Annotated in this window: 98 protein-coding genes, 3 tRNA genes and 2 pseudogenes (2 of these 103 only partly in view); 53 read left to right on the forward strand and 50 right to left on the reverse strand. The window is 48.1% G+C overall.

Annotation, left to right across the window (positions count from 1 at the left end):
• The 6 genes from ACTHSW_RS06625 to ACTHSW_RS06650 form a co-directional block, all read left to right on the forward strand.
• On the forward strand, positions 1-207 hold the final stretch of the coding sequence (locus tag ACTHSW_RS06625; protein ID WP_070460843.1) for an ATP-binding cassette domain-containing protein. The gene continues 1,701 nt to the left of window position 1, outside the view; only the last 207 of its 1,908 coding nucleotides appear in the window; its start codon lies off the left edge, out of view; the stop codon is at positions 205-207.
• Between the two features lie 90 nt (positions 208-297).
• Positions 298-729, forward strand: coding sequence for a type II toxin-antitoxin system RatA family toxin (locus ACTHSW_RS06630; protein WP_070460841.1), 432 nt, complete (start codon positions 298-300; stop codon positions 727-729).
• Entirely contained in the window at positions 722-994 is a 273-nt protein-coding gene (locus tag ACTHSW_RS06635; RefSeq protein ID WP_070460839.1) for an RnfH family protein, read from the forward strand. Before ACTHSW_RS06630 ends, ACTHSW_RS06635 begins: the two co-directional genes overlap by 8 nt.
• A gap of 54 nt (positions 995-1,048) precedes the next feature.
• Positions 1,049-1,627 carry an aminoacyl-tRNA hydrolase gene (gene pth, locus ACTHSW_RS06640; RefSeq protein WP_070460838.1) on the forward strand — a complete coding sequence of 193 codons (579 nt, stop codon included), beginning with the start codon at positions 1,049-1,051 and terminating at the stop codon, positions 1,625-1,627.
• A 103-nt stretch (positions 1,628-1,730) separates the two neighbouring features.
• A complete protein-coding gene (locus ACTHSW_RS06645; RefSeq protein WP_070460836.1) occupies positions 1,731-1,940 on the forward strand; it encodes a dioxygenase in 210 nt (69 codons plus the stop codon).
• Positions 1,937-2,305, forward strand: a complete 369-nt coding sequence (locus ACTHSW_RS06650; RefSeq protein WP_070460834.1) for a VanZ family protein — start codon at positions 1,937-1,939, stop codon at positions 2,303-2,305. Before ACTHSW_RS06645 ends, ACTHSW_RS06650 begins: the two co-directional genes overlap by 4 nt.
• A gap of 111 nt (positions 2,306-2,416) precedes the next feature.
• On the opposite strand, the gene ACTHSW_RS06655 is transcribed toward ACTHSW_RS06650, so the two are convergent.
• The 8 genes from ACTHSW_RS06655 to dapA form a co-directional block, all read right to left on the reverse strand.
• Positions 2,417-2,959: an opacity family porin gene (locus tag ACTHSW_RS06655; RefSeq protein WP_049344773.1), complete on the reverse strand. Its 543-nt coding sequence runs from the start codon at positions 2,957-2,959 to the stop codon at positions 2,417-2,419.
• A gap of 135 nt (positions 2,960-3,094) precedes the next feature.
• Entirely contained in the window at positions 3,095-4,270 is a 1,176-nt protein-coding gene (hemW, locus tag ACTHSW_RS06660) for a radical SAM family heme chaperone HemW (protein WP_070460833.1), read from the reverse strand.
• 96 nt (positions 4,271-4,366) lie between these two features.
• Positions 4,367-4,729, reverse strand: a complete 363-nt coding sequence (locus tag ACTHSW_RS06665) for a thioredoxin family protein (RefSeq protein ID WP_070460832.1) — start codon at positions 4,727-4,729, stop codon at positions 4,367-4,369.
• Positions 4,710-5,300, reverse strand: a complete 591-nt coding sequence (locus ACTHSW_RS06670) for a hypothetical protein (RefSeq protein WP_234396210.1) — start codon at positions 5,298-5,300, stop codon at positions 4,710-4,712. The genes ACTHSW_RS06665 and ACTHSW_RS06670 overlap by 20 nt, the downstream gene beginning before the upstream one ends.
• Positions 5,301-5,375: 75 nt before the next feature.
• Positions 5,376-5,969, reverse strand: a complete 594-nt coding sequence (rdgB, locus tag ACTHSW_RS06675) for an RdgB/HAM1 family non-canonical purine NTP pyrophosphatase (RefSeq protein ID WP_440373801.1) — start codon at positions 5,967-5,969, stop codon at positions 5,376-5,378.
• A 9-nt stretch (positions 5,970-5,978) separates the two neighbouring features.
• Entirely contained in the window at positions 5,979-6,209 is a 231-nt protein-coding gene (locus ACTHSW_RS06680; protein ID WP_003679018.1) for an NGO_0222 family membrane protein, read from the reverse strand.
• 122 nt (positions 6,210-6,331) lie between these two features.
• The gene (gene bamC / locus ACTHSW_RS06685) at positions 6,332-7,462 is read right to left on the reverse strand and encodes an outer membrane protein assembly factor BamC (protein ID WP_049351545.1); all 1,131 of its coding nucleotides are present in this window, start codon (positions 7,460-7,462) and stop codon (positions 6,332-6,334) included.
• 81 nt (positions 7,463-7,543) lie between these two features.
• A complete protein-coding gene (dapA, locus tag ACTHSW_RS06690) occupies positions 7,544-8,419 on the reverse strand; it encodes a 4-hydroxy-tetrahydrodipicolinate synthase (protein WP_070460828.1) in 876 nt (291 codons plus the stop codon).
• Positions 8,420-8,755: 336 nt separating this feature from the next.
• Between dapA and ACTHSW_RS06695 the strand changes: the two genes are divergently transcribed.
• The 5 genes from ACTHSW_RS06695 to ACTHSW_RS06715 all read left to right on the forward strand — a co-directional run bounded on the left by ACTHSW_RS06695 (position 8,756) and on the right by ACTHSW_RS06715 (position 14,683).
• Positions 8,756-10,147 carry a nucleobase:cation symporter-2 family protein gene (locus tag ACTHSW_RS06695; protein ID WP_004519768.1) on the forward strand — a complete coding sequence of 464 codons (1,392 nt, stop codon included), beginning with the start codon at positions 8,756-8,758 and terminating at the stop codon, positions 10,145-10,147.
• Between the two features lie 116 nt (positions 10,148-10,263).
• Entirely contained in the window at positions 10,264-11,406 is a 1,143-nt protein-coding gene (locus ACTHSW_RS06700; RefSeq protein ID WP_004519767.1) for a THUMP domain-containing class I SAM-dependent RNA methyltransferase, read from the forward strand.
• Between the two features lie 288 nt (positions 11,407-11,694).
• A complete protein-coding gene (nrdG, locus tag ACTHSW_RS06705) occupies positions 11,695-12,204 on the forward strand; it encodes an anaerobic ribonucleoside-triphosphate reductase activating protein (protein WP_004519765.1) in 510 nt (169 codons plus the stop codon).
• A 54-nt stretch (positions 12,205-12,258) separates the two neighbouring features.
• Positions 12,259-14,103 carry an anaerobic ribonucleoside-triphosphate reductase gene (nrdD, locus tag ACTHSW_RS06710; protein WP_440373814.1) on the forward strand — a complete coding sequence of 615 codons (1,845 nt, stop codon included), beginning with the start codon at positions 12,259-12,261 and terminating at the stop codon, positions 14,101-14,103.
• A 190-nt stretch (positions 14,104-14,293) separates the two neighbouring features.
• A complete protein-coding gene (locus ACTHSW_RS06715; RefSeq protein ID WP_107811010.1) occupies positions 14,294-14,683 on the forward strand; it encodes a DUF5339 family protein in 390 nt (129 codons plus the stop codon).
• Positions 14,684-14,933: 250 nt separating this feature from the next.
• Here ACTHSW_RS06715 and ACTHSW_RS06720 read toward each other — a convergent pair whose 3' ends face one another.
• The 3 genes from ACTHSW_RS06720 to rfbD all read right to left on the reverse strand — a co-directional run bounded on the left by ACTHSW_RS06720 (position 14,934) and on the right by rfbD (position 20,168).
• Positions 14,934-16,256, reverse strand: a complete 1,323-nt coding sequence (locus ACTHSW_RS06720; protein ID WP_107811009.1) for a hypothetical protein — start codon at positions 16,254-16,256, stop codon at positions 14,934-14,936.
• 33 nt (positions 16,257-16,289) lie between these two features.
• Entirely contained in the window at positions 16,290-19,154 is a 2,865-nt protein-coding gene (uvrA, locus tag ACTHSW_RS06725; RefSeq protein ID WP_107811008.1) for an excinuclease ABC subunit UvrA, read from the reverse strand.
• Positions 19,155-19,304: 150 nt separating this feature from the next.
• Positions 19,305-20,168, reverse strand: coding sequence for a dTDP-4-dehydrorhamnose reductase (rfbD, locus tag ACTHSW_RS06730; RefSeq protein WP_070460814.1), 864 nt, complete (start codon positions 20,166-20,168; stop codon positions 19,305-19,307).
• Between the two features lie 445 nt (positions 20,169-20,613).
• On the opposite strand from rfbD, the gene ACTHSW_RS06735 reads away from it, so the two are divergent.
• The 4 genes from ACTHSW_RS06735 (at position 20,614) to dld (ending at position 27,316) form a co-directional block, all read left to right on the forward strand.
• Positions 20,614-22,077 (forward strand): calcium-binding protein, encoded by a 1,464-nt coding sequence (locus tag ACTHSW_RS06735; protein ID WP_225905471.1) that lies wholly within the window; start codon positions 20,614-20,616, stop codon positions 22,075-22,077.
• 163 nt (positions 22,078-22,240) lie between these two features.
• Positions 22,241-23,104 (forward strand): phosphoribosylaminoimidazolesuccinocarboxamide synthase, encoded by an 864-nt coding sequence (locus tag ACTHSW_RS06740; RefSeq protein ID WP_070460812.1) that lies wholly within the window; start codon positions 22,241-22,243, stop codon positions 23,102-23,104.
• 236 nt (positions 23,105-23,340) lie between these two features.
• On the forward strand, positions 23,341-25,461 hold the full coding sequence (pnp, locus tag ACTHSW_RS06745; RefSeq protein WP_003683274.1) for a polyribonucleotide nucleotidyltransferase: 2,121 nt from the start codon (positions 23,341-23,343) through the stop codon (positions 25,459-25,461).
• A 163-nt stretch (positions 25,462-25,624) separates the two neighbouring features.
• Entirely contained in the window at positions 25,625-27,316 is a 1,692-nt protein-coding gene (dld, locus tag ACTHSW_RS06750; protein ID WP_070460810.1) for a D-lactate dehydrogenase, read from the forward strand.
• A 60-nt stretch (positions 27,317-27,376) separates the two neighbouring features.
• Here dld and ACTHSW_RS06755 read toward each other — a convergent pair whose 3' ends face one another.
• From ACTHSW_RS06755 to ACTHSW_RS06765, 3 genes are all read right to left on the reverse strand, one after another.
• On the reverse strand, positions 27,377-28,741 hold the full coding sequence (locus ACTHSW_RS06755) for a sodium-dependent transporter (RefSeq protein WP_070460808.1): 1,365 nt from the start codon (positions 28,739-28,741) through the stop codon (positions 27,377-27,379).
• A gap of 781 nt (positions 28,742-29,522) precedes the next feature.
• On the reverse strand, positions 29,523-30,206 hold the full coding sequence (locus ACTHSW_RS06760; protein ID WP_070460807.1) for a 16S rRNA pseudouridine(516) synthase: 684 nt from the start codon (positions 30,204-30,206) through the stop codon (positions 29,523-29,525).
• A 146-nt stretch (positions 30,207-30,352) separates the two neighbouring features.
• Positions 30,353-30,829, reverse strand: coding sequence for a hypothetical protein (locus ACTHSW_RS06765; RefSeq protein ID WP_049348077.1), 477 nt, complete (start codon positions 30,827-30,829; stop codon positions 30,353-30,355).
• Between the two features lie 342 nt (positions 30,830-31,171).
• Here ACTHSW_RS06765 and dnaQ point away from each other — a divergent pair, with 342 nt between their 5' ends.
• The 5 genes from dnaQ to ACTHSW_RS06790 all read left to right on the forward strand — a co-directional run bounded on the left by dnaQ (position 31,172) and on the right by ACTHSW_RS06790 (position 34,631).
• On the forward strand, positions 31,172-31,909 hold the full coding sequence (dnaQ, locus tag ACTHSW_RS06770) for a DNA polymerase III subunit epsilon (protein ID WP_070460805.1): 738 nt from the start codon (positions 31,172-31,174) through the stop codon (positions 31,907-31,909).
• Complete coding sequence (ispD, locus tag ACTHSW_RS06775; RefSeq protein WP_070460803.1) at positions 31,906-32,592, forward strand: 2-C-methyl-D-erythritol 4-phosphate cytidylyltransferase; 687 nt, start codon at positions 31,906-31,908, stop codon at positions 32,590-32,592. The genes dnaQ and ispD overlap by 4 nt, the downstream gene beginning before the upstream one ends.
• 32 nt (positions 32,593-32,624) lie before the next feature.
• Entirely contained in the window at positions 32,625-33,104 is a 480-nt protein-coding gene (gene ispF / locus ACTHSW_RS06780) for a 2-C-methyl-D-erythritol 2,4-cyclodiphosphate synthase (protein WP_070460801.1), read from the forward strand.
• Positions 33,105-33,147: 43 nt separating this feature from the next.
• Positions 33,148-33,819 carry a ribose-5-phosphate isomerase RpiA gene (rpiA, locus tag ACTHSW_RS06785; RefSeq protein ID WP_070460799.1) on the forward strand — a complete coding sequence of 224 codons (672 nt, stop codon included), beginning with the start codon at positions 33,148-33,150 and terminating at the stop codon, positions 33,817-33,819.
• Between the two features lie 74 nt (positions 33,820-33,893).
• Positions 33,894-34,631, forward strand: a complete 738-nt coding sequence (locus tag ACTHSW_RS06790) for a thermonuclease family protein (protein ID WP_070460797.1) — start codon at positions 33,894-33,896, stop codon at positions 34,629-34,631.
• 196 nt (positions 34,632-34,827) lie between these two features.
• On the opposite strand, the gene ACTHSW_RS06795 is transcribed toward ACTHSW_RS06790, so the two are convergent.
• The 3 genes from ACTHSW_RS06795 to ACTHSW_RS06805 form a co-directional block, all read right to left on the reverse strand.
• Positions 34,828-34,918: transfer RNA gene (locus ACTHSW_RS06795), tRNA-Ser, on the reverse strand.
• A 62-nt stretch (positions 34,919-34,980) separates the two neighbouring features.
• Positions 34,981-35,067: transfer RNA gene (locus ACTHSW_RS06800), tRNA-Leu, on the reverse strand.
• A 38-nt stretch (positions 35,068-35,105) separates the two neighbouring features.
• A tRNA-Leu gene (locus ACTHSW_RS06805) sits at positions 35,106-35,192 on the reverse strand.
• Between the two features lie 94 nt (positions 35,193-35,286).
• On the opposite strand from ACTHSW_RS06805, the gene rnr reads away from it, so the two are divergent.
• The 4 genes from rnr (at position 35,287) to recR (ending at position 40,883) form a co-directional block, all read left to right on the forward strand.
• Positions 35,287-37,767 carry a ribonuclease R gene (gene rnr / locus ACTHSW_RS06810; protein WP_440365220.1) on the forward strand — a complete coding sequence of 827 codons (2,481 nt, stop codon included), beginning with the start codon at positions 35,287-35,289 and terminating at the stop codon, positions 37,765-37,767.
• Between the two features lie 81 nt (positions 37,768-37,848).
• Entirely contained in the window at positions 37,849-38,196 is a 348-nt protein-coding gene (locus ACTHSW_RS06815) for an arsenate reductase (RefSeq protein ID WP_070460793.1), read from the forward strand.
• A gap of 145 nt (positions 38,197-38,341) precedes the next feature.
• Complete coding sequence (locus tag ACTHSW_RS06820) at positions 38,342-40,195, forward strand: SurA N-terminal domain-containing protein (protein WP_107792037.1); 1,854 nt, start codon at positions 38,342-38,344, stop codon at positions 40,193-40,195.
• Between the two features lie 82 nt (positions 40,196-40,277).
• On the forward strand, positions 40,278-40,883 hold the full coding sequence (gene recR / locus ACTHSW_RS06825) for a recombination mediator RecR (RefSeq protein WP_049348472.1): 606 nt from the start codon (positions 40,278-40,280) through the stop codon (positions 40,881-40,883).
• Between the two features lie 62 nt (positions 40,884-40,945).
• Here the strand turns inward: recR and ACTHSW_RS06830 are convergent, their stop codons facing one another.
• Positions 40,946-41,233, reverse strand: coding sequence for a hypothetical protein (locus ACTHSW_RS06830; RefSeq protein WP_070460788.1), 288 nt, complete (start codon positions 41,231-41,233; stop codon positions 40,946-40,948).
• A gap of 214 nt (positions 41,234-41,447) precedes the next feature.
• Between ACTHSW_RS06830 and ACTHSW_RS06835 the strand changes: the two genes are divergently transcribed.
• The 4 genes from ACTHSW_RS06835 to ACTHSW_RS06850 all read left to right on the forward strand — a co-directional run bounded on the left by ACTHSW_RS06835 (position 41,448) and on the right by ACTHSW_RS06850 (position 46,566).
• Positions 41,448-42,698 carry a lipoprotein-releasing ABC transporter permease subunit gene (locus ACTHSW_RS06835; RefSeq protein WP_070460786.1) on the forward strand — a complete coding sequence of 417 codons (1,251 nt, stop codon included), beginning with the start codon at positions 41,448-41,450 and terminating at the stop codon, positions 42,696-42,698.
• On the forward strand, positions 42,691-43,374 hold the full coding sequence (gene lolD / locus ACTHSW_RS06840; protein ID WP_070460784.1) for a lipoprotein-releasing ABC transporter ATP-binding protein LolD: 684 nt from the start codon (positions 42,691-42,693) through the stop codon (positions 43,372-43,374). Before ACTHSW_RS06835 ends, lolD begins: the two co-directional genes overlap by 8 nt.
• A 132-nt stretch (positions 43,375-43,506) precedes the next feature.
• Complete coding sequence (recD, locus tag ACTHSW_RS06845; RefSeq protein ID WP_070460782.1) at positions 43,507-45,270, forward strand: exodeoxyribonuclease V subunit alpha; 1,764 nt, start codon at positions 43,507-43,509, stop codon at positions 45,268-45,270.
• Positions 45,271-45,447: 177 nt separating this feature from the next.
• The gene (locus ACTHSW_RS06850) at positions 45,448-46,566 is read left to right on the forward strand and encodes a hypothetical protein (protein WP_432760687.1); all 1,119 of its coding nucleotides are present in this window, start codon (positions 45,448-45,450) and stop codon (positions 46,564-46,566) included.
• 93 nt (positions 46,567-46,659) lie between these two features.
• Here the strand turns inward: ACTHSW_RS06850 and ACTHSW_RS06855 are convergent, their stop codons facing one another.
• On the reverse strand, positions 46,660-47,061 hold the full coding sequence (locus ACTHSW_RS06855) for an RNA-binding S4 domain-containing protein (protein WP_003679090.1): 402 nt from the start codon (positions 47,059-47,061) through the stop codon (positions 46,660-46,662).
• Between the two features lie 204 nt (positions 47,062-47,265).
• Between ACTHSW_RS06855 and ACTHSW_RS06860 the strand changes: the two genes are divergently transcribed.
• The 6 genes from ACTHSW_RS06860 to ACTHSW_RS06885 all read left to right on the forward strand — a co-directional run bounded on the left by ACTHSW_RS06860 (position 47,266) and on the right by ACTHSW_RS06885 (position 52,615).
• Positions 47,266-48,225: an acetyl-CoA carboxylase carboxyltransferase subunit alpha gene (locus ACTHSW_RS06860; RefSeq protein ID WP_070460779.1), complete on the forward strand. Its 960-nt coding sequence runs from the start codon at positions 47,266-47,268 to the stop codon at positions 48,223-48,225.
• Between the two features lie 88 nt (positions 48,226-48,313).
• Positions 48,314-49,648 carry a tRNA lysidine(34) synthetase TilS gene (gene tilS, locus ACTHSW_RS06865; protein WP_070460777.1) on the forward strand — a complete coding sequence of 445 codons (1,335 nt, stop codon included), beginning with the start codon at positions 48,314-48,316 and terminating at the stop codon, positions 49,646-49,648.
• 209 nt (positions 49,649-49,857) lie between these two features.
• Positions 49,858-50,457 (forward strand): RNA polymerase sigma factor RpoE, encoded by a 600-nt coding sequence (rpoE, locus tag ACTHSW_RS06870; RefSeq protein WP_036493687.1) that lies wholly within the window; start codon positions 49,858-49,860, stop codon positions 50,455-50,457.
• Between the two features lie 5 nt (positions 50,458-50,462).
• Positions 50,463-51,011, forward strand: coding sequence for a sigma-E factor negative regulatory protein (locus ACTHSW_RS06875; RefSeq protein WP_070460775.1), 549 nt, complete (start codon positions 50,463-50,465; stop codon positions 51,009-51,011).
• 118 nt (positions 51,012-51,129) lie between these two features.
• Positions 51,130-51,921: a TrmH family RNA methyltransferase gene (locus tag ACTHSW_RS06880; RefSeq protein ID WP_070460928.1), complete on the forward strand. Its 792-nt coding sequence runs from the start codon at positions 51,130-51,132 to the stop codon at positions 51,919-51,921.
• Between the two features lie 34 nt (positions 51,922-51,955).
• Entirely contained in the window at positions 51,956-52,615 is a 660-nt protein-coding gene (locus ACTHSW_RS06885; RefSeq protein ID WP_049348483.1) for a YecA family protein, read from the forward strand.
• A gap of 69 nt (positions 52,616-52,684) precedes the next feature.
• Here the strand turns inward: ACTHSW_RS06885 and ACTHSW_RS06890 are convergent, their stop codons facing one another.
• The 4 genes from ACTHSW_RS06890 to ACTHSW_RS06905 all read right to left on the reverse strand — a co-directional run bounded on the left by ACTHSW_RS06890 (position 52,685) and on the right by ACTHSW_RS06905 (position 57,426).
• Positions 52,685-53,173: a DUF456 domain-containing protein gene (locus ACTHSW_RS06890; protein WP_049333782.1), complete on the reverse strand. Its 489-nt coding sequence runs from the start codon at positions 53,171-53,173 to the stop codon at positions 52,685-52,687.
• 143 nt (positions 53,174-53,316) lie between these two features.
• On the reverse strand, positions 53,317-54,552 hold the full coding sequence (locus ACTHSW_RS06895; RefSeq protein WP_070460773.1) for an MFS transporter: 1,236 nt from the start codon (positions 54,550-54,552) through the stop codon (positions 53,317-53,319).
• 100 nt (positions 54,553-54,652) lie between these two features.
• Positions 54,653-55,051, reverse strand: a complete 399-nt coding sequence (locus tag ACTHSW_RS06900; RefSeq protein WP_070460771.1) for an extensin — start codon at positions 55,049-55,051, stop codon at positions 54,653-54,655.
• A gap of 329 nt (positions 55,052-55,380) precedes the next feature.
• Complete coding sequence (locus tag ACTHSW_RS06905) at positions 55,381-57,426, reverse strand: TonB-dependent receptor (RefSeq protein WP_070460769.1); 2,046 nt, start codon at positions 57,424-57,426, stop codon at positions 55,381-55,383.
• A gap of 393 nt (positions 57,427-57,819) precedes the next feature.
• Between ACTHSW_RS06905 and ACTHSW_RS06910 the strand changes: the two genes are divergently transcribed.
• Positions 57,820-58,440: a TetR/AcrR family transcriptional regulator gene (locus tag ACTHSW_RS06910; RefSeq protein ID WP_070460767.1), complete on the forward strand. Its 621-nt coding sequence runs from the start codon at positions 57,820-57,822 to the stop codon at positions 58,438-58,440.
• 91 nt (positions 58,441-58,531) lie between these two features.
• On the opposite strand, the gene ttcA is transcribed toward ACTHSW_RS06910, so the two are convergent.
• Positions 58,532-59,491, reverse strand: coding sequence for a tRNA 2-thiocytidine(32) synthetase TtcA (ttcA, locus tag ACTHSW_RS06915; protein WP_107792031.1), 960 nt, complete (start codon positions 59,489-59,491; stop codon positions 58,532-58,534).
• A gap of 128 nt (positions 59,492-59,619) precedes the next feature.
• A complete protein-coding gene (locus tag ACTHSW_RS06920) occupies positions 59,620-59,973 on the reverse strand; it encodes a RidA family protein (RefSeq protein WP_049349838.1) in 354 nt (117 codons plus the stop codon).
• Between the two features lie 98 nt (positions 59,974-60,071).
• Here ACTHSW_RS06920 and ACTHSW_RS06925 point away from each other — a divergent pair, with 98 nt between their 5' ends.
• The 5 genes from ACTHSW_RS06925 (at position 60,072) to hemB (ending at position 63,986) form a co-directional block, all read left to right on the forward strand.
• On the forward strand, positions 60,072-60,557 hold the full coding sequence (locus ACTHSW_RS06925) for a YbaK/EbsC family protein (protein ID WP_070460765.1): 486 nt from the start codon (positions 60,072-60,074) through the stop codon (positions 60,555-60,557).
• A gap of 15 nt (positions 60,558-60,572) precedes the next feature.
• Positions 60,573-61,205, forward strand: coding sequence for a DnaJ domain-containing protein (locus ACTHSW_RS06930; protein ID WP_070460763.1), 633 nt, complete (start codon positions 60,573-60,575; stop codon positions 61,203-61,205).
• 3 nt (positions 61,206-61,208) lie between these two features.
• Complete coding sequence (locus tag ACTHSW_RS06935; protein ID WP_107769386.1) at positions 61,209-62,081, forward strand: DMT family transporter; 873 nt, start codon at positions 61,209-61,211, stop codon at positions 62,079-62,081.
• Between the two features lie 160 nt (positions 62,082-62,241).
• Positions 62,242-62,952 (forward strand): DUF6973 domain-containing protein, encoded by a 711-nt coding sequence (locus tag ACTHSW_RS06940; RefSeq protein ID WP_107810999.1) that lies wholly within the window; start codon positions 62,242-62,244, stop codon positions 62,950-62,952.
• Between the two features lie 32 nt (positions 62,953-62,984).
• The gene (gene hemB, locus ACTHSW_RS06945; RefSeq protein WP_070460758.1) at positions 62,985-63,986 is read left to right on the forward strand and encodes a porphobilinogen synthase; all 1,002 of its coding nucleotides are present in this window, start codon (positions 62,985-62,987) and stop codon (positions 63,984-63,986) included.
• A 190-nt stretch (positions 63,987-64,176) separates the two neighbouring features.
• Here hemB and lipA read toward each other — a convergent pair whose 3' ends face one another.
• From lipA to ACTHSW_RS06960, 3 genes are all read right to left on the reverse strand, one after another.
• A complete protein-coding gene (lipA, locus tag ACTHSW_RS06950) occupies positions 64,177-65,160 on the reverse strand; it encodes a lipoyl synthase (RefSeq protein ID WP_070591250.1) in 984 nt (327 codons plus the stop codon).
• Between the two features lie 129 nt (positions 65,161-65,289).
• Complete coding sequence (gene lipB / locus ACTHSW_RS06955; RefSeq protein WP_049352317.1) at positions 65,290-65,892, reverse strand: lipoyl(octanoyl) transferase LipB; 603 nt, start codon at positions 65,890-65,892, stop codon at positions 65,290-65,292.
• On the reverse strand, positions 65,892-66,167 hold the full coding sequence (locus ACTHSW_RS06960; RefSeq protein WP_049328369.1) for an HP0495 family protein: 276 nt from the start codon (positions 66,165-66,167) through the stop codon (positions 65,892-65,894). The genes lipB and ACTHSW_RS06960 overlap by 1 nt, the downstream gene beginning before the upstream one ends.
• Before the next feature lie 213 nt (positions 66,168-66,380).
• On the opposite strand from ACTHSW_RS06960, the gene lon reads away from it, so the two are divergent.
• From lon to ACTHSW_RS06990, 6 genes are all read left to right on the forward strand, one after another.
• Positions 66,381-68,840 carry an endopeptidase La gene (gene lon / locus ACTHSW_RS06965; protein WP_070625334.1) on the forward strand — a complete coding sequence of 820 codons (2,460 nt, stop codon included), beginning with the start codon at positions 66,381-66,383 and terminating at the stop codon, positions 68,838-68,840.
• 186 nt (positions 68,841-69,026) lie between these two features.
• Positions 69,027-69,296: an HU family DNA-binding protein gene (locus tag ACTHSW_RS06970; RefSeq protein WP_070625332.1), complete on the forward strand. Its 270-nt coding sequence runs from the start codon at positions 69,027-69,029 to the stop codon at positions 69,294-69,296.
• Positions 69,297-69,647: 351 nt separating this feature from the next.
• Positions 69,648-69,917 carry a FeoA family protein gene (locus tag ACTHSW_RS06975; RefSeq protein ID WP_003746882.1) on the forward strand — a complete coding sequence of 90 codons (270 nt, stop codon included), beginning with the start codon at positions 69,648-69,650 and terminating at the stop codon, positions 69,915-69,917.
• A gap of 27 nt (positions 69,918-69,944) precedes the next feature.
• Positions 69,945-71,813 carry a ferrous iron transporter B gene (gene feoB / locus ACTHSW_RS06980; RefSeq protein ID WP_070646101.1) on the forward strand — a complete coding sequence of 623 codons (1,869 nt, stop codon included), beginning with the start codon at positions 69,945-69,947 and terminating at the stop codon, positions 71,811-71,813.
• Positions 71,810-71,938 (forward strand): FeoB-associated Cys-rich membrane protein, encoded by a 129-nt coding sequence (locus ACTHSW_RS06985; protein WP_082156001.1) that lies wholly within the window; start codon positions 71,810-71,812, stop codon positions 71,936-71,938. Before feoB ends, ACTHSW_RS06985 begins: the two co-directional genes overlap by 4 nt.
• A 118-nt stretch (positions 71,939-72,056) precedes the next feature.
• Entirely contained in the window at positions 72,057-74,987 is a 2,931-nt protein-coding gene (locus tag ACTHSW_RS06990) for a class I SAM-dependent DNA methyltransferase (RefSeq protein WP_440373802.1), read from the forward strand.
• Between the two features lie 154 nt (positions 74,988-75,141).
• Here ACTHSW_RS06990 and mpl read toward each other — a convergent pair whose 3' ends face one another.
• From mpl to yhbY, 7 genes are all read right to left on the reverse strand, one after another.
• Positions 75,142-76,518: a UDP-N-acetylmuramate:L-alanyl-gamma-D-glutamyl-meso-diaminopimelate ligase gene (gene mpl / locus ACTHSW_RS06995; RefSeq protein ID WP_440373803.1), complete on the reverse strand. Its 1,377-nt coding sequence runs from the start codon at positions 76,516-76,518 to the stop codon at positions 75,142-75,144.
• Positions 76,519-76,916: 398 nt separating this feature from the next.
• Positions 76,917-77,255: a P-II family nitrogen regulator gene (locus tag ACTHSW_RS07000; protein WP_003746874.1), complete on the reverse strand. Its 339-nt coding sequence runs from the start codon at positions 77,253-77,255 to the stop codon at positions 76,917-76,919.
• A gap of 89 nt (positions 77,256-77,344) precedes the next feature.
• The gene (gene lpdA, locus ACTHSW_RS07005; protein WP_440373804.1) at positions 77,345-79,129 is read right to left on the reverse strand and encodes a dihydrolipoyl dehydrogenase; all 1,785 of its coding nucleotides are present in this window, start codon (positions 79,127-79,129) and stop codon (positions 77,345-77,347) included.
• A 77-nt stretch (positions 79,130-79,206) separates the two neighbouring features.
• Entirely contained in the window at positions 79,207-80,814 is a 1,608-nt protein-coding gene (gene aceF, locus ACTHSW_RS07010; protein ID WP_440373805.1) for a dihydrolipoyllysine-residue acetyltransferase, read from the reverse strand.
• A gap of 148 nt (positions 80,815-80,962) precedes the next feature.
• Positions 80,963-83,626 (reverse strand): pyruvate dehydrogenase (acetyl-transferring), homodimeric type, encoded by a 2,664-nt coding sequence (gene aceE / locus ACTHSW_RS07015; protein ID WP_440373806.1) that lies wholly within the window; start codon positions 83,624-83,626, stop codon positions 80,963-80,965.
• A gap of 592 nt (positions 83,627-84,218) precedes the next feature.
• Positions 84,219-85,649, reverse strand: coding sequence for a tetratricopeptide repeat protein (locus ACTHSW_RS07020; RefSeq protein ID WP_440373807.1), 1,431 nt, complete (start codon positions 85,647-85,649; stop codon positions 84,219-84,221).
• Between the two features lie 225 nt (positions 85,650-85,874).
• Positions 85,875-86,162: a ribosome assembly RNA-binding protein YhbY gene (gene yhbY / locus ACTHSW_RS07025; RefSeq protein ID WP_440373808.1), complete on the reverse strand. Its 288-nt coding sequence runs from the start codon at positions 86,160-86,162 to the stop codon at positions 85,875-85,877.
• A gap of 111 nt (positions 86,163-86,273) precedes the next feature.
• Here yhbY and ACTHSW_RS07030 point away from each other — a divergent pair, with 111 nt between their 5' ends.
• Both ACTHSW_RS07030 and ftsH read left to right on the forward strand, forming a co-directional pair.
• Positions 86,274-86,894, forward strand: coding sequence for an RlmE family RNA methyltransferase (locus ACTHSW_RS07030; RefSeq protein ID WP_070460733.1), 621 nt, complete (start codon positions 86,274-86,276; stop codon positions 86,892-86,894).
• 70 nt (positions 86,895-86,964) lie between these two features.
• The gene (gene ftsH / locus ACTHSW_RS07035; RefSeq protein ID WP_107810996.1) at positions 86,965-88,926 is read left to right on the forward strand and encodes an ATP-dependent zinc metalloprotease FtsH; all 1,962 of its coding nucleotides are present in this window, start codon (positions 86,965-86,967) and stop codon (positions 88,924-88,926) included.
• 103 nt (positions 88,927-89,029) lie between these two features.
• Here ftsH and tpx read toward each other — a convergent pair whose 3' ends face one another.
• From tpx to trpS, 3 genes are all read right to left on the reverse strand, one after another.
• Positions 89,030-89,524, reverse strand: a complete 495-nt coding sequence (tpx, locus tag ACTHSW_RS07040) for a thiol peroxidase (protein WP_070460730.1) — start codon at positions 89,522-89,524, stop codon at positions 89,030-89,032.
• Positions 89,525-89,566: 42 nt separating this feature from the next.
• Complete coding sequence (locus ACTHSW_RS07045) at positions 89,567-90,106, reverse strand: hypothetical protein (protein ID WP_070460728.1); 540 nt, start codon at positions 90,104-90,106, stop codon at positions 89,567-89,569.
• Positions 90,107-90,186: 80 nt separating this feature from the next.
• A complete protein-coding gene (gene trpS, locus ACTHSW_RS07050) occupies positions 90,187-91,197 on the reverse strand; it encodes a tryptophan--tRNA ligase (RefSeq protein WP_070460726.1) in 1,011 nt (336 codons plus the stop codon).
• 257 nt (positions 91,198-91,454) lie between these two features.
• Here trpS and clpB point away from each other — a divergent pair, with 257 nt between their 5' ends.
• Positions 91,455-94,028, forward strand: coding sequence for an ATP-dependent chaperone ClpB (gene clpB, locus ACTHSW_RS07055; protein ID WP_107810995.1), 2,574 nt, complete (start codon positions 91,455-91,457; stop codon positions 94,026-94,028).
• A gap of 227 nt (positions 94,029-94,255) precedes the next feature.
• The gene (locus tag ACTHSW_RS07060) at positions 94,256-96,241 is read left to right on the forward strand and encodes a site-specific recombinase (RefSeq protein ID WP_070460722.1); all 1,986 of its coding nucleotides are present in this window, start codon (positions 94,256-94,258) and stop codon (positions 96,239-96,241) included.
• Between the two features lie 65 nt (positions 96,242-96,306).
• On the opposite strand, the gene clpP is transcribed toward ACTHSW_RS07060, so the two are convergent.
• From clpP to ACTHSW_RS07115, 11 genes and pseudogenes are all read right to left on the reverse strand, one after another.
• Positions 96,307-96,927, reverse strand: a complete 621-nt coding sequence (gene clpP, locus ACTHSW_RS07065) for an ATP-dependent Clp endopeptidase proteolytic subunit ClpP (protein WP_070460720.1) — start codon at positions 96,925-96,927, stop codon at positions 96,307-96,309.
• Positions 96,928-97,017: 90 nt separating this feature from the next.
• A complete protein-coding gene (tig, locus tag ACTHSW_RS07070; RefSeq protein ID WP_070460717.1) occupies positions 97,018-98,328 on the reverse strand; it encodes a trigger factor in 1,311 nt (436 codons plus the stop codon).
• A 192-nt stretch (positions 98,329-98,520) separates the two neighbouring features.
• Positions 98,521-100,161 (reverse strand): annotated as a pseudogene (locus tag ACTHSW_RS07075) (DNA translocase FtsK); the annotation flags it as partial.
• Between the two features lie 101 nt (positions 100,162-100,262).
• Positions 100,263-100,965, reverse strand: a pseudogene (locus ACTHSW_RS07080) (DNA translocase FtsK 4TM domain-containing protein); the annotation flags it as partial.
• Between the two features lie 188 nt (positions 100,966-101,153).
• On the reverse strand, positions 101,154-101,705 hold the full coding sequence (locus ACTHSW_RS07085; protein WP_070460713.1) for a hypothetical protein: 552 nt from the start codon (positions 101,703-101,705) through the stop codon (positions 101,154-101,156).
• A 36-nt stretch (positions 101,706-101,741) separates the two neighbouring features.
• Positions 101,742-102,095: a nucleolar protein gene (locus ACTHSW_RS07090; RefSeq protein ID WP_070460711.1), complete on the reverse strand. Its 354-nt coding sequence runs from the start codon at positions 102,093-102,095 to the stop codon at positions 101,742-101,744.
• 47 nt (positions 102,096-102,142) lie between these two features.
• Positions 102,143-104,062: an ATP-binding cassette domain-containing protein gene (locus tag ACTHSW_RS07095; protein ID WP_070460708.1), complete on the reverse strand. Its 1,920-nt coding sequence runs from the start codon at positions 104,060-104,062 to the stop codon at positions 102,143-102,145.
• Positions 104,063-104,234: 172 nt separating this feature from the next.
• Positions 104,235-105,002, reverse strand: coding sequence for an amino acid ABC transporter ATP-binding protein (locus ACTHSW_RS07100; protein WP_049333845.1), 768 nt, complete (start codon positions 105,000-105,002; stop codon positions 104,235-104,237).
• 9 nt (positions 105,003-105,011) lie between these two features.
• Complete coding sequence (locus ACTHSW_RS07105) at positions 105,012-105,728, reverse strand: amino acid ABC transporter permease (RefSeq protein WP_083290040.1); 717 nt, start codon at positions 105,726-105,728, stop codon at positions 105,012-105,014.
• Complete coding sequence (locus ACTHSW_RS07110) at positions 105,718-106,542, reverse strand: amino acid ABC transporter substrate-binding protein (RefSeq protein WP_070460706.1); 825 nt, start codon at positions 106,540-106,542, stop codon at positions 105,718-105,720. The genes ACTHSW_RS07105 and ACTHSW_RS07110 overlap by 11 nt, the downstream gene beginning before the upstream one ends.
• 154 nt (positions 106,543-106,696) lie before the next feature.
• Positions 106,697-108,607: an alpha-amylase family protein gene (locus ACTHSW_RS07115; protein ID WP_070460704.1), complete on the reverse strand. Its 1,911-nt coding sequence runs from the start codon at positions 108,605-108,607 to the stop codon at positions 106,697-106,699.
• 666 nt (positions 108,608-109,273) lie between these two features.
• Between ACTHSW_RS07115 and ACTHSW_RS07120 the strand changes: the two genes are divergently transcribed.
• Genes ACTHSW_RS07120 through ACTHSW_RS07130 form a run of 3 tightly spaced genes read left to right on the forward strand, consistent with a single transcriptional unit; the run spans position 109,274 to position 112,202 of the window.
• Positions 109,274-110,053, forward strand: coding sequence for a (Fe-S)-binding protein (locus ACTHSW_RS07120; RefSeq protein WP_049344813.1), 780 nt, complete (start codon positions 109,274-109,276; stop codon positions 110,051-110,053).
• A complete protein-coding gene (locus ACTHSW_RS07125) occupies positions 110,050-110,751 on the forward strand; it encodes a LutC/YkgG family protein (RefSeq protein ID WP_070460702.1) in 702 nt (233 codons plus the stop codon). The genes ACTHSW_RS07120 and ACTHSW_RS07125 overlap by 4 nt, the downstream gene beginning before the upstream one ends.
• Positions 110,748-112,202: a LutB/LldF family L-lactate oxidation iron-sulfur protein gene (locus ACTHSW_RS07130; protein ID WP_070460701.1), complete on the forward strand. Its 1,455-nt coding sequence runs from the start codon at positions 110,748-110,750 to the stop codon at positions 112,200-112,202. The genes ACTHSW_RS07125 and ACTHSW_RS07130 overlap by 4 nt, the downstream gene beginning before the upstream one ends.
• Before the next feature lie 183 nt (positions 112,203-112,385).
• Here the strand turns inward: ACTHSW_RS07130 and ACTHSW_RS07135 are convergent, their stop codons facing one another.
• Positions 112,386-115,343: the 3' portion of a DUF3683 domain-containing protein gene (locus ACTHSW_RS07135; protein WP_440365226.1), read on the reverse strand. Its footprint extends 876 nt past the window's final position; 2,958 of the gene's 3,834 nt are visible here — the last part of the coding sequence; the start codon falls outside the window, past its right edge; the stop codon is at positions 112,386-112,388.

Genomic DNA, 115,343 nt, shown 5'->3' on the forward strand with positions numbered 1-115,343 from the left:
GAACTCGATGCCCTGCCTGATGAAATCGCCGCTTTGGAAACCGAGCAGGCTGAAATCAATACCCAGCTTTCCGATCCTGAAATTTTCAAAGATTACGAAAAAGCAGGTGCATTGCAAAGCAGGGCTGAAGAAATTGAGATGTCGCTTTTGGAAAAGCTGGAACGCTGGGAATGGCTGGAAGCGAAACAAAATGGCGAAGCGGTTTAAATTAGGAATTTTGTCCCAAAGTAGGGCAGATATTTTTCTAAATCATGCCGTCTGAACCCCGAATATTCAAAAACAAGGTCTACAACCAACATGAAAAAAGTCGAGAAAAACGTATTGGTGCTGCATAGCGCTAAGGAAATGTTTGAGCTGGTGGACAAAGTTGAGGACTATCCAAAATTTTTGCCGTGGTATAGCAAGACCGAAGTCATCGAACGCAAAGGCAACGAACTAAAAGCGCGCCTGTTTATGGACTATATGCGTGTCAAGCAATCATTTGCGACGCACAATCACAATATCCCGGGGCAGGAAATCCGCATGGATTTGCTCGAAGGGCCGTTTAAAATCCTGCGTGGCACTTGGAAATTTATCGACTTGGGCGATGATATGTGTAAAGTCGAATTCAGATTAGAATACGATTTCTCCAATGCCATACTCTCTGCCATGATTTCCCCGGTGTTCGGCCATCTCGCCGGTACATTGGTGGATGCTTTTATTAAAGAGGCCGACCGCCGCTATGCTTGAGATTGAAATTGTTTACGGACTAGCCGATAGGCAAGTGTTGAAGGGTATGACCGTTGCCGAAGGTACAACCGTACGCGAAGCTGCCCTGCAAAGCGGTTTGGAGGTGGAGTTCCCAGAGTTGGATTTACAGCAAGCGCCTTTGGGTATTTTCGGCAAGGTCGTGAAAAGTGAGACTGTGTTGCGCGATGGCGATCGGATTGAGGTTTATCGTCCATTGTTGATTGATCCGAAAGAAGCGCGACGTAAACGCGCTGGGCAAGAATAAATCAAAGGCCGTCTGAAACTTTTTCAGACGGCCTGTCAAACTGAAAGAACAGTAATGAGCTTGAAAATTAAATTAATCGTCGGTTTGGGCAATCCAGGCCAAGAATACGAACAAACGCGCCACAATGTTGGCTTTTGGCTGTTGGATGAACTGGCGTGGAAATGGAAAGTTAATTTTAAAGACGAAAAGAAATTTTACGGCGAAGTAGCACGCGCCACTACGCCTGATGGTGATGTTTGGCTGCTCAAACCCATGACCTTTATGAACCGCTCCGGTCAGGCCGTTGCCGCTTTGGCTCAGTTTTACAAAATCAAGCCGGAGGAAATCTTGGTGATCCATGACGAGCTGGATATTCCATGCGGCCGTATCAAATTCAAACTTGGCGGCGGCAACGGCGGACACAACGGCCTCAAAGACATTCAGGCTCGTTTGGGTACGCCTAATTTCTACCGCCTGCGCTTGGGCATTGATCACCCTGGCGACCGTAATCTGGTTGTCGGTTATGTGTTGAATAAACCGTCAGCGGAACACAGACAGCAAATTGATGACTCCATCGCCAAATCCCTGCAAGGATTGCCGGCCGTGTTGAATGGCGAATGGGAAGAAGCAACACGTTTTTTACACAGTAAGTAAGCGTATCCGAATCAAACGGGCAGCCTTGCACATCATGTTCAGACGGCCTGAAAACAGGCAGCGCGATCTGACTAGCGATAAACCAATTAAAGAAACAGTAAATATGAACGAACTGACCAGCCTTATGCAGACCGAAGCCCCAGGCATTGTTGGCGAAACATTAGACTTCTGCCTTTACGAATGCAGTATTGAAGATGCCCCGGATGCTGAAGAAGTGGCACAATGGCGTGATATTTTGAAGGCTCGGGGTGGGAAATTTGTCCGCTTGGCAGACATCTGCCAAACATGGCTGGATGAAGAGGCCGAGAAATGAAAGCCTTACCATTAAACAAATTTACTGTCGCTGCCTGTATTTGGTTTGCCGCCGCCATTTATGCCTTACTTTTCAAAGAGGGCGGCAATAGCGCTCCACCATTTCCCCATTTTGATAAAGTTGGCCATTTCGGACTGTTTTTCGGACAGGCATGGCTGTGCGCAAAAATATTTATTCAAGACAATAGGAATATTCCCCATAAAGGCATTCTGTTTGCCGCTTTATTGTTTGCAATAGGAAGCGAGCTGGCTCAGGCATTTCTGACTACTACGCGCCAGGGTTCGATCGCGGACGGCATTGCCGATATGGCAGGTACGGCTGCGGCGCTGTGGTTTGCAGCAAAAGTAAAAGCAGCAAAAAGTTAGACATATTTAAACAACTTAAAGGCCGTCTAAAATCCTGAGAAACAGGTTTCAGACGGCCTTTTGTTACTTGATGCATGAAGCAATCGTTACTTCATGCCAAGTATTTAAATATTAGAATTTTACGCGTACACCGGCAGATACTTCGTGGGAATGGAGCTTAACGTTATTGATCTTGCTCCAGTGGTTATAGCGATAGCCTGCATCCAGTGCTACATTTTGAGTTACATCATAACTTACACCAGCCATTGCACCTACGCCAATTTTAGTATCCTTACGTTCAGCTGTTTGTTCGGCTGTTTGATATTTATGAGTAGAGTGGTTAAGACCCAGGCGAACACCTACATAAGGTTTTACAGGAGCTTGCAGGTCAAAATCATAAATAGCAGATACACCGGCACTGTGATATTTAGCCTCAGCATATACCGAAGGTACATTAATCTTTGCAGATTTATAATGCGTATAGTCGGCAGCAACACGGAAATCGCCGAAATCGTAGCCTGCAGAAATACGAGGGCTAAAGCCTTTAATTGATGCGCCACCCAGTTTTACAGTAGCATGACCAGCATCAGCCTGAACATAAAAACCTTTGGTTTCATCAGCCAATGCAAATGCAGGCAGGGAAAGAGCAATCAGTGTTACCAGAACTTTTTTCATTGTTTTGTCCTTAATGTAGGATTAGGAGTAGTGGATAATCGCCGGGATTGTTCATTCCCAACAATTATTCTGATTGTATTTTCTTGTGGAAAATTAAGCAAATCTAAAAATGTGTCAGCTGTTGTAAAATCGCACTTATAAAAAACACTGTAACAAATCGTTTAAGAACAAACAGCCTTGTTCGGTCGGGCGGAACACGGTCGGGTCTGATTCAAGCAGGTCTTTTTGTCTGGCGGTTTCGATTTGTGCCATGATTTTTGCAGTGGGTACGCCGGTACGTTCCTGCAACATTGCGGCAGGTACGCCGTCGGTCAGGCGCAGGGCGTTCATCATGAATTCGAATGGAAGGTCTTCGGCGGCAACGGTTTTGCGTTCAACTGCTTCATGCGGATTGCTCTGCATGGTGGCAAGATAGTCGTTGGGATGACGGCGGCGGACAGTTCGCTCGATGCGGTCGGGATAGGAAATTTTGCCGTGTGCGCCCGCGCCGATGCCCAAATAATCGCCGAACTGCCAGTAGTTCAAATTGTGGCGGCACTGCATATTAGCTTTTGCAAAAGCCGATGTTTCGTAGTGGACAAAGCCTGCGCCTTCCAGCGCGCCGTGTACGGCATCTTCAATATCCAATGCTGCTTCATCTTGCGGCAAATCTTTTGGCGGCGTATGACCAAAAGGTGTGTTCGGCTCCATGGTCAGATGATATGCGCTGATATGCGATACGCCTGTTGCAATAGCGGTTTGCACATCGTTTAAGGCCGTCTGAACCGTTTGGTTTGGCAGGGCATACATCAAATCGATATTGACTTTTTCAAATAATTTCAAGGCAGTATCAATGGCTGTCAGGGCTTCTTTGCCGTTGTGAACGCGTCCCAATCGAGCAAGCATATCGTCGTTAAAACTTTGTACGCCGATAGACAGACGCGTAATGCCTGCGTCTTTAAATCCTTGAAACTTCTCAATTTCAAATGTGCCGGGGTTCGCTTCCAAAGTAATTTCCGCTTCGGGTTGCAAGCGCAACAGTGAGCGCACGCCGCTTAACAAACGGTCAATCGATTCCGCTTGAAACAGGCTGGGCGTACCGCCGCCGAAGAATATGGTTTCCACCGGTCTGCCCCAAATATTCGGCAACTCAAGCTGCAGGTCGGTTAATAGGGCATCGATATAGGCTTCTTCCGGCAGGCCGTTTTTCAGGCTGTGGGAATTGAAGTCGCAATACGGGCATTTTTTGATGCACCAAGGAATATGGATATAGAGTGATAAAGGAGGTAGGGCGGTTAGCTGGCCGGGGCGTTGGAAGGTGATTTGGGTCATGATATGTGTTGAGGCTTGAGGCCGTCTGAAATTTTTAGGGCCTTATTTTAACTGAAATGTCGGCCGGGAAAGTAATCAGTAGGAAATTTGCGCAGTCTAAGCGCTCAAAAAAGCTTCAATTTCTTCTTCTGATAATTTGGAATTGCAGACAAATTTTATTTTGCCTTGTGAGATGTTGAGTAATGCGGGAACAGTTTTGATGCCGTGTTGTTCACGAAAAGTTTTTAAAGCCGCTTTGTTGCTGCTGTCTGTAAAGCGGATGGTAAACTGCTTGTTTAAGGAAACGGTAGACAGTTTTGCAACAAAACGGCGACAGTATGAACAGCTTGGTTTGCCTAAAAAGACGATAGCAGTTTCTTGACTGTCAATGAGTTGCAGAAGTTCGTCAGGTGTGGTTGGGATGAAGGCAGCAACGTGTTTTGCAAAGGCTGCCAATTCTTCAGGTGAGGGCTTGGGCATGGGAATGAATGTAAGGTAGGCCGTCTGAAGGTTTCAGACGGCCTTTGGTTTTTATGTAGTTAAAGTCTTTTTTGCATCCAAGATGAGAGTTTGGGTGCACCGAATAGCAGGAAAATGCCGATAAAAAGCTGCGCGATGTTGGCAAGTATGCCGGCTTGGTTTTGTGCGCCGAGGTCCGCCCAAACGGATGTATGTGTGTCGATAGCAATAGACTGTACAAAAAGATAGAGAGAGAGAACTGGTAAATTAGGTCGGGGATAGCTTGGAAAACAGTATATATGCCTATTAATACAATACCGGTCGTCAGCCATGGTGCAGGGTGTTTTGGGGCTTCCTGTACGGTTTGCAGATGTTCGGGCAACAGGCGGTTGGCAATGGTGGCAGGGAAACACCATAGCAGCAGCCATGCAATTAAATACAAGCCGTAGAACATCAGTACGGGCGGAATTTGTTTGCTGTCATACATGCTTTCTGACTGTGCGAATATGGTAGCAATGCCGCCAAGTGTTTGTACGATGCCGATTAAAACGACCAAGCGGATGGCGACAATCAGGATTTGCTTAGGGGACATGGATTTCTTTCATTATTTGTTGGATTTAGAACATCTAAAAAAACGTTTCAGGTTTTCAGACGGCCTATTATTGATTTATAAGGATTCGATTTTTCTTAATAGTTCACGCAATGCTTGGGCGCGGTGGCTTTCGGCATTTTTGATTTCAGGATCAAGCTCGGCAGCGGTGCAACCATGTTTGGCCAGATAGAAATGTGGATCGTAGCCGAAGCCGTTTGTACCGGCTGCCTCGGTCTGCCATTGTCCGCGCCAGATGCCTTCTGCGATGATGGGTTGCGGGTCGTTTTCGTGGCGGACGAGGACAAGGACGCAGACGTAGTAGCAGCTTTTGTCGTCTTTATCGGCAAGATCGGCAGAGAGTTTGGCGTTGTTTGCGGCATCGGATTTGGGGTTTTCGCCTGCATAACGTGCGGAGAAAATACCGGGTGCGCCGTTTAAGGCGTTGGTGCAGATGCCGGAGTCGTCGGCAAGTGCCGGTAAGCCGCTGTATTGGGCGGCATGACGTGCTTTAGCCAGGGAATTTTCAATAAAGGTATGGTACGGCTCGGGACATTCGGGCGTATTGAACTGCGATTGCGGCAGGACTTCGATGTTTAAGTCGGCAAAGAGGCGGGAAAATTCTTTGAGTTTGCCTGCGTTGCCACTGGCAAGGACGATTTTTTCAAACATGGTTTTTCCTTAATGGTTTTCGGTTTGCTGCATACGAGCCATTTGTGCGCGTGCTTTGTGGCGGATGTAAAGGGCAAGGCTGCCGATTTGGGCAAAAACGGCGGCAAAGGCAAACAGAAAGGCGGCAACGGCAAATTGTTTGCTGTGAATGCTCAGAAGATAAGCACCCAACAGAATCAGTACGATAAACATCAGGGTAAACAGGGCGGTCAGGAGCAGATAGGCTTTTTGTCGGGTCATGGCAGCTTGGGTAAGGGGGAAAAATGTTCTGATTATAACGTCAGATTGGGAATTTGAAACCATGCCGGATTCGTTAAAAAGGCCGTCTGAATATTTCAGACGGCCTTAAGTCGAATAACGGATTAACGCAATTCTGTGTGCAGGCGGCTCAGCAATGTGGAGGCATCGCTGCCTTTGTATGGGCTGCCGTCTTTGTTCAACAGATGGAGGCGTGCGCCATTGTTGATAGGCTCAACATACACGATGATTTCAGGATACGTTTTTGGCGCTTCTGCTTTGCCTTTGCCAAATACGCGTTTGAACAGGCCCGGTTTTTTATTGGCAACTGCTTCGCCTTCAGTTGGCGCTTGTTGAACCAAGAAAGCGCGGCGTTCGGCATTTTGACCGATAACAGTCAGGCCGATGCGGTCAAGCGCAAGGGCGGTACGGCGCCAGTTGCGGCCGTAATCGCCTGCCAGCAACAGAGTGCCGTTGTCCACACGCGCCAATTCAGAAGCATTGCTGCGGGCAGCAACGCTTTGGGTCAGGGCTTGTTCGGCTTGCTGACCGTCAACGCCCAAATATTGCATAAAGCGGGCGAGGAATGCGGCTTCGAGGTTAGGGTCGTTTTCACCCGGTTGCCACATCGTAGTGTCTTTTTTACGGTCGGCATAAACTTCTTTCATGCCTTTGTGGGCGAAGAAGATGTCGGTCGAACCGTTTTTACCTTGTTCGATGCGGATGATGAACTTGTCGCGTTCGCTGGTAGAGTAGATACCGCCCAAGCCGACTTTGTCCAACAGACGGCGCAGGCTGTCTTGAGGGATTTTGGCTCGGTTTTCTGCCCACTCGGTTTCCATTTGGCCGATGGCAGGTTCTTCAGATTTGATGTCGAAACCGTTTTCTTGCCAGAACACTTTCAGCAAAGGCCAAATTTCGCGAGGTGATTTGCCATCGACAACCAACCAGCGTTGGTTGCCGTCACGCTCAAGGCGTACGCCTTTAACGGATTTCAAGACTTCTGCATTGGCAGGTTGTTGTACAGCTTGAGTGCGGCGTTTGTTGAAGTCGCTGGCGCGGACGGCACCGCTGCCTGCCGGTAATTGATAGAGGTTGCCTTGGTCTGGGTTGTTCAAATCAGGTGGTACTTCCAGTTTGACCAAGCGGTGTGATTGACTTTGATAGTCGAGTTTGGGTTGTTCTTTTTTGCTGCCGGAACAGGCAGTCATGCTAATCAGGGCGAGGGCTACTACGATGGGTTTGATATAGGTCATCTTGTTTTCCTGTGGATGGAGTTCTTAACAGGGAGGCCGTCTGAAAAGGGTGTTTGGAATTCAGACGGCCTTATTTCCGGATCAGATTTGTCCTGATTTTTCCAGAGCGGCTCGGACTTTGGCTTGACCGGCTTCGGTCAGTGCTACCAAAGGCAGACGAACATGGGGTTCGCATTTGCCCAATAAGCTCAGGCCCCATTTGGGCGCGGCCGGGCTGGGCTCGCAGAACATGGTGTTATAAATTGGGATAAGTTGCTCGTTTAGACGACGGGCGGTCGCAATATCGCCCTCAAGGGCGGCTCGACACATATCGGCAAAGAGTTTCGGTGCAACGTTGGCTGCGACGGTTACCACGCCATGACCGCCACACAGCATGAAAGGCAGGCCGGTAGGGTCATCGCCGGAGAACACGGCAAAACCTTCAGGAACGCTGTTGATCAATTCGATGTTGTTGCCGATATTGCCGCTGGCTTCTTTCACACCGACGATATTCGGAATCTCGGCCAAACGCAAAATAGTGTCGTTGCTCATGCTCACGACGGTACGGCCGGGAACATTATAAATAATCATCGGAATCGAAGTGGCTTCGGCGATGGCTTTGAAATGTTGGTAAATGCCTTCTTGCGAAGGTTTGTTGTAGTAGGGAACAACAGATAAGGTGTAGTCCGCACCGGCTTGCTCGGCTGCTTTGGAAAGGGCGATGGCTTCGACAGTATTATTGGCGCCTGTGCCGGCGATAACGGGAACGCGCTTGTTGACGTGTTTGACAGTGGCTTCAATAACGGCCAAATGTTCTTCGACAGGCAGGGTGGCTGACTCGCCGGTGGTGCCGACTGCGACGATACCGTCGGTGCCGTTTTCAATGTGCCAGTCGATTAAGTCGTGAAGTTGTTCGTAGTTGATGCTGCCGTCTTGATTCATCGGAGTAATCAGGGCAACCAGACTGCCTTTTAACATACGGAAACCTTTAATTTTATGGTGTGGGTGAATTATGCAGTGGATTGTAGCTTACTTTGTTGTTTGTGTGAAACATATCCGCTATGAGGCTTTGCTGTTTAATGGTGACTTGTCATTATCTTAATGAATAATACATTTTTAAATCATTGGTTTGTTTGTTTTTAGGTAGAAAAATGATGTCAAGAATTAAAATGTGTTAAGGCGGTTTGAGGCCGTCTGAAAACGGCTGGGCGGAACTTTCAGACGGCCTGATGGTTTTGAATTTGCTGATACATTTCAAATTGGTTAAAATACGCATCTTAATATTTTTTAACGATTCTTGAGAGAAGGTTCAACATGGCCGGAATGACTGAAAAACAGGCGGAATCGCTTGATTTGGTTTATGGTTTGGAAGACAAGCCGCCGTTTGGGAATGCGTTGTTGAGTGCGGTTACGCACCTTCTGGCGATTTTTGTCCCGATGATTACTCCGGCATTGATTGTCGGCGGGGCGTTGGAGCTGCCGGTTGAAATGACGGCTTATTTGGTGTCGATGGCGATGGTGGCTTCAGGTGTCGGCACTTATTTGCAGGTTAACCGTTTCGGGCCGGTCGGTTCGGGTATGTTGTCGATTCAGTCGGTCAACTTCTCTTTTGTTACCGTGATGATTGCGCTCGGTACCGGTATGAAAGAGGGCGGCTTGACTAAAGATGTGATGATTTCAACGCTCTTGGGCGTGTCCTTTGTTGGCGCGTTTTTGGTGTGCTTCTCCGCTTGGCTTTTGCCTTATCTGAAAAAAGTGATTACGCCGACTGTAAGCGGCGTGGTCGTCATGTTGATCGGCTTGAGCTTGGTGCATGTCGGCATTACTGACTTTGGCGGCGGCTTCGGTGCGAAAGCAGACGGTACGTTCGGTTCGATGGAAAACTTAGGTCTGGCATCGCTGGTGTTGCTGATTGTATTGGTTTTCAACTGCTTGAAAAACCCATTGCTGCGTATGAGCGGCATCGCGGTGGGTTTGATTGTCGGTTATATTGTTGCGCTGTTTTTGGGCAAAGTAGATTTTTCCGCCCTGCAAAACCTGCCGCTGATTACCCTGCCTGTTCCGTTTAAATATGGTTTCGCATTTGATTGGCACGCGTTTATCGTTGCCGGTGCGATTTTCCTGTTGAGCGTATTTGAAGCAGTGGGCGATTTGACGGCGACTGCGATGGTCTCCGAGCAGCCGATTGAGGGTGAGGAATACACCAAACGTCTGCGCGGTGGCGTATTGGCAGATGGTTTGGTTTCTGTAATTGCGACTGCGTTGGGCTCTTTGCCTTTAACCACGTTTGCGCAAAATAACGGCGTGATTCAAATGACCGGCGTGGCTTCGCGTCATGTGGGCAAATATATTGCGGCGATTTTGGTATTGTTGGGTTTGTTCCCCGTCATCGGCCGCGCGTTTACTACGATTCCGAGTCCTGTTTTGGGTGGCGCGATGGTGTTGATGTTTGGCCTGATTGCGATTGCCGGCGTGCGGATTTTGGTCAGCCACGGTATTCGCCGTCGTGAAGCAGTTATCGCGGCGACTTCTGTCGGTTTGGGTTTGGGCGTGGCATTTGAGCCGGAAGTGTTCAAAAACCTGCCGGTATTGTTCCAAAACTCAATTTCCGCAGGCGGTATTATGGCAGTATTGTTGAACTTGGTTTTGCCGGAGGATAAAACCGATAAAGCGGTTAAGGTGGAAACCGATAGTTTGGAGCACTAAGCAAGCTTTATTCAAAGGCCGTCTGAAGTTTCAGACGGCCTTTTGGTTTTCGGCTATAATATTGTTTTTATTTGTTATCCGAGTGGTTCGGATAGCCCTACCCGGAAAGGTTTTATATGACGGTTTATTCACTTTTTATCACTTGTCCTCGCGGTTTGGAAGCGCCTTTGACGCAAGAACTCGAAAGCATGGCATGTCAGGATATACGTGCTGTTGACGGCGGTGTGGCATGTAAAGGCACGATGGAGCAGGTGTATTGCATCAACCTGCATTCGCGCGTTGCCAGCCGTGTTTTACTGCGTTTGACTAAAGGCGGTTATCGCAACGAACACGATATCTACAAACTCGCACGAAATCTGCATTGGACGGGTTGGTTTAAGCTGGAGCAGACCTTTAAAGTCAAAGTCGAAGGCAAGCGCGCCAATGTGAAAAGCTTGGATTTTGTCGGTTTGAAAATCAAAGATGCCGTCTGCGATGCATTCCGCGATATTTATGATGCGCGTCCGAGCGTGGGTAAAATCAACCCCGATATCCGCATTCATGCCTTTATCGATGAGCGCAACGTGGAAATCTTTATCGATACTTCCGGCGAAGCACTCTTCAAACGCGGCTATCGTCAGGATACCGGCGAAGCGCCATTGAGAGAGAACTTGGCGGCAGGTTTGCTGCTTTTGGCAGGCTATGACGGTACGCAGCCTTTCCAAGACCCGTTTTGCGGCAGTGGCACGATTGCCATTGAGGCAGCATGGATTGCGACACACCGTGCGCCGGGCTTGATGCGTCGTTTCGGTTTTGAAAAACTGCAAAACTTCGACAAAGAAAAATGGCAAGCCCTGCGCCGTGAGGCTGAAAAACAAATCAAACCGGCCGCCGCGCCAATTTCCGGCAGCGACAACGACCGTTATATGATTCGTGCCGCATTGGCCAATGCCCAAGCCGCCGAAGTGGATAATTTCATCCGCTTTGACGTGCAAGATGCGCAGGCTGCGCGACCGAACGGCGAACACGGCATTATGATTTCCAATCCGCCTTATGGCGTGCGCCTTGCGGAGGTTCAGGCTTTGCAGGCGCTTTATCCGCAACTGGGCACATGGTTGAAACAACACTACGCAGGCTGGCTGGTTGGAATGTTTACCGGCGATCGCGATATGCCGAAATTTATGCGCCTTTCTCCGAAGCGTAAAATTCCGCTGTTTAATGGTAACTTGGATTGCCGATTGTTTTTGATGGATATGGTTAAAGGCTCGAATCGGGGGTAAAACCTGAAATTAAGGCCGTCTGAAAGATGATTTCAGACGGCCTTTTTTTGATTTGTTAAAACCGTCTTTGTTATAACGGAGTTTGCTTTTCTTTTTTTATATTAATGCACTGAAATTGTTTTCAGACGGCCTTTATCAAGGGAGCCGTGTAGATGTAATTATTGAAATTTACAATCTATCAAATTATAAAAACCTATTACAAAATAAAGATGGATTGTTAAATAAAATACCATATCTAGTAGTATTGTGTTTTAATTCACACCATATCTTGTGTTTTATGGCATTGCAATGAGCGGTTTGAAATTCACAATCGAGCAAATTGTATGGCAGGAAGTGCCGGGCGAAGTATCGTTGGCGTTTCTGTTTTCAGGCTGTCCGTTGCGTTGCAAAGGCTGTCACAGTGCCGATACATGGAAAGAGGGCATCGGCACGGAATTGACCGAGGATTATTTGAAAGGCCGTCTGAAACGCTATCGCGGATTAATCAGCTGCGTGTTGTTTATGGGCGGAGAATGGCAGCCGGAAGCTTTGCAGAAAATGCTGGCTATTGTTGCCGAGGAAGGTTTGAAAGCCTGTTTGTACACCGGCCTGGAGCGTGAAGAGCTGGAGGCGGTTTCAGACGGCATCCTGCCTTATCTGACGTATCTGAAAACCGGCCGCTGGCAGATGGAGCTGGGCGGCTTGGACAGCCCGACCACCAATCAGAAGTTTATTGATTTGCGTACGGGCGAAGTGTTGAACCGATTGTTTATCAAAGACAAACCTACGCCTAAAGTTTTTCCAGTGGCTTCAATTTAGCTCAATGTTGTATTGCACTGATTTAAATTGAATTTATTGTATTCGCTGACAGCGATGTTTCAGACGGCCCAACCGTCATTGTTTAATAAATCATCCAAACCATACAGGAGAATTAACATGATTCGGCTGCATCCCGAACAGTTAAACGGAAAACTACAATTCATGCGTGACTATATCAGCGCGCAAAACGCGGCGGATGGCTCGAAAATGGACGCCAATGCCAACGTAACGCAAAAAAACATCGCCACGATGGAAGCGGAAATCATGAAAGACTTTTTCGTGCAGATTAACCGCGCCCAAGTGTCGCGCAAAATCGCCGAAATTTTCGACCAATCCGTTGCCGACGAATACATCCGCCAGATTGAGGCGCACGAGATTTATGTGCACGACGAAACCAGCCTCAAGCCTTATTGTGTGTCGGTTACACTGTATCCCTTCCTGCTCGACGGCTTAAGCAAACTTGGCGGAGAATCTAAGGCGCCGCAGCATCTGGCATCGTTTTGCGGCTCATTTATCAATCTTGTGTTTGCCATCAGTGCGCAGTTTGCCGGTGCGGTGGCGACGGTGGAATTTCTGACCTATTTCGACTACTTTGCCCGCAAAGACTACGGCGACGATTATTTGGAAACCCACGCCAAAGAAATCGCCAACCATATGCAGCAGGTGGTGTACAGTATCAACCAGCCTGCCGCCGCGCGCGGTTATCAAAGCGTATTCTGGAATATTTCCGTTTACGATCAATACTATTTTGACGCGATGTTCGGCGATTTCGTATTCCCCGATTTCAGCAAACCGGTGTGGGCGAGCGTGGCGAAGCTGCAAAACTTCTTCCTCAAATGGTTCAATCAGGAGCGCACCAAAGCCGTTTTGACCTTCCCTGTCGTTACCGCTGCGATGCTGACCGACGGCGGCAAATGCAAAGACACCGTGTTCGCCGACGAAATGGCGAAAGAGTTGGCGGAGGGCAATTCCTTCTTCGTCTATCTTTCCGATAATCCCGACTCCTTGGCTTCCTGCTGCCGCCTGCGCAACGCCATCGAAGACCGCACCTTCAGCTACACCCTCGGCGCAGGTGGCGTGGCGACCGGTTCCATCAACGTCATCACCATCAATATGAACCGGCTGGAACAAGATGGGCGTGACCTTGCTGCCGAAGTCGCCAAAATCCACAAATACCAATACGCCTACCGCAAACTGATGGAAGAATACCAAGCCGCCGGAATGCTGCCCGTTTACGATGCAGGCTTCATCACTTTGGACAAACAGTTCCTCACCATCGGTATCAACGGCATGGCGGAAGCAGCCGAATCGCAAGGCATCAAAGTCGGCTATAACGACGATTACATCAACTTCGTCCAAGGCCGTCTGAAAACCATATTCGAAGCCAACCAAGCCGCCAGCAAGCACTACGGTGTGAAGTTCAACACCGAGTTTGTCCCCGCCGAAAACCTCGGCGTGAAAAACGCCAAATGGGACAAAGCCGACGGCTACAAAGTCAGCCGCGAATGCTACAACTCCTATTTCTACGTCGTCGAAGACGAAGAAATCAACGCGCTCGATAAATTCCTGCTGCACGGCAAAGAACTGGTGGACTGGCTCGACGGCGGTTCCGCGCTGCACCTGAACCTTGACGAAGCATTGCCCGAATCCGGCTACCGCTCACTCTTGGACATCGCCGCACAAACCGGCTGCAACTACTTCTGCGTGAACGTGCGCATCACCATCTGCAACGAATGCGGCCATATCGACAAACGCACCCTGCATGCCTGCTCTGCCTGCGGCAGCCACGACATCGACTACGGCACCCGCGTCATCGGCTACCTGAAACGCGTATCTGCATTCAGTAGCGGTCGTCGCAAAGAACATGCGCTCAGACATTATCACCGTAAAGCGGCGTAATCGTTGAAAAAAAGGATTACTTAAAAAAGCACAGGCCGTCTGAAATTTCAGACGGCCTTTAGTATGTTTAGATAGACTGACTCTTTCAATGATATATTTTTGATTAAATTAAACAAAAACCCTTGACGCCTTCATATAATGAATTAACATATAACATCCTTTAACCTAAATTTAAAAAAGTGAGAGACACATGAAAACATCAGCTTTATTGGCAGCTTTGTTGGCAGCCCTGTCCCTGTCAGCATGCGGCGGCGGTTCAGGCTCATCTTCTTCTGCTGTTTGTGACGAATACGAAAAAGCATTTACCGAAGCAACAAAAGACGTAGATGCCGCAACCAAAGAAATGATGCAAAAATCTTTCGAACAAACCAAAGAAGCGTTGAAAAACCTGCCGGCAGACCAACGCGATGCAACTTGTAAAACTTCTTTGGACGCTTTGAAAGGCGTTCCTGCTGCCGAAACTCCTGAAGAAAAAGCCGAAGAAGCCAAAGATGCCGCTGAAGAGGCTAAAGAAGACGCAAAAGACGCAGCAGAAGATGCCAAAGAAGCTGCTGAAGACGCTAAAGAAGAAGCTAAATAATATAAATAGCTTTATAGAAAAACGGATTCCAATGATTTGGAATCCGTTTTTTGTTTTGTGAGTTAGGAGAGTTATTTTAGATAAAATATTTTCAATTTTCAGACGGCCATTTTTCATGCCGTCTGAAAGCGCTAGTTTCAACTAAGTTGAAATTTACAACAGCAAACCATCAATCAAACAACCACGTGTGTGGCGCAGCCACGCACGTGGTTGTTTGAGTATTATGCAGGCTATGGCTTGCTGCGATTTGCTATTTCACAAATTGCTCATATGAAGAGCGAACACCATTCGGAACACTTGCAGAGTCAATCAATTTTAAAGCTTCTACAAATCTCTTTCTTTCAGAGCTAACTTTTCTTCCAATTCTAGAACTATCTACTTGTGTATGACGAATCATCAGTGCAATTTCTTGTGGGGAAAAATTCTTGATAATTTTTTCATAAAATGGGATAGCTGCCCATGAAACTCCATATCCATTCCCTAAATAGCAAGAAACAACCGTATCAACAAAATCACTTTGAGCTGTTTCAGGAACGGCTGTATTTTGAGCTAATTCTGCTAATCTTTCAGCGTATGGAGGCTCATTATAAAAGTTGTTCATGCCCTCATGGGCGATTTGCAACCTTTTAATAGCAGTAGAAAAAATTGCATGCTGTTGTGGAGCTGAAAGTAATCCTAGCAAACCTAATTTTTCAAAAAATTGGCTAGATGCCGTTAACCTTTGGTCATCTCCTTTTGTAATATATTCAGAGTGTTTATCAATCAAAGCAGATCGCAAAGAAGCAGAGAAACTATCTTTAAATAACTCACAGATATCTAAGGCATTTAATCTTGTAGGTTCTTGCGAATTTGGATCACAATAGATACCATGCGCCATAACAATCAACAATTGTTTTTGTGCCTCATGAGTTTCAGATAATCTATGAAACCATAATTCACGCTGAGCATCATTAAACCGCCCACTTTTAATTGATTGAATAAAATCGCTAATATTCACTCCTCTAGGAGAAGAAGAATCACCCAAAGCATACTTTATGCAACGATTTAAAAAAGTTATGAATTCTCTATCATTCAAATTACCAAGTGATGGATGAGCTGCAGAAAAATTATTACGAATGCTTCTACACTGTCCTAAAAAAAGAGCGCCTTCCTCATTAAGAATATTTAATTGCAAGCATAAATCTAATAACTGACTATCTTGCAATGCTATCAAATGGCTATCTTCAAAATCCTTTTCTAGTATCTGAGAGACGATTGGAAGACCGAAGGTTCTAACTTTATCGCGCAATCTCAAAATAGCAGCGTTCCATATATAATTGATTGCGCCATCAAATAATCCTGAGCTAATCGCAATACACATACGAGCAATAAGTTCAGGGTTAACATTCTGAATTGGGATATTTCTTAACTCTCGCGGTAAATCGTTCCATGCGTATCTAATCTCATCATCACTTGCTAAAACTTCTCTTGGGAAACCAAGTGCAGAAACAAGTTGATTGATTGCAGGAATTGTATTAGCAGACAAATCAGGTAAGTGTTGATTGAAAGTAGTTAGTGAGTTACTTGATGACATAAAGTTTTCTCCTGTATAAGTAAAATTAAGACTTTAGCTATGAGAATGAAAATCTAACATAGTTTTTAAGTATGTTCCAGTATAACTTCCTTTAACCTTTGCTACTTCTTCGGGGCTACCTTCCGCAATAATCCTTCCCCCGCCATCTCCCCCTTCCGGCCCTAAGTCCACAATCCAATCCGCAGTTTTAATCACATCTAAATTATGCTCGATAATCACAATCGAGTTGCCTTTGCCTTTCAGACGGCCTATGACTTCCAGCAGCAGGGCGATGTCGGCGAAGTGCAGGCCGGTGGTGGGTTCGTCGAGGATGTAGAGCGTTCTGCCGGTGTCGCGTTTGGATAGCTCTAGGGCGAGTTTGACGCGCTGGGCTTCGCCGCCGGAGAGGGTGGTGGCGGACTGGCCGAGGCGGATGTAGCCGAGACCGACATCCATGAGGGTTTGCAGTTTACGCGATACGGTGGGGACGGCGTCGAAAAATTCGCGGGCTTCTTCGACGGTCATGTCGAGGACTTGGCTGATGTTTTTGCCTTTGTATTGGATTTCGAGGGTTTCGCGGTTGTAGCGTTTGCCGTGGCAGACTTCGCAGGGGACGTACACGTCGGGCAGGAAGTGCATTTCGACTTTGATCACGCCGTCGCCTTGGCAGGCTTCGCAGCGGCCGCCTTTGACGTTGAAGGAGAATCTGCCGACGTTGTAGCCGCGTTCGCGCGAGAGGGGAACACCGGCGAAGAGTTCGCGGATGGGGGTGAACAGGCCGGTGTAGGTGGCGGGGTTGGAGCGCGGGGTGCGGCCGATGGGGGACTGGTCGACGTTGATGACTTTGTCGAGGTGTTCGAGGCCGTGGATGTCGTCGTATGGGGCGGGTTCTTCTTGGGCGCGGTTGAGTTCGCGGGCGGTGATTTTGGCGAGGGTGTCGTTAATCAGGGTGGACTTGCCGCTGCCGGATACGCCGGTGATGCAGGTAATCAGACCGAGCGGCAGTTCGAGGGTTACGTTTTTGAGGTTGTTGCCGCGTGCGCCTTTGAGGACGAGCATTCGCTCGGGATTGACGGGCGTGCGTTCAGACGGCACGGCAATGGATTTTTTGCCGCTGAGGTATTGTCCGGTAATGGATTTTTCGCATTTGGCGACGTTTTCGGGCGTGTCGGCAATCAGTACGTTGCCGCCGTGTTCGCCCGCGCCGGGGCCCATATCGACGACGAAATCGGCTTCGCGGATGGCGTCTTCGTCGTGTTCGACCACAATCACGCTGTTGCCCAAATCGCGCAGGCGTTTGAGGGTGGCGAGCAGGCGGTCGTTGTCGCGCTGGTGCAGACCGATGGAGGGTTCGTCCAAAACGTACATCACGCCGGTCAGGCCGCTGCCGATTTGGCTGGCGAGGCGGATGCGCTGGGCTTCGCCGCCGGAAAGGGTTTCGGCGGAGCGGCTTAGATTCAGGTAATCCAGCCCGACGTTAATCAGGAAGCCGAGCCGCTCGGTGATTTCTTTGAGGATTTTTTCGGCGATTTGTTTTTTGTTGCCGTCTAAATCCAGCGTTTCGAAGAATTGGTGGGTTTTGGTGAGCGGCCAGGCGGAGACTTCGTGCAAGGGTTCGCCGCTGACGTAAACGTAGCGCGCTTCTTTGCGCAAACGTGCGCCGCCGCAGCTTGGGCAGGCGCGGTGGTTTTGGTATTCGCGCAGTTTTTCGCGCACGGTTTCGCTGTCGGTTTCGCGGTAGCGGCGTTCGAGATTGGGGATGATGCCTTCGAAGGCGTGGCTGCGGTTGAAGGTGGTGCCGCGTTCGGACAGGTAGGTGAAGTCGATGACTTCTTTGCCTGAGCCGTGCAAGACAACTTTTTTGACTTTTTCAGGCAGTGTTTCCCATGCTGCATCCGCATCAAACTCATAATGGCGTGCTAACGATTGAATCATTTGGAAATAGAATTGGTTGCGTTTGTCCCAGCCGTCAATCGCGCCTGCTGCTAAGGATAATTCGGGATGGGCGACTACTTTTTCGGGATCGAAGAAGTTGGTGTTGCCCAAACCGTCGCAAGTCGGGCAGGAACCCATCGGGTTGTTGAAGGAAAACAGGCGCGGCTCTAATTCGGGCAGACTGTACGAACATACGGGGCAGGCAAAACGCGCGGAGAACCAATGCTCTTCGCCGCTGTCCATTTCCATCGCCAACGCGCGCTCGTTGCCGTGGCGTAGCGCGGTTTCAAAACTTTCTGCCAGCCGCTGCTTGATGTCCGCCTTCACTTTCACGCGGTCGATGACGACGTCGATGTTGTGTTTAATGTTTTTTTCCAGCTTCGGTACTTCGTCAAGCTGATAGACCTCGCCGTCCACGCGTACACGCGCAAAGCCTTGCGCCTGCAAGTCGGCAAAGAAATCGACAAACTCGCCCTTACGCTCACGCACCGCCGGCGCCAGAATCATCACGCGCGTGTCTTCCGGCAGCTTCAAGACGGCATCGACCATCTGAGATACGGTTTGGCTCGACAGCGGCAGCTTGTGTTCGGGGCAGTAGGGTGTGCCGACGCGTGCGTACAAAAGGCGCAAATAGTCGTGAATTTCCGTTACCGTGCCGACGGTGGAACGCGGGTTGTGGCTGGTGGATTTCTGCTCGATGGAAATTGCAGGCGACAAGCCTTCAATCAAATCGACATCGGGTTTGTCCATCATCTGTAAGAACTGACGGGCATAGGCGGAAAGGCTCTCAACATAACGGCGTTGGCCTTCGGCATATAAAGTATCAAACGCCAGCGACGATTTGCCGCTGCCTGACAATCCTGTTACCACCACGAGTTTGTGGCGCGGAATGTCCAAATCGACATTTTTTAAATTATGTGTACGCGCGCCGCGGATGCGGATGGTGTCATTATCGTGTGAATATTTGGGATGATGGTTGCACATATTGTCAGGCCGTCTGAAAAATAAAATAAACGGCTATTGTAGCACTTTTCAAATGACAGACTGGATAGATAAAGCATTTGATATAAAAGAAACAAAGAGGCCGTCTGAAAATATGTTTTCAGACGGCCTTGATATAGATGGATCAGCTTATCAGTCAATTTTGCGGAGAATTTCGCGCAGGGCTCTTTGCCAGTCGGACGGTTTGATACCAAACTCGGTCTCTAGGCGTGAGCAATCCATAATGCTGTATGCCGGACGCGGAGCGGGCAGGGGGTATTGTTCGGTGGTAATCGCGTTCAGTTCCGGAATGCGGAAGCTGTCGTCTAATTGGTGGGCCGTCTGAAAGATGGCTTTGGTAAATTCGTACCATGTTGCCGATTTGTTGCCACAGTAATGGAAGATGCCGCGTGGGGAAGTGGGCTGTTGCAGTAAACTGATGATGGCGTGAGCCAAGTCGCCTGCATAAGTCGGGCAGCCGGTTTGGTCGTGAACAATGGAGAGGGAATCACGTTCTTTGGCAAGGCGCAGCATGGTTTTGACGAAATTGCTGCCGTATTCGCTAAACAGCCATGAAGTACGGACGATTGTACTTTCCGGATGCGCGGCTAAAGCCAAAAGTTCGCCTGCTACTTTGGATTGACCGTAAGTGCTGCGCGGATTGGTATAGTCGGTTTCGCGGTAAGGGCGTTTGCCTTCGCCGTCGAATACATAATCAGTGGAAATATGGATAAAGCGGGCGTGTGCGGCGCGGGCGGCTGCGGCCAGGTTGTGAACAGCAGTTGCGTTGACGGCAAAAGCAGCCTCTGCGTTTTCTTCTGCTTTATCGACGGCAGTGTAAGCTGCGGCATTAACGATGGCATCTGGTTGGAAGTTTTTAATCATATGATGCACGGCTTCGGTATCGGTAATGTCTAGCGAAGTAGAGTCGGTAGCAATCAGTTCCCAATCTTCGGGCAGGCGGTCGCGCAGACAACGGGCAAGCTGACCTTTGGCTCCGGTCAATAAAGTACGCATGGTTGAGTATCTCCTCTGATAGCTGTTAAATAGGTATTCGTGTCATTATAGTGTAAATACGACAAATTCACATTATTGGCGTAGAACAAAATGCAGAGGCGGCTGTATTTGGGCAAATTATCGATATTATCTATCCATAATAATAACCATTTATTGGTATTATGTTTGTTTACTGTAACTAGAGTTAAAGTTCAGCTTTTAATAAGATAGATAAAGGATCTATGCTGTTTGAGAGAATGTGAATCAATGTTAATGTTTTTATTGTTGCTAGGATAATGGAATTTAAAAACAGGCGAAACTCCGTCCTTTTATCGGCAAATTCTACCGTTTGATATTTTTGAGTAAATATTTTGCAAAATATTACTAAAATAATAATTGAGCAAGGGCGGAATTTGCTCGTTCCGTCAGCTCAATATCTTTATTAACTATTTTGGGAGTAATTATTATGGCATACTGTTACGGGGGGTATTATGCTAGACCCCTGGTTAGTTCTTACTGCGCTCCTGCGCCTAAGGCTTCCTTCTCATCTTACTACTGCGCTCCTGCAGCAAAATCTTCTGTTTCTATCGGCAGCATCGCTAGCATTGCCAGCGTCGGCGTGTCAGTAGTTAATGCGGTAACTGGTTTGGTTTCTGCTATTGCGGCTTTCTGCCCACCAGCAAAAACCACCGTTTACAAATGTGTTCCGGTTTGCCCACCTTACAACTGTGATCCAATCAAACCGACACCACCACAACCAAAACCACGACCTCAGCCTAAACCTCAACCTAAACCTGAGCCTAAACCTGAGCCACAACCAGAACCGCAACCAGAACCAAAACCTCAACCAAAACCTGAGCCTAAGCCAGAACCAAAACCTGAGCCTAAGCCAGAACCAAAACCTGAGCCTAAACCAGAACCAAAACCTGAGCCTAAGCCAGAGCCAAAACCTGAGCCTAAGCCAGAGCCAGACTGCAAAGACTGTGTTGACGATCATAACCAAAACAACTCATACGGTCACGAAGATAAAAACCCAGGTAATGTCATCCGTGCTGAAGACTGCAAAGACGGCAACGTTATCCGCGGTACTGATGCTAAAGATACCATTTATGGTACTGCTTGCGAAGACATCATCTACGGTGGCAACGGCACAGACGTAATCTACGCCGGTGCTGGTAACGACACCATTTACGGTGATGCCGACGGTGACTCTCTGTACGGTGAAGAAGGTAAAGACTACCTGCAAGGTGGTGCCGGTAACGACTACCTGAACGGTGGTTCAGGTGCTGACATCATGCGCGGTGGCGACGGTAACGATGTTTATTTCGTTGACAATGCCAACGACCAAGTTATCGAGTACGGCAATGCACAAGCCGGTATCGATACTGTTCGTACCGTTATTGACTACACCTTGACCGATCACGTTGAAAACCTGTTCTTGCAAGGTATGCAAAACCTGAACGGTACCGGTAACTCTTTGAACAACAACATCGAAGGTAACGGCGGCAACAACCATCTGTACGGTTTGGCCGGCGACGACTGCCTGGTTGGCAAAGACGGTAACGACTACCTCGACGGTGGTGTCGGCAACGACATCCTGATCGGTGGTACCGGTAACGACACTTACTTCTTCGACAAAGGTTACGGTCATGATACTATCCGTGAAGAAAGCGGTAATGACACCCTGTTGTTCGGTAAAGGCGTTGCAGCTTCTGACGTATTGCTGAGCAAATCAGGTGCTAATCTGACTGTTTCTGTCGGTACTAACGACAGCATCACCATCGACGACTGGTTCACTGGTAACAATCACAAAGTTGAAAACTTCAAGTTTGCTGACGGTAGCACTTACCAAGTAACTGGCCACGGCGACTACTACTCTCTGTCTGCTGTAAACCACATCCAAGATCAGACTCAAGTTTCTGTAATCTGATAGGATGGTGATTTTCAGGGTTTTTCTCTGAAATCAACGGATAAGGCCGTCTGAAACCAAAATATAAGGTTTCAGACGGCCTTTATTTTGTAAACAATCTGACGAAAAATTCCAAATTGGGCTAAAATACCGCATTCTTCTGTCTACTAAAGAGATACCTGAAATGTCTGAAATCAGCTTGAAAAAAATCTACTCCGGCAAAGTCCGCGATTTGTACGAAATTGACGATAAACGTATGCTGATGGTTGCTTCCGACCGTCTGTCTGCATTCGATGTGATTTTGGATGACCCGATTCCGGGTAAAGGGGAGATTCTGACGCAGATTTCCAATTTTTGGTTTAAAAAACTGGCTCATATCATGCCTAACCATTTTACCGGCCATACGGTTTACGATGTTTTGCCTGAAAACGAAGCTAAAGTTTTAGAGAAACGCGCCGTCGTGGCTAAAAAACTCACTCCGGTGAAAGTGGAGGCTATTGTGCGCGGTTATCTGGCAGGCAGCGGTTGGAAAGATTATCAAAAGACAGGCTCTGTTTGCGGTATTCAACTGCCCGAAGGTATGCAGGAAGCGCAACAGTTGCCCGAAGTGATTTTTACGCCATCGACCAAAGCCGCAGTTGGCGATCATGATGAAAACATCAGCTTTGAAGAATGCGAACGCATTATCGGAAAAGAATTGGCGGCGGAGGTGCGCGCCAAAGCGATTCAGCTTTATACAGAAGCGGCCGAATATGCGAAATCTCGCGGTATTATCATTTGCGATACCAAGTTTGAATTTGGTTTGGATGAAGAAGGTACGCTGACTTTGATGGACGAAGTATTAACGCCTGACTCCAGTCGTTTTTGGCCTGCAGACCAATACAAAGTCGGCACCAATCCGCCGTCTTTTGACAAACAATTTGTCCGCGACTGGCTGGAGCAAAGCGGTTGGAATAAAAAAGCGCCTGCGCCTAAAGTGCCTGCCGATGTGATTCAAAAAACAGTCGAAAAATATCAGGAAGCATTGACTTTGCTGACTCAGGATTGATTTTTAAGTTTGAAGGCCGTCTGAAAAGGATATGTTTCAGACGGCCTTTTTATTGTATAAATACTGGATTTTAAGGATGGTTGCCTTTATAATCGAGAGTTGTTTTCAGCGCCTTAAAGGCCGTCTGAAAGCTTGTTTATAACCTGCCGCACGGTCTGAAACCCTAACTATGCACATTCGGATTTTAGTGTGCATTATTAGTGTTTTAGCAGTGCGGTATTTTGAAAGGAACAATAATGTTCAATAAACACGTTAAGACCTTCCAATACGGTAATCAAACCGTTACTTTGGAAACCGGCGAAATCGCCCGCCAAGCCGCTGCTGCCGTTAAAGTATCCATGGGCGACACCGTTGTTTTGGTTGCTGTGACTACCAACAAAGAAGTGAAAGAAGGCCAAGACTTCTTTCCTCTGACTGTCGATTACCTTGAGCGTACTTACGCAGCAGGGAAAATCCCCGGCGGTTTCTTCAAACGCGAAGGCAAACAAAGCGAAAAAGAAATCCTGACCAGCCGTCTGATCGACCGTCCGATTCGTCCTTTGTTCCCTGAAGGTTTCTATCACGACATCCAAATCGTAGCGATGGTGGTGTCTGTTGACCCTGAAATTGATTCTGACATTCCTGCAATGTTGGGTGCATCTGCCGCGCTGGTGTTGAGCGGCGTACCGTTTGCCGGTCCGATTGGCGCGGCACGCGTAGGTTATGTAAACGGCGTGTACGTTTTGAATCCGACTAAAGCCGAATTGGCTAAATCACAATTGGACTTGGTTGTTGCCGGTACTTCTAAAGCCGTGTTGATGGTGGAATCCGAAGCCGACATCTTGTCTGAAGAAGTGATGCTGGGTGCGGTTGTTTACGGTCATGATCAAATGCAAGTGGCCATTAATGCCATCAATGAGTTTGCCGACGAAGTTAATCCGGAAGTTTGGGATTGGAAAGCACCTGAAACCAATGAAGAATTGGTTGCAAAAGTACGCGAAATTGCCGGCGAAACCATTAAAGAAGCGTTCAAAATCCGTCAAAAACAAGCGCGTTCTGCCAAATTGGACGAAGCTTGGAATGCTGTAAAAGAAGCGTTGATTACCGAAGAAACCGACACTTTGGCAGCCAACGAAATCAAAGGCATTTTCAAACACTTGGAAGCCGATGTTGTCCGCAGCCAAATTTTGGACGGCCAACCGCGTATCGACGGTCGCGACACCCGCACTGTTCGTCCGTTGAACATTCAAACCGGCGTATTGCCGCGCACTCACGGTTCTGCACTGTTTACCCGTGGCGAAACCCAAGCTTTGGCGGTTGCAACTTTGGGCACTTCACGCGACGAGCAGATCATTGATGCACTGTCCGGCGAATACACCGACCGCTTCATGCTGCACTACAACTTTCCACCATACTCTACCGGTGAAGTGGGTCGCGTAGGTGCGCCAAAACGTCGTGAAATCGGTCACGGCCGCTTGGCTAAACGTGCATTGTTGGCCGTATTGCCGGAACCTGAAGATTTCAGCTACACCATGCGCGTGGTTTCTGAAATTACCGAATCCAATGGCTCTTCCTCTATGGCTTCCGTCTGCGGCGGCTGCCTGAGCCTGTTGTCTGCCGGTGTGCCTTTGAAAGCACACGTTGCCGGTATCGCCATGGGTCTGATTTTGGACAACAACAAATTTGCCGTCCTGACCGACATCTTGGGTGACGAAGACCACTTGGGCGATATGGACTTTAAAGTAGCCGGTACAACCGAAGGTGTGACCGCACTGCAAATGGACATCAAAATCCAAGGTATTACCAAAGAAATCATGCAAATCGCTTTGGCTCAAGCCAAAGAAGCACGTTTGCACATCTTGGATCAGATGAAAGCCGCTGTTGCAGGCCCGCAAGAACTGTCTGCACACGCGCCACGCTTGTTCACCATGAAAATCAACCAAGACAAAATCCGTGATGTGATTGGTAAAGGCGGTGAAACTATTCGTTCGATTACTGCTGAAACCGGTACTGAAATCAACATCGCTGAAGACGGTACCATCACTATCGCTGCGACTACTCAAGAAGCAGGCGATGCAGCGAAAAAACGTATCGAAGAAATCACTGCCGAAGTGGAAGTGGGCAAAGTGTACGAAGGTACTGTGGTTAAAATCCTCGACAACAACGTTGGTGCGATTGTCAGCGTGATGCCGGGCAAAGACGGTTTGGTACACATCAGCCAAATCGCCCACGAGCGCGTACGCAATGTCAGCGACTACCTGCAAGTAGGTCAGGTTGTGAACGTGAAAGCATTGGAAGTAGACGATCGCGGCCGAGTACGCCTGTCTATCAAAGCTTTGCTAGAAGCTCCTGCTCGCGAAGAGAAAGCAGCTGAATAATTTGATTGTGCAAGCTTGAAACAAAAGGCCGTCTGAAAATTTCAGACGGCCTTTTGTTTATTTGAATGATGAATTTAAAAATGAGTTTGCCTTTACTTTGATAAAAGGGATTACTACAATATTTGTAATTTAATAAATATATTCATTTCTCAAGGAGTATGCAATGAATGCTACACAATTAATCAGTCGGCTGACGCAAACCGTCGGCGAAAAATATATCATCACAGACCCGGCAAAAACTGAACAATACCGTCAAGGCTACCGTTTTGGCGAGGGCAAGGCGCTAGCTGTTGTCCGTCCGGGTACGGTTTTGGAAATGTGGCAAATCTTGCAGGCGTGTGTTGAGGCTGATGTTATCGTGATTACGCAGGCCGCCAATACCGGTTTGACTGGCGGCTCGACTCCTGACGGCAATGATTACGACCGCGATATCGTGATTGTGAATACCATGCGTCTGAACATCATTCAGCCGATCAACAATAACGAACAGGTTGTCTGCCTGCCCGGTTCTACCTTGAATCAATTGGAGCTGCTGCTGAAACCTTTAGGCCGTGAGCCGCACTCAGTGATCGGTTCGTCCTGTATCGGCGCATCTGTATTGGGTGGCGTATGTAATAACTCGGGTGGCGCACTGGTACAGCGTGGCCCGGCTTATACGGAAATGGCCCTGTTTGCGCAAATCAACGAAGAGGGCAAACTGGAGCTGGTCAACCATTTGGGCATTGATTTGGGCGAAACCCCTGAAGAAATTTTGACCAACTTGCAAGGTTTCCATTATCAGCGAAAAGACATTGCGCAAGATGCCGGCAAAGGGCATGACCATGCGTACTGCGATCATGTCCGCCAAGTGAATGAACCGACTGCCGCCCGTTTTAATGCCGACCCTGCGCGTCACTACGAAGCATCAGGTTGCGCGGGCAAGCTGATGGTGTTTGCCGTACGCTTGGATACGTTCCCGCAAGAAAAACAGACTGCCGTCTTCTATATCGGCACCAATGATATTAATGAGCTGACCGATATTCGTCGTGCCGCTTTGAGCGAGTTTAAAAACCTGCCTATTTCCGGTGAGTATATCCATCGTCATGCTTTTGATATTGCTGCCGTTTATGGTAAAGATACTTTTTATATCATCAAGACGTTCGGTACCCACCAACTTCCGAAACTGTTTGATCTGAAAGCCCGTGTGGATAGATTCAGCAAAAAGATAAGTTTCTTACCAAAACACTTCTCTGATAAATTCATGCAACTGATCAGTAAGATTTTGCCCGATCACTTGCCGAAGTCTATGCGCAACTATCGGGATAAATATGAACATCACCTGATTTTAAAAATGGGTGGCGAGGGCGTAGAAGAGGCGCGTGCTTTCTTGAAGGAATATTTTGCAACCCATGGCGGGGCATTCTTCGAATGTAATGCCGAAGAAACGCAGGCGGCCATGCTGCATCGCTTTGCTGTGGCTTCTGCCGCGATCCGTTACCGTTCTGTACATGATGATGAAGTAGAGGATTTGGTTGCACTCGATATCGCCTTGCGCCGTGATGATCGTGATTGGTTTGAAACACTGCCGCCGGAAATTGACAATAAAATCATCCATAAATTGTATTACGGACATTTTATGTGTCATGTGTTCCATCAGGACTACATCATTAAAAAAGGCAACGACTGCATGGCCTTGGAACATGAAATGCTCCACTTGCTTGACCAACGTGGCGCGCAATATCCTGCCGAACACAATGTCGGTCATCTGTATGAAGCCAAGCTCGAGCTGAAACAGTTCTATAAAAAACTTGACCCGACCAACAGCTTCAATCCAGGTATCGGTAAAACCAGTAAGAAGAAAAACTGGGCTGAATAAAGCATAGTCAAAACAAAGGCCGTCTGAACATTTCAGACGGCCTTTTTATATGTTTGCTTATCAGAACAGGTTGCTGATGAAAATCAGCAGAATGACCAATGGAACGAGATATTTCACATAGGCAAACCAAATATTGACCGTCGTATGGTTGCCTTTATAAAGTAATTCATCCTTCGCTTCGTCCTTCATCACGAAACCGACAAACAGCGCGGAGCCGAGCGCGGTCAGCATAAACAAGATGTTGCCGCTGATGTAGTCAAAGGCATCAAAAATATTTTTACCAAACACGGAAATATCTTTCCATGGGCCGTAGCTCAAGATGGAAGGGATATTGCCGAAGATAAAAATACCTGTCAGTACGATGGTAATAGCCGCTGCGCGGCGGATTTTGGTTTTCTCCTGAATGGTCGTAATCAACACTTCATAAATGGTCAGAGAAGTGGTCAGCGCGGCAATCAGAAGCAGTGAGAAGAAAATCACTGCAAATACAGGGCCTGCCCACATATTGGAGAACACGATCGGCAGGCTTTGGAACACCAGCGTCGGGCCGGAGTTAGGGGCAACGCCAAAGCTGAAGAGGGATGGGAAAATCATAAAGCCGGCCAACACGGCAATCAAAGTATTGGTAATCGCGGTAATCACTGCCGTCTGAACCAGATTTTCGTTTTTATCCAGATAGCTGGATAACGTAATCATCACGCCGAAACCCAAGCTCAAGGCGAAGAATACTTGTCCTAAAACGAAGACGAACAGTTCGGCGGTAATTTTGCTGAAGTCAGGTTTCAGATAGAAGGTAATGCCTTCCATTGCGCCCGGTAGGGTAACGTTGCGCACGACCATGGCAATCAGGAATAAAAACAGCAAAGGCATCAGGTATTTTGCCGCTTTTTCAATACCGCCGATCACGCCTTTGACCAAGATCCATTGGTTTACGACCACAAATAGGAAGGTGTAAAAGGCAATTTCCCAAGGGCTGTTTTCAATGTGTTCGGTAAAGAAACTTTTGGTGACTTCTCCGGAAACAGGGCTGGAAATATCCAAATTACCGCCGATGATATTGATGATGTAGCTGATAACCCAGCCGCCGAGCACCATGTAATAGGCCATGATGCCGAATGCGCCGAGTAGTCCCATCCAACCGACCAATTTCCAAACTTTGGCAACGGGTTTGCCATTCATTGTGCCGCCAAACGCATCCAGCGCGTTCACGCCTTTACGGCGACCGATGACGTTTTCGACCAAAATCATTGGAATACCGATGACCAGCATGGCGATACAGAACAGAAACACATACGCGCCGCCGCCGTTTTCACCGACCAAATACGGGAAACGCCAAGTTGCACCAAAGCCGACAGTCGCGCCGGCAACGGTAAGGATGTAAGTCAAACGGTTGGACCAGGTTTGACGGGGTTGATTGGAAGACATAAATACTCAGATGCATAAAAATAAAGACAACATTTTACCGCAAAGATTTAACGAATCTTGACTAAAGTCGGAAAAGAAAATTAGTTAAAAAAACCATGTAATGAAGAATTTTTAGTGGGTTTCTCTGGTTTGCTTGGTATTGAAACCTGCAAACAGAGAATTTGTCTGAAGCGATACGAATGATTGAAAGAGCCCTAACGATAAAGGCCGTCTGAAAGGTGGGATATGGGAAAGGGTTGTTGTGAGGAGATTGGATAGCACTAAGGTGTGCTTTCAAATATGTCGGCAACAAAGATGGTATTTCTCTGAGGTTGTCTAATAACATCCTGTAACCTTAGCTTGGATAGTCGCCGATGGTTTTTCTTTCTATAAAACGATTTGTCTGAAATTGGAACGGTACAGATTGATGCGGAAGAGACGAGAAAGAGAAAAGGAGGAATGGCAAGGTAATGAGTGGGAGATGAGGTTGAGTAATGATGGCTTCTTTAGATGAGAAAGACCGTCTGAAAGTACATTCGTTTGGTTACCAAATTTTAGATAAAAAAAACCATCTATACTAAGGGGAAAGTATAGATGGCCAAACACATTACGGGGAAAACGTCTTACTCACTTACTCACTTCTTTCGAAGCAAGTGTTACTCAGACAGGCGAATTATACAATAGTTCAGTCTTTACAGTGTTAAATTCTGTTAAATAAAAATAATAAGGTTTAGATGTTTGATTTTAAATATATAAAAAATCTATATTGTTTAAAAATTTATCGAAAAAATTTGGAATTTTTTTAGATTTGGATAAATTTCCATTCTCCTGCGGCCAAATCATCGACATTCCAGTCGCCGAATTTCTCACGATGGAGCTGCTCGACACGGTTGCCTGCGGCTGCAACCATGCGTTTGACCTGATGGTATTTACCCTCTGTAATGGTCATCATCAATGTGGTTGGGTCGGCCAATACTGCTTCGGCCGCGGCGACGGTTTCATTATCGTCATGTAGGAGGACGCCGTTTTTCAGCGTAGTGCAAAGGGTATCGTCGGCAGGATGTTTCAAAGTGACGCGGTAGAGCTTCGGAACTTTGTGTTTGGGCGAGGTAACGCGGTGGTTAAATTGCCCGTCGTTGGTAATCAGAATAATGCCGGTTGTGTCTGCATCCAAGCGGCCGACTGCCTGCATATCGATATTGCGCATGTGGTCGGGAAACAGGCTGAAGATGCTTGGATATTGCTGGGGTTTGTGCGAAGTCTCGTAATCTGCAGGCTTATGAAGCAGAATGTAGAAATAGGGCATGGGTACGGCGGCAATTTCTTCGCCATCAACAGACAGGGTATGCACTTGAGACGGATCGATATCGTTTTTGGTACGATTATGGATTTCGCCGTTGATGGCAATGCAGTCATTGTCTATCAGCCATTGGCATTGCTTGCGGCTGCCGAGGCCTTGCGATTGGATGTATTTGAGCAGTTGCATGGTTGGTTGAAAAGTAGGAAATGTTCAGACGGCCTTTATTGTACTGGAAAACCGGTGTTTAGGCCGTCTGAAAAGTAGAGGCAAAAAAATCGCCCCTTTAAAATGTTAAGGGGCGCAAAAGGAACACAAACCACTACCAAAAACTGTTACAGGGCAAATTCTCCTATTTGATGTGTTGCCGGATAAAGTGCTTTCATCAAGTCATGTGGTGAAAGCGAGAAATCTTTGCTGTTTGTCGTCAGACGGCCTTGCTGAGGCGTTAGCTCAAGCAATCGGGCGTTTGCCGACTGGATAAACTTGTTCTTCGTGCGCTGCATTTTTCTTTGCAGGGCGGAAACAACGCGGTTGTACAGACTGTCTTTTTGCTTGACTTCGCGTGTATCGGCAACCCAGCTCAAGCGTGTATTGCCGTCTTCATCTTCAATCAGCAGGATGCCGGTTTCTGATTGGGGCGATTTGCCCATACAAGGGAGCCAAACATAATATCGGCCATCTAAAGTAATGAATACTGCGTCGTGTACTTCGCACTCATCGCAACATTTGGTGGCGATTAAAGAGCGGATGGCTTGTTGGTGCAGTCTCAGAATGTCAAGGGAGACTTGCTTAAAAATACTTTCGGGCATTTTCTTCTCCTTTCATTCTGTTGTGCGGTTGTTTTGTTTCGATGGGTTGTATTATACGGCGATTTTTTAAATTTGCAAATGATAATTGTTCCTATTATTTAATTTATACGTAAGATGTTAATTATTAAAGAAATTAAATTTAAAAAAATTTGTAGAAATTGGGTTTTCTACTCAAAAATGACGTAAATAGATGGCTATTAGATAAAAAAAGAATAAAGGCCGTCTGAAAAAATCCAGCCGTAAAAAGGCATTTAAAAAGCAGCTAAAGTTTTGTTGACTATACATTTCAGACGGCCTTCAGTATGATTCAGGGCGTTTTGATAATTGCAGAAACCACCAACCATGAGCCAACGTCAGATTATCCTCGATACGGAGACCACGGGTCTTTATCCTGAAAACGGTGACCGTCTGGTCGAATTTGCCGGCTTGGAAATGATCAACCGCCAAATGACCGACTCCAACCTTCATTTATATATCCATCCCGAACGCGATATGCCGGAGGAAGCGGCGAAGGTGCATGGTTTGACGATTGAAGTATTGGAAGCGAAGAATGCGCCGCCGTTTGCCCAAGTGGGTAAACAGATTGCTGACTTTATACGTGGTGCAGAGCTGATTATCCATAATGCCAAGTTTGACGTCGGCTTCCTGAATATGGAATTTCGCCGCATGGGCTTGCCTTCTATTGAGGAACTGGGTTGTAAAGTGACCGACACGCTGGCTATGGCACGTGAAATGTTTCCGGGACAAAAGGCAAGCTTGGATGCGTTGTGTAACCGCTTTTCCGTTGACCGCAGCAAACGGGTTTTGCACGGCGCTCTAATCGACTGCGAGCTTTTGGGTGAAGTCTATCTTGCCATGACGCGTCAGCAGTTCGATCTGATGGGCGGTGAGACGGAAGAAGAGGGCGAAGTCAAACAAACCGTTATTGCGGAAACCAAACGTACCTCGCAGTTGAAAGTCATCAAAGCCAATGCGGACGAGCTGGCGGCACATGAAAAATATTTGGACGATTTGGGCGAAGCGTGTGTATGGCGCAAGGCCGAAACTTCTGATGAGGCTAATGCCGGAGCGTCAGCATGATACGCCGCAATATCGCTTTGATTCCTGCTGCCGGTGTGGGAGCGCGATTTGGTGCAGGAAAACCAAAACAATATGTTGAAATAAATGGTAAAACCGTATTGCAACATACCATAGAAATTTTTGAGCAACACTCCCGCATAGATTTAATTGCCGTTATTCTTTTGCCGGAAGATTCGGTTTTTCAGACGGCCCTGTCTGAGAAAGTGCGCGTTTTTCGAGTAGGCGGCGCAAGTCGTGCCGAAACGGTACGCAATGGTGTGTCCGTTTTATTGGAGCAAGGTTTGGCCGAGGCGCAAGACAATATTTTGGTTCATGATGCTGCACGCTGTTGCCTGCCTGCCGAAGCGTTAACGCGTTTGCTTGATGAGGCGGGTGAGAATGATGAAGGCGGTATTTTGGCCATACCGGTGGCCGATACGCTCAAGCGCTCAGACGGCAATCATCATATTGATGAAACCGTTGCGCGCGCAGGATTATGGCAGGCGCAAACGCCGCAGCTTTTTCAGACGGCCTTATTACACCGTGCTTTATCGGTTGATGATTTAAGTGAGATTACGGATGAAGCGTCAGCGGTTGAAAAACTGGGTATCCGGCCACGCTTGGTGCAGGGCGATACGCGCAATTTAAAATTGACGCTGCCGCAAGACGAATACATTGTCAGATTGTTGCTCAAGGCCGTCTGAACAATCAAAACCCATTATTTAAGGAAACAAACATGAATATCCGTATCGGACAGGGCTACGATGTCCATCAGTTGGTCGAAGGGCGAGATTTGATACTCGGCGGCGTCAACATTCCGTTTGAAAAAGGCTTGCTGGGTCATTCAGATGCCGATGCGCTCTTGCATGCGATTACCGATGCCCTGTTGGGTGCGGCCGGTTTGGGCGATATCGGCAGCCATTTTCCTGATACTGCCGCCGAGTTCAAAGATGCCGACAGCCGTGTGCTGTTGCGTGAGGCTTATCAAAGCGTGCAGAAATTGGGTTGGAAGGTGGTTAATGTCGATACGACCGTGATTGCGCAAAAGCCAAAACTTGCGCCGCATATTCCGGCAATGCGCGCTAATATCGCCGCAGATTTGGGTTTGCCTGCAAACTGCGTGAATATCAAGGGCAAAACCAACGAAAAACTTGGCTATCTGGGACGTATGGAAGCCATTGAAGCGCAAGCGGCAGTATTGCTGATTAAAGCCTAAGAGCTTAAAATTACTTTATTATTCAAACTGAAAGACTGACAACATGGCAACTCAAGACGAACTTAAACGCATTGCCGCCGAAAAAGCGGTGGAATTTGTTCCTGAAAACGAATACATCGGTATCGGTACCGGCTCTACCATCAACTTTTTTATTGAAGCTTTGGGTAAAAGCGGTAAGAAAATTAAGGGTGCCGTGTCTACTTCTAAAAAATCCAGCGAGCTTTTGGCAAAATACGAGATTCCAGAAGTTTCACTGAATGAAGTGATGGGATTGGCGATTTATGTTGACGGCGCAGACGAAGTCAACCACGCGCTGCAAATGATTAAAGGCGGCGGCGGTGCGCATTTGAACGAAAAAATCGTGGCCAGCGCATCCGATAAATTTGTCTGTATCGCCGATGAAAGCAAATATGTTTCTCGTTTGGGTAAATTCCCATTGCCGGTAGAAGTGGTTGAAAATGCCCGTTCGCTGGTGTCGCGCAAACTGCTTGCCATGGGCGGACAGCCTGAGTTGCGTGTCGGCTATACTACTTTCTATGGCAACCAAATCGTTGATGTTCACGGCCTCAATATCGACCAAGCCCTGAAAATGGAAGACGAAATCAATAAAATCACTGGCGTACTCGAAAACGGTATTTTTGCCCGCGATGCCGCAGATGTGTTGGTTTTGGGTACGGCAGAAGGCGCAAAAGTCATCCTGCCTTGTCAGGATTAATGAAGATTAATCAATCTTAAAAGGCCGTCTGAAAGTGCATTAGGTCTTTCAGACGGCCTTCAATTTGGCAAAATATGCAAATCAGTAAAATTATAAAATGGTTGCCTGTTGTTGTATCCGTTTTGGGCGCACTTGGTTACAGTTCACGTGATACTGAGGTGATTCGTACAGGGGTAAGCGTTGCTGCAACATTGGCACAAGGCGACAATATCGGTTTAGAAAAGGTCAATGAATGGCTGGGTGAAAATGTCGTCAAAGCCACATCTGACACTAAAGCCGAAGCTAAACCCAAACCGGAACAAAAACAAAAGTCATCGCGACAATCCTACACATACAACGGAAAAATCATCAAAATCCATGATGGCGATACCATGCACATTATCGATAGCGACGGCAGGAAACACAAAATCCGCATGGCATATATCGATGCGCCGGAAATCAACCAGGCTTATGGTACGCAATCACGAGACAATCTGATTGATGCAGCATTGCATAAAAAAGCCAAAGTCCGCGTGTTTGAAGCCGACCGCTACCAGCGCGAAGTTGCCCAAGTATCAGTCGGCACGATTGATTTGAATTTGATGCAAATACGGGATGGCGCCGCATGGCATTATGAAAGTTATGCCAAAAAACAACAAAGTAAAACCGCTTACACCGACTATTCGGCAGCACAAAAACAAGCCAAGGAAAAGCGTAAAGGCTTATGGAAAAAAGACAATCCGCAAGCACCTTGGCAATTTCGCCGTCAAAACCACGAGCAGCAGAACGGCAATAAAAAGCAGTCTGATAAACAATGGTTTGGGATTTGGTAGATTTTAAGAAAGAGGCCGTCTGAAAACTTTCAGACGGCCTTTAATCATTACGGTTTAGTATAAGACAAGAATGCGTCGGAGGTTTCTGATTAGAATGTAAGGGAAATAAATGTAAGGGAAATAAAAGTGTGATGTAATATTTTTAAGAAGGGCAGATATGAAAAAAGACACCGTTAGCTAGTGTCTTTAGTATCTATGGCAGAGAGGAAGGGATTCGAACCCTCGATACGCTATTCACGTATACACGCTTTCCAGGCGTGCGACTTAAACCACTCATCCACCTCTCTGTGGACTATTATCCTGACTTGTTATCAGAATAATGTAAAAACTTGACTTATTGATTTATCAGTGGTGCCCAGGAGAAGACTCGAACTTCCACACCCGTGAGGATACTAGCACCTGAAGCTAGCGCGTCTACCAATTCCGCCACCTGGGCAATTTAAATTTTCTTAAGCAAAGAAGTACCAAAATATTTGGTGCCCAGGAGAAGACTCGAACTTCCACGCCCGTGAGGACACTAGCACCTGAAGCTAGCGCGTCTACCAATTCCGCCACCTGGGCTTTGCTTTATTCTTCAATTTAAGGTACAGTTGAATACCTGAACTGCGAAGAAGCAGCTATTATATATTTTAAAAAAAGAATGTCAACTATCAAAATGAACAAAAATACTAAATCTTTAAATTTACGAGAAAAAGACCCGTATTTGGAGCGGGAGAAACAACGTTACGCTCATCCGTTGCCCAGCCGTGAATGGGTCATTGAATTATTGGAACAAAAAGGTGTGCCGACAAAAATCGAAGCTTTGGCACATGAATTGTCGATTACAGAAGATGAATATGAATTCTTCGAGCGCCGTCTGAAAGCGATGGCACGCGATGGTCAGGTGTTGATCAACCGACGTGGCGCGGTGTGTGCTGCAGAAAAATTGGCATTGGTTAAATGCCGTGTCGAAGCGCATAAAGACGGCTTTGGTTTTGCCGTGCCGCTAACGCCGACAGGCGAGGGCGATTTCGTTTTGTATGAGCGTCAAATGCGCGGTGTAATGCACGGGGATATTGTTACCGTTCGTCCTGCCGGTATCGACCGCAGAGGCCGTCGTGAAGGTACGGTTTTGGATGTAGTGGAGCGTGCGCAGTCTAAAGTGGTCGGCCGTTTTTATATGGATCGCGGCGTGGCCATTTTGGAGGCCGAAGACAAGCGTTTGAGCCAAAGTATCGTACTGGAACCTGAAAGCGTGGCGCACTTTAAACCGCAATCCGGCCAGGTGATTGTGGCTGAAATTGAGACGTATCCTGAAGCGCATCGTCCTGCAGTGGCTAAGCTGATTGAAGTGTTGGGCGATTATGCCGACAGCGGTATGGAAATTGAAATCGCTGTACGCAAGCACCATTTGCCTCATCAATTCAGCGAAGCGTGTGTCAAAGCCGCGAAGAAAATTCCTGATCATGTGCGTAAAACCGACTTGAAAGGGCGTGTGGACTTACGTGATTTGCCTTTGGTAACCATTGACGGTGAAACTGCGCGGGACTTTGACGATGCGGTTTTTGCTGAAAAAGTCGGCCGCAATTACCGTTTGGTGGTGGCGATTGCCGATGTCAGCCATTATGTCCGTCCTGATGACGGAATTGATGTAGATGCTCAGGAACGCAGTACCAGCGTGTATTTCCCACGCCGTGTGATTCCGATGCTGCCGGAGAAGTTGTCCAACGATATCTGCTCGCTCAATCCTGATGTTGAACGCCTGTGTATGGTGTGCGATATGGTGATTACCTATGCCGGCAATATCAAGGAATACCGTTTCTATCCGGCAGTAATGCGTTCGCATGCGCGACTGACTTACAATCAAGTTTGGGATTGGATTTCAGACGGCCGGGATCATCCGTTTAAGCAGCAAATCGATACTCTATATAAGTTATTTAAAATCTTGCAGAAAAAACGTTTCGAGCGTGGCGCGGTTGAGTTTGAGAGCGTTGAGACTCAGATGATTTTTGATGACAACGGTAAAATCGACAAGATCGTTCCCGTTGTCCGCAATGATGCGCACAAGCTGATTGAAGAATGTATGTTGGCGGCGAATGTTTGCGCGGCAGAATTTTTGCTGAAAAACAAACATACGGCTTTGTTCCGCAATCACTTGGGCCCGACTCCCGAAAAACTGGCCACTTTACGCGAGCAGCTTGGTTTGCTGGGGCTGAGTTTGGGTGGCGGTGATAATCCGACGCCGAAAGATTATGCTGCGCTTGCCGAACAATTTAAAAACCGTCCAGATGCGGAGCTGTTGCAAGTGATGATGTTGCGTTCTATGCAGCAGGCGGTTTATGAGCCGCATTGCGACGGTCACTTTGGTTTGGCTTATAGCGCATATGCACACTTTACATCGCCTATCCGCCGTTATCCGGATTTGACGGTACATCGTGCCATTAAGGCTGTATTGAACGGACAAATTTACCAACCCAATAAAACCTGGCAGGCTTTGGGCGTGCATACCTCTTTCTGCGAGCGCCGAGCCGATGATGCCAGCCGCGATGTGGAAAACTGGCTGAAAACTTATTATATGCGCGACAAAGTCGGCGAAGTCTTTAGTGGTAAGATTTCGGGCATGACAAGCTTCGGTATTTTTGTAACCTTGGACGACATTCATATCGACGGTTTGGTACACATCAGCGATTTGGGAGAGGATTATTTCAACTTCCGTCCTGAAATTATGGCAATTGAGGGCGAACGCAGCGGTGTCCGTTTCAATATGGGCGATACGGTTACTGTAAAAGTCGCGCGTGCCGATTTGGATACCAGCAAGATTGATTTGACCTTAATCAGCGGCGGTTCAGTCGGTAAGAAACGCGGCGGAAGAAAAGCGAAACCTGTGAGTAAGCCGACAGCTGCTGACAAGCCTGTCGAAAAGCGTAAGCGTAAACTTTCGGCTAAAGAAATTGATGAAGCGTTGGCTACTCCTGTGAAGGCAAAGAAGAGCAAGGTGAAAAGTAAACCTGCCTCTAAGCCTACTAAGCCAAGCAAACCTAAAGCCGCAAGCAAGAAAAAAGCGCAGGCGAAAACAGCTTCCGTCAAAGCCGGGCGTAAAAATAATGCTCAAGGTAAAAGCGTGAAGATTAAAGTGAAGAAAGCTGCTAAGAAATAAGTAGCATTCAATTCAGGCCGTCTGAAAAGTTTCAGACGGCCTGAATTCGTGATTTTATGAATAAAACCAAGGATAAATAAGATGATAAAACTATACGGTATTCCCAATTGCGATACGGTTAAAAAAGCGCGCAGTTGGTTGGCGGAAAACGGCATCGAGTTTGAGTTTGTAGATTTTAAGAAAAACGCCCCGACTGCCGAATTGATTGATGGCTGGCTGGAGCAGGCGGCTTTGGAAATTTTGCTCAATAAAAGAGGTACGACTTGGCGCAAGTTGGATAAAGATGCGCAAGAATCTGCCGCGACAAAAGAAGGTGCGATTTCTTTGATGGTGGGAAATCCCAGTATCATCAAGCGGCCTGTATTGGTCAAAGAAGGACAGGTTCATGTCGGATTTTCAGTAGAAGCGTATCAGGAAATTTTCGGATAAGGCATTTTTAGGTTTTTAGGCCGTCTGAAAAAGCAAGCCTCGAAAAAATACGTTACAATACGCGCTTTGAGCCTGTTTTCAGGATTTTAAGATTTTTGCGGCAGCATTTTCAGGCTGCCGCGCCAAACTTTTCTTTCGGATAAATATGTTCCATATTGTTGAAAAATATAAAACACCCGCCCAGATTGTTTTAGGTATCATCGGTCTGACCTTTATCGGATTCGGTGCCAATAACTTGTCTTCGCCGGGTTCTGATTACATTGTCAAAGTCGGGGATGAGAAGGTCAGCGAGCATGCTTTACAGATTGCGATACAAAATGAGCAGGCTGCCGGCAATAATGCGCCTTCGCGTGATGCGATATTCCAATCTTTATTGCAAAGAGCTTACCTGAAGCAGGGTGCCAAGCTGATGGGCATTGCTGTGTCTCAGGAACAAATCAAGCAAGTTATCGTGGATGATCCGAATTTCCATGATGCTTCTGGCAAATTCAGTCAGGATTTGCTCAAGAAGTATTTGGATCAGCGCAAAATGACGGAGGATCAGTTTGTTGAAGACATCCGTGAACAGTTCCAATTGCAAAATCTGTTGAATTTGGTGCAAAACGGTGCGTTGGTCAGCGATGCGCAAGCGCGTCAGTTGATTAACCTGACTCAAGCAACACGTACCATCCGTTCATTTACTTTCAGCCCTGAAGCATTTGCGGCACAAGTAAAAGTAGATGATGCGGCTTTGCAAAAGTATTATGAAGCGCATAAGAAAGATTACTTGATTCCTCAAGCCGTTAAGCTGGAATATGTGGCTTTGAACATCAAAGATTTGGCTGACAAGCAAACCGTCAGCGCAGAAGAAGTACAAAAAGCTTACGACAGCAAAAGCGTAGATTTGTCGCCAAGAGCCGAAATTGCGCATATTTTCATTCCTGTTATGCCTAACGGAGATGAAGCAAGCAATGCGGAAATTAAAGCCGAAGTAGATAAAATGGCTGCAGAGCTCAAAGCGCACCCAGATGCTTTCGCCGAGCTGGCGGCCAAGTACTCCAAAGATTTGTCTAGCAGCAACAAAGGCGGCAATTTGGGCTACCTGAGCAAAAGCGGCGGCAGTGGCTTTGGACCTGAATTTGATAAAGCGGCATTTGCATTGGGCAAAGGCGAAGTCAGCGATACCGTTAAATCATCTTTGGGTTATCACGTTATCAAAGTTTTGAATGTCGAAGCTGAGCCGACTTTGGAACAAGCCAAAGCGCGTATCGAAGCAGCCTTGAAACTGAAAAAAGCAGCTTCTGCCTTTAATGCCGCTAAAGAAAAATTGGGTGAAGATGCCTTCAATGATCCATCTTCTTTGGCAAAAGCAGCCGCCAATTCAGGTTTGAAAGTGGAAAACTTGGATGAGTGGGTGACCAAAGCGGGCGCGAAGGAAGCCGGCTTGCCTGAAGCATTGATTAATGCCGCGTTTAGTGATGATGTACTGAAGAAAAAACACAATTCTGAAGTGATCGCCATCAACAACGATACCGTTTGGGTCATTCGTGCGAAAGAAGTGCGCGAAGAGAAAATTGCACCATTTGCAGAAGTCAAAGACACTGTCCGTGCAGCATATCTGCGCTCTGAAGCTGCCAAACTGGCGGAGAAGAAAGCCCAAGAAACTTTGGCCGCATTGAAAGCCGGTAAAGCTGCCGATATTCAATGGTCGCCTGTTTCTCAATTGAGCGCACAAGATGCACGTAAAACCATGTCTCCGGAAGCTTATGCGGCTTTGCTGAAAGCGCGTCCTGTCGGCGGCAAACCTGCGTATACATTGTTGGAAGGTATGCCTGCGCCGGTGATTATGGAAGTTCAGAGCGTTTCTGCTCCTGAAAATGCCGATTCACAGATTCCGGCTGCCAAACAGGCTTTGGTTCAGCAGCTTTCTGCCAATGTGTTCGATAATTTACTCCAGTATTTGGATAAAAAAATCGATCGTAAGCAAGGCGCACAGCAAGTTAATAATGCTGCCGAATAAGCAGAGTATTTGAGTAGGGCAGCCGGATGAATTCCGGCTGTTTTCTTATTTTTAGCTATCTTTTTAAAGGCCGTCTGAAATCATGAGTAAAAATCCTGATGCCTTTGTCCGCTTGATTAATGCATTAAAAATCCTGCCCAATGTCGGCCCAAAATCCGCCCAGCGTATGGCTTACCAGCTTTTACAGTACAAACGCGAAGAAGCGCAGGAGTTGGTGGATGCTTTGCAGTTTGCTTTGAGACAGGTGCAACATTGTCGGATGTGCAACACATTTTGCGAAGGCGATTTGTGTGAAATTTGCGCAGACGAAAAACGCGATAAAAGCCGTTTGATGATTGTGCATATGCCGGCGGATGTCTCCAGCATGGAGGCGGCTAATTGTCATGATGGCCTGTATTTCGTTCTGATGGGGCAAGTCAGTCCGGCGCAGGGCATGGATATTTCGGCAGTAGCGTTAGATAAGCTGGTTGTCCGTTTGCAGGCGAGTGATATTGAGGAAATTATCATTGCAACCAACTTCACAGCCGAAGGCGATGCGACAGCATATGTATTGGCGGAATTGTTTAAAAATCTTCCTTATAAAGTCAGTCGATTGGCGAGGGGAATCCCTTTGGGTGGTGAGATGGAATATGTGGATGCTGGTACTTTGGCTCAGGCTGTTTACGATAGAAGGAATATTCAATCTTAAATGGCAATATAAAAAGGCCGTCTGAAAGTTTTTCAGACGGCCTTTTCATTGATTAAATCAGATTATTTGCAACTGACACCTTGAATTTGAGGCGTATCTCCGTTACCGACTTTGAATGCACATTTGGTTGCGCTGCTGCCGGATACGGTAACAACACCGTTTCCGCTGTTGAGGCTGACAGGTTCTTTTACGCCCATGCCGACAGCAGTGGCTGCCAGTTTTTGAACATCGGCGTCGGAGTAAGCGGTATTGTTTGAACTGATTTTGATTTCTTTGGCGGCATATGCATTGAAGCTGAATGACAAACCTACAGCTACGGATGCGAGGGCCAAGAATTTTTTGCTGTTCATTAGTGTATTTCCTTTTTGATGGTGACAAAGTGTGTCACAGCTTCAGAATAAGGGCGATTGGCAGATTGTGCAAGTTTTTCGGCGGAATTTACGGGAAGATACATGGTTTTACATACACTTTATCCCTGAATGCTATATCAGTCGGGCAATCGGACGACCTGTCGGTTTTACGGTACAATAAGCCTTTTTTGACAAACGAATGAGGCATTTTTGAATGGCTTCTTTAGAAACTTGGATAGGCCTGCGCTATTTACGTGCGAAAAAACGCAATGGCTTTATGTCATTTATTACCATGATTTCAATCGCCGGCATCGCCTTGGGCGTAACGGCGCTGATTGTGGTGTTATCGGTAATGAACGGATTTCAGAAAGAGATACGCGGTCAATTGTTGAACGTCGCACCTCATGCGGAAATCGGCTATTACGATGTCGGCAGTGCGCCGGGTTGGCAGAATTTGCGCGAATTTGTAAAAGGCAAAAAGGAAGTATTGGCCAGCGCGCCTTATGTTTCCGATCAGGCTTTGCTTGCCAATGCCGGAGAAGTACGCGGTGTGCAAATACGCGGTATCTTGCCGTCTGAAGAAAAAAATGTCGTCGATTACGGTAAGGATATGCCGGCCGGCAGTTTTGATGATTTGAAGCCGGGCGAGTTTGATATTATTTTGGGCCAAGGGCTGGCTGAGGCATTGGGTACGGAGATGGGCGGCAAGGTTACAGTGATTACACCAGAGGGTAACGTTACCCCTGCCGGCGTAGTACCGCGCTTGAAGCAGTTTAATGTAGTCGGTGTGGTAAAAACCGGTGTTTATGAAGTCGATAATACCTTGGCCATGACGCATATCAAGGATGCGCAAGTCTTGTATCGACTGGGTGAAAATGTCGGCGGGCTGCGTTTGCGACTGGCTGATCCTCAGAATGCGCCGTCTTTCATTGCCAAGTTGATTCCTGATGCTAAAAAAGATGAGGTATGGGTGCGCGACTGGACGTTTAACAACCGCAGTTATTTTGAAGCCGTTGAGTTGGAAAAACGCATGATGTTTATCATTTTGACATTGATTATCGCGGTTGCTGCGTTTAACCTCGTCTCTTCTTTGGTAATGGCGGTAACGGAAAAACAAGCCGATATTGCGATTTTGCGCACTTTGGGTTTATCCCCGGGCGGCGTCATGAAGATTTTCTTGGTGCAGGGTGCGTTTGCAGGATTCTTCGGTACGCTTGTGGGTGTAGTATGCGGTGTATTGCTGGGTTGGAATGTCGGCAAGATTGTCGCATTTTTTGAAGACCTGTTTGGCGTGCATTTGATTAACTCACAGGTTTATTTCATCGATTACCTGCCTAGTGATGTGAACTTGAAGGACGTCGCCGTTATTGCCTGCATTTCGCTTGGCTTGGCATTTATCGCCACACTATATCCGAGCTGGCGTGCTGCAAAAACCCAACCTGCGGAGGCTTTGCGTTATGAGTAAGACAATTTTGAAATGTATCGGCGTTGGCAAAAGCTATAATGACGGCGCATTGAATGTACAAGTGTTGAATCATTTAGATTTTGAAGTTGCCGAAGCGGAAAGCGTGAGTATCATCGGTTCGTCAGGCAGCGGTAAATCCACATTGCTGCACCTTCTTGGTGGTTTGGATATGCCGTCTGAAGGCAAGGTAATGTTGATGGATCAGGATTTGGGCGGTTTGAGCCAAAAACAGTTGGGCGAATTGCGCAACCGTTATTTGGGCTTTGTGTATCAGTTCCACCATCTATTGCCTGAGTTTTCTGCTTTGGAAAATGTCATGATGCCGCTTTTAATCGGCAAAATGCCCAAGGCGATGGCTGAGGAGAAGGCTGTTAAGATGCTGAAAAAGGTCGGCTTGGACAAGCGTATGCTGCACCGTCCGAGCGAACTTTCCGGCGGCGAGCGTCAGCGTGCGGCCATTGCCCGTGCTTTGGTTAATGAACCGAAATGCCTGTTGGCAGATGAGCCGACGGGGAACCTTGACCGTAAAAATGCGCAAAATGTGCTGGATATGATGCTGGATTTGAAACGCGAATTGAACACCAGCCTGATTGTGGTAACCCATGATGACGAGCTGGCTGAGCGTTTCGACCGGGTAATGACCATGAAAGACGGCAGTCTGCAAGTGCTGCAATAAGGTTATTATTTCAGGCAAATATTTTATGTTTTGAACGGTATAATAGAGGCCGTCTGAAAAATAGGTTTTCATTTATGGAAACACTGTTTTTCAGACGGCCTTTCTTTTTTCCGTATCAATCAATTCTGAGCCATGAATCCGACCGACTCTATCCTTTCCTCTGCCGCAGATGCGGCCATAGCGTTTTTCCGCCGCCACGAAGTACAGGGCGCATCCGTTATTGAGCCTTATGTGGTTCGACTGTTTGCAGCCTTGCAAAACGGGCATTCGTTTATTTACTTGGATAAAGCGGATGTCGATGCCTTAAGCAACTTGCCGAACTTGGTCGGTAATGCGGATAAACCGCTTATCCTGCAAGGCCGGAAATTGTTTTTGGGGCGGATGTGGCAGTTGGAGCATGATTTGGCTATTGAAATCAAACGGCTGGCAAGTGCCGAGGCGGAAGAAGTGAATTTTATGGCGGCTTCAAAAAGTCTGAGCGATTGGTTTGATACTAAAGACAGTAAAGAGCAACGGGATGCTGCGGCTTTGGCTTTGCTGCAAAACTTTATGCTGATTACCGGCGGGCCGGGTACGGGTAAGACGACGACCGTAGCAAAGCTTTTGGGTCTGATTTGTAATAACAGTACGAAGCTGCCCCGTATTGCGTTGGCGGCGCCGACGGGCAAAGCGGCTGCGCATATGGCACGGGCCTTGCAACGTGCTTTGGATGGTTTTGATTTGTCTCCGAGCATTAAAGCTCATTTAGAAAACTTGGAAGGGCAGACTGTCCATCGTTTGCTGAAACTGCGGCCGCCGCAAATGCGCCCTGCATTTAATCATGAATATCCGCTTGCTTTGGATGTTTTGGTGGTGGATGAGGCTTCGATGTTGGATCTACCGCTGGTATTGGATTTGTTGCGTGCCGTGCCGACCGGCTGTCGTCTGGTGTTGCTTGGCGATGAAAACCAGTTGCCGTCGGTTGGCTTGGGAGCCGTGTTGGCAGCATTGTCGCGTCCGACGGCTTTGGATAAAGAAACTGCTGAAAAGTTGGAAGTTTACCTGCCCGATCATGGTTTTGAGATTAAAGGACAGCCACAGGCTTTATCGCAAAACAATGCTAAATTGACGTTCAGCCACCGTTTTGGTGCAGACAGCGGTATTGGTTGTTTGGCAAGGGCGGTGGTGTCCGGGGAAAAGCAAACTGCGGTCGAACAGTTTGACAAGTTCCCCAAAGAATTGGAAATGAAATCAGGCCGTCTGAAAGAGCAGGTCGCCTTGCTGTATCAAAAGCAACAGGATTATTGGCAGGCCGTGGCAGAGAATAATGTCGCACTCGCCTACGGTCATGCGGCCGATGTGGTGGTATTGGCGGCTTGGCGGCAGGATGCGGATGATTTGAATCAGGCTTATCAAGAATATTTGCAACGACAAGGCAAGGTTTCGGGCGAAACGCCTTGGTTTGCCGGACAAATCATCATGATTACCCACAATGATTACATGCTGGAAGTGTTTAACGGCGACATCGGGCTGATTATGAAAGATGAAGAATCGTTGAATGGCTTGTCTGCCTATTTTCCTGAGAAAGATGGATTTAAAAAAATTGCCATCAGCCGTTTGCCCGATTTTGAATCGGCTTTTGCCATGACGGTGCACAAGAGTCAAGGTTCGGAATATCGGGAAGTATGGCTGTTTCCGCCGTCAGTGCCTGCAACGACGGAGGGCGAAGAGGAAGCCCGAGGGTTGGATAAGGCTTTGCTTTACACAGCCATTACCCGCGCGCGTGAACGTTTCGTGTTCTGGGGAAATGCAGAGGAATTGGTTAAGGCTGTGGGATGCCACCAAAAACGCAGGACGGCATTGGCCGATGCCTTGGAACGGCAGTTTGAACAGCTTGATGAGCAGGATTCTGTTTGACTTGAATCAAGAGGCCGTCTGAAAGAGGATAAAGCGTTTAAATCTGCTTGACTGATTACACTAATTTACATACGATAAAAATAATTAGTAAATAAAATGAATAATTTATACGAAATTCATAATTTTGTACGCTTTATCGAATACTTCACTTTCAATACCTTCTTTTGGAGAGTCGGCATGAAATTTCAAACCAAACTGATTGTAACCTGTATTTTATTGGCTTCATCGTCTTATTCTTTGGCAGAAAATGCTGATGGCGGGCATGATGCGGCGGCTTTGGCCACCACCAACGATTACGTCAATTCCGGCAGTATCATTCGTAAAGATGACGATAAAATCAGTATTTTCAATGATTTGTTGACTGTGAATGGTGGTTTGCGCGTACGTGCGGATACCAAAGACATCAATGCCAATAACAGCGGTATCAATCCGACGCCTGAAGATACCAATGCCAACTTTAATGCGGAGTTTTGGTTGCGCGCGAAACTGTACAAAGACTGGAAATTGGTTGCACAAATCGAGCCGAATATCGATTTGGAAACCGGTAAGTTCAACGGCGATCATGATGTGCCGGTCAATAAACTGTATGCCGAAGGTACTTTGTACAACAACATTAAAGCGCGTGTCGGTAAATTCGGCGCATTCTCTTCCTATGGCCGCGTATGGGATACCGAAGTAACCGGCGGCGAAATCTTCTTCGACAATAAAACCCTGCCTACCAAAATCTATGCGGGCCGCCGTACTGGCAATCTGAACGACAACGCATGGGGCATTGGCGGCCGCCGCAGACATTTTGCCGCGGTGCAAAGCATGTTGCCTGTGAATGAGAATATTAACGTCGGCGCAACCGTCAGCTACATGAAAGACATCGATGTACGCGGTGCGAAGAAAAATGCGGTCTTCGGAGAAATCGGTACGGACATCAAATTTAATGACGATTGGCATTGGATGGCTGCAGTCAGCAAGTCCAATATCAAAGCCTATAATGATGCCGGACAAAAAATCAAAAATGATGGCGTGTTCACTGAAGTGCGCTATAAATCAGCCGACTGGAATGCCCGCAATTCTTACGACGTATTCTTGAACTACCGCCGTGTCGGATCGTTGTCCGGTGTCTCTTCTGCTGAGGATTACAGCAAAAATGTCCAAGGCGTGCAAATCGGTGCGACCTATATTCCTTGGAAAAACTGGAAACTCAAAGGCTTCTATTTGGCCGGCAAACAGGTTACGCCTACCGTCGGTACGGATAAGCAGGATGTAAACGTTATTCGTGGTCAGTTAGAGTATAAATTTTAATCATCACAAATAAAAACAGGCAGGATGTCCTGCCTGTTTTTAGTTTTCAGACGGCATGGATATAGAGCCGTCTGAAACAATGGATGAAACGCTTTACCAGCTATCGCGCTTCATACGGTCGAGCTGGCGGCGGTCGCGTTTGGTTGGGCGTCCGTCCGGATAAGCGGCACTGATGCGACTGGCTTGGTCGAGTTGTTTTTGAGCTTCGCGTTCGGCAGCCGTTTTCATGTCTTCTTCGTAGAGTAAACGCGCTTCCGGTGCCGGGCGGCGTTGATGATTGAGCGCGGCAACTTTGAATTTGTAGGGTAGGGAGTTCAAAGTCATGTCGATGGTGTCGCCGGCAGAAATATTTTTGCTGTTTTTCACCTTCGAGCCGTTTACCAAAACCCTGCCCAGCTCAATATGTTTTTGTGCCAGCGCGCGGGTCTTGAAAAAGCGTGCGGCCCACAGCCATTTGTCCAAGCGCATGGACGAATTGTCATGATCGTTTTTCATAGCCTGTTTGAAATGATTGAACTGAATTGAAGTTTATCATAAGATACGGCACTTCATTCATTTAGTGCAGATATACTATTTCTTTGTTAAAGGCCGTCTGAAAGATTTTTTATTGCAAAAGATGGCAGTTTCCCTTTGAGAAATGCTGTCAAATACGTCTGATTAGCGTATCATGTCAGCAACCGTTACCGAGAGCTTTGTTTTATGAAACCCGTTTTTTTGGACTTCGAACAACCCATCGCCGAATTAACCAATAAAATCGACGAGTTGCGATTCGTACAAGATGAATCTGCCGTTGATATTTCCGACGAGATTGCCAGACTGCAAAAGAAAAGCAGTGAGTTGACCAAGTCGATTTTCAGCAAGCTGACTCCGGCTCAAATTTCACAAGTGTCCCGCCATCCGCAACGACCTTATACTTTGGACTACATCAACGGTATTTTTACCGATTTTGAAGAGTTGCACGGCGACCGCCATTATTCTGACGATCATGCCATTGTCGGCGGTTTGGCGCGTTTCAACGGCCAAAGCGTGATGGTTATCGGTCATCAAAAAGGCCGCGATACCAAAGAAAAAATCCGCCGTAATTTCGGTATGCCGCGTCCTGAGGGTTACCGTAAAGCACTGCGTTTGATGCAGACTGCCGAAAAATTCAATATTCCGGTCATGACCTTTGTCGATACCCCGGGTGCGTATCCTGGCATTGGCGCGGAAGAACGCGGCCAGTCTGAAGCCATCGGCCGTAATTTATACGAACTGACCCGCCTGCATGTGCCGGTATTGTGCACCATTATTGGCGAAGGCGGTTCGGGTGGTGCATTGGCAGTGGCTGTCGGCGACTACGTCAATATGCTGCAATACTCGACTTATTCGGTGATTTCTCCCGAAGGTTGCGCCTCTATTCTTTGGAAAACTGCTGAAAAAGCAGCAGATGCCGCGCAAGCATTGGGTATTACCGCCAAACGCCTGCAAGAATTGGACGTCATCGATAAAGTGATTGATGAGCCTTTGGGCGGCGCACACCGTGATTTTGAAACCACGATGAAAAACGTTAAAACCGTTTTGGAACAGCAATTAAGCGAAGCGCAAAGCATGACCATGCCTGACTTGCTTGCTCGCCGTTTCGACCGCATCATGGCTTACGGTAAATTTACCGATAAATAAGTTTTACTGCTGAAAAAGCAAGCAGATACCGCTGCTTGCTTTTTTTGTGTTCTATTTTTGAGTTATTCACAATTTCAGGCCATCTGAAATGTCGCAAGTATCCCCTGATTCCCTATTTAAAAGTTTTCAAGCAGCTGTTCCTGATTTGCCGAGCCATACTGTTGTTGAAGTTGGCTTGAGTGGCGGATTGGATTCTGTCGTCCTGCTGCATCTTTTGCATCGGATGCGCGAATTTAGCCATTTTGATTTGCGCGCCGTTCATGTTCATCATGGTTTAAGCACTAATGCCGACAGTTGGGCTAAATTTTGTCAGGATTATTGTCAGCGTCTGAATGTTGTCTTGCGAGTGTGTCGTGTCAATGTGGAAAAACAAGGAAAAGGTTTGGAAGCGGCGGCTAGGGCTGCACGATATCAGGCATTTTCAGACGGCCTGAAGAAAATTATTGTTTTGGCACACCATCGCAATGATCAAATCGAAACATTTATGCTGTCAGCCGTGCGCGGGGGCGGATTGCGCGGTATGGCGGCCATGCCGGTATGGCGTGATTTAAATGAAGAGATTCAAATTTGGCGACCGCTTTTGGCATTTTCCCGTCAGGAACTGGCTGAGTATGCGCAACAATGGGGATTATCTTTTGTTGAAGACGAAAGTAATGAAGACTCCGGCTATTTACGCAATTGGATGAGAAATCAGGCTTTACCGCAATGGCAGCAGCGTATTCCGAATTTTGAGCGGCAAATTTGTGCCAATGTTCGATTATTGCAGGAAGATTTGCAGCTTTTAGATGAATTGATTGAGTCTGAATATCAGCGCATCAGTCCAAACGGAATATTCAACATCAGTCTGTGGCGGAAATGTACGCCGCTTTTGCGTCGTCGGTTGCTTTGGTATTTTTTACGAAAGCAAACGGAATCATTGCCTTCTTATCACAGTATTGCCGATTTTGCCCGAGTGTTAGAAACCGTAGATCAGGCGCAGTTGAATTTGTCAGATGGGGAACTGGTCGCATATCGAGACAAGCTGTTTGTTTATCAGGAAAGTGAGTTTCAAAAACTGCCTTGGTGTAATGGCAGGGAAGTTCAAGGCCGTCTGAAAGATATTTTGCTCGAAAATGGTTTTGTTTTATTACCGTTTAAGGGAGGTTTGTCGGCAGAGGAGTTGGAGAAGCCGGCGGTACTTAGAAGTGTGGCCAAAAGTGATGTGATTCAGTCGGGACAGAGGGAAAAATCAGTCGAAAAACTATTGCAAGAGTGTCATATTGTGCCACTCGTCCGTAAATATTGGCCGATTATCCTAAGTATGGGCAACAAGTGCCTTGCTGTTGTTAATCTTCGGGTGGGAAGCGATGTTCAAATAGGGGAAGGCTATCTGCCTGTTCATGAAAAGTTGGTCAAATATATAGCAGAAAAGCAAAGAGAATAACTTTAAATTTAGTAAGTATTAGTAATTTAACTACTTGTGCTAAGTGTATATATAATAAGCAATACAGCTTATGTTAGAGCATCTGCACGAATAAACTTTTGCGATTAAATGTAATCTCGTGGAACTATTTCAAAGCGTTGCTGTCTTTACTGTGCACAGCACGCTTTACTATTTTTGGTTTAAAGCAGTAAAACGATTAAAGGTTGAATATGAACGATCGCCAAATAGATCAAGTTTTGGTGGAGCGCGCACAGAAAGGTGACCATAAGGCATTCGAGATGCTGATGTCCAAGTATCAGCGTCGGCTAAACAGACTGATTTCCCGTTTTATTCAGGATGAGCATGAAGTGCACGATGTAACCCAAGAGGCAATGATTAGGGCTTATCGTGCATTGGCAAATTTTCGTGGAGAAAGTGCATTTTATACATGGCTGTACCGTATCGGTATCAATACGGCAAAGAATTTCCTGACCACTTCGGGTCGTCAGTTTTTTGTCAGCTCGGAAGCGGCCAATGAGGAGGGAGATGTTCTTGATTTAACCGATCAGATTGCGGATTACCATACGCCGGAAGCTGAAATGATGAATCGGGAAATCTTGCAGACCGTCGAAGCAAGCATCGCGCAACTGCCAGACGATATGCGTCAAGCCATTACGCTTAGGGAAATGGATGGCTTGTCTTACGAAGAAATAGCTCGGGTAGTGGATTGTCCGATAGGTACAGTACGTTCGCGTATTTTCAGAGCGCGTGAACTGATTGCAAAAGATTTGCGGCCGCTGTTGGATACTTCTGAAGATCAAAGGTGGTAATAAAAATGAACGACAAAACAAATAAAGCATTGGAGTATGTGTCCGCATTGATGGACGGTGAAGCATTGACTGATGAGATGCTGGATGCCGTATTGGCAGACGAGGAAGCATTGCGCGCTTGGCATGAGTACCACATTATCGGCGACTGTATCCGTCAGGGTGCGGCGGCGAAGGTGGCTGATGAAACCATGCAAAGCAAAGCATTTACAGTGCCTCAAGCTGAGATTGCCGGCAAGCAGAAAAAATATACTCACCGCGAAGCGGCCAATAACGGCTTCTTTAAATTCTTTGCAGCCGCTGCCAGCGTGTGTGCCATTGCTGTGACGGCATGGCAGTTTACGCCGCAAACTTCTCGTGACGCTATGCCGGTTGTTGAGAAGTCTAATGTTCAGCCTGCACAAGATATCATTCCGGTAAGCGGTACGCCTGACGATAAAGTGGCTTCTGAGCCTGGTGAAACCGTTGTGCCGAATGCGGCGAAAGATGGCAAGATTGAAAACCGTCCGACTGTCCGTACCGAGCAGAAAAATGAGCAGCAGACTGTTGTGCAGTAAAAAATGAAATCATGCAAAACCCTTGCTTTATGGCAAGGGTTTTTATTTTTGCAGTAAAACCGTCAGGCCGTCTGAAAGCATAGCTTCAAAGAAGTCAAAAACAGTTATAATGCGCTCCATGAAACTGATTACCTCTGCTCAAAACGAACAGCTCAAACATTTATTCCGTCTTTTGACGCAGGCCAAAGCAAGGCGCGAAAGCGGTGAAACCGTATTGGAAGGCGTACATCTGCTGCAAACTTATTTGCAAAGCGGCGGTACGCCCAAACAGGTTTACCTGCCTGAAAAGAAACAGCAACATCCTGAAATTCAAGAAATTACGGCGCAGTTGGACGAGGGATTGATTACTTGGGTCGGTAACGAAGCGCTGTCTAAAATCACCAGTCTGACCGATGCCGATGATGTGATGACTTGGATTGATATTCCGAAACAGGCAGGCTTGCCTTCAGACGGCGATTGCGTGGTATTAGAGCGGGTACAAGACCCCGGTAATGCAGGGACGATTTTGCGCAGCGCGGCGGCGGCCGGAGTCAAGCAAATCGTGTGCAGCAATGATTCCGTGGATATCTGGTCGCCCAAAGTGTTGCGGGCGGGAATGGGCGCGCATTTTCTGCTGTCTATTTTCAGTCGGGTGGAATTATCCGCTTGGATGGAAACGTATCAGCATCCAATTTGGGCAACAGCTTTGGGTGGCCGCAATATCGGTTTGTATGAAATGAACCTCAACCAACCTTGCGCTTGGGTGTTTGGCAACGAAGGCAGCGGCGTGAGTGAAACGACGAAAGAGAAGGCTGAAGCCTGTGTCAAAATCCCCATGTTGGGGCAAACCGAATCCTTGAATGTCGCGATGGCGGCAACGGTTTGTCTGTTTGAACAAATGCGGCAACGTATCCATGCCCAGGCCGTCTGAAAACCATAATACGATTTTATTTTAAGGAACGAAAATGCAAATACTGACTTTTGATGAAGCGGCACGCAGCCGATTGATGGAATTGCTGGATGCCAAATCCGAAGCCCACAACACCATGCGTTGTGATGAAGTGCAGGGTTTTATGATGGCTTTGTTGAGCGGTCCGGATGCTTTGAATCCGACCAACTGGCTGCCTGAAATTTTGGGTGAAGAATCCTTGTTTGATGCCAAAGAGCGTACCGAAATCGAGCGTTTGGTCATGGCAATGGCCGCCGATATGCGCATGAAGCTTAATGAGAAAATCCTGCCTGATTTGTGGTTTTATGAAGACGAAGCCGGCAATCCGGATTTCTACACATGGTGTAACGCCTACCTTTACGCACTGGATATTGTGCCTACCGATTGGTTTGAGGCAGTCGATCAGGAAGAGTTTGAAGATTTGTTCTATCCGATTATGGCTTTGGGCGGCATCTATGACGATGAGGAAAACGGCGAAGTCATCTTGCATCTGAATGAAAAAGAGCTGACCCAGTTGGAATCTGATTTGCCGCACGTCCTGCTGGATATTTACTGGTATTGGCAGGCCATCATCAATAAACCGCAAACCGTCCGCCGCGAAGGCGAAAAAGTGGGTCGCAACGATCCTTGCCCATGTGGCAGCGGTAAAAAATACAAAGCCTGCTGCGGCAAATAAGAAAAATAAATAGTGAAATGAAAAGGCCGTCTGAATACTTGAAATTCAGACGGCCTTTAATGTTTTGTCTTAGAACAATGAGGCCAACCAAACAAACAGAATGGTCAGCGCAATGGTCAATGCGCAGCCGATTTTGGCCACAGTACCGATGATGAAGCCGATAAACGTACCGATACCGACTTTGCCTGCCTGCCAAGTGTCTTTGCGTGCGATAAATTCGCCGATGGCCGCACCGGTCAAAGGGCCGAGCAACAAGCCGGGAATGGAGAAGAATGCGCCGACGATGCCGCCGATAAACGCGCCCCAAACCGCGGTTTTACTTGCTCCGGTATATTTTGCCCCCAATGCCCCTGCCACATAGTCCATCGCAGTGCCGAATACGGCAACGATGGCCAAAAATGTCAGCGTACCCGAGCCAAACACTTGATAATCGCCGGCATAACCCAACAGCCATGCACCACCAAACATCAAACCTAATCCGGGCAAGGCAGGGTAAATCGTGCCTAAAATGCCGACAACAATGGCGATCAAGCCGAGAACGATGAGAACAGCAGTCATGAGGTTCCTTTTGAATTTAAGAGTGTAATAACGGCAGTATTATGGGCACATTTTGTTATATTTTCATGAGAGATTGTGCAATAAAATGAAAAATTATCCAGAGGAGCGCTCAATTAAAATCGATGAATAAATACCTAAGCGAATTATTGTGAATCACGATCCGAATGATTGAATAAATTTCTATTCAAATATAAAAGCAGGCCTACCAATACGGCCAAGTACACTGCAACCCAATACGCATCTGTATAACCAATAGCCTTTGCCAGACGTAGGGCGGAGAAACCGGCCGCGTAACTGCCGAGCAGGACGACAGAAAATTGCAGGCTGCTGTCGAGTGCAGCGGTGGCGCGGTCGGATTTGTCCATCACCAACGCTAGTATCACCGGCAGCAGTAGCGTGTAGCTCAGGCTCAGGGCGATGATTTGCGCGGGGGGCAGCCAAGGGTGGACGCGTGCGAGCGTATCGATGGCGGTCATGGATGCCAAAAGCGGCAGTTGCAGCACGTAGAGTAGGAACACGAGTTTGCGGCGTGAATAATTGCGCGAAAACCAGCCCGACAGCGGCGTAACGATCAGGCAGGCAACAGGAATGCCCACCGCCAGAATCCCGCCCGTCTGCTTCGGGTTGAAGCCCAAATCCGCCAGCTTGGGCACAAAGGTTGCCGCCATAAACGCATACGGTACGGCAACGGCAAACAGCAAAACCAGCCACCGCCAGCCCGTTTCAGGTTGCTGCCAAAAAGAAACCAGCCGCGTTGCCAACGCCGTCCAACTGCCTTGCGCCGTCGGACTTCCCGGCTCGCGGTAGTACAAGAGTTGCAGCAACATCAGCAGGCTGAACGCCAGCATAAAGCCGGCCGCCGCCGTCTGTCCGTATTCCTGATACAGCCACAACACCAGCGCGCCGCCGATTATCTTGCCGCCGCGTGCCGCCATCGTTTGAATCACGCCGCCGAAACCGCGTTCGCGGTGCGGCAGGACGATGCACGACAAACCCAGCATCGCGCAGCCGTACACCGCCGACATGGCCGAGAGCAAAACGCAGCAGGCCAGAAGTAGCGGGAAATTCTGCGTGATGTCGGTGCAGGCCATCAGCCCGAATACTGCCGAAAGCCCCAGTGTCGCCGTCAGCAGCCAGCCGCGAAACCGCCCGAACCGCCCCGCCGGCCGCTGCTCCATCAGTGCGGCAAACAATACTTTCGCTGCTTCGATACTGCCGATTAAATGAATCCAGCTCAGTTGGTTCAGGCTGTAACCGTGATTTTTCAAAATAGCGATCAGCGCGACCAGATAAAAACCGGTTAGCGTGAATTTGTAAGTGCTGCCGCCGATAAGCAGCAGCCAGTCGCGTGAGTTTGGGGAAGTCTGATTGTCGGACATCACATGATTCTTTTGAAGATAAGGCAAATAAAGGGACAAGGCCGTCTGAACATATTGGGTGGCAATACTTGATTTGTATTTAAATAGGTTTAGTATCTTTTCAGACGGCCTTCAACGCTTCTTCTGCGCGAAGCAGGGCGGTTGTTTCATCTGCTTCGACGATGTAGTTCACGCCCAGCGCGGGGCCGAGTTTGGACGATTGTTCGCGGAAGAACGCCAGTTGCGCCGCGTCGGGTTCGATGAGGAGCATGGCGGCGCAGCGTTCGGCGAGTTGCGGCCGGTGTGCCTTTATCCATTCGATGTAGGTTTTGCGGTCGGCAATGCGCTGTTCGTCGCTTACCTGCCGTCGCATGGGGGTGCAGACGGTGGCGAAGCGGCGGTTTTGGTTTAACAGGGTTTCGAATTCGGCCAGCCAGTCGGAAAAGTCGGCGACGTGGGTCAGGTCGGTCAGGTAGATGGTGCCTTCGGGCAGGGTTTTGGCGGGGGTGAAGTAGTGCATCGGATTCCTTTGGGTGTTGGGAAGCAGGGTAGGTTAATAGTTGGGCATTTATGCTTGGCTTTTTATTTAGACTTCTTGTGCCGTCATTCCCGCGCAGGCGGGAATCCAGAATGGAGACTCGAAGGCACTTCTTTATCCGATAAGTTTCTGTGCGGATAGGTCTGGATTCCCGCCTGCGCGGGGGTAGCGAAGCAGACTTGCGTAAGCTAATGACGATAATCGGTTGTTACGGCTGTTTCAGACGACCTTCGTTATTCCAGTCACCGTAGGTAGAGCATTGATGCCCGACCTACGATTGTTTCAGACGGCCTCCATCATTTCAGCCCCGCCTAAAACTTCCATTCCGCGCTCACGCCCACGCTTCTGGGGCGTTGGTAGAGTGCGTCTTGGCGGTCGGCGCTAGAAATGAATATGGGTCGGCGGCGGTTGAACACGTTGTCGGCGTAGAGCGAGATGCGGCCTTGTTTGAAGTTGTAGGCGGTGTAGAGGTTGACTTGGTTGTATGCGCCGATTTTGCCTGATTCGGCATTGTCGGCGGCGGAGTAGTAGCCGCCGTAGAAGCGCACGTCGCCGCCGGCTTCCCAGCCTTTGTCGTTCAGGTATTTCACGCCGATGTTGGCGGTGTATTTGGGCGCACGGCCGAGTTTGTTGCCTTCGATGCCACTGTCGGGATAGCTTTTGATTTTGGTGTTGAGCAGCCCCAGTCCGGTGGTGAGTTTCAGGCTGTCGGTCGCCTGCCAGTCGGCGGCAAGTTCCGCGCCGTAGGTATGGACTTTTTTGGCGTTGCGGATGACGACGGAGTTGGTGCCGAGATAGAAGGGGAGCTGCATGTCGCGGTAGTGGTTCAGGAACAGGTTGCCGGTGAGTTGCAGGCGGTGGTCTGCGCTGCGCCAGCGGGTGTACCACTCGTAGTTGTTCACATATTCGGGTTCATAAGTGTAGGTTACGACAGGGCGGCCGAAGGTGATGCCCGCGCCGCCCGGATTGTAGCCGCGCGCGGCTTTGATGCCGCTGACCCATTGGTCGGTGGGTTTGAAAGCGATGTCGATTTTGGGCAGGAACACGGTCTGGCCTTTGTCTAAATCAAGGTGCAGCGCGCCGCTGCCGCCGCTTCGTTTGTGCGTTTCTTTTTCAAGGCGGGCGGCGGCCGTGATGTCCCATTTTTCGCTGGGGCTGTATGTGGTTTCGGCAAACAGGGCGCGCACGCTGTTGCGGTCGTCAAAGGTGTTGCGGCCGCCGACGCTGCGGATATCTACCCATTCGTCTTGTTTGCTGCGGAAGTAGTGCAGTCCGGCAAGGCCTTTCAGACGACCTTTGTTGGAAAAATGCAATACCGGCTCCCATTGCAGTTCGCGGCCTTTGAGTTCGGCGGGCACGCCTTGCGGGCTGACGGTCATCGGCAGGTGCAGCCGCTCGTTGTGGTAGCGGCCGTAAATCAGTTTGTTTTCCAGTTTCAGATAGTCGTTAAGCTGCCACGATACGTCCCAGATGCCCGATGTCGAGCCGGTTACGAACACGGGCTTTTCTTTTAAAAAGCGGCGGCTGGCGGTGTTGCCCATGATTTCGTTTTGCGGCGCGCGCGAACGGATGTGGTTCAGCGTCAGGCGGCTGTAAAAATCGGGATGGTTTTCGGGCGTGAGCAGGAGTTTGAAGCGCACGTTGGTGTTTTCCACGCGGCGCGGGTTGCCGGTCGGCTCATAGGACACGAACGGTTCGTAGCTTTCGCGTTGCTGCCGCTCCGCGCTCAAGCGGAAGGCAAGGTTGTTTTTCACAATCGGGCCGGACACTACGCCGGCAACATTACGCGTTTTTTGGTTGCCCAAACCCAAGCGCAGCGCGCCTTCCCATTCGTCGGTCGGGTCTTTGGAACGCATCACCACCGCGCCCGCCACCGCGTTCTGCCCGCGCACATGGCTTTGCGGCCCGCGCAAGACTTCCACCTGCTGCATGTCCCACAGCGACTGCGTGCCGAAGGCGAATTCATTGTAAGTGGCGGAGCGGCCGTCTATGGAGAGGTTCAGGCGCGGCCGCGTGCCCGCGAAAAACGCCACCGCGCCGACGGCGGGACCGGAGCCGTCCACACCGCGCACGGTCGGCAAATCGTTGCCGCTGCCCAAGTCCACCGTGTTTACGGTCTGTTTCAGCAGGTCGGTCGCGGAAAGGTTGTGGCCGCTGCGGTCGATGTTCGGCGTGGTGAAGACGCGGTTGGACGTGGCGGTTTCAAAGCCGCTGCGGTTGGTGCGTTCGCCGGTTACGACGACTTCTTCCAACTGCACCTGTTCCGCATCTTGCGCCGCATCGGCGGCATAAATCCATTCGGAGGCGAAAGCGGCAGCAATCAATAGGGGGAGGCGGCGGAGGGTGTGTTTCTGCATTTCCTTATCCTTTCAGACGGCATACGTCGGGGTGGATTGAACATCAGGTAATCCAATTGCTCCGTCAGTATGCAAATATTTGTGTTTACACATTTACATAAAACAAACTATTAATGTAAAGTATAAGAAATAAGAAACAGGAATGCAAGTGTTTATCATTCACTTTGTTTCCCCTCTTATCGTGAATTGTCCAAAAAAATCCCTCTCCTATTTGGGGAAGAAGGTTGGAGGAGGAAAATTATGTAATCTTCATGAATTTAGCCTGCTAAGCATTCGACAGCCTCTATCAGTAGGGCAGTGAAGGAATAAGGAAAGAGGCCGTCTGAAACGCCGCCGTATTGCCATTGCCGCCGTGGGGAAATATGATGAGTATCCGACTTGCGGATAACTTTAATGAAAACCCTTTATGAACAAAATCAAAATCTTCTTACCGTCATGACTGCCAGCAAACAACAAACCATCGCCGACACCGCCCGCCGCCTGTTCCGCGAACATGGCTTTTCCGCCGTATCCGTAGGCAGCATCTGCGCTGAGGCCGACGTCAGCCGCGTCACTTTTTACAAATATTACAGCGGTAAAAACGCACTCTTGCAGGCAATAGTTACCGAGCAGAAAAACCGCGTCCGTGCCGAATTTGAAAATCTGCTTGAACGGCAATGCAGCCTGCGCGAAGCCGCTGAGGCTGTGTTTGCCCTGCAAAAACAATCGTTTGAAGAACTTTATTCCGCCGCTTTCCTGCGCGACATTGAAGAGAACATCGATTTGGAGCTGGAGCGCTTTTTCCGCGAATTGAACGAAGAAAAATACGCCTTTATGCGCGGATTCTTCCATGCTCTGCAACAACGCCGCCTGATTCAGCCCGATTTGCCGGTGGAACTCATCGACCTGTTCATTCGTCAGGCGGATATATTGATGCGCCATCCTCAACTGACCGCGCTTTATGCCGCCGCGCCGCAAAAGCTGCCGCAAGACGTATTGGGATTGCTGCTGCACGGTTTGTCAGGGAAAGAATAGATAAAAAAGAATAGAAAAATTTTAAATATGAATATTCGGACGGCCTTTCGGTAAATAGCTACCGAAAGGCCGTCTGAATGTCTAAACGCGTTTACATACCGCAGGTTTTGGGTTTATTTGCCAAAATATTGATGACTTTGCGTTCGGCTTTTTGCGGTTCGATTTTGATTTCGCTTTCGTCTTCTTCGCTGCCGTCGGAGAAACGTTCCGGCATTTTTTCGCTGTCAAACGCCAAGTCGCCGCCGTGTTTCAGGTTTTGACCGCGTTCCAAGCCGACAAAGTCGAAGAGTTCGGTATCGACTAAATGTGATGGAACGACGTTTTGCAGGGCGGAGAACATGGACTCGATACGGCCGGGGAAGCGTTTGTCCCAATCGCGCAGCATGTCGCCGATAACTTGGCGTTGCAGGTTGGGCTGGGAGCCGCAGAGGTTGCATGGGATAATTGGGAATTGCTTCAGCTCGGCGTATTTGATCAAGTCCTTCTCTTTGACATACGCCAGAGGACGGATGACGATATGTTCGCCGTTGTCGCTCACCAGTTTGGGCGGCATGGCTTTGAGTTTGCCGCCGTAAAACATATTCAGGAACATGGTGGCGAGGATGTCGTCGCGGTGGTGTCCCAAGGCGATTTTGGTGCAGCCCAATTCTTTTGCAGTGCGATAGAGAATACCGCGGCGCAAACGGCTGCACAGCGAACAAGTCGTTTTGCCTTCGTCCAACACGCGTTTAACGGTGGAGTAGGTGTCTTCTTCAACGATTTTGTAGGGAACGCCGATACTTTCGAGATAGGTCGGCAATACTTCTTCAGGGAAGCCCGGCTGTTTTTGGTCGAGATTGACGGCGACCAGTTCGAAATCAATCGGCGCACTGGCTTGAAGCTGGCGCAGAATATCTAAAAGGGCGTAGCTGTCTTTGCCGCCGGAGAGGCAGACCATGATTTTGTCGCCCGGTTCGATCATATTGAAATCGTTAATGGCATCGCCGACGGCGTGGCGCAGGCGTTTGCTGAGTTTGTTGTTTTCTAATTCTTGCTTGGTTTTTTTGGACATGGCTGTTTGTGCTTTGAAATAATAGAAAAATTTAAGGGCGGTATTGTACCTCAAAAGAATAAAGGCCGTCTGAAAAACTGCGCTTGCTTGGTTGAAGCGGCGTTTTCAGACGGCCTGATATTTGTGCTTTATTTGATTTGAAGGGCGGTAATTTTGATTTCAACCTTCCAGTCTGGTGAAGCCAGTTTCGCTTCCACGCAGGCGCGGGCCGGAGCGCGCTCAGGGGCTGTCCATGCGTCCCAGGCTTCATTCATAGCGGCGTAGTCGTTCATATCGGGCAGATAGATGGTAGCTTCTAAAATGTGGGCTTTGTCGGATTGGCATTGTGCGAGCCATGAATCGATTTGCGCCAAAACGTTTTCAGTTTGTGCTTTGGCGTCGGCTTCAGGATTTTCGGGAACCATGCCAGAGAGGAAAACCAAGCCGTTGGCTACGACGGCTTCCGAATAGCGTTTGCTTGTGCCAAGATAGCGGATGTCCATGTTGTCTCCTGATTTCAAAAAGAAGGTATGGTAACATTGCAGTTGTTTACGTTCCACATTTAAGAGGGGCCGTCTGAAAAGGGTGGCGGAAAACAACCATGAGTAAAGCAGAATATCCGGTTACGCAGGCAGTGCGCTTTTTACGCAGTAAGAAAATTGATTTTGTCCCTTATGTTTATGCGTATGAAGAACATGGCGGTACGGCGCGTTTTGCCGAATGTACGGGCAAGCCCGAGCATCAGGTCATCAAAACGATCGTTTTGCAGGATGAGCATAAAAAAGGCTTGGTTGTGTTAATGCACGGCGACAAACATATTTCTACCCGCAATCTGGCGTGCGAACTGGGCTTGAAACACATCGTGCCGGCAACGGCAGATCAGGCGGCGAAATGGACAGGATATTTGGTTGGCGGTACGTCGCCGTTCGGTATGAAAACCGCATTGCCGGTTTATGTGGAAGAAAGCATTTGGGCTTTGGACGAGATTTTTATCAATGGCGGCAAACGTGGGTTTATCGTAGGCATGAAGCCTGAAAACCTGCGGACGCTCAATCCGAAAGATGTTCATGTTGCAGTCGATTCATAAAGGATAGGAATACAGATGGAACAATTAAATTTATACGAAATCTTGGGTGTATCTCAGGATGCTGATATCAGCGTTATCCGCGAGGCTTACGGTAAATTGGTTGCCAATCCGGATATTCAGAAAGATGCGGAGCGTTTCAAAGCCATCGGACAGGCGTTTGAAGTATTGTCTCATCCGGAAAAACGTCTGGCTTATGATGCGGCGATGCAGTACGAGCGTCAGGAAGTCAAAGAAAACAGCTTCAATGATACGGCGGCCAATCATACGGCAAACTATAATACAGGGAACAATAATACGGGGGGCAATATGGTCAATACGTCCAAATCCGAAGTGAAAAACTATGTTTTTATTGCCTATGTGACATATGCCTTGGGCTTGTTTATTTGGTTTACACCCGTCGTCGGTGTGATTTTGGCGTTTATCAAACGCGATGAAGCGCAAGGCAGCATTTACGCCAGCCATATTGATTATCTGATTAAGACATTTTGGGTGTCTTTGATTGGTATGGTTTTAGGGATGCTGACCATACTTATCTTAATCGGTTGGCTGATTTTGGCGGCAACCGGTGTTTGGCTCATTTATCGTGTAGTCGTCGGATTGATTAAACTGAATGAAGATAAGCCTGTTTCTAATCAAGGATGGTTCTAAAGCATGACATATTTATTGGCAAGTATCGTTTGCAGCGTGTTGGTTTCAGTACTGCTGAAAGTGGCGCGCAAGCAAAAAATCAATATCGAGCAAGCGGTGGCGGTGAACTACATCGTTGCCATCACTTTGACCATGCTGGTGTTAAAGCCTGATTTGAGTAATCCGCAGGTATTTTTACCGACTTGGTGGCTTTTTGCGGCATTGGGCATTTTGCTGCCAAGCGTGTTTGTCATTATGGGCAAATCGGTAGATGCGGCAGGTATCGTCAAATCGGATGCGGCGCAACGCTTATCGCTGTTTCTGCCGATTGTCGCTTCATTCACGCTTTTCCATGAGCAGTTGACCGAAGGCCGTCTGATCGGTTTGGTATTGGCATTTACGGCACTGTTTTTCTTGCTTTGGAAAAGCGATGGCGGCAAGAAATCCGGTGGCTTCAGCACGCAAGTAATGCTGCTTTTGGGCGTTTGGTGCGGCTACGGCGTCATCGATATTTTATTCAAACAAGTGGCAAAAAGCGGTACCGCGTTTGCCGGCAATTTGCTGGTGGCGTTTTGTTTGGCCGGCATCTTGATGTTTGGCTACCTGTTTGCCAAAGGAAGCAAATGGACCAAAGAGGGCATAGTAGGCGGTATGATTTTGGGCTGTCTGAACTTTTTGAATATTGTTACCTACATTTCTGCACACCAAATCATGAAGGATAATCCGACTTTGGTGTTTGCGGGTATGAATATTGGTGTGATTGTTTTGGGTACGCTGATTGGTGCGGCAATATTTAAGGAAAAAATCAGCAGCATTAATGCAGCCGGTATTAGCATTGCTATTTGCTCGATAGCCTGCCTGTTTTACTGGCCGCAGATTCGCAGCTTACTGGGTTAAAAATACTCAGGCCGTCTGAAAGTTTTCAGACGGCCTTATTTTTATTATAAAATAGCCATTTATGCGCCGATTTGTCCGTATGGAAATTAATTTGCGCTTACGGGCGTTTCTATGTTAAACAAAGAAGTTGAACTCACACAATAATATCGATAGTTACATCATGAAACATATTAAAAAACACATTCAATGCGCCGTTCTCGGCATGCTGGTATTGTCCGGCTGTCAATCGTATCAGGAAGATCAAAGCCGCCGCAGCAAAATGGCTCAATTCGCGCTTAACCATCCCGTAGCTGCTCAAGTTATCGGCATGGAAGACGAAGGCTTAATCAATATGACCAGTAATGCCACACGCTTTGCCGAGCGTACAGGTTTGGACGACAAAGCAAACGGCGACAGTAGGGGAACACAGGTCAATGCCGTACGCCAAGCATTATGGCAGGCGGCGATTGCTTCCAAATTCGACAGCATTATTGCAGAAAAAGCAGGTAATGCGCGTCTGACGGATATGGAATTGCGTGAAGGTAAAGATGACTACTTCAGCCGCTACCTTGCCGACCAAGCGGTTGATCAGCGCAACAACCGTATCGGCCGCAGTATCGGCAGTGCCAAGCCTGACAGCGATATGAAAACGCTAGCGGCAAGCATTTTGTTCTACTACAACAAAGTAGGCTTATGGACGGCTTCCGAAGTGAAAAACCGTTGGCACATCAAACAGGAAAAACTTTCAGACGGCCAGTATGCCGAGGCATTGAAAAATATCGCCCAATTGGATCAAAACGGCATGACCGAACAGGAACGTAGCGGTTATAAAACCGATACGCTCAGCGAAATCAAGCGTTCGGTTAAGGCCATGCGTCAAGTCGAAGACTGATTTTAAGACTTCATCATTTAAAGGCAATTATTATGAATTTCCCTCCGCGTTATGTCTCAAACACCCGTATGCGCCGTATGCGTAAAGACGATTTTTCACGTCGCCTGATGCGCGAGCATACTTTGACAGCAGATGATTTGATCTATCCGGTTTTTGTATTGGAAGGCCAAAATCAGGAAGAGGCGGTCCCATCCATGCCGGGTGTCAAACGCCAAAGTTTGGACAAATTATTGTTTACCGCTGAAGAAGCACTGAAGCTCGGTATTCCTATGCTGGCTTTGTTTCCTGTGGTAACGCAAAATAAAACCGAGTTTGCGGAGGAGGCTTATAACCCTGAAGGCTTGGTGCCGACAGTGGTACGAACCCTGCGCGAGAAATTCCCAGAGTTGGGTATCATGACCGACGTTGCCTTGGACCCCTATACCATTCACGGCCAAGACGGTTTAACCGATGAAAATGGCTATGTCCTCAACGATGAAACCATTGAAGTTTTGGTAAAACAGGCTTTGTGTCATGCTGATGCGGGCGCACAAGTCATTGCCCCGTCAGACATGATGGACGGACGTATTCTTGCCATCCGTGAAGCCTTAGAAGATGCTGGACATATCCATACGCGCATTATGGCGTATTCGGCAAAATATGCTTCAGCGTTCTATGGCCCGTTCCGCGATGCCGTCGGCAGCTCCGGCAATTTGGGTAAGGCAGACAAGAAAACCTACCAAATGGACCCTGCAAACACTAATGAAGCCTTGCACGAAGTAGCATTGGATATTCAAGAGGGCGCAGACATGGTCATGGTAAAACCGGGTCTGCCATATTTGGATGTCGTCCGTCGAGTCAAAGACGAGTTCGGCGTACCGACTTATGCTTACCAAGTTTCCGGCGAATATGCCATGCTTCAGGCTGCCATTCAAAACGGCTGGTTGGATGGTGAAAAAACCATTTTGGAGAGCCTGTTGTCATTCAAACGCGCCGGCGCTGATGGTATTTTGACTTACTATGCGATTGAAGCGGCAAAATTGTTGAAGAAGTAAAATAAAGAAATAAATCAAAAAGCGGCAAACAGTGTTTATCCTGTTTAGCCGCTTTTTTATATTACTTAAGATTGGCTCAATAGGGCCTGACTAAGGTTTATTTTTTGAAAATCTAAAGAGTTTTGCATAAATAAAGGCCGTCTGAAAAACAGTTACCTGATTTTTCAGGCGGCCTTATATGATTTAAACCTTAGTGGTGGCTGCAACCGCCGTGGGTTTCACGCAAAGCTTCGGCTGCTTGTTCGTCTGCGTGGTAGCTGGAGCGAACCATTGCGCCGATGGCGGCATTGGTAAAGCCTAATTCGTATGCTTCTTTTTCAAAAACTTTGAATTGATCGGGCGTTACATAGCGTAAGACGGGCAGGTGGCCGTCTGAAGGTTGCAGATATTGGCCGATGGTAATCATCTCGATATTGTTGGCACGCATATCGCGCATGATTTCGCGCACGTCCTCGTCTGTTTCGCCCAAGCCGACCATGATGCCGGATTTGGTCGGAATATGGGGCATCATTTCTTTGTAGCGGCGCAGAAGCTCGAGGGAGTGTTGGTAGTTGGCACCCGGACGGGCTTTTTTATACAGGCTTGGATGGGTTTCCAAGTTGTGGTTCATCACGTCGGGCGGGGTTTCTGCCAAGATTTCCAGTGCGATGTCCAGACGGCCGCGGAAATCGGGAACAAGGATTTCGATTTTGGTATTCGGGCTGGTTTCGCGGATGGCTTTGATGCAGTCGGCGAAATGTTGGGCACCGCCATCACGCAGGTCGTCACGGTCGACGGAAGTAATCACGACATAGCGCAGGTTCATGGATTTGACGGATTCTGCCAAGTGTTTAGGCTCGTCAGGATCCAACATATTGGGGCGGCCATGACCAACGTCGCAGAACGGGCAGCGGCGTGTACAAATATCGCCCATGATCATGAATGTGGCCGTACCTTTGGTAAAGCATTCGCTGATATTTGGACAAGATGCTTCTTCGCACACGGTATGCATTTTTTGTTCGCGAAGAATGTTTTTGATTTCAAAGAATTTCTTACCCGGTAATTTGGCGCGGATCCATTCGGGCTTTTTCAATTTTTGTTCCAATGGAACAACTTTAATCGGAATGCGTGCAGTTTTGTCTGCGCCTTTCAGTTTGATGCCGCGTTTAGGGTCGTGTTTTACTTCTTCACTCATGGTGATGTGTTCTTTCTGTCGTTATAAAGGCCGTCTGAAAAGCTTATTGTAGTCTTTATGACCTAGGGGCTTGTGGGTTCAGAGGGGCAGTTAAAAGATGGCGTTGGGGTTGAATATTTTCAGACGGCCTTATGCCAGCTCTTTTTGTAAATGCTTGGTCAGTTTGTCCGAAACTTCTGCCAAGCTGGGTGCCGGAGAGACGTAGTCAGCAATTTGGGTCATTTCCATACCGGCATAACCGCAGGGGTTGATATGGGTAAACGGACTTAAATCCATGTTCACGTTAAGCGCCAAGCCGTGGTAAACGGAGCCGTCTTTGATACGCAGGCCCAGGGAAGCGATTTTACGCTCGCCGACATAAACGCCTGGACGTTTGGGATCGGCGGCTGCTTCGATGCCGTATTCTGCCAAGGTAGCGATGATGCTGTTTTCAAGTGCGGAAACGATATGGCGCACACTGGTCTTACGGCGTTTGAAATTGATCATCGTATAAACGACCAATTGGCCGGGACCGTGGTAGGTAATTTGACCGCCTCTGTCAATTTGGACAACGGGTATATCGTCGCGAATGAGGAGGTGTTCAGGTTTTCCGGCCAAGCCCTGGGTGAATACGGGCGGATGTTCGACCACCCATAATTCGTCTTCGGTGTTTTCGTCACGCGAGGCATTAAATGCCTTCATGGCTTCGAAAGTCGGCAGGTAATCGACCAAGCCTTTGTGCACGATTTTCATTACAGCACCACTTTTACCAATTCGTGTGAAGTCAGGTCGCGGTAAATATTGTCGAGCTGCTCTTGGTTATCAACATTTACTTTGACGGTTGCGCTGGTGTAGTTGCCTTTGCTGCTTGGGCGCGTAGTAATGTGGTGCGGCTCGGTATCGGGAGCATGTTTGCGCACAGTTTCCAAGATGGCGGATTCAAATTCCGGATGAACCGCGCCCATGACTTTTACAGGGAAGGTGCAAGGGAATTCAATTAATGATTTTTTTTCGGTTGAGTCTGTCATGGTTTACTACCTTGTTTGGTTAGCCAGGGCCGTCTGAAAAGTTTTCAGACGGCCCAAAATCCGATATATTTTATCGTAAACGTCCATATCGGGCTATTAAAAATGATGTTTTCGAAAATAGGTGCGGATAAGCTGTTTTCAAGTCTTGAAATGGAGCGCTTCAACCCAATTTTGAGCTACATTCTGATTTAACAATGATTGAGATTTCTAACTATGCCGACAAAAGACAAATATTTCGAGGAATACAGTGCGCTGGCTACCTTGCCTTTACGCGATGTCGTGGTGTATCCGCATATGGTATTGCCGCTGTTCGTCGGTCGTCCTAAATCGATTGCGGCCCTTGAGGCGGCAATGGCCAATGATGATCCGGTTTTCCTGTTGGCCCAGCTTGACCCTAATACAGAAGACCCTAAAGCTGAAGACTTGCACCAGACCGGTACGGTTGCCCAAGTTTTGCAGGTTTTGAAGCTGCCTGACGGTACTGTTAAAGTGTTGGTGGAAGGTATCCGTCGTGCGCGCGCGTTGACGGTTGACGAAACAGGCGGATTGTTTTTGTCCCATGTTGAGGTGATTGATGAAAATAGCGACAAGGACAATCCCGAAATTGAAGCCTTGCGCCGTACCTTGCTGACTCAATTTGAGCAATATGCGAAATTGAACAAAAAAATTCCTGCCGAAGTCATCAGTACCATCAGCAGTATCGATGACAACAGCCGTCTTGCCGATACGATTGCCGCGCATTTACAGCTGAAGTTGGAGCAGCGTCAATATGTGCTGGAGACCGCCGGCATTGTCGAACGTTTGGAATTTCTGCTGGCTCAGTTGGAAGCCGAACTCGACATCATGCAGGTTGAGAAACGCATCCGTGGCCGTGTAAAACGTCAAATGGAAAAATCCCAACGCGAGTATTACTTGAATGAGCAAGTGAAAGCGATTCAGAAAGAATTGGGCGAAGAAGACGAGCGCGGCGAGCTGGACGCGTTGGAAGCAAAAATCAAAGAAGCAGGCATGAGCAAAGAGGCTGAAGAAAAATGTCTGTCTGAATTGAAAAAACTGAAAATGATGCCGCCGATGTCTGCGGAATCTACCGTCGTGCGCAACTACATCGATACTTTGCTTGAGTTGCCATGGAAGAAAAAATCCCGTGTCAGCAAAGATATTGCCAAGGCTGATTTGATTTTGAATGCCGACCACTATGGTTTGGAAAAAGTCAAAGAACGTATTTTGGAATATTTGGCTGTTCAAAAACGTATGGACAAGCTCAAAGGCCCGATTTTGTGTTTGGTCGGTCCTCCGGGAGTGGGTAAAACTTCCTTGGGCGAATCGATTGCCAAAGCTACAGGCCGTCAATATGTGCGTATGGCATTAGGCGGCGTGCGTGATGAAAGCGAAATCCGCGGCCACCGCCGTACCTATATCGGCTCTATGCCGGGCAAAATCCTGCAAAACATGGCAAAAGCGGGTGTAAAAAACCCATTGTTCCTGCTTGATGAAATCGACAAAATGGGCAGTGATTTCCGTGGCGATCCAGCCAGTGCATTGCTTGAGGTGCTTGATCCTGAGCAAAATAACAAGTTTGCCGACCATTATGCCGAAGTCGATTACGATTTGAGCGATGTGATGTTTATTGCCACTTCAAACAGCTTGAATATCCCGACTCCGCTGCTTGACCGTATGGAAATCATCCGTCTGTCCGGTTACACGGAAGATGAAAAAATCAATATCGCCATGCAATACCTTGTGCCGAAACAAATGAAGCGCAATGGTGTGAAAGAGGGTGAGTTGGTGGTTGATGAAAGTGCGGTGCGCGATATTATCCGTTACTACACTCGCGAGGCCGGCGTCCGCTCGTTGGATCGCGAAATTGCCAAAATCTGCCGCAAAGTAGTAATGCAGGTTACCTTGAATGAGGATAAGAAAAAAGCGTCCAAATCCAAAACAGCAAGCAAGGCCAAGCCTAAAGCAATTAAAGTTACTGAGAAAAATCTGCATGACTATCTAGGCGTGCGCCGTTTCGACTATGGCGTGGCCGAAAGCGAAAACCGCATCGGCCAGGTAACCGGTCTGGCTTGGACTGAAGTCGGTGGCGAGTTGTTGACTGTTGAGGCGGTTGCCTTGCCGGGCAAGGGTACGATTCAATGTACCGGCCAACTGGGCGATGTGATGAAAGAATCAGTATCGGCCGCATGGTCGGTTGTCCGTTCCCGTGCCGAATCAGTGGGTCTGGCTCCTGATTTTTACGAGAAGAAAGACATTCACGTCCATGTGCCGGAAGGTGCGACGCCGAAAGACGGTCCAAGCGCAGGTATTGCCATGACTTTGGCGATGGTTTCTGCCTTTACCAAAATTCCGGTGCGTGCGGATGTGGCGATGACCGGTGAAATCACTTTGCGTGGCGAAGTGTTGCCGATCGGCGGTTTGAAAGAAAAACTGCTGGCTGCTTTGCGCGGCGGCATCAAGCATGTATTGATTCCGAAAGACAACGTCAAAGATTTGGAAGAAATCCCTGAAAATGTCAAAACCGGTCTGACCATCCATCCGGTCAAATGGATTGATGAAGTGTTGGCTTTGAGTCTGGAAACTCAGCCTGAGCAATGGGTTGCCGAATTGGCAGTTGCCGAGACCGTGCAAACTCCTAAGACAAAGTCAAGAACAAAAGCAACCAAGCATTAAGTTGGCCGTCTGATGTTGCAAAAAATGTGGTTTTGCCCTGAATGCCCCAAAAATAGGGCAATTCCACATTTTTTACTTGACATGATAATTTCAGAATTGCTATAAAGTGCGTATGTGCTTTGAAAGCGCTCAAGCCCCGAGTATTCGGGCATTTCATCATCTTTATACGATAGGAAGGGACTAATTGTGAACAAGTCTGAATTGATCGAAGCAATTGCTCAAGAAGCCGGCATTTCCAAATCTGCTGCGCAAAAAGCTTTGGATGCTACTACTAATGCCGTAACCAACGCATTGAAAAGCGGCGACACTGTTACTCTGGTCGGTTTCGGTACTTTCTACGTCGGCGAACGCGCCGAACGTCAAGGCCGCAACCCAAAAACTGGCGAGCCTTTGACTATTGCTGCTGCTAAAACTCCTAAATTCCGTGCCGGTAAAGCATTGAAAGACGCTCTGTAATTTAGAGTCTTTCCCTGAATGGGAATAAAAAACCGATTTGATTCGGTTTTTTATTTTGAAGGCCGTCTGAAACCTTTCAGATGGCCTTTAGTTTGTTGAGTGCATAAAAAGGCTGAAATCCTAATGATAAAAGGATTTTAGCCTTTTTAGTTTATCTTGTTACATTTGATTTTTATATTGATATACCTTATCATTAAGGGAAACAATAACAGTATTCAAAACAAACCGCACTTATCGAAAGAAGGGGCAAATAGCCATTCGTAAACAATCTTTCAAATGTGCTACACATTCATCATACTTCTCACGTTTTTTCAATAATCTATTTTTAAAACAAAAAGAAAAGAGAGACTTATGTCTGCTGTTCCTTTGTCGCGCCTGAAAAAAGGCGCAGTCGTACATATTGATTCCATTGCTCCCAATCCTGTTTTTGGTGATTTGGATACCTTGGTAACCCGTCGTCTTGCAGATTTGGGTTTTTCCAGCGGAATGCCGTTGCAAGTGATTGCAGTGGGTGGTTTTGGGAGAGGCCCGTTTGCGGTACGTTTGGGTAACCAATCTCAATTTTCCCTGCGTTCGGAAGAGGCCGGGAAGATTATGTGTCGTATCGTTGAGGCCGTTTAAGGCCGTCTGAAAGAATAAGGAAAAATGATGGAACTAAGCTATTTTGCCTTGATTGGCGCGCCAAACTGCGGCAAAACCGTTTTGTTCAACGGTTTGACCGGCTCACATGCCAAGGTTGCCAATTATCCGGGCGTAACTGTCGATAAGCGCGAGGGCGCCTTCCTCGACGACGAGGCCGTCCGCATTATCGACCTGCCGGGCACATACAGCCTACGCACGACCAGCCCCGACGAAGCGGTGGCGAAAGATGTAATGGTAGGCAAGATGGGCATTCCGCCCGATGCCATTATTGCCGTTGCCGACGCGACCAACCTGCGTATGACCCTGCGCATGATTTTGGAACTGAAAACGCTGGGACTGCCTATGGTGGTGTCGCTGAATTTGAGCGACGTGGCCCGCAAAAGGGGCTTGAATATCGACGCGGCCAAACTGAGCGAGTTGTTGGATGCACCTGTTTTGGAAACAGTTGCAGTGAGCGCGTCGGGTGTACAGGCTGTACGCGAAGCCGTGGCGAAGCTGCCGCGCAAACGCTCTTTCCCCGCAAACCCCGCCTCTGCCGAACGCACGCTCGATGCGCTGGATAGCGACAAACTTTATCAAGAAGTCGAATCGATTTTGGCACAAGTGGTACGCACCCAGATGACGCTGCCCGCATGGCACAAAAAACTCGACGACATCGTGCTGCACCCCGTCTGGGGCATGATTATGCTGCTGGTCATCCTGTTTATGGTGTTCCAAGCGGTTTACACATGGGCGGCGCCGATTATGGACGCCATCGAAGGTGGCTTTACCGCGCTGGGCGAATGGATAGGCGCCAACATGGAGCCGGGCATCCTCAACGATTTGCTGGTCAACGGCGTCATTGCCGGTTTGGGCAGCGTGTTGGTGTTCCTGCCTCAGATTACGATTTTGTTTGCCTTTATCCTGCTATTGGAAGACTCAGGCTATCTGCCGCGTGCAGCCTTCCTGCTGGATAACATCATGGCAAAAAGCGGTTTGTCCGGCCGTTCGTTTATTCCCCTTTTGTCCAGCTTTGCCTGTGCCGTTCCTGCCGTGATGTCGGCGCGTACCATTAACGACCCGCGCGAACGCCTTGTTACCATCGCGGTTGCGCCGTTGCTGACTTGTTCCGCACGTTTGCCGGTGTATGCGCTGATTATCGCCGCTGTTATTCCTGACCGTACAGTGGGTGGGATTTTCAACCTGCAAGGCCTGACATTGTTTATTCTTTATATCGTAGGCATTCTGTCGGCCGCATTGGCAGCGTATATCATGAAACGCTTGGCGCGGATGAAAGGCAATGTGCAACAATTCCCACTTTTGATGGAATTGCCGACTTTCCGTACGCCTAACTTCAAACACATCATGACCAGCTTGTGGGATAGGGTAAAAGCCTTCCTGAAACGCGCGGGTACCATCATTTTTGCGTTGGCCGTGGTTCTGTGGGGCTTGGTAAGCTGGCCGCAACCGCCTGAAGGCGCAACCGGTGCCGCCATCGATTACAGCTTGGCAGGTACGCTTGGTCATGCTATTCAGCCGTTTTTTGCACCTTTGGGTTTTACTTGGGAAATGTGTATCGCCATGATTCCGGGTATTGCCGCGCGCGAAGTGGTCGTTGCCGCATTGGGTACCGTTTATGCCGTCAGCGCGTCGTCTGAAGATGCCGTACAAAACGCATTAATTCCCATCATACACAACAACTGGGGCTTGCCGACCGCCTTTGCCTTCTTGGCTTGGTATGTGTATGCTCCGATGTGTGCCGCGACTTTGGCCGTAATTAAACGCGAAACCAAATCCACGAAAAATATGCTTATGATTACAGGCTATTTGTTCCTGATGGCTTATTTTGCCGCATTCGTGGTTTACCAAATTTCTTCAAGGATACTATCATCATGACTCAATATATTATCGTCGGCTTGATTATGCTCACTTGCGTATTCTTCCTCTTGCGAAAATTCGTGTTCAAACCGAAAAAACGCGACTGCAGCAGCGGCTGTGGCAAATGCGGTGGTTGCGGTTAAATATTGATAACCAGAAAGAATAAAGGTCGTCTGAAAAGAGGTTTCAGACGACCTTTTTAACGCAAACCGTTATAATAACGCCCCATCCATTTACACAATACATTCATTCCATAAAGTCATGAAAACCTTGCTCCAACTCCAAAGCGCCGCACAAAATTTCGCCGACCACTATAAAAACCAAACCGACGAACGCCGTGAAAAAGACACCTTTTGGAATGAATTTTTTGCGATTTTCGGCATAGACCGCAAAAACGTCGTCCACTTCGAATATGCCGTTAAAGACCCGAGCAACAACACCCAATTTGTCGATGTCTTTTGGGAAGGCATCTTCCTGGCAGAACACAAATCCGCCAACAAAAACCTAGCCAAAGCCAAAGAACAGGCGGAGCGTTATTTGCAGGAAATCGAGCGCACCAAGCCGTCTGCATTACCTGAATATTACGCCGTCAGCGATTTTGCCCATTTCCACCTTTATCGTCGCGAGCCTAAAGAAGGCGTAGAAAACCAATGGCAATTCCCGTTGGAAGCATTGCCCGAATACATTACGCGCGGCGTTTTCGACTTTATGTTCGGCATCGAAGCCAAAGTCCGCCAAATTCAAGAAGAAGCCAACATTCAAGCGGCGACGGCGATTGGCAGACTACACGATGCCTTGCAGGAAGAAGGCATTTATGAAGAACACGAACTCAGGCTCTTCATCACGCGCCTGCTTTTCCTCTTTTTTGCCGACGACAGCGCCGTTTTCCAGCGCAACTACCTCTTTCAAGACTTTTTAGAAAGCTGCAAAGAGGCCGATACGCTCGGTGACAAGCTCAATCAACTCTTTGAATTTCTCAACACACCCGACCAAAAGCGCAGCAAGACCCAAAGCGAAAAATTTAAAGGTTTCGAATACGTCAACGGCGGCCTTTTCAAAGAACGCCTGCGCACTTTCGACTTCACTGCCAAGCAGCACCGCGCCTTAATCGACTGCGGCAATTTCGACTGGCGCAACATCAGTCCAGAAATCTTCGGCACGCTCTTCCAATCCGTCATGGACGCGCAAGAGCGGCGCGAAGCAGGCGCACATTACACCGAAGCCGCAAATATCGACAAAGTCATCAACAGCCTCTTTTTAGAAAACCTGCGCGCCGAATTTGAAGCCGTCAAAGCCCTCAAACGCGACAAAGCCAAAAAACTCGCCGCCTTCTACCAAAAAATCCAAAACCTGCAATTCCTCGACCCGGCCTGCGGCTGCGGCAATTTCCTTATCGTTGCCTACGACCGCATCCGCGCCCTTGAAGACGACATCATCGCCGAAGCCCTCAAAGACAAAGCAGGCGGCTTATTCGACAGCCCGTCCGTCCAATGCCGTCTGAAACAATTCCACGGTATCGAAATAGACGAATTCGCCGTCCTTATCGCCCGTACTGCCATGTGGCTCAAAAACCACCAATGCAACATCCGCACGCAAATCCGCTTCGACGGCGAGGTCGCCTGCCATACGCTGCCGCTCGAAGATGCCGCCGAAATCATCCATGCCAACAGCCTCCGCACACCTTGGCAGGCGGCGGACTACATCTTCGGCAATCCACCCTTTATCGGTTCGACCTACCAAACCAAAGAGCAGAAAAACGACCTCGAAAGCATCTGCAGCCATATCAAAGGCTACGGCCTGTTGGATTACGTCTGCAACTGGTATGTCAAAGCCGCCGGCATCATGGCGCAGAATCCCCAAGTTCAGACGGCATTTGTCTCCACCAATTCCATCTGCCAAGGCCAGCAGGTCGAAATCCTTTGGGGCAGCCTTTTGAACCAAGGCATCGAAATCAACTTTGCCCACCGCACCTTCCAATGGACGAGCCAAGCCGCAGGCAAAGCCGCCGTCCATTGCATCATCGTCGGCTTTAGCCGCAAACCGCAAACGTCGTCTGAAAACGGCGGCGCAAACGCTTCGGCAAATCCCGCTCTGCCCAAATACCTCTACGACTATCCCGACATCAAAGGTGAACCCCAAAAACACGCCGTAGCCAACATCAATCCTTATCTGATTGATGCGCCCGATTTGATTATTGCCAAGCGCAAAACCCAAATCAGTGGGGAAATTGAAATGCTTTATGGTAATAAGCCGACCGACGGTGGCAACCTTATCCTTTCCTCCGATGAAAAAGAAACCTTAATTGCCGCTGAACCCTTAGCGGAACAATACATCCGTCCCTTTATCGGCGCCGAGGAATTCCTCAACGGCAAAACCCGTTGGTGCCTGTGGTTTCACGGCGTATCCGACGTCAAACGCAACTACGACCTGAAACAGATGCCCAAAGTCCAAGCCCGTATTCAGGCGGTTAAAGCCATGCGCGAAGCCAGCAGTAAAGCCTCCACGCAGAAAAAAGCGGCTACCCCGTGGCTCTTCGATGAAATCCGCCAGCCTTCAGACGGCAATTATCTGATTATTCCACGCGTATCTTCTGAAAGCCGCCGTTTCGTCCCCATCGGTTATCTGTCGCATCAAATCATCATCAGCGATTCATCGTTTATGCTTCCAAACGCCACCCTCTACCACTTCGGCATCCTCTGCTCAACCATGCACAATGCCTTTATGCGTACTGTCGCAGGCCGTCTGAAAAGCGATTACCGCTATTCCAATACCGTTGTGTACAACAACTTTCCCTTCCCAGAAAGCTGCTGTAAACCTAACGATGACGAAACTGCCTGTCAGGAAGCTTCGGGCAAAAAAGGCGAAACGTCGAGGCCGTCTGAAAACAATCCCCTCCGTTCCGCCATCGAAGCTGCCGCCCAAGCCATCCTTGACATTCGCGAGAAATACCGAGCCGATGCGCTTGCCAACGATCTGCTTCCTCCTACGCTCGCCGAACTCTATGCGCCCGACGCAGGCTATCCCGATCTCGTCAAAGCACACGCCGCCCTCGACAAAGCAGTAGATAAAGCCTACGGCTACAAAAAAGGTAAAAACACCGACGACGAGGCAGAACGCGTCGCCTTCCTGTTTGACCTATACCGAAAGGCAATAGAAAGCGAAAACACCAAGCTGCCTAAAAAAACTAAATAAAGGCAAATGGCAAACCCGGCTTGGTTTATAACCAAACCTGATTCGCCGGAAATATCGGTTTTTCCCCATCTCATTACTTCACAACAAAAAGGCCGTCTGAAAACCAAATTCCGGTTTTCAGACGGCCTCACTCATTCCAAACTTTTAACCAACCTTATTTCAACGCTTCCAGCAGCTTTCCGTGTATTCCGCCGAAACCGCCATTGCTCATGACCAAAATATGGTCGCCTGCTTCGGCATTTTTCACGATTTCGGCAACAAAGGCATCGAAGTCTTGACCGACGTGCAGCTTGCCGCCTAAAGGCGCGAGGGCTTCGGCGACGTCCCAGTCCACGCCGCCGGCGTAGCAGAATACTTGGTCGGCATCGTTTAAGCTTGCGGGCAGGGCGGCTTTCATGGTGCCGAGCTTCATGGTGTTGGAACGAGGCTCGAGGACGGCGAGGATGCGTGCGTTACCGACGCGCTGACGTAAGCCTTCGATGGTGGTTTCGATGGCGGTCGGATGGTGGGCAAAGTCGTCGTAAACAGTGATGCCGTTCACCGTGCCTTTGATTTCCATACGGCGTTTGACATTTTTAAATGCACTTAAAGCTTCGCAGGCCGTCTGAATATCGACTCCGGCATGACGTGCGGCAGAGATAACGGCGAGGGCGTTCATGCGGTTGTGTTCGCCCATCAGTTCCCAAGCGACGTGTCCGACCGTTTCGCCGTGATGGCGTACATCAAACGAGCCGTCAGCATGGACGCTACCAACTTGCCAGCCTTGTTCGGTACCGAATTTCTCTACGGGCGTCCAGCAGCCTTTGTCTAGAGTATCTTGCAGGCTTTGCTGCTGGCCGTTGCAGACAATGAGGCCTTCAGACGGCACGGTGCGTACCAAATGATGGAATTGTGTTTGAATGGCGCCCAAATCGGCAAAAATGTCGGCGTGGTCGAATTCCAGATTGTTCAAAATGGCGGTACGCGGACGGTAGTGTACGAATTTGGAGCGTTTGTCAAAAAAGGCAGTGTCGTATTCGTCGGCTTCGATGACGAAAAACGGCGATTTGCTGTTCGGATCTTGGCGCGGAGTTTGCGGCAGACGGGCAGAAACACTGAAGTTTTCCGGTACGCCGCCAATCAGGAAGCCCGGTGCGAGTCCGGCATATTCTAAGACCCATGCCAGCATGGAGGCGGTAGTCGTTTTGCCGTGTGTACCGGTTACGCCGAGTACCCAATGATAGTGTAATACGTTTTCAGCAAGCCATTGCGGGCCGGAAATATAAGGCAGGCCTTTATTCAAAATGGCTTCAATCACATCCATGCCGCGTTTGACGACATTACCGATAACGTAAACGTCGGCTTTAAATTCGTCCAATTGAGCGGCATCAAAGCCTTCGTGTACGTCTATGCCCAAGGCTTCAAGCTGGGTGCTCATCGGTGGATACATTTTGGCGTCGCAACCGCTGACTTTAAAACCTGCTTCTTTGGCAATAGCTGCTACGCCGCCCATAAATGTGCCGCCGATACCGATAATGTGGATGTGTTTCATGATAAGACTGTCTTTGGATAAATTAATTGTAAAGCCGTCATTATAACGGAGTTTGGATAAAGGGGTCGTCTGAAAAGTTAGACAACAATAAGAATAGGAAAAAAATACGAGGGATTTGATTTTAAAAGGAGGGCGTTGAGGTTTTGCAAGTATGGGATTGGGTAAGCAATACTTTGGAAAGAGTTATTTGATACGGTAAAGTCGTTCATGAAGGTCAAGGGAAGCATTGCCTTGAATTCATCCATGCTTGATAGCGTGAGGTTTTTGGTAATAGGTTTACCTGGATAGACTTTAGAGAATGGGGGTATTCAATAATGCCGTCTGAAAAATAAGCCCTGATTAAGACAAGTCATGACTTTTTTCAGACGGCATTTGTATTCTGTATCTTGTGATTTCTATTAAAGCGCGGCATCCGAACGTTCGCCGGTTCGAATGCGGATAGCTTCTTCAACTGGATAAATGAAGATTTTACCGTCACCGATTTTGCCGGAATGTGCGGTTTCCAAAATGGCATCAACAGCCTGATCGACTTTGTCGTCAGCTAATACCAATTCGATTTTCACTTTGGGCAGGAAATCAACTGCGTATTCTGCGCCGCGATAAATTTCTGTATGGCCTTTTTGGCGGCCGAAGCCTTTGACTTCGCTGACGGTCATGCCGGTAATGCCGATTTCGGTCAAGACTTCGCGTACATCGTCGAGTTTGAAAGGTTTGATAATGGCTTCGATTTTTTTCATATTAAATCTCCTTATTTGAGAAAAGGCCGTCTGAAACATTCAGACGGCCTTTGTTCCATTAAGTTCGTTCAAACTTTATTTGAATGAACTTATTTCTTTTTCTGAGCCGGCAGGTCGGTACATACGCCCAATGCCACTTCCGCAGCCATACCGATGGATTCGCCCAAGGTTGGGTGTGGGTGGATGGTTTTGCCGATGTCGGTTGCATCGCAGCCCATTTCGATGGCCAAGCAGACTTCGCCGATCATATCGCCGCCGTTAGGGCCAACGATACCGCCGCCGATGATGCGGCCGGTTTCAGCATCAAAAATCAGCTTAGTGAAACCATTGTCGCAACCGTTGGCAATCGCACGGCCGGAAGCAGCCCATGGGAAGTTGGCTTTGGTGATTTTGCGGCCGGAAGCTTTGGCAGACAACTCGGTTTCGCCAACCCATGCCACTTCAGGAGAAGTGTAGGCAACGCCTGGAATAACGCGCGCGTCGAAGTAGGCTTTGTGGCCGGCACAGTTTTCAGCGGCAACGTGGCCTTCGTGAACGGCCTTGTGTGCCAACATCGGTTGACCGACGATGTCGCCGATGGCGTAGATGTGCGGCACGTTGGTGCGCATTTGTTTGTCCACTTCGATGAAGCCGCGGTCAGTTACGGCAACACCGGCTTTTTCAGCGCTGATGAGTTTGCCGTTAGGCGCACGACCGGCAGCCACCAGTACGGCATCGTAACGTTGTGGTTCTTTAGGTGCATTTGCACCTTCGAAGGTAACGTAAACGCCGTCTTCTTTAGGCTCAACAGCGACAGTTTTGGTGTTGATCATGATGTTGTCAAAACGGTATTCGTTTTGTTTTTGCCATACTTTAACCAAGTCGCGGTCTGCGCCTTGCATCAGGCCGTCCATCATTTCAACGACGTCAAGGCGAGAACCCAGCGTGCTGTAAACTGTACCCATTTCGAGGCCGATGATACCGCCGCCGATGATCAGCAGTTTGCCCGGTACTTCTTTCAGAGCCAGTGCACCGCTAGAATCGATGATGCGTGGATCTTCAGGAATGAAAGGCAGTTTGGTTACGCGGCTGCCTGCTGCAATGATACAGTTTTTGAAGGCAACGATTTTTTTCTCGCCGGTAGGGGTCGCTTGCTCGTACACGTCGCCGGTGGTCAGCGACACTTCCAAGTGGTAAGGATCCAAGAATTGACCGTCACCTTGGATAACGTCCACTTTACGGCCTTTGGCCATACCTGCCAAGCCGGTAGTCAGGCGGGAAACCACGCCGTCTTTGTAAGCGCGCAGCATGTCGATGTCGAGTTCTGGTTCTGGGTATTTGATACCGTTCGCAGCCAAGTGACGTACTTCATCGATTACGGCAGCGTTGTGCAACAGAGCTTTTGAAGGGATACAGCCGACGTTCAAGCAAACGCCGCCCAAAGTTTTGTAACGCTCGACGATGGCAACTTTCAAGCCTTCGTCAGCAGCGGCAAATGCAGCGGAATAACCGCCAGGGCCGCCACCCAATACGACCACATCGTATTCAGCATCGGCAGAACCGCCAAATTGTGCAGCTTGAGGAGCTGGAGCAGCAGCTTTAGGCGCTTCTTGTGCAGGAGCAGCTGGTGCTTCGGCTTTAGGAGCGGCAGCCGCACCTTCGGCTTCAACGACTGCAATCAAGCCGCCTTCGGAGATTTTGTCACCCACTTTAACTTTAACTTCTTTAACGACACCTGCAACTTCGGCAGGTACGTCCATAGTGGCTTTATCGGTTTCCAAAGTAATCAGGGTATCGTCCACGGCAATGGTGTCGCCTACATTTACTTCAACCGCAATAATATCTACATTTTCGTGACCGCCAATGTCTGGCACTTTTAATTCAACTAAGCTCATGTCTAATCTTTCTGAATGATGTTCGGACTTCTTTTTTCAGACGGCCTGAGTAAAAAGGCCGTCTGAAAATGCTCGGATTACAGAGTAATGCGGCGGAAGTCTTTCAACAGGTTAGCCAGGAATACGGTGAAGCGCATACCGGCGGCACCGTCGATGACGCGGTGGTCGAAGGACAGGCTCAATGGGCACATCAGGCGAGGAGCGAATTCTTTGCCGTTCCAAACCGGTTTGATTTGGGATTTGCACACACCCAAGATAGCAACTTCAGGAGCATTCACGATCGGCGTGAAGCCTGTGCCGCCGATACCGCCCAAGCTGGAAATAGTAAAGCATGCGCCTTGCATTTCTTGCGGTTTGAGCTTGCCTTCGCGGGCTTTTTTAGACAATTCGGTCAGCTCTTGGCTGATTTGTTTCAAGCCTTTTTGATCCACGTCTTTGATTACTGGAACAACCAAGCCATTTGGCGTGTCTGCTGCGAAACCGATGTTGAAGTAGTTTTTCAGCACCAGATTGTCGCCATCCAGAGAGGCATTGAATTCAGGGAAGGCTTTCAGCGCAGCAACAGAGGCTTTAATGATGAAGGCCAATGGAGACAGTTTCACGCCTTCGCGTTCCCATTCTTTGTTCAGTTGTTTGCGGAATTCTTCCAATTCGGTCATGTCCGCTTCTTCGTGTACGGTAACGTGAGGAATCACAACCCAGTTGCGAGACAGGTTTTGACCGGAGATTTTCTTAATACGAGACAGTTCTTTAACTTCGACGCTGCCGAATTTTGAGAAGTCAACTTTAGGCCATGGCAACAAGTCCAGACCACCGCCCAAAGAGGCAGCAGCAGGTTTGCCTGCACCGCTTTGCATAACGGATTTAACGAAGGCTTTAACGTCTTCGCCCATGATACGGCCTTTCAGACCGGTACCTTTGACTTGGCCCAAATCTACGCCCAATTCGCGCGCCAGTTTACGTGCAGAAGGACCTGCATGGGCTTTTGCAAATGCAGCTTCATCGATTTTTGCAGCAGCAGGAGCAACCGGTGCAGGTGCAGCGGCTGGTGCAGCAGGAGCCGGAGCTGCAGCAGGTGCAGGTGCGGCAGCTTGAGCGGCAGGAGCAGGAGCCGCTGCGGCAGAGCCGGCAGTTTCTACTTCGATAATGGCAGAGCCTTCGGATACTTTGTCGCCAACTTTCAGGAATACAGCTTTAACCACACCGGCTTCGGTACATGGTACGTCCATGGTGGCTTTGTCGGTTTCCAACGTAATCAGGGTGTCGTCAACGGCAACAGTGTCGCCAACTTTAATTTCAACGGCAATAACGTCTACGTCAGAGTGGCCGCCGATATCAGGTACAACAACTTGTACAGTAGCACCACCGGCAGGAGCGGCTGCAGGCGCAGCAGCTGGAGCAGCAGGAGCTTCTGCTGCAGGGGTCGGAGCGGCATCAGCAGCGGCAGCACCGGTTTCAACGGTCAGAATAACGCCGCCTTCAGAGATTTTATCGCCCACTTTAACTTTAACTTCTTTCACGACGCCGGCTGCATCAGCAGGTACGTCCATAGTGGCTTTGTCGGTTTCCAAAGTAATCAGGGTGTCGTCAACGGCAATAGTGTCGCCTACTTTAACTTCTACGGCGATGATGTCGACGTTTTCATGACCGCCGATATCAGGGACTTTGATTTCTACGATACTCATTTGAGTTCCTTTAATATTTTCAGTTTGATGCCGTCTGAAAACTGTTTCACACGGCATCGGTACAGTTTGTTTGTTCAAACCATTCAAGCATTCGGTTTTCAGACGGCCTGATGTCTGAATGAAGTAAACAGGTCGTCTGAAACATCAATTAGCGTTTCCAGCTAGGAGCTGAATCGGCTTTAATACCATATTTTTCAATGGCTTGTTGAACGGTTTCTGTGCTGACTTTACCTTGCTCGGCCAATGCGCTCAATGCAGCAACGGCAACGTTGTAGCGGTCAACTTCGAAGAAGCTGCGCAGGTTGGCACGGCTGTCGGAGCGACCGAAGCCGTCAGTACCCAAGACGTGGTAGTCGTTAGGGATATAGGCACGGATGCGGTCAGCATAGCTGCGGATATAGTCGGTAGCGGCAATCACTGGGCCGTCATGACCTTGCAGTTGAGAAGTAACAAACGGTACTTTTGCAGTTTCCAAAGGATTAAGGCGGTTGAAACGTTCTGCTTCTATAGCATCGCGATGCAACAGGTTGAAAGATGGGCAAGACCAGATGTCTGCTTCTACGCCGAAGTCGGCTTTCAACAATTCAGCACCGGCAATGACTTCTTGCAGGATGGTACCGGAACCCATCAATTGAACTTTCTTGTCGCCTTTGCCACCGGCTTTCAGCAGATACATACCTTTCAGGATGTTTTCTTCTGCGCCTTCAGGCATATCTGGGTGAGCGTAGTTCTCGTTCATCAGGGTGATATAGTAGAACACGTCTTCGTTATTGGCATACATACGGCGCAGGCCGTCTTGAACGATAACGGCTACTTCGTATTGGAATGTCGGGTCGTAAGAAACGCAGTTTGGAATCAAATCTGCTTGAATATGGCTGTGGCCGTCTTCATGTTGCAGACCTTCACCGTTCAGCGTTGTACGGCCGGCAGTACCACCTAACAGGAAGCCGCGTGCGTGCATATCGCCTGCTGCCCATGCCAAGTCGCCAACTCGTTGGAAACCGAACATAGAGTAGTAGATGTAGAAAGGAATCATCGCAAAGTTGCTGTTGGCGTAGCTGGTTGCAGCCGCGATCCAGTCAGCCATTGCGCCTGGCTCATTAATACCTTCTTGCAAGATTTGACCGTCGACGGATTCTTTGTAGAACATCAGTTGGTCTTTATCTTGAGGAGTGTATTGTTGGCCTTTAGGGTTCCAAATACCGTATTGGCGGAACATACCTTCCATACCGAAAGTACGGCTTTCGTCAGGAACGATAGGTACAACGCGTTTGCCGATTTTTTTGTCTTTCAGCAAAGTAGACAGGATGCGTACGAAAGCCATGGTGGTGGAGAATTCACGGTCACCGCTGGATTTCAGTTGGGCATCGAATGCTGACAGTTCAGGCACTTCCAGAACATCTTGGGTTGGGTTGCGTTGAGGCAGGTAGCCACCCAAAGATTCACGGCGTGCGTGCAGGTATTTGTATTCTTCGCTGTCAGGAGCAAAAGTCAGGTAAGGCAGGTCGCCACTGTCGATTTGCTCGTCAGTTACAGGAATGTCAAAGCGGTCACGGAATTGTTTCAGAGACGCTTTGTCCATTTTTTTGGCTTGGTGGGCAACGTTTTGACCTTCGCCGGATGCACCCATACCGTAACCTTTAATGGTTTTTGCCAAGATTACAGTAGGTTTTCCGTTGGCGTGGTTCGCAGCGCGGTCGTAAGCGTTGTAGACTTTTTGAGGGTCATGACCACCGCGGTTCAATGCCCAAATTTCGTCATCAGTCATATCGGCGACCAATGCTTTCAGTTCAGGCGTATTGAAGAAGTGTTCGCGAACGTATGCACCGTCTTTGGATTTGTAAGTTTGGTAGTCACCGTCCAGGCACTCTTCCATACGTTTGCGCAGGATGCCATCTTTGTCTTTTGCCAAGAGGCGGTCCCAACGACGACCCCAGACGACTTTCACAACATTCCAGCCGGCGCCGGCAAAGTTGCCTTCCAGCTCTTGAATGATTTTGCCGTTACCGCGTACTGGGCCGTCCAAACGTTGCAGGTTACAGTTGATGACGAATACCAAGTTGTCCAAGCCTTCGCGTGAAGCCAGAGCAATAGCACCTTGGCTTTCAGGTTCGTCCATTTCACCGTCGCCACAGAATACCCATACTTTACGGCCTTTGGTTTTAGCCAAGCCGCGAGATTCCAAGTATTTCAGGAAGCGTGCTTGGTAAATTGCCATCAATGGGCCAAGACCCATAGATACGGTTGGGAATTGCCAGAAGTCAGGCAACAGGTGAGGGTGAGGGTAAGAAGGCAGACCTTTACCGCCAACTTCTTGACGGAAGTTGTTCAGCTGGTCTTCAGTCAGACGGCCTTCAACAAACGCACGTGCGTAGATACCAGGGGCTACGTGGCCTTGGAAGAATACCAGATCGCCTTCTTCGCCTTCGCCTTTAGCTTTCCAGAAGTGGTTGAAGCCGACTTCGTACATAGTGGCGGCTGATTGGAAAGATGCAATATGTCCACCCAATTCCAAATCTTTTTTACCTGCGCGCAAAACGATAGCGGCAGCGTTCCAACGAACGAATGCACGGATGCGGTGTTCGATGTTTTGGTCGCCAGGGATGCCTTTTTCGTCTTCTACGGAAACGGTGTTCAAATATGGAGTAGTGGTGCCGTGAGGCATACGGATGCCTTTGTCACGGCTGTATTTGACCAAACTTTCCAGCAGGTATTGGGCGCGTTCGCTACCTTCATATTCTAAAACAGAGCTTAACGCGTCTAACCATTCTTTGGTTTCAATTGGGTCAACATCGTGTAATTGGGTGGACATAATATCTATCCTTGTGTTGAGTGTTTTTCAATGACGGAGTATTACTCCGATATTTTCGTTTGCGAACAGATGTGAGTTTAAAACGAAAATTCCTAGAGTTAAATTCGAAAAAAGTTTTAATTACTGAAATATTATCAATACGTTATAACCGTTGATAAAAAATCAGAAAGAATTGAACTTTTTACAAACCAGCTAACCTGCAAATGCTATCAGTAATTGGGCAAACTGGCAAATTGTGCTGTAGATATTGATAGGATTTAGAGGTTGAAATTAAGATTTTTTAAAAGAGTTCTGTAGCTTGTTTTTAAATCGAGATATTGAGTGGATACAGTAAAAAAGCATCAGATATTTGAGAAAGTTTATTCGAATACGAAAAATATTTTTCAAATTTTGTTGTAAATAGAAAATTAAATTTAGATTATCTGGTTTTTTACAAAGAGAATAGGCCGTCTGAAGACTCTAAAGAGATTAAGGAGAAATGGGATTTGAAGATGGCGATTGTTGAGGAAGGGTAAATGAAAAAAATGACATGTACAGGCTACTTTAGCGCTGACATGTCATTTATGTAGGAAGTTAGAATTTCAGACGGCCTCTAATTATCAGTAGAGCCTTTTTGAGAGAATTGCTTCCATTGAGTCAGAAGCTCTTTGAGAACGTCTTGCTGTTCATGTCCATGTTGGATGGCTTCTTGCAACCAGAAGCAAGCATTGTTGATGTCTTTTTTTACACCCATGCCGTGATAATACAGGCAGGCAAGATTATATTGAGCCATCGTGTCTCTTTGTTTGGCCGCTGCTTCAAACCATTTTGCAGCTTGGGCGTAGTCGACAGGTACGCCTTGTCCGCAGTAATACATCATACCTAGATTGGTTTGGGATTTACTGTGTCCACGTTCTGCGGACTGATGGTATAGATCCAGTGCTTCAGCGTAATTCTGTTTGCGTTTTAAGCCATAGTGCGATGCAAATGCCAGCTTGTACAGACGCTCGGCTTCTTGACGTTGGAGAGCGATTTCTTTGGTTAGCTGATAGTTTTTCTGGTTATTCAACGCACTGTCAGACAGAAGTTTTTGGTAAGCGACAAGATTACCTAAATCAGCCGAGCGTTGATAATATTGACGTGCGGTGTCTGCATCAACTGCTTGTCCCAATCCGTAGCGATGGATATCACCTAAAAGGCGCAAGCCTTCCGGATCATTTTGATCAGCAGCAAATTTAGCGTGCTGATAGGCCTTATGAGGGTCTCGTTCGGTGTTTTTGCCTAGCAGATAGATTTCGGCAAGTGCTACATTCGCATTGCTGTCACCTTGTGCGGCAGCTTTTTCAAACCATTCCAATGCTTCAGCAGGATTTGATGCGGCTAAGAGTTCCGCAAGAGAAGTTTGCGCTGGAACAATGTCGTAATCGGCGGCAATACGTAAATGTTCGATTGCTTTTTCAGGATTTTGTGCGACACCTTGCCCCAATTTGTATTGGAGACCGAGTTGCCAGTGTGCTGCAATAAATCCCTGCGCAGCGGATTGTTGATAAAGTTTATGAGAATATTCCAAATCAGAAGAGCTGGAATATTGGTAATGTTGGGCTAAGAAGTATTGTGCCTGAGGATTTTGCTGTTCGGCAGCTTTCAATGCCCATTTGACTGCTTCTTGGTCATTGCCATTATCTGCATATAAACGCATGAGGTGTAGTTGTGCTGGGGCTAATCCTTCTTCAGCAAGCTCTTGATAGGCTGCAATGAGCTTTTCTATTTCTATTCCATTATTTTCTTGTAACTGGAGAAGATTATAGCGGGCGTATGGATGACCAGCTCTTGCAGCTTGCTTTAAATATTCAACTGCGATTGCTAAATCTTGCGCATTTTCGTGGTGTTCGATCAGGCATCCTGCTAGCTGAAATGCGGCCTCAATATGCCCGGCTTCTGCTGCCTCGCAGAGCAATGGGATGGCTCGTGCAAAGTCAGGAGGGTCTTGAGTGATTAATTTTTCTGCTAGAAGAAAAGATTCTTCATATTGTTGAGCATTCATCGGTTTGCTTTTATATTTTGCGAAGGATTAAGAATAAAATAATCGGCCGACAGAGTGCGGCCGTTATGATTTTGTAATTTTGAGGTTATTTACAAAAACAGACAACCGTATTTGTATTTTTATGCTTAGAATAATGGAATAAATCATTCCGTACTGCGTAAATACAACAGAAGGATATGATTAAAGTGGGTTGAGAAAATACTTCTGTTGTTTATTTAGTTTAAATTATTCGCCGTCCGGTTTCTTACGCCACAAAACAAGTAATTTGCCAATATGTTGCACCAGTTGAGCACCCAGTGTTTCACACAGGGCATTGCAAATTTTAATACGTTCAGCGCGATCATCGCCAAAAACACGGACTTTAATCAATTCATGTGCTGTCAATGCGGCATCGGTTTCTTTGATGACTGAGTCGGTCAAGCCTTGTTGGCCAACCATAACGACAGGATGGAGGTGATGTGCTTGGGCTTTCAAGGCCAAAATTTCTTTGGTGCTTAATTTGTTGTCGCTCATATTAATAAGTATCCAATTCAAAAGAATAATGGCTATATTGTACGCGATTTAGAACATTTACGGGGGAAATAACGTACAATGCTGATTTTAACTTAAGCATTTCAAATCAAGATGGCTGTACGCTCAAAATCTTCAAAAGCATGGCTGCATGAGCACGTCAACGATCATTATGTCCATATGGCACAAAAGGACGGATATCGTGCCAGAGCGGCTTATAAATTATTGGAAATAAATCAAAAAGACAAATTAATCAAGCCAGGTACGGTTTTGGCGGATTTGGGCAGCGCGCCGGGAAGTTGGTCACAGGTTGCGGCCAAGCTAGTCGGTAAAACAGGAGCAGTGTTTGCTTTGGATATTTTGCCGATGGAAGCTATTGAAGGTGTGTCGTTTATTCAGGGTGACTTTAGGGAAGATGCTGTTTTGGAGCAGTTTGAAGCCTTATTGGATAATCGTCCGTTAGACCTTGTAATCTGTGATATGGCACCCAATATGTCAGGCAATGCCGTAACCGACCAGGCACGCAGTTTTTATTTGTGTGAACTGGCCTTGGATTTTGCCTCCCAACATTTGAAAACCGGCGGCAGTTTTTTAGTGAAGGTGTTTCAAGGCGCGGGTTATCAAGAGTATACGGCGGCTATGCGTGAAATTTTTGCCAGTGTACAAACTCGAAAGCCGGATGCTTCCCGCAATCGTTCCAGTGAGATTTACCTATTAGGTAAAAATAAACGCTGACAATGTAGGGTGGGTGCTTTAAAATTCTTTCCCTTGATTTTATTTATTTTGTAACCATGGAGCCTGTTCAGTGGGGAATACCATTAAAAACATATTAGTCTGGGTAGTGGGTGGTGCTATGCTTTTAGCAGCATTCAATGCGCTCAGCGATAAGCAGGAAGATAAACAGCAAATCGAATATTCTCAATTTATTCAGCAAGTTAATAGTGGCGAAGTATCCAATGTCAATATTGAAGGATCTGTTGTCAGCGGCTATCTGATTAAAGGTGAGCGCACCGATAAAACTGCCTTCTATACCAATGCGCCTTTAGATGACAACTTGGTTAAAACACTGTTGGACAACAAAGTACGCGTCAAAGTGACTCCGGAAGAAAAACCAAGCATGCTGGCCAGTCTGTTTTACAGCCTGCTGCCTGTTTTATTGTTGATCGGTGCATGGTTCTACTTCATGCGCATGCAAAGCGGCGGTGGCGGTAAAGGCGGCGCATTCTCTTTTGGTAAGAGCCGTGCACGTTTACTGGACAAAGATTCCAATAAAGTTACTTTTGCCGATGTTGCCGGTTGTGATGAGGCAAAAGAAGAAGTACAAGAAATCGTGGATTACCTGAAATCGCCTAACCGCTATCAAAGCCTGGGTGGTCGTGTACCTCGCGGTATTTTGTTAGCCGGTAGCCCTGGTACGGGTAAAACATTGCTGGCTAAAGCGATTGCCGGTGAGGCCGGTGTGCCATTCTTCAGTATTTCAGGTTCTGACTTCGTAGAAATGTTTGTCGGTGTCGGTGCGAGCCGTGTCCGCGATATGTTCGAGCAGGCCAAGAAAAACGCGCCATGTATCATCTTTATCGATGAAATTGATGCGGTTGGCCGTCAGCGTGGTGCTGGTTTGGGTGGTGGTAATGATGAGCGTGAGCAAACATTAAACCAATTGTTGGTTGAAATGGATGGTTTTGAAAGCAACCAAACCGTTATTGTGATCGCAGCAACCAACCGTCCTGATGTACTTGACCCAGCGTTGCAGCGTCCGGGCCGTTTTGACCGTCAAGTCGTTGTTCCATTGCCTGATATCCGTGGCCGTGAGCAAATCTTGAAAGTACACGCTAAAAAAGTACCTTTGGATGCATCCGTAGATTTGACCTCTTTAGCACGCGGTACCCCTGGTTTTTCAGGTGCGGATTTGGCAAATTTGGTCAATGAAGCAGCTTTGTTTGCCGGTCGTCGTAATAAAGTTAAAGTCGATCAAAGCGACTTTGAAGATGCTAAAGACAAAATCTACATGGGTCCGGAACGTCGCAGCATGGTGATGCACGAAGATGAAAAACGTGCGACAGCCTATCATGAGGCCGGTCATGCAATCGTAGCGGAAAGCCTGCCGTTTACCGATCCGGTTCACAAAGTAACGATTATGCCTCGTGGCCGTGCATTGGGTTTGACTTGGCAGCTGCCTGAGCGTGACCGTATCAGCATGTACAAAGACCAAATGCTGAGCCAGATCTCAATCTTATTTGGTGGTCGTATTGCTGAAGATATTTTTGTCGGCCGTATTTCTACCGGCGCATCTAACGACTTCGAGCGTGCAACTCAAATGGCACGCGAGATGGTAACGCGTTATGGTATGAGCGACAAAATGGGTGTGATGGTTTATGCTGAGAACGAAGGTGAAGTATTCTTGGGTCGCAGCGTAACCCGTTCTCAAAACATTTCCGAGAAAACCCAACAAGATATCGATGCGGAAATCCGCTGTATTTTGGATGAGCAATACCAAGTGGCTTACAAAATCTTGGATGAAAATCGCGATAAGATGGAAACCATGTGCAAGGCACTGATGGATTGGGAAACCATCGATCGAGACCAAGTTTTGGAAATTATGGCCGGTAAACAGCCTAGTCCGCCTAAAGATTACAGCCACAATGTCCGCGATGACAAAGTAGAAGAGCCTGAAGCGCCTGTTGCTGAAGCTGCTGAACCTGTTGAGCAAAATGAGGTTCAGAATACTGAGTCAGTAGAAGCAGACAAAACAGATAAACCTGTATAAGGTTTGAAACAGAAAACGGTAGCTTTTAAGCTACCGTTTTTATTTTGAAGATAATCTAAAGGCCGTCTGAAAAGTTTCAGACGGCCTGATTTTATTGAGTCAATTACAAAACAGCCAAGGCTACTTCGTAGTCAGGCTCGTTCGCAATTTCCGATACCAGCTCAGCGTGGAGAACTTGGTTTTGCTCGTTCAAAACCACCACTGCACGGGCAGTCAAGCCGCGTAATGGGCTTTCTGTCAGTGTAACACCGTAATCGTTAGAAAAGCTGCTGCGGAATGTAGAAAGTGTCACTACATTTTCCAAACCTTCTGCGCCGCAGAAACGGGCTTGTGCAAACGGTAAATCGGCAGAAATGCACAAGACGACGGTATTGTCCAAAGATGAGGCACGTTTGTTGAAAGTGCGGACGGACTGGGCGCATACGCCAGTGTCAATGCTAGGGAAAATATTCAGCACTTTGCGTTTGCCTGCGAAGTCAACCAATGATTTCTCAGATAGGTCTGCTGCTACCAATGTGAAATCAGGTGCAACTTGGCCGGTAGCGGGCAAATTGCCGTTTGTAGAAATAGGTGAGCCTTGGAAAGTAACTTGAGCCATGATTCAGTCCTTGTGTCAGAGGAAAATAGGATGGTCAGGGGTTTAGTAATGGCGGCGACGGAAATAGAACATGCCTTCGCTGTCAATTTCTAAAATATAGCGGCCGTTTTGTACGGCAGCATAACCGCTTTTGCCTTCGGTATAAGGCTGCAAAGCAGCGTGTGAAATCAGATAGTTGGTCAGCTTGCTGCCGTCTTGGGCAATATTGTCCACCATTTTTGCAAAGGCAGTGTGGCAGACGCCGTTGGCTGACCAGCCGGCTGGAACACCTTTTTCATTTTTTTCCATGCATTGGCCGCTGATGACTTCTAAGTCGGTAGGGTGCTTGCCAATCAGATTAATGACACCACCCTCTATACCGTTAATCGGGTAGGTACGTTGTTTTTTGCCTTCTTTGGTTTCGCCTTCTTGTGCTGTACCCAAATCCAAACCGGATATGGCTTGTTCATCGATATATTTAACTTTGAAGGTAGGCTTGGGCGCTTTGTCTGAAGCAGCATCATTGGCTGCAGTATCTTCAGATTTACCGCCGCAGGCAGCCAATGAAAGGCTGAGCAAGATAAGGGGAAAGGTTTTTTTCATATGAGAAACCCTAGAAAACGATTATATTTCAAATGATAAACGATATTATGGCCGTCTGAAATATTCAGACGGCCTTGCTATTATTTCAACGGACGAATACCTACTGCATCGCGTACTTTATCCAACAATTCGCGTGCTTCTTTGCGCGCTTTTTGTGCGCCGGCCTGCAAAATGTCTTCAATTTGAGAGGGTTTGGCTGTCAATTCATTGTAGCGCTCGCGCGGTTTTGCGAGCTCGGCATTGATTTTTGCGCCCAAGAGTTTCTTGGCTTCACCCCAAGCAAGGCCTTCGGCCAGCATTTGCGTGAACTCGGCAGTTTCAGACGGCGTGGAGAAGGCTTTGTAGATTTCAAACAGAGGACTTTCATCAGGCTGTTTCGGTTCACCGGGCTCTTTCATATTGGTGATGATTTTGTTAACCGATTTTTGGGTTTTCTTGTCATTTTCCCAAAGTGGAATGGTATTGCCGTAGGATTTGGACATTTTACGTCCGTCCAAGCCGACCAAGAGTTCGACATTTTCGTCGATTTTTACTTCAGGCAGGGTGAAGAGTTCTTGGAAGCGATGGTTGAAGCGGCCGGCAATATCGCGTGCCATTTCAACGTGTTGGATTTGGTCGCGACCGACTGGTACTTCATGGGCATTGAACATAAGAATGTCGGCAGTCATGAGGATAGGGTAGCTGTACAGGCCCATTTCCACGCCATGATCCGGATCTTCCTGACCGTTTTCGGTATTTGCCTGCACTGCGGCTTTATAAGCGTGGGCGCGGTTCATCAGGCCTTTTGCAGTGATACAGGTCAGAATCCAGTTCAACTCCATCACTTCGGGAATGTCGCTTTGACGGTAGAAAGTGGTCTGTTCCGGATTGAGTCCGCAGGCGAGCCATGTGGCGGCAACAGCTTGAGTAGATTGATGAATCATTTCCGGCTCATGACATTTGATGATGCCGTGATAGTCGGCCAAAAAGAGGAATGATTCAGTATTGGAATCTTGCGCTGCGCGGATAGCCGGGCGGATGGCACCGACATAGTTGCCTAAATGTGGAATACCTGTTGTGGTAACGCCTGTTAAAACTCGTTTTTTGCTCATGAAAGTATCCTTCGGCACAAAGGCCGTCTGAAAATAAATATGGTGCCGATTATACCTGATTATTCTTGATTTTTCAGACGGCCTTTTGAGTAAAGGGTAACTGGATAATAAAGTTATACACATAAAATTATAAAAATAAAACTTTATAAAACAATAAGGTAATAAAAATTTTTGGTTAATGGAGTAAATAGCTATTGAGTTATCCACATTTGCGCTTATATAGGCTCTAACAGAATATATTTGAAGAGGAACTTAAAATGAGATTTGATAAATTGACTGCCAAATTTCAGCAAGCTCTGCAAGAAGGTCAAAGTCTGGCTTTGGCTGCGGACAGCAGCTACCTTGAGGCTGGCTTTATCTTAAAAGCATTGCTTGACGATCAAAACAGTGGTACAGCTGCGTTACTGGCTCATGCAGGTGTGAATGTGCCTCAAGTAAAACAACGTTTGCAGCAACATTTGAGCAGCTTGCCAAAAGTATCCGGTCAAGGTGGCGATATTATGCCTAGTCGTGAGCTGCAAGCTGTATTGAACTTGATGGACAAGGCTGCGACCAAACGTGGCGATGCCTATATCGCCAGCGAACTTTTCCTGTTGGCTTTGGTTCAGCAGAATGATGCAACCGGCAAAATTTTGAAAGAAGCCGGTGCGACCGAACAAAATATCAATGCCGCGATCGATGCGGTACGAGGAGGACAAAACGTGAACGATGCGAATGCCGAAGACCAACGCGATGCTTTGAAAAAATACACACTTGACCTGACTCAACGCGCCCGTGACGGTAAGCTCGACCCTGTTATCGGTCGTGATGATGAAATTCGTCGTGCGATTCAAGTATTGCAACGCCGTACCAAAAACAACCCTGTGCTGATTGGTGAGCCGGGTGTGGGTAAAACCGCTATTGTTGAAGGCTTGGCGCAACGTATTGTTAACGGCGAAGTACCTGAATCCCTGCGTAACAAACGCCTTTTGGTTCTGGACTTGGCGGCTTTGATTGCCGGCGCGAAATACCGTGGCGAATTTGAAGAACGCTTGAAAGGCGTGTTGAACGACTTGGCTAAAGACGATGGCAACACTTTGATTTTCATTGACGAAATCCATACTTTGGTTGGTGCAGGTAAAACCGACGGCGCAATGGATGCGGGCAATATGTTGAAACCGGCTTTGGCGCGTGGTGAATTGCACTGTATCGGTGCAACTACTTTGGACGAATACCGTCAGTACATCGAGAAAGATGCGGCACTCGAACGCCGTTTCCAAAAAGTATTGGTTGGTGAGCCAAGTGTGGAGGATACCATCGCTATTTTGCGCGGTTTGCAAGAGCGTTATGAAATCCACCACGGTATCGATATTACCGACCCTGCTATCGTTGCCGCAGCGGAGTTGAGTGACCGTTACATTACCGACCGCTTCCTGCCTGATAAAGCGATTGATTTGATTGACGAAGCTGCCAGCCGCATCAAAATGGAGCTGGACAGCAAACCCGAGCAGATGGACAAACTCGACCGCCGCATCATCCAGCTCAAAATGGAAAAAATGCATGTTGCCAAAGAAAGCGATGACGCCAGCAAAAAACGTTTGGAACTGATAGACGAGGAAATCGACGGCTTGCAAAAAGAATACGCTGATTTGGACGAAATCTGGAAAGCCGAGAAAGCCGCCTCTTCCAGCACTGCCGACATCAAGAAACAGATGGACGACATCAAAGTCAAAATCGAGCAGGCCAAACGCCAAGGCGACTTTGCCCGCGCGTCTGAACTCGAATACGGCGAGTTGCCGAAATTGGGCGCACAGTTGCAAGCTGCGGAAAGTAACCCCGACGGCAAAAAACAAAACAAACTCTTCCGTACCGAAGTTGGCGCGGATGAAGTGGCCGAAATCGTTTCCCGTATGACCGGCATTCCTGTGTCAAAAATGATGGAAGGTGAACGCGACAAGCTGCTGAAGATGGAAGAAGTATTGCACCGCCGCGTGGTTGGTCAAGATGAAGCCGTACGCGCTGTGTCTGACGCTATCCGCCGGAGCCGTTCCGGTTTGGCCGATCCGAATAAACCTTATGGCAGCTTCTTGTTCTTAGGCCCGACCGGTGTGGGTAAGACCGAATTGTGTAAGGCATTGGCAGGCTTCCTGTTTGACAGCGAAGATCATCTGATTCGTATCGATATGTCCGAATACATGGAAAAACATGCTGTTGCCCGCTTAATCGGTGCGCCTCCCGGCTATGTCGGCTACGAAGAAGGCGGCTACCTGACTGAGCAAGTCCGCCGCAAACCATACAGCGTGATTCTTTTGGATGAAGTGGAAAAAGCCCATCCGGACGTGTTCAACATCTTGCTGCAAGTATTGGATGACGGCCGCTTGACCGATGGACAAGGTCGAACAGTGGACTTCAAAAACACCGTTATCGTGATGACTTCCAATATTGGTAGCCAACATATCCAACAAATGGGTACTCAGGACTACGAAGCGGTGAAAGAAGCGGTGATGGAAGAAGTGAAGGCCTACTTCCGCCCCGAAATGATCAACCGTATCGACGAAGTGGTCGTGTTCCACGGACTGAATCAGGAGAATATCCGCAACATTGCGAAAATCCAGCTCAAAGGTTTGGAAAAACGTTTGGAAGCACAACATCTGCATCTGAAAGTCGATGATGCTGCCTTGGATCTGATTGCCGAAGCCGGTTTTGATCCTGTGTATGGTGCCCGTCCGCTCAAACGCGCCATTCAGTCAGAAATCGAAAACCCGCTGGCAAAAGCATTGCTTGAAGGCAAATATGCACCTGATAGCACAATCCATGTTAAAGAAGAGGGTGGTAAGCTCTTGTTTGCATAAGTTTAAAACAATGTAGTATGCTGTTGTAAAAGGCCGTCTGAAGGAATTCAGACGGCCTTTCCTAGTTATTGATTCACATCATATATTTGTTATGTAATTTGATTATTCTTTGAATTTTAGGGGAATTGAGTAAAATCTTATGCCTTAGTTTGATAAAGAATGCGATATAATTTGACTTGTTTACCAAGGTTCTTGCTAAATATCTGATTTAATGTAATAATACTACAATGCAAAAACTGACTAATCAAAATCTTCACATTATTTTGTCGGAACGCTTAAACGATACCGACTTTGTTCTTATCCTCAATGCCTTAATCAAATTTTTGCGCCGAGGAGGCAAAAAGAAGGCCTCCGAACGTTTTGATTTGATTTTATCTACGTTAAAACAAGACGATGCTCTATGTCGTCAATTCAGCCTGCGCTTTTATACTTGGCTGTCTAAAGTTCACATTTATCCTGCGCTGATTAAACTGGGTATTTTCTCGCGCCATAGTTTTACCCGGGAAATGGGCATACGGATTTATGAGCGCTTCAGTCCGTCTTATAAAGATTTTTCCAACTTGCGCGAAGTATTTTTATATCTTTTTCATTCTGAAAACGATGATAAATGGTTGCAAACACTGAGTTTACGACAATGGCTGGGTATGTATGAATTGTTGTTGGCTAAGGCGGATCCCGCTTTACTCCAGACGGCCAGCCGACAATTAACAGATGCACGTTTGCGTGCGGTGGAAATGTTGTCCATCTGGATTGCTTCCGAAGCGATTGAGCCGGATTTAATACGGATTGCCCCCCGTTTGTTGGAAGCGGATTCTGCATTTGTCGCTTTACAGCGCGAAATTGCGAAGATGGTGGAACACTATCGCCATAGCGAAGAAACTTATGACACGGCGCATTTGGAGGTTATGTTTGACCAGTGTGAAAAGCAAATTGACTATTTGCGCCGTCGTGGTACCGGAGCCGGGTCTGGTTCGTCAGTAAAAGTTGCCCACTTGCTCGAACGCCTGCAGCAAACCATAGACCGCCTGAAATTGTTGACCAATATTCAAATCGAAACCAGCCGAACCCGCTTAACCGTCAATCTGATGAATGCGATGATTTATGCGGCGGTGGAGCAATACAGCACCAGCCACTTGCGTAAAAGCAGTATCCGAATGCTGGCACGTAGTATTACGGAAAACAAAAGTCATCATGGCGAGCATTACATTACGCGCAACCGTAGCGAATATTTCAAAATGTTTTATTCCGCAGCAGGCGGCGGCGTAATTATTGCTTTGATGGCATTGAATAAAATCCATATTGCGTCTTTGGGGTTCGGCGAATTTACTACTGCATTCTTAGCCGGGCTCAATTATGGTTTAGGCTTTATGCTGATTCATATGCTGCATTGCACTGTTGCAACCAAGCAGCCTGCCATGACGGCAGCGAGCTTTGCCGAACAGGTGGACTCGAATGAAGGCAGCAAAGCGGTGGACAATAAATTGGCTAAACTGCTGATTGACGTGTGCCGTTCGCAAAGTGTCGCCGTGTTTGGCAATGTATCGATTGCGGTATTGTTGGCGGCAGGGATTGCTTTGGGCTATGCTCATACGCATGGTCAGCCCTTGCTAAATGAGGCAGTTACGGCCTATCAGTTCAAATCCATTGAGATTTTTACCCAACCGACCTTATGGTATGCCGCTATTGCCGGCGTATGGTTGTTTTGTTCGGGTATTATTGCCGGTTTTTTTGACAACCGTTCCGATTATCTGAACCTGCGTCAGCGCCTGCCGTTTAATCCGTTTTTACGAAAAATCATGCCTCCGGAGCCGCGCCGCCGGTTGGCCGCTTATATTCATAAGCATTACGGCTCGCTTATGGGTAATTTTATTTTCGGTATGCTTTTAGGCATGACAGGCTATTTTGGCCATCTTTTCGGCTTGCCGCTGGATATTCGCCATGTGGCGTTCTCTTCGGCAAATTTGGGTTATGCCGCGATTAGCGGTCATGCAGATATATTCACTTTTATGCTTGGCTTGGCAAGTGTATTGACAATCGGCATGGTGAATCTGGTGGTCAGCTTTTCTTTAGCTTTGGCCGTTGCACTCCGTTCTCGCGGCACGCGTTTGGGCAGTATGCGTAATCTGCTGAAAAGCTTCTGGAGTCAAGTTAAAGCCAATCCTTTGATTTTACTGTATCCGGTTCAAGTGAATAACAAAGACAATACGAAGTAGGATTGAAGAAAGGCCGTCTGAATATATATTTTTCAGACGGCCTTTTAATTTAAAACCGATAAAGATTAGGCTTGCAGAGAGGCGCGGTTTTCCAAAACTTGGTCAATCAAACCATATTCTTTAGCTTCATCGGCAGACATATAATTGTCGCGGTCGGTATCGCGTTCCAAGTCGGCCAAATCGCGATCACAATGTTTGGCGAGTAAGCGGTTCAGTTTCTCTTTGATTTTCAGCAGCTCTTTAGCGTGAATTTCAATATCGGAAGCTTGACCCGCCAAGCCGCCGTTGATGAGCGGTTGGTGAATCATAATGCGGCTGTTTGGCAGGGCAAAGCGTTTGCCTTTTTCGCCTGCGGACAACAGGAATGCGCCCATACTTGCCGCTTGACCCAAGCATAAAGTAGAGACATGAGGTTTGATGAAGTTCATGGTGTCGTAAATCGACATACCGGCAGTAACCGAACCGCCCGGAGAGTTGATATAGAAGAAGATATCTTTATCTGGGTTTTCGCTTTCCAAGAACAGTAATTGCGCAACAACCAAGTTGGCAGATTCGTCTGTCACTGGGCCGATCAAGAAAACGATGCGCTCTTTCAAAAGGCGTGAGTAGATGTCGAATGCGCGCTCGCCGCGACCGCTTTGTTCGATAACGGTAGGGACAAGGTAGTTATTGAAATCGAAGGACATTTTTGTCTCCTGTTAATGATGGAAAAGCACCAAAGCCATTTAAAGCGCTTCGGTGCTTTTGATTGTCTATTTCAGACGGCCTTGGAGCAATTAAGCTTGTGCGCCCATTACTTCGTCAAAAGACAGCGCTTTTTCGGTTACTTTAGCTTTGCTCAGAACGAAATCAACAACGTTGCTTTCTACTGCCAAAGAAGTCGGGCCTTGCAGGCGGGAAGGCTCTGCGTAGTACCAGTCGATAACTTCTTGAGGATCTTCGTAGCTTTCTGCGAAGTTGGCAACAACGGCTTTGATTTGGTCTTCAGTTGGCTCAAGTTTGTTTTCTTCAACCAATTTAGCCAAAATCAGACCCAAAGAAACGCGGCGTTCTGCTTGTTCTTTGAACATATCCAAAGGCAGATCCAAGTTTGCAGCGTCAGCCATACCTTGGTTAACGAAGTTTTGTTTCATTTCGTTTGCCAAGCGGGCGGCTTCTTCGTTGACCAAAGCAACAGGAACTTGCAAATCGGCTGCTTTGAGCAGGGCATTCATTACAGATTCTTTGGTTTGTTCACCGATGCGGCGCTCAACTTCGCGGCCAACGTTTTTCTTCACTTCTTCGCGCATTTTGGCAACGTCGCCGTCTTCAATACCCAAAGCTTTAGCAAAGTCAGCATCAACTTCAGGCAAAGTGGCTTCAGAAACGTTGTTCAGAGTGATGGTGAATACGGCAGATTTACCGGCAACATCTTTACCGTGGTAGTCTTCAGGGAAGTTTACGGTAACATCTTTGCTTTCACCGGCTTTCATGCCGACAACACCGGCCTCGAATTCAGGCAGCATTTGGCCTGCGCCCAATACGAAAGCGTAGTTTTTAGACGCGCCGCCAGCGAAAGGTTCGCCGTCGATTTTGCCTTCAAAGTCGATGATGACGCGGTCGCCGTTTTGGGCTTCGCGGTCAACATGGTTGAAGCGGGTGCGTTGTTTACGCAGGATTTCTACAGTTTGGTCAATTTCGGCATCGCCAACAGTCGCAGTAACTTTTTCTACTTCTTGGGCAGACAGGTCGCCAATAGTTACTTCAGGGAAAACTTCAAAAATAGCGGCAACTTTGAAAGACTCTTGATCGTCTTGTTCTTCAACGCCTTCAAAGCGTGGGTAACCGGCAACTTTCAATTCTTGAGCAACGGCAACTTCGTAGAATTCGCGTTGTACCAATTCGTTGATAACGTCGTTTTGTGCGCTTGCGCCGTACATTTGGGCAATCATTTTGAACGGTGCTTTACCCGGACGGAAGCCGTCAACTTTTGCACGGCGTTGGGTTTGTTTCAGTTTTTTCTCAGTTTCTGCGTTGATTTTGGACCAAGGCAGAGACAATACTACTTTGCGTTCCAGATTTTCTAAAGTTTCAACAGTTACGCTCATCGTAAGCCCTTAAATTTGTTGTGTTTAAACGGTTATCCTTCTGCTCAGTATTCCGAAGAATTTCGGAAGCGTGCATAAGGTCAAAATTTAGCTGCTTAGTATAACACAATGTTTCACGAATAACATAAAAAGGCCGTCTGAAAAGTGGGAAATTCTTTTCAGACGGCCTTTGTGTTTTGATATTGTTGTTTTTTACAGCTGGTCTTTTTGTGCCAGAATCCGTCGGCTGCCGTTGATGTCTGCCGGAGAAAGAACACCGGCATTTTCAAGCGCATCTATCAAATTGGCGGCACGGTTGTAGCCGATGCGCAATTGGCGTTGCAGGGCGGAAATGGAAGTCTTGCGGCTCTCCAATACGAAGGCAACGGCTTGATCAAATAACTCATCGCTGTTTGCGTTCGGATTGACAATATTGGTGGTCTCGATGGCCGCTTCGCCACTGAGCAGACCTTCCACATAATTGGTTGGAGCCTGTTCTTTGACGAAATTGACAACTTGATGTACTTCATCATCGGAAACAAATGCACCTTGCAGGCGTGTCGGTTCTGCGCTGCCCGGTTGCAGGAATAACGAGTCGCCGTATTTGAGCAATTCGTCTGCACCCATTTGGTCAAGAATAGTGCGGCTGTCGATTTTGCTTTGTACGGTAAAGGCCATACGTGTCGGAATGTTGGCTTTAATCAGGCCGGTAACCACATCAACGCTTGGGCGTTGAGTGGCGACAATCATGTGAATACCTGCCGCACGCGCTTTTTGGGCAAGACGTGCGATTTGCTGCTCAACGGATTTGCGTTCGGTCATCATTAAGTCAGCCAACTCGTCGATAACGACCACAATCAACGGCAGTTTTTCCAGAGGCTCAGGATCGTCAGGATTTAAGCTGAACGGGTTGAGCAATGGTTTGCCTGCTGCTTTGGCTTGTTCGACTTTTTGGTTGAAACCGTCCAAATTACGCACGCCGGCATGGGAAAGCAGGCGATAGCGTTTTTCCATTTCGGCAACACACCAGTTCAATGCTTGGCCTGCCTCACGCATATCGGTCACAACCGGGCAGAGCAGATGCGGAATGCCGTCGTAAATGCTTAATTCCAGCATTTTCGGGTCAATCATAATGAAGCGGACTTCGTCGGGCGTGGCTTTGAAGAGCATGGACATAATCATGCCGTTCACGCCGACAGATTTACCCGATCCGGTCATACCTGCGACTAAAAGATGCGGCATTTTTGCCAAGTCGCCGACAACGGGGGTACCTGCAATATCTTTACCCAAGGCAACGGTCAGTTTGGACTTGGCGTCGGTAAACACGGATGAAGAGAGGATTTCGCTCAACATGACATCTTGGCGTTTCTCGTTGGGCAATTCAATGCCCATGGTGTTTTTACCGGCAATGGTTTCTACGATGCGTACCGCTTGCAGAGACATCGAGCGCGCCAAATCTTTGGACAGGGCGACAATTTGACTGCCTTTGACACCTTGTGCCGGTTCGATTTCGTAGCGGGTAATCACAGGGCCGGAAGTAGCGGAAACAACCTGTACGCCGATGCCGAATTCAGCCAGCTTGGCTTCGATTAATTCTGCGGTTTGTTGCAATTCATCCGGATTGACGGCAACCGGTTCTTCAGACGGCATACGCAACAGATTCATGTTGGGTTTGTGGTATTCGCCGTTGTTTTTAGGTTCAGTATCGTCAAACAGGGAAGTTTGGATTTTAGGGGGCGGCGCAACGGATACGGCGACGGTTTTACGGTTGCTGCTGCTGCCTGCCAACGGAGCAACCGGAGTGGCGGTAATGGTTTTGGCCTCTTTAACCATGCGGCGCGTATTTTGGGTTTCCAAAGCTTCGGAGTGGACATCTTCTTTTTTATTTTGGAATTGAGACAGTTTTTTCATCAGGCTGCCAAACAGGCCGCCCATATGGCTGCCGGATTTGGCCATGACTTCCAACCATGACACCTGAGCCAGCAGGGAAATGGATAAAAGCAACATCACCAGCATAATCAACAGGCTGCCCGACTTGCCTAACAGCCAAGCCAAGCCTGAACCGGCCAACAGGCCGACCAATCCACCGGCTCCAACGGGAAGGGATTCGCTCAATGCGTTGTCAAACAGGAAATGTTCGATAATCGGGCTGCACACCAGCAGGAGGAATAATGCCAAAGCGGCTACGCCGTGATTGTAGGGCTTATGGTTTTCCTGCTTTTTCATGGGGCGGAAGTTTTTGTAGAGGAAAACGCAAGAGGCGGCTATCCACCACCAAAATGATAAGCCGAACAGATAATATCCGACATCGGAAAGATAGGAGCCAAAGAGGCCGCCAAGGTTGGCGACATCGTTGCTTTTGGGAACGCTGCGCGACCAGGCAGGGTCGTCCATGCTGAAGCTGGCCAGGGAAATGGCCAGATAAATGGTGATAACCAAGCCAAACAGCCATAAAGCATCATTAATCAAGTTGACGACATGCTCGGGACGCGCTTTTTTTTCTTCGTTTCTTTGCAGCTCTTTGGCGGCTTTCAGGCGTTGGGAGACTTTATTGTCGGCTTGAGTTTGTGCTTTGGTGGATTTGCGTGTGGTCGGTTTGGCTGCCGGTTTGGTAGAGACGCGTTTTTTTGTTTGGGTTTTAGAAGATTTTGCAGTCATGAGATAAAGGCCGTCTGAAAAGACCGGAGGTAATGTGCGTAAAGGGTAAATTATACCGTATTTACTAGGCACAAGAAATTGAAACGGGCGTAATCATTATAGGATTCAGGCCGTCTGTTTGGCGTGACGAAAATTTTGGATTTCGTTTCCACCTATTCAGACGGCCTGATGTTTTGATTGATTTGGACTTACATTCTGCCCAGTTCGCGCTGGAGGGCTTGAATGTTTTTCTCTCTATCCAAAACCGCACCTTGCAGCGTACTGATGGCCTGTTGATTGACGCTGCCACCTTTGGCTGTCCGCGCTTGGCTCAGTTGCTTTTTGGCATCGGCCAAAGCCGCGCGTTCATTGGATAACTCGGTTTCCAAAATAGAACGGCGACTGTTGACGCCGGAGGATTTTGGAACCGGAGGAGGAGCTGTTTCAGAAGCGGTGCGGACAGGAGCTGGTTTGGGCGTTGCCTTATGGTTGGATTTTGTCGCTGTGTTTTTGCTTTTGGCCGGAGCTATTTGTGATGTCGGCGCATTGAGTGTCGGCGTATCGCTGACCGGGGCGTCGTATCGGCTGCTGCTGTATTTGCCGACAATCGGCAAATCGTTGACGGCTTGGCAGTTGCCGCTTGGGCGCGAGGTATAGACAATTGAGCCGTTGACTTCACAGGTGTAGATTTTTGCGGCATGGGCTTGGCTGTTGAAAATGGCAAGCGGCAGCAGGGATAGGGTAAGCAGATATTTTTTCATGATTCAGGTAGGGCTGATTCGTTGCAGTTGAGCATTTTATTCTTGTTCAGACGGCATGGGCTGCTGTTTTTTGGCTTTTGCACCGTTTTTGTTTTTGCTCGGTTTGTCGGCTTTTTTCTCTTGTTTATCCGATTTTTCCGCGCGTGCCTTTTTCTTAGGCTTTGCACTTGCGCGTTCATCAGAGGCATTGAGGCTGCGGATGTTGAGGTGGTAACCGCTGCCTTGATGGCCGCTGATTTTAGGCAATTCGGCCTGTGCGCAGGAGGATTTGGGTTCGGAAGTATAGCTGCCGTTGCCGCAGGAATAAACTGCGGCGGTAGCGTGAAGAGAAATACCCAAGATGAAAGAGGATACGAAGAAGTACCCGGCTTGTTTGATGGTTGAAGTCATGTTTTTCCGTATTGTGTTTTATTTCAGACGGCCTGATGGCTCTATTTTTATTGGGAAAACTCGGCTTCGACATCAACTTGGATTTGCTCAAGCTCTTCCTGCCATTGCAGCCAGTTTTCTTCCAGTTGCGTTAATTTTACTTTAGTTTCTGTTAATTGTGCGAGTGTCTCTTGCAATTTGGGTTTATTTTCTTCTGAATAAGCAGATTCTTGTGCCAAAAATGCTTCACAGGCCGTCTGAATATCAGTCAATCGTGCGATTTCTTTTTCGGCTTTGTCGATTTTCTGCTGAATCGGTTTGCTGCGTTTGGCTTTTTCCTGACGGATTTGTGCTTCTATGCGCTTGGTGTCTTTGCGGCTTTGGCTTTGTGCAGAAGCGGCGGGGGCAGCAGCTGCGTTTTCTTGTGCCAACCGCCATTGACGGTAGTCGTTCAAATCACCGTCGAAGTTGTTCAGACGGCCTTTGTCAATCAATAGGAAGCTGTCGGTAGTCGCTTCAAGCAGGCTGCGGTCGTGCGAAACGACAATCAATGCACCTTGGAAACTTTGCAGTGCAAGTGTCAGGGCGTGGCGCATATCCAAGTCTAGGTGGTTGGTCGGTTCGTCAAGCAACAGCAGATTAGGCTTTTGCCAGATAATCATGGCAAGGGCAAGCCGCGCTTTTTCCCCGCCGGAGAACGGCTCGGTCTTTTGAACCGCCATATCGCCGACAAAGTTGAAACCGCCTAAAAAGTTGCGGATTTCCTGTTCGCGGACTTCGGGCGAAAGCTGTTGGATATGCCAAACCGGACTTTGGTCTGCGCGTAAAGTATCCAGTTGGTGTTGGGCAAAATAGCCGATATTGAGCTTTTCGGAGCGAACGATGCTGCCGGAAAGTAAATCGATTTTTCCTGCCAATGCTTTGATAAATGTGGATTTACCGCTGCCGTTAACACCTAACAGGCCGTAACGTGCGCCGCTTTCCAAAGACAAGGTGATATCGTGTAAAACGGTATTGTCGCCATAACCTAAGTCGGCATGGTCGAGTTTCAATAATGGATTAGGCAGATGGGTCGGATTGGCAAACTCAAAGGAAAACTCGCTATCCAAATGCGCAGGAGCGATGCGCTCAAGTTTGGCTAATGCCTTCATGCGGCTTTGAGCTTGTACGGCTTTTGTGGCTTTGGCTTTGAAACGGTCGATAAAGGATTGCAGATGTTTAATTTGCGCCTGCTGTTTGACGTAAGCGGCTTGTTGTTGCGCCAGGCGTTGGGCGCGTTCGGCTTGGTAGAAATCGTAATTGCCGCCGTATTGGGTCAATTTTTGTTGCGACAGTTCGATGGTCTGCGTTGTGGTGGCATTCAAGAAGTCGCGGTCATGGGAGATGATGATTTGCGTACAAGGCAGGGAAGCGAGATGGTTTTCCAGCCACAACACGGTTTCTAAATCCAAGTGGTTGGTCGGTTCGTCCAAAAGCAGCAAATCGGCACGGCAAATCAGCGCTTGGGCAAGGTTGAGGCGCATACGCCAGCCGCCGGAAAAAGATTTGACGGGATGGGTATGTTCTTCTTGTGCAAAACCCAAGCCGTTAAGTAGTTTGGCGGCGCGTGCAGGAGCGGTATAGGCATCGATTTCTTCAAGTTTGGCGTGATATTCGGCTTGCTTCATGCCGTCGTTTTGTGCTTCTGCTTGGGCTAAGGCCGTCTGAAAAGCCTGCAATTCGGCATCACCTTGCAAAACGTAGTCTAAAGCGGAAATATCTAAATCAGGCGTTTCTTGAGAGACGGAAGCAAGGCGCCATGTTTTGGGAATAAGGATTTCGCCGCCATCTTGTGTGATTTCACCTTTTATCAGCGCAAACAGGCTGGATTTGCCTGTACCGTTTTTACCGATTAAACCAACGCGTTGGCCGGGGTTGATTACGGCATCGGCTTTATCGAGTAGGACTTTCAAACCGCGTTGTAAGGTGAGTTTTTTAATTTCTATCATGATGGCAGGCAAGGGGATGAGTAAAACGAAAGGCGTTATTTTACCTGAAAAGATATATAAAAGGCCGTCTGAACAAGTATGAAAACGAAATCAACGATTTCTATTTCACTTAATTCAGACGGCCTTTATGAAATGACGGTCGGAAATGCTTTCAAATTGTCTGTCGTTTCAATTAAATTTGAAGATCGGCATTGTCCGCACGGATTTGGCGCAGGAATTTTTGTGTCCGCTCATGTTTGGGATGATTGAACAAATCTTGCGGGCTGCCTTGTTCGACAATAACGCCGCCGTCCATCACGACGACCGTGGTTGCCACTTCTAAGGCGAATTTGATTTCATGCGTAACGACAACCATGGTCCAGCCTTCTTGTGCCAATTCCTTCATGGTATCCAAAACATCTTGCACCAATTCAGGGTCAAGCGCGGAAGTCGGTTCGTCAAACAGCATCAATTCAGGCTGAATCGCCAATGCTCGGGCAATGCCGACACGCTGCTGTTGACCGCCGGAAAGCTGGTAGGGGTAGAGGTCAATCTTATCGCCCAAACCGACTTTTTCAAGCAATTTGACAGCCTCTTCACGCGCTTGAGCGACAGGCTTGCCTTGTACGGCAACCGGTCCTTCCATGACGTTTTCCAACGCAGTTTTGTGCGGAAAGAGGTTGTATTGTTGGAACACCATGCCGGATTTGCGGCGCAGTGCCAAAATATCGTGTTTGCTTGGTTTTTTGGAAAAATCGATGCTTAACGGCTGCGCATTGTCAAACTCGATTTGACCTTGTTCAGGCATTTCCAAAGCGTTTAAACAGCGTAAAAACGTGGTTTTGCCTGAGCCGGAAGGGCCTAAGATAACAACCACTTGTCCTTTGCCGACATCCAAATCGATGCCGCGCAAAATGGTATTTTCGCCAAAGGTCTTATGGATATTGCGGATTTTAATCATGACAACTCCTTATTTGGCGACATAGCGGTCGAAACGTTTTTCCAAACGCGCCTGAATCAAAAACAGCACTTTGCAGAAACACCAATAAACCAATCCGGCTTCGATATAAACCGGTAGATAGTCATAGGAGCGATTAGCAATCTGTTGAGTAACTTGGAATAATTCAGTTACCGTTACAACTGCTGCAAGCGAGGTATTTTTGAACAAACCGATAAATTCATTGCTCAAAGGCGGTACGGCAACGCGGAATGCCTGCGGAGCGACAATGCGGCGGAATGTCTGCATATAGGTCATACCGATGGAGAAACCAGCTTCCCATTGACCTTTAGGTACGGACAAAATTGCCGCGCGTATGGTTTCGGAAGCGTATGCACCAACGTTGAGCGAAAAGCCGATGATGGCGGCAGGAATCGGGTCGATATAAATACCAACAGATGGCAGACCATAGAAGGCCACTGCTAGTTGTATTAAAAGCGGTGTTCCACGAATGACAGAAATATAGAATTCAACCACTTTAAGTAGAATTTTTTGAAGAATTCCACCAGGTGGCATGATTCTTACCAAAGCAACGGCTACAGCAATAATCATACCGATAACGAAAGAAGCAATCGCCAGAGGAAGAGATACTATAAAGCCGGCTTTGACCATAGGCCAAAACGCGCTGATGAGCATATCAGCGCGTGTTTCCGTCATAAACGGCAGAGAGGCAAGGAAATTATTTAACACTGATGTCTTTTCCGAAGAATTGTTCGCCCAGTTTTTTCAGCGTACCGTCGGCCTTCAGTTCGTTCATGGCTGTGCTGAATTTGGCCAATGCCTCATCATTGCCTTTATTGACAATCAAGCCGGAGCCGACTTTTTCGTCAGCCGGGGCAGACCAAACGATTTTTACACCAGCATCAGGTTTATTTTTCAGATAGTCCAATACTGCCAATTCGTCGTTCAGGGTTGCGTCGGCACGTTTTTGTTCAATCAGAGTCAGAGATTGCGCCAAACCATCTACCGGCACGAGTTCAGCTCCTGCCGCTTTGGCTTTTTCGCCATAGTTGCTGGTCAGGGATTGTGCGGTTTTCACGCCTTTGATGTCATCGATGGATTTGATGTTGCTGTCTTTGCGTACAACCAATACGGCACCGCTCCAGCTGTAAGGCTCGGATTTGTCAAAAGTCGCTTGACGTTCAGGGCTGGTCAGGCCGACTTGGTTGGCGACCACGTCAAAACGGCCGGCTTTCAAACCTGCCATCATAGAGTCCCAACGTGTTTCTTTAAATTCAACTTTGATACCCAGTTTGTCGGCAACTGCGCGGGTTACTTCGACATCGTAGCCGGTCAATTTGCCGTCTTTGTCGTGGTAAGTGAATGGTGCGTAAGTACCTTCCGTACCGACAGTGATGGTACCTTTGTTGTTGATACGCTCAATCAATGAGCCTGAGGCCGCACCGGATTGTGCCGGAGCAGAAGAAGCTGAGTTGCTACCTTCTCCACCGCAAGCAGCCAAAACTACTGCAGCGATGCTGCCAAGTACGAATTTTTTCAACATGGATTTTTACTCCTGACTTTAAGTGTGTCATTTAGTATTAAAGCGTGCATTCTAAGCGAAACTGCCCAAAATACAAAATACATCTTATGCCTTAAAAGGCCGTCTGAACGCTGATTTGTTCAGACGGCCTTGAATGATGTATAAAAAATTCAGCTTATGCAATTTCAAGCCACATGACTTGATAGGGTTGCAGGACCAAATCCTGATTCAGAGAAACGGTTTGACCGCTGATCAAATCGTGCGCTTTAAACGGCATGGCCTGCAGGGTGTGCGCACTGATGGTTTGCGCATGTTCGCTGAAGTTGCCGAATGCCAAAAGCGCGTTGTTGCGCATATAGCCGATGATGTGTTTGTTGTTGGTGTTGAAGGTGACCAATCTGCCGCCATTAAAGCGCGGATTGCTTTGGCGGATGGAGATCATATGGCGCAAACCTTGGAAAATTTGACCGGCAGTGGTCGAGCCGTCATGGCGTTGGTTGTACAACTCCTCATTGTAACGAGGACGGTGTGCCCAGCGGCTGTCATCGCTCTTGTTGCTGTCTTGCGACCAGTCATCGTCATTGAGCGTACCGACTTCGTCGCCTAGGTAAATCAGCGGTAGGCCGCCAGTACTCAAAGCAATGCTGTACAAGAGTTTGATGCGGTCAACGGCATGCGGATCATTTTGAGCCAAGCCGACCAATGCTGCGGCTGTACCGCTGACACGGCAGTCGCCTGTGCTTGGGTTGTATTGGAACGGTACGCCGCGTGCGAAGCTGCCGTCGAAATGGTTGACGAAGAAGCGGTTGAGGAATTGTCGGTGGTCATAGCCGTGAATACCGAACTGCCATGCATCCTCATCGGCAAATGTCCAGCCGATGTCGTCATGGCTGCGGACGTAGTTGACCCATGCTGTGTGGTCGGGCAGGTTGTGGCGGTAGGTCAGTGCTTGATGGAGCAGGTTGACTTCGCGTGTCGCAAGCGTGTTCCACAACAATGCCATTTGCAGAGGGTTGTAGCCGATTTGGCATTCGTCTTGGCTGATGTATTGGACAACTTGGTCAGGATGGACAATGGCTTCGGATTTGAAGAAGACGGCTGGCGCTGCGATACGCATTACAGAGTTAAACGCACGAATCAGAGCGTGTGCCTGAGGCAGGTTTTCGCAGCTTGTGCCCATTTGCTTCCAAATAAAGGCAACGGCGTCCATGCGCAGAATATCAACGCCCAAGTTGGCAAGAAACATCATTTCGCCTGCCATGGCACGGAATACCCATGGGTTGCTGTAATTTAAGTCCCATTGGAAGGAGTTGAACGTCGTCCATACCCAGCGTCCGTCTTCCAGTTGGGAGAAACCGCCCGGATGTTGGTCGGGGAAGATTTCACGCAGGGTACGGTCGTATTGATCGGGCATCCAGCGGTCGGGGAAGATGTAATAGAAGTTGTCGTAGAGCGGATCACCGGCGGCGCAGCCTTTTGCCCATTTGTGTTCGTTGGATGTGTGGTTGAAGATGAAATCGACAACGGCGGAAATACCTGCTTCATGCAAGGCAGCAATGACATCACGCAAGTCGTCTATCGTACCCAGTGCCGGATTGACATCGCGGTAGCTGCTGACCGCATATCCGCCGTCGCTTTTGCCTTCGGGACATTTAAACAGGGGCATCAGGTGCAGATAGGTCAGGCCCAATTCTTGGAAATAAGGGATTTTGGCTTTCAAGCCTTGCAGATCACCTGCGAACAAATCGACGTAGCACACGCCGCCAACCTGTTTGTTGGACAAAATCCAGTCAGGATCATTTTCGCGCGCGATATCGATATCTTTTAAGGATGAGTTGCGTTGGGAATAGCTTTGCCATGCTTGGGCAATCAGTTGCTCCAACATGGGGAGGACGGCTTCGTTGTTGTTGTAAACGTTGTCCAGCTCGTGCATCAGTTTTGGGAAGTGTTCCTCAAGTCGTCTGTCAAACTGTTTCCAGTCTTCAGATGTCTCGATGCTTGCACGCTGTTCGGTGGTATAAATCGATAAGGTGCGTTCTTTAAGGTGATGCAAGGTCAAATCAACCTGTTGAGTCTGGGTCAACATAATGCCTACTCCGAAATTAAGGTGAAATTGTTTTGAAGCTTGGTTTCACTTCTTTTGCAAATCCATGCCGATCGTGGGCGGCTAAGACTGTAATTTTGCGTCAAGAAACTGTCTCAATGATACTGGAAGTGCTTGAGTGTGCAAAGGGTTTTCAAGGTTAGGAACGATGATTTTTCAAGTGTTTGATTTTGATTAAAAGTAGGGTTGAGTATACGGAAAGTAGCCTTTTGACGAACTTATCTTTCAGACGGCCTGAGTTTATGAGAAAAACTTTTATTTTTATCATCTTAGATATCTTTTTATTCCAATATGGCCGTCTGAAACATATGTACAGCATAGCGGATTGCTTGTTTCGTCTAAAAACGTGTCACAGAGATTAAGCTCATGATTTCTGATGTAAATCAAGATTCTATAAAGAGGCAGTGATTGTGTTTTGAAGAGGGAGGGAATGTACGAGTTTCATTTATTAAAAAATGAATCCATCAATTTCTTTATTGATAGTGGTTATTATGTAGATTATCAAGTTAATAAGGGAAAGGTGTCTGTCTGGTTTGTCATGCTTTTTTAATATTATTTTTTAAAATTAGACTTGACCCATTACAAGCAATTACTTAAAGTACCCATCTTATTTTTACACAAGAAAACGGGTTGTCCCGTTCCAAAAAAATGAGCGCAATCAAACCACCACAAATCACCGTATTCGACAGCAAGCCAACCGATGCTTATTTCTTCGGTACTTGCGTTCTTGACCTTTTCATGCCTGAAGCCGGTATGGATGCCATCACTTTAATCGAACAACAGGGTATCCGTGTCCATTATCCAATGGAGCAAAGCTGCTGCGGTCAACCGGCCTATTCGTCAGGCCATCCTAAAGAAGCCTTTGATGTTGCCAAAGCGCAACTGGATTTATTCCCTGAAAATTGGCCGATTGTCGTGCCTTCCGGTTCTTGCGGCGGCATGATGAAACACCACTGGCCGACTCTTTTCAAAGGCACCGAGTACGAGCAAAAAGCCATTGATTGCGCCAACCGTATCATTGAATTTACCCACTTCCTGCTGGCGATTGGTTACAAACCTGAAGATAAAGGCGAGCCGGTTAAAGTGGCTGTCCATACTTCCTGCGCGGCACGTCGCGAGATGAATGTCCATTTGTCAGGCTGGCAGCTGATTGACGGCATGGAAAATGTTGAACGTATCGTCCACGACCATGAAAGCGAATGCTGCGGTTTTGGCGGTACATTCTCTGTGAAACAAGCCGATATTTCCGGCGCGATGGTAACCGACAAAGTCGCAGCCTTAAAAGAAACAGGCGCAACTGAAATCATCAGCGCGGACTGCGGCTGCATGATGAATATCGGCGGCAAAATCGCTAAAGACGAACCGAATATGCCACGGCCGAAACATATTGCATCTTTCCTGTTGGAACGCACCGGAGGTAAAGCATGAGCGCGCGCGAAAATATTTTGGCGAAATTGAAAAAAGCCGATGCCTTACCGATGGAAGAGCCGCCGGTTTTCGATTATTACCGTGAAATGGGTGTTTCTTGGGCAAACGATGTCGAGCGTTTGAAACATTGGGCGGCTGCCATGCGTGCCGTCAAAACGGAAATCTATTGGGTTACTAAATCTAACTGGCCGCAAGTATTCCGCCAAGCAGCCGAAGGCAAAGGCTTGAAAAACATTCTGCTTCCCTTGGAAACAGAACATGGTCAGCTGGCTCGTGCAGCTTTGGCCGATACCAATATTGAAGTGCGTGGTTTTGAGCGAAAAATCGACGACTGGAAAAACGAATTCTTTACCGATATTGAGGCTGGTTTTAGCGGCTCTAAATGCGGTATTGCCCGTACCGGTACGATTATGCTGGAGTCCAGCCCTGTCGAGCCGCGCAGCCTGAGTTTGGTGCCGCCTGTGCATTTTTGCCTGTTTGACACCAGCAAAATGTACAACGAATTCCATAATGCTGTTGAAGGCGAAAAACTGGTAGAAAAAGGCATGCCTACCAACGTTATTTTGATTTCCGGCCCGTCTAAGACTGCCGATATTCAATTGACTTTGGCCTATGGTGCACACGGCCCGCGCGATTTAGTGGTTTTGGCCGTTCTGCCTGATCACATTTCCCCTGCCGATTTGGAGGAAAAAGCATGAGTTCCCAAACCATTAAATTCCATATGAAGCCGGAAACGTTCAAGCAAAACGCTGCGATTTCTTTGCAAGACAAGCCTCTGCGTAAAAGCTTGCGCACGGCGATGGATATGCTGATGACCAAGCGCAAAGCCGTTTTGACAGATGAAGAAGAGCTGCAAAGCCTGCGTGACTTATGTGAACATGTCCGTCAACGTTCGTTGTCCAAATTACCTGCATTATTGGAACAGCTGGAAGAAAACCTGACCAAGTTGGGCGTTAAAGTCCACTGGGCGGAAACCCCTGCCGAAGCCTGCCAAATCATTCACAACATCATTACCGATAAAAACGGCAAGCTGATGGTGAAAGGCAAATCTATGGTCAGCGAAGAGATTGAGCTGAACCATTATCTGCAAGATCAAGGCATTAAAGCGGTTGAGAGCGACTTGGGCGAGTTTATCGTTCAAATGGCCGGCGAGAAACCAACTCATATCGTGATGCCTGCCATTCACAAGACCAAAGAGCAGGTTAGCGAGCTTTTCCATCAAAACCTTGGCACTCCATTAACAGACGATGTAGACCAGCTGACCGGATTTGCGCGTAAAGCTTTGCGCGATATTTACAGCACTGCCGATGTCGGTTTGAGCGGTGTGAACTTTGCCGTCGCGGAAACAGGTACTTTGTGTCTGGTCGAAAACGAAGGTAACGGCCGCTTGAGCACCACTGTGCCGCCTGTGCACATCGCCATTACCGGTATTGAGAAAGTGGTTGCGAAACTGTCGGATGTGCCGCCTTTGTACAGCCTGTTGCCACGTTCAGCTATCGGTCAGAACATTACCACTTATTTCAATATGATTACCGGCCCACGCCGCAGCGAAGAACTGGACGGTCCGCAGGAAATGCACTTGGTTCTGCTTGATAACGGCCGTAGCCAAGCGTATGCAGAAGATCAAATGCGCCGTACCTTGCAATGTATCCGTTGCGGTGCGTGTATGAACCACTGTCCGGTTTATACCCGTATCGGTGGCGCGGCTTACGGCACGACTTATCCCGGTCCGATTGGCGAGATTATCTCTCCGCATTTGTTGGGCTTGGATGCGACACGCGATCTGCCGACTGCGTGTACCATGTGCGGCGCCTGTGTCGAAGTTTGCCCGGTACGTATTCCGATTACCGAACAAATGCAACGTCTGCGCGTTGAAGCACAACGTTCGCCAACAGAAGCCGTTCCTCATCCTATCCGTGGTCAAGGTGCATCGCATACCTTCGGTGAGCAAATGGCGTGGCGTACGTTTAACGGTATTTTCAGCGGCAGTAAGGCTTATCGAGCATTCGGTTGGGCGGCTACCAAATTCCGTGCATTGACACCGAGCAAGCAGTTAAGCTGGACCAATAACCATGTTCCGATGAAACCTGCCAAACAAACATTGCATGAGATGATGGCAGAAAGAAAACGTCAGCAAGAAAAAGCATAAGGCTTGAAAATAAAACCTGGGGGATAAAAGCCTCAGGTTTTATTTTTTATTGAATATTACTGGTGTTGAATGACTGATAGTAATTGATTTCATTAGCTTATTTTTATTTCTATTAAATAAGAGGCCGTCTGAAAATGATTTTCAGACGGCCTTTATTATAGCCCAAAGTTTTTGTCTAAGTCCTTAGAGCAACACTTTCTCCACGCCGCCGTTGTTGGCTTTTTTCACAAACTCGTCCAGCCAGTTTCCGCCGAGGATGTGTTTCGCCATTTCGATGACGATATAGTCGGCGGGCATGTCGTTGTCGTCGGCGTATCGGCTCAGTCCTTGCAGGCAGGCGGGGCAGGTGGTGAGCATTTTGATGGGTTCGCCTTGCGGCAGCTCTTTGAGGTTTTTCTCAATTTCCTCTTGTTTGCGGAACTTGACCTGAGTAGCAATGTCGGGGCGTTTGACGGCGAACATGCCGGATTCGCCGCAGCAGCGGTCGCTTAAAACGACTTTCTGCCCCATGAGGCTGCTTGCCATTTGGGTGGCGTTCATGGTTTTGATGGGCGTGTGGCAGGGGTCGTGGTAGAGGTATTGCTGACCTTTCACGCCGTTCAGTTTCACGCCTTTTTCGAGCAGGTATTCGTGGATGTCGATGATGCGGCAGCCGGGGAAGATTTCTTCAAAGCGGTATTTTTCGAGCTGGTCGTAGCAGGTACCGCAACTGACGACGACGGTTTTGATGTCGAGGTAGTTGAGGGTGTTCGCCATGCGGTGGAAGGCGACGCGGTTGTTGGTGCTCATTTCTTCGGCTTTAGCCTTATTGCCGCCTGCGTCCTGCGGATAGCCGCAACACATATAGCCGGGCGGCAGGACGGTTTGTACGCCGACGTGCCAAAGCATGGCTTGGACGGCGAGTCCGATTTGGCTGAACAAACGCTCAGAACCGCAGCCGGGAAAGTAGAACACGGCTTCGGCATCTTCAGGCGCGGCGGGGTTGCGGATGATGGGGATGCTTTTGTCGTCTTCGATGCCGAGCATGGAGCGCGGTGTTTTGGCGGGCACGCTTTTGGGCAAAGGACGGTTGATAAAGTGGATGATTTGTTCTTTGACAGGGGCGGTGCCGACCGTGGCTTTAGGTTCGGCTTTTTGCTTTTTGGTGCCAATCGGAAGAAGCTTGCCGATTTTGTAGGCAAAGTTCTGCGCAGGGAAGCCGGTCTGTATCATGGCGGCGCGAAGGGCTTTGATGGTTTTCGGGCCTGTGGCGTTCAAAAATGCCATGCCCATTGAAGCCACAGGCGCAAAGCGTTTGTGACCGGAATCGGCAAGGTAGTTGCGTACGGCTACGGTAACATCGCCGAAGTCGATATTGACAGGGCAAGGTTTAACGCAGCGGTGGCACACGGTACAGTGGTCGCCGATGTCCATCAGTTCTTCAAAATGTTTGACGGAAACGCCACGACGGGTTTGTTCTTCGTATAAGAAGGCTTCGGTCAGCAAGCCTACGCCGAGGATTTTGTTGCGGGGGCTGTACAGCAGGTTGGCACGCGGAACGTGAGTAGAGCAAACAGGTTTGCATTTTCCGCAGCGCAGGCAGTCTTTGACGGAATCGGCGATGGTGCCGAGGTCTGATTTTTCCATAATCAGCGATTCCGCCCCCAAAAGCTCGAAAGACGGCGTATAGGCGTTGCGCAGGTCCGAGCCTTTCATCAGTTTGTGACGGTTGAAGGTGTGTTTGGGATCGACTTGGTTTTTGTAGTCCCAAAACGGCTGCAAATCTTCATCGGTCAAAAATTCGAGCTTGGTGATGCCGATGCCGTGTTCGCCCGAAATCACGCCGCCGAGCGAACGGGCGATTTTCATAATGCGTTCGACCGAACGGTAGGCCGTCTGAAGCATTTCGGCATCGTCTGAGTTAACCGGAATATTGGTATGAACGTTACCGTCGCCGGCGTGCATATGCAGGGCGACGAAGACGCGGCTGCGCACGGTTTTGGCGTGGATTTTGCCCAAACCTTGAATAATTTTGGTATCGGTTTTGCCGCTGAAGATTTCAGAAAGCGGCTTCATTACGTCCGCTTTGACAGACACACGCAGGCGGAAATCGCGGAAGGCAATAAAGCAGCTTTCATTGTCTTTGGCTTCGGGCGCGGCGTGGACGGATGCGCCATAGCGAGCTTTATAGTCGGCAAGTGGCGCATCCAAGTTAGCAAGCAACCATTCCCAACGCGCTTTGACAGAGGAAACGTGGGCTAGGGCGTGTTTGCCGCGTTCACCTAACAGTTCGGCGGTTGGCAGGTCTGTTCCCATTTTGTCGATGGGGAGTTTGCCGGACAGATATTGCTCCAAGGCGGCACAGAGTTTGAGTTTGTTTTGGATGGAAAGCTCAATGTTGATGCGTTCGATGCCGTCTGAATACTCACCGAGCCTTTCGAGTGGGATTACCACGTCTTCGTTGATTTTAAAGGCGTTGGTATGTTTGGCGATGGCGGCGGTGCGGCTGCGGTCAAGCCAGAAGGTTTTGCGCGCTTCTGGAGATATGGCGATAAAGCCTTCTCCGTCACGGGCGCGGGCGAGTTCGCAGATGTGTTCGGCGGCTGCCTGCACGGCGGCTTCATCGTCGGAAACCACGTCTGCCAGCAAGACCATTTTAGGTCGGCCTTTGCCTGCCGCTTTGGTGGCATAACCGACGGCACGGACGTAACGCCAGTCTAAATGTTCCAAACCGGCCAGTCGTACGCTTTCATGGGCAAGCAAGAAGTCGCGGATTTCGACGATGGACGGCGTGGCAGTGGCGACCGTACCGAAAAACTCCATACACACGGTGCGCGTGTATTTCGGCATTTTATGCAATACGAAGGCGACGCTGGTGATGATGCCGTCTGTGCCTTCTTTCTGCACGCCGGGCAGGCCGCTTAAGAATTTGTCGGTAACGTCTTTGCCCAAACCGACTTTGCGGAATTTGTGGCCAGGGATTTCCAAGCGTTCGGTTTTAACGATATTGAGACCGTCTGAATCCAGCGTATGTACGTCAAATATGGCGGTTTCTTCATCGTGGATTTTGCCGAAATTGTGGCGCACGCGTTCGATACGCAACCATTCGCCTTGAGGGTTAACCATGTTCCAGTAGGCGAGGTTGTCCAAGGCAGTACCCCA

Origin of the sequence: Neisseria sp. P0008.S004, from assembly GCF_051962755.1 — a bacterium.
GTDB lineage: Bacteria > Pseudomonadota > Gammaproteobacteria > Burkholderiales > Neisseriaceae > Neisseria > Neisseria subflava_A.

Excerpts from the sequence above, each read along its gene's own strand:
- ACTHSW_RS07085 (WP_070460713.1), bottom strand. The coding sequence starts at position 101,705 with ATGAAAAAATATCTGCTTACCCTATCCCTGCTGCCGCTTGCCATTTTC.
- recR (WP_049348472.1), top strand. The coding sequence starts at position 40,278 with ATGAGTAAAAATCCTGATGCCTTTGTCCGCTTGATTAATGCATTAAAA.
- lolD (WP_070460784.1), top strand. The coding sequence starts at position 42,691 with ATGAGTAAGACAATTTTGAAATGTATCGGCGTTGGCAAAAGCTATAAT.
- yhbY (WP_440373808.1), bottom strand. The coding sequence starts at position 86,162 with ATGAGCGACAACAAATTAAGCACCAAAGAAATTTTGGCCTTGAAAGCC.
- ACTHSW_RS06695 (WP_004519768.1), top strand. The coding sequence starts at position 8,756 with ATGGCCGGAATGACTGAAAAACAGGCGGAATCGCTTGATTTGGTTTAT.
- ACTHSW_RS06765 (WP_049348077.1), bottom strand. The coding sequence starts at position 30,829 with ATGCCCGAAAGTATTTTTAAGCAAGTCTCCCTTGACATTCTGAGACTG.
- ispD (WP_070460803.1), top strand. The coding sequence starts at position 31,906 with ATGATACGCCGCAATATCGCTTTGATTCCTGCTGCCGGTGTGGGAGCG.
- ACTHSW_RS07090 (WP_070460711.1), bottom strand. The coding sequence starts at position 102,095 with ATGACTTCAACCATCAAACAAGCCGGGTACTTCTTCGTATCCTCTTTC.
- ACTHSW_RS06925 (WP_070460765.1), top strand. The coding sequence starts at position 60,072 with ATGAGTAAAGCAGAATATCCGGTTACGCAGGCAGTGCGCTTTTTACGC.
- ACTHSW_RS07045 (WP_070460728.1), bottom strand. The coding sequence starts at position 90,106 with ATGAAAAAAACCTTTCCCCTTATCTTGCTCAGCCTTTCATTGGCTGCC.
- ACTHSW_RS07000 (WP_003746874.1), bottom strand. The coding sequence starts at position 77,255 with ATGAAAAAAATCGAAGCCATTATCAAACCTTTCAAACTCGACGATGTA.
- ACTHSW_RS06670 (WP_234396210.1), bottom strand. The coding sequence starts at position 5,300 with ATGTCCCCTAAGCAAATCCTGATTGTCGCCATCCGCTTGGTCGTTTTA.
- dld (WP_070460810.1), top strand. The coding sequence starts at position 25,625 with ATGAATGCTACACAATTAATCAGTCGGCTGACGCAAACCGTCGGCGAA.
- ACTHSW_RS06700 (WP_004519767.1), top strand. The coding sequence starts at position 10,264 with ATGACGGTTTATTCACTTTTTATCACTTGTCCTCGCGGTTTGGAAGCG.
- ACTHSW_RS06815 (WP_070460793.1), top strand. The coding sequence starts at position 37,849 with ATGATAAAACTATACGGTATTCCCAATTGCGATACGGTTAAAAAAGCG.
- ACTHSW_RS06720 (WP_107811009.1), bottom strand. The coding sequence starts at position 16,256 with ATGTCATCAAGTAACTCACTAACTACTTTCAATCAACACTTACCTGAT.
- ACTHSW_RS06960 (WP_049328369.1), bottom strand. The coding sequence starts at position 66,167 with ATGACAGACTCAACCGAAAAAAAATCATTAATTGAATTCCCTTGCACC.
- pth (WP_070460838.1), top strand. The coding sequence starts at position 1,049 with ATGAGCTTGAAAATTAAATTAATCGTCGGTTTGGGCAATCCAGGCCAA.
- ACTHSW_RS06790 (WP_070460797.1), top strand. The coding sequence starts at position 33,894 with ATGCAAATCAGTAAAATTATAAAATGGTTGCCTGTTGTTGTATCCGTT.
- clpP (WP_070460720.1), bottom strand. The coding sequence starts at position 96,927 with ATGTCCTTCGATTTCAATAACTACCTTGTCCCTACCGTTATCGAACAA.
- dnaQ (WP_070460805.1), top strand. The coding sequence starts at position 31,172 with ATGAGCCAACGTCAGATTATCCTCGATACGGAGACCACGGGTCTTTAT.
- ACTHSW_RS06760 (WP_070460807.1), bottom strand. The coding sequence starts at position 30,206 with ATGCAACTGCTCAAATACATCCAATCGCAAGGCCTCGGCAGCCGCAAG.
- ACTHSW_RS06735 (WP_225905471.1), top strand. The coding sequence starts at position 20,614 with ATGGCATACTGTTACGGGGGGTATTATGCTAGACCCCTGGTTAGTTCT.
- ACTHSW_RS06645 (WP_070460836.1), top strand. The coding sequence starts at position 1,731 with ATGAACGAACTGACCAGCCTTATGCAGACCGAAGCCCCAGGCATTGTT.
- ACTHSW_RS06850 (WP_432760687.1), top strand. The coding sequence starts at position 45,448 with ATGAAATTTCAAACCAAACTGATTGTAACCTGTATTTTATTGGCTTCA.
- ACTHSW_RS07100 (WP_049333845.1), bottom strand. The coding sequence starts at position 105,002 with ATGATTAAAATCCGCAATATCCATAAGACCTTTGGCGAAAATACCATT.
- tilS (WP_070460777.1), top strand. The coding sequence starts at position 48,314 with ATGTCGCAAGTATCCCCTGATTCCCTATTTAAAAGTTTTCAAGCAGCT.
- ACTHSW_RS07110 (WP_070460706.1), bottom strand. The coding sequence starts at position 106,542 with ATGTTGAAAAAATTCGTACTTGGCAGCATCGCTGCAGTAGTTTTGGCT.
- bamC (WP_049351545.1), bottom strand. The coding sequence starts at position 7,462 with ATGACCTATATCAAACCCATCGTAGTAGCCCTCGCCCTGATTAGCATG.
- ACTHSW_RS07120 (WP_049344813.1), top strand. The coding sequence starts at position 109,274 with ATGAGCGCAATCAAACCACCACAAATCACCGTATTCGACAGCAAGCCA.
- ACTHSW_RS06835 (WP_070460786.1), top strand. The coding sequence starts at position 41,448 with ATGGCTTCTTTAGAAACTTGGATAGGCCTGCGCTATTTACGTGCGAAA.
- ispF (WP_070460801.1), top strand. The coding sequence starts at position 32,625 with ATGAATATCCGTATCGGACAGGGCTACGATGTCCATCAGTTGGTCGAA.
- feoB (WP_070646101.1), top strand. The coding sequence starts at position 69,945 with ATGGAACTAAGCTATTTTGCCTTGATTGGCGCGCCAAACTGCGGCAAA.
- ACTHSW_RS06890 (WP_049333782.1), bottom strand. The coding sequence starts at position 53,173 with ATGACTGCTGTTCTCATCGTTCTCGGCTTGATCGCCATTGTTGTCGGC.
- ACTHSW_RS06665 (WP_070460832.1), bottom strand. The coding sequence starts at position 4,729 with ATGCCCAAGCCCTCACCTGAAGAATTGGCAGCCTTTGCAAAACACGTT.
- ACTHSW_RS06875 (WP_070460775.1), top strand. The coding sequence starts at position 50,463 with ATGAACGACAAAACAAATAAAGCATTGGAGTATGTGTCCGCATTGATG.
- ACTHSW_RS07030 (WP_070460733.1), top strand. The coding sequence starts at position 86,274 with ATGGCTGTACGCTCAAAATCTTCAAAAGCATGGCTGCATGAGCACGTC.
- lpdA (WP_440373804.1), bottom strand. The coding sequence starts at position 79,129 with ATGAGCTTAGTTGAATTAAAAGTGCCAGACATTGGCGGTCACGAAAAT.
- rdgB (WP_440373801.1), bottom strand. The coding sequence starts at position 5,969 with ATGTTTGAAAAAATCGTCCTTGCCAGTGGCAACGCAGGCAAACTCAAA.
- pnp (WP_003683274.1), top strand. The coding sequence starts at position 23,341 with ATGTTCAATAAACACGTTAAGACCTTCCAATACGGTAATCAAACCGTT.
- ACTHSW_RS06740 (WP_070460812.1), top strand. The coding sequence starts at position 22,241 with ATGTCTGAAATCAGCTTGAAAAAAATCTACTCCGGCAAAGTCCGCGAT.
- ACTHSW_RS06930 (WP_070460763.1), top strand. The coding sequence starts at position 60,573 with ATGGAACAATTAAATTTATACGAAATCTTGGGTGTATCTCAGGATGCT.
- ACTHSW_RS06985 (WP_082156001.1), top strand. The coding sequence starts at position 71,810 with ATGACTCAATATATTATCGTCGGCTTGATTATGCTCACTTGCGTATTC.
- ACTHSW_RS06855 (WP_003679090.1), bottom strand. The coding sequence starts at position 47,061 with ATGAAAAACGATCATGACAATTCGTCCATGCGCTTGGACAAATGGCTG.
- ACTHSW_RS06715 (WP_107811010.1), top strand. The coding sequence starts at position 14,294 with ATGAAAACATCAGCTTTATTGGCAGCTTTGTTGGCAGCCCTGTCCCTG.
- trpS (WP_070460726.1), bottom strand. The coding sequence starts at position 91,197 with ATGAGCAAAAAACGAGTTTTAACAGGCGTTACCACAACAGGTATTCCA.
- ACTHSW_RS06940 (WP_107810999.1), top strand. The coding sequence starts at position 62,242 with ATGAAACATATTAAAAAACACATTCAATGCGCCGTTCTCGGCATGCTG.
- ACTHSW_RS07095 (WP_070460708.1), bottom strand. The coding sequence starts at position 104,062 with ATGATAGAAATTAAAAAACTCACCTTACAACGCGGTTTGAAAGTCCTA.
- hemB (WP_070460758.1), top strand. The coding sequence starts at position 62,985 with ATGAATTTCCCTCCGCGTTATGTCTCAAACACCCGTATGCGCCGTATG.
- ACTHSW_RS06650 (WP_070460834.1), top strand. The coding sequence starts at position 1,937 with ATGAAAGCCTTACCATTAAACAAATTTACTGTCGCTGCCTGTATTTGG.
- ACTHSW_RS07060 (WP_070460722.1), top strand. The coding sequence starts at position 94,256 with ATGCAAAAACTGACTAATCAAAATCTTCACATTATTTTGTCGGAACGC.
- lipB (WP_049352317.1), bottom strand. The coding sequence starts at position 65,892 with ATGAAAATCGTGCACAAAGGCTTGGTCGATTACCTGCCGACTTTCGAA.
- ACTHSW_RS06895 (WP_070460773.1), bottom strand. The coding sequence starts at position 54,552 with ATGTCCGACAATCAGACTTCCCCAAACTCACGCGACTGGCTGCTGCTT.
- mpl (WP_440373803.1), bottom strand. The coding sequence starts at position 76,518 with ATGAAACACATCCACATTATCGGTATCGGCGGCACATTTATGGGCGGC.
- nrdD (WP_440373814.1), top strand. The coding sequence starts at position 12,259 with ATGTTTCAGACGGCCCAACCGTCATTGTTTAATAAATCATCCAAACCA.
- rnr (WP_440365220.1), top strand. The coding sequence starts at position 35,287 with ATGAACAAAAATACTAAATCTTTAAATTTACGAGAAAAAGACCCGTAT.
- hemW (WP_070460833.1), bottom strand. The coding sequence starts at position 4,270 with ATGACCCAAATCACCTTCCAACGCCCCGGCCAGCTAACCGCCCTACCT.
- recD (WP_070460782.1), top strand. The coding sequence starts at position 43,507 with ATGAATCCGACCGACTCTATCCTTTCCTCTGCCGCAGATGCGGCCATA.
- ACTHSW_RS06630 (WP_070460841.1), top strand. The coding sequence starts at position 298 with ATGAAAAAAGTCGAGAAAAACGTATTGGTGCTGCATAGCGCTAAGGAA.
- tig (WP_070460717.1), bottom strand. The coding sequence starts at position 98,328 with ATGAGCGTAACTGTTGAAACTTTAGAAAATCTGGAACGCAAAGTAGTA.
- ACTHSW_RS06635 (WP_070460839.1), top strand. The coding sequence starts at position 722 with ATGCTTGAGATTGAAATTGTTTACGGACTAGCCGATAGGCAAGTGTTG.
- ACTHSW_RS07115 (WP_070460704.1), bottom strand. The coding sequence starts at position 108,607 with ATGTTGACCCAGACTCAACAGGTTGATTTGACCTTGCATCACCTTAAA.
- ACTHSW_RS07125 (WP_070460702.1), top strand. The coding sequence starts at position 110,050 with ATGAGCGCGCGCGAAAATATTTTGGCGAAATTGAAAAAAGCCGATGCC.
- ACTHSW_RS06880 (WP_070460928.1), top strand. The coding sequence starts at position 51,130 with ATGAAACTGATTACCTCTGCTCAAAACGAACAGCTCAAACATTTATTC.
- ACTHSW_RS06755 (WP_070460808.1), bottom strand. The coding sequence starts at position 28,741 with ATGTCTTCCAATCAACCCCGTCAAACCTGGTCCAACCGTTTGACTTAC.
- ACTHSW_RS06935 (WP_107769386.1), top strand. The coding sequence starts at position 61,209 with ATGACATATTTATTGGCAAGTATCGTTTGCAGCGTGTTGGTTTCAGTA.
- ACTHSW_RS06860 (WP_070460779.1), top strand. The coding sequence starts at position 47,266 with ATGAAACCCGTTTTTTTGGACTTCGAACAACCCATCGCCGAATTAACC.
- ACTHSW_RS06900 (WP_070460771.1), bottom strand. The coding sequence starts at position 55,051 with ATGCACTACTTCACCCCCGCCAAAACCCTGCCCGAAGGCACCATCTAC.
- ACTHSW_RS07130 (WP_070460701.1), top strand. The coding sequence starts at position 110,748 with ATGAGTTCCCAAACCATTAAATTCCATATGAAGCCGGAAACGTTCAAG.
- nrdG (WP_004519765.1), top strand. The coding sequence starts at position 11,695 with ATGAGCGGTTTGAAATTCACAATCGAGCAAATTGTATGGCAGGAAGTG.
- ACTHSW_RS06920 (WP_049349838.1), bottom strand. The coding sequence starts at position 59,973 with ATGGACATCCGCTATCTTGGCACAAGCAAACGCTATTCGGAAGCCGTC.
- ACTHSW_RS06990 (WP_440373802.1), top strand. The coding sequence starts at position 72,057 with ATGAAAACCTTGCTCCAACTCCAAAGCGCCGCACAAAATTTCGCCGAC.
- tpx (WP_070460730.1), bottom strand. The coding sequence starts at position 89,524 with ATGGCTCAAGTTACTTTCCAAGGCTCACCTATTTCTACAAACGGCAAT.
- lon (WP_070625334.1), top strand. The coding sequence starts at position 66,381 with ATGCCGACAAAAGACAAATATTTCGAGGAATACAGTGCGCTGGCTACC.
- aceF (WP_440373805.1), bottom strand. The coding sequence starts at position 80,814 with ATGAGTATCGTAGAAATCAAAGTCCCTGATATCGGCGGTCATGAAAAC.
- lipA (WP_070591250.1), bottom strand. The coding sequence starts at position 65,160 with ATGAGTGAAGAAGTAAAACACGACCCTAAACGCGGCATCAAACTGAAA.
- clpB (WP_107810995.1), top strand. The coding sequence starts at position 91,455 with ATGAGATTTGATAAATTGACTGCCAAATTTCAGCAAGCTCTGCAAGAA.
- ACTHSW_RS06910 (WP_070460767.1), top strand. The coding sequence starts at position 57,820 with ATGAAAACCCTTTATGAACAAAATCAAAATCTTCTTACCGTCATGACT.
- uvrA (WP_107811008.1), bottom strand. The coding sequence starts at position 19,154 with ATGTGCAACCATCATCCCAAATATTCACACGATAATGACACCATCCGC.
- ACTHSW_RS07020 (WP_440373807.1), bottom strand. The coding sequence starts at position 85,649 with ATGAATGCTCAACAATATGAAGAATCTTTTCTTCTAGCAGAAAAATTA.
- rpiA (WP_070460799.1), top strand. The coding sequence starts at position 33,148 with ATGGCAACTCAAGACGAACTTAAACGCATTGCCGCCGAAAAAGCGGTG.
- ACTHSW_RS06975 (WP_003746882.1), top strand. The coding sequence starts at position 69,648 with ATGTCTGCTGTTCCTTTGTCGCGCCTGAAAAAAGGCGCAGTCGTACAT.
- rpoE (WP_036493687.1), top strand. The coding sequence starts at position 49,858 with ATGAACGATCGCCAAATAGATCAAGTTTTGGTGGAGCGCGCACAGAAA.
- ACTHSW_RS06885 (WP_049348483.1), top strand. The coding sequence starts at position 51,956 with ATGCAAATACTGACTTTTGATGAAGCGGCACGCAGCCGATTGATGGAA.
- ACTHSW_RS06655 (WP_049344773.1), bottom strand. The coding sequence starts at position 2,959 with ATGAAAAAAGTTCTGGTAACACTGATTGCTCTTTCCCTGCCTGCATTT.
- rfbD (WP_070460814.1), bottom strand. The coding sequence starts at position 20,168 with ATGCGTACTTTATTGACCGGAGCCAAAGGTCAGCTTGCCCGTTGTCTG.
- ACTHSW_RS06830 (WP_070460788.1), bottom strand. The coding sequence starts at position 41,233 with ATGAACAGCAAAAAATTCTTGGCCCTCGCATCCGTAGCTGTAGGTTTG.
- aceE (WP_440373806.1), bottom strand. The coding sequence starts at position 83,626 with ATGTCCACCCAATTACACGATGTTGACCCAATTGAAACCAAAGAATGG.
- ttcA (WP_107792031.1), bottom strand. The coding sequence starts at position 59,491 with ATGTCCAAAAAAACCAAGCAAGAATTAGAAAACAACAAACTCAGCAAA.
- ACTHSW_RS06820 (WP_107792037.1), top strand. The coding sequence starts at position 38,342 with ATGTTCCATATTGTTGAAAAATATAAAACACCCGCCCAGATTGTTTTA.
- ACTHSW_RS06905 (WP_070460769.1), bottom strand. The coding sequence starts at position 57,426 with ATGCAGAAACACACCCTCCGCCGCCTCCCCCTATTGATTGCTGCCGCT.
- dapA (WP_070460828.1), bottom strand. The coding sequence starts at position 8,419 with ATGTTAAAAGGCAGTCTGGTTGCCCTGATTACTCCGATGAATCAAGAC.
- ACTHSW_RS06680 (WP_003679018.1), bottom strand. The coding sequence starts at position 6,209 with ATGACCCGACAAAAAGCCTATCTGCTCCTGACCGCCCTGTTTACCCTG.